The 96809-nt window shown below is 43.2% G+C and carries 85 protein-coding genes, 1 tRNA gene and 1 pseudogene; 54 read left to right on the forward strand and 33 right to left on the reverse strand.

The annotated features are described in order from the left end of the window. The first annotated feature begins 306 nt into the window (after positions 1-306). From pilG to B3Q63_RS03855, 9 genes and pseudogenes are all read left to right on the forward strand, one after another. Positions 307-687 carry a twitching motility response regulator PilG gene (gene pilG / locus B3Q63_RS03815; RefSeq protein WP_149488687.1) on the forward strand — a complete coding sequence of 127 codons (381 nt, stop codon included), beginning with the start codon at positions 307-309 and terminating at the stop codon, positions 685-687. A gap of 259 nt (positions 688-946) precedes the next feature. After that, positions 947-1309 (forward strand): response regulator, encoded by a 363-nt coding sequence (locus B3Q63_RS03820; RefSeq protein ID WP_183620243.1) that lies wholly within the window; start codon positions 947-949, stop codon positions 1307-1309. A 3-nt stretch (positions 1310-1312) separates the two neighbouring features. Next, entirely contained in the window at positions 1313-1843 is a 531-nt protein-coding gene (locus B3Q63_RS03825; protein WP_201565077.1) for a chemotaxis protein CheW, read from the forward strand. A 531-nt stretch (positions 1844-2374) separates the two neighbouring features. After that, positions 2375-3379: pseudogene (locus B3Q63_RS03830) on the forward strand (methyl-accepting chemotaxis protein); the annotation flags it as partial. Between the two features lie 207 nt (positions 3380-3586). Continuing rightward, positions 3587-4570, forward strand: a complete 984-nt coding sequence (locus tag B3Q63_RS03835) for a CheR family methyltransferase (RefSeq protein WP_296173994.1) — start codon at positions 3587-3589, stop codon at positions 4568-4570. A 30-nt stretch (positions 4571-4600) separates the two neighbouring features. Further along, a complete protein-coding gene (locus B3Q63_RS03840) occupies positions 4601-11704 on the forward strand; it encodes an Hpt domain-containing protein (RefSeq protein WP_296173996.1) in 7104 nt (2367 codons plus the stop codon). Then, positions 11694-12728, forward strand: coding sequence for a chemotaxis protein CheB (locus B3Q63_RS03845; RefSeq protein WP_296173998.1), 1035 nt, complete (start codon positions 11694-11696; stop codon positions 12726-12728). The genes B3Q63_RS03840 and B3Q63_RS03845 overlap by 11 nt, the downstream gene beginning before the upstream one ends. Beyond that, a complete protein-coding gene (locus B3Q63_RS03850) occupies positions 12725-13228 on the forward strand; it encodes a hypothetical protein (protein ID WP_201624637.1) in 504 nt (167 codons plus the stop codon). The genes B3Q63_RS03845 and B3Q63_RS03850 overlap by 4 nt, the downstream gene beginning before the upstream one ends. Before the next feature lie 173 nt (positions 13229-13401). Next, entirely contained in the window at positions 13402-13929 is a 528-nt protein-coding gene (locus B3Q63_RS03855; RefSeq protein WP_201619207.1) for a cytochrome b, read from the forward strand. A gap of 84 nt (positions 13930-14013) precedes the next feature. On the opposite strand, the gene minE is transcribed toward B3Q63_RS03855, so the two are convergent. From minE to B3Q63_RS03880, 5 genes are all read right to left on the reverse strand, one after another. Continuing rightward, positions 14014-14304 carry a cell division topological specificity factor MinE gene (gene minE, locus B3Q63_RS03860; RefSeq protein WP_183620257.1) on the reverse strand — a complete coding sequence of 97 codons (291 nt, stop codon included), beginning with the start codon at positions 14302-14304 and terminating at the stop codon, positions 14014-14016. A 2-nt stretch (positions 14305-14306) separates the two neighbouring features. Further along, the gene (gene minD, locus B3Q63_RS03865; protein ID WP_183620258.1) at positions 14307-15119 is read right to left on the reverse strand and encodes a septum site-determining protein MinD; all 813 of its coding nucleotides are present in this window, start codon (positions 15117-15119) and stop codon (positions 14307-14309) included. 445 nt (positions 15120-15564) lie between these two features. Then, a complete protein-coding gene (gene minC / locus B3Q63_RS03870; RefSeq protein ID WP_201619206.1) occupies positions 15565-16431 on the reverse strand; it encodes a septum site-determining protein MinC in 867 nt (288 codons plus the stop codon). A gap of 170 nt (positions 16432-16601) precedes the next feature. Next, complete coding sequence (locus tag B3Q63_RS03875; protein WP_414706302.1) at positions 16602-17696, reverse strand: hypothetical protein; 1095 nt, start codon at positions 17694-17696, stop codon at positions 16602-16604. A gap of 230 nt (positions 17697-17926) precedes the next feature. Then, the gene (locus B3Q63_RS03880; RefSeq protein WP_296174008.1) at positions 17927-18889 is read right to left on the reverse strand and encodes an acyltransferase; all 963 of its coding nucleotides are present in this window, start codon (positions 18887-18889) and stop codon (positions 17927-17929) included. Positions 18890-19472: 583 nt separating this feature from the next. Here B3Q63_RS03880 and B3Q63_RS03885 point away from each other — a divergent pair. The 7 genes from B3Q63_RS03885 to B3Q63_RS03915 all read left to right on the forward strand — a co-directional run bounded on the left by B3Q63_RS03885 (position 19473) and on the right by B3Q63_RS03915 (position 28064). Then, positions 19473-20126, forward strand: coding sequence for an OmpA family protein (locus B3Q63_RS03885; protein ID WP_296174011.1), 654 nt, complete (start codon positions 19473-19475; stop codon positions 20124-20126). 276 nt (positions 20127-20402) lie between these two features. Then, complete coding sequence (locus B3Q63_RS03890) at positions 20403-21857, forward strand: imelysin family protein (protein WP_296174014.1); 1455 nt, start codon at positions 20403-20405, stop codon at positions 21855-21857. A gap of 317 nt (positions 21858-22174) precedes the next feature. Beyond that, a complete protein-coding gene (locus B3Q63_RS03895; RefSeq protein WP_296174016.1) occupies positions 22175-23836 on the forward strand; it encodes a di-heme oxidoredictase family protein in 1662 nt (553 codons plus the stop codon). A 100-nt stretch (positions 23837-23936) separates the two neighbouring features. Then, positions 23937-25082 carry an imelysin family protein gene (locus B3Q63_RS03900; RefSeq protein WP_296174019.1) on the forward strand — a complete coding sequence of 382 codons (1146 nt, stop codon included), beginning with the start codon at positions 23937-23939 and terminating at the stop codon, positions 25080-25082. Beyond that, entirely contained in the window at positions 25051-26646 is a 1596-nt protein-coding gene (locus B3Q63_RS03905) for a DUF1513 domain-containing protein (protein WP_296174022.1), read from the forward strand. The genes B3Q63_RS03900 and B3Q63_RS03905 overlap by 32 nt, the downstream gene beginning before the upstream one ends. Before the next feature lie 2 nt (positions 26647-26648). Beyond that, complete coding sequence (locus B3Q63_RS03910; RefSeq protein ID WP_414706303.1) at positions 26649-27329, forward strand: M48 family metallopeptidase; 681 nt, start codon at positions 26649-26651, stop codon at positions 27327-27329. Between the two features lie 132 nt (positions 27330-27461). Continuing rightward, positions 27462-28064 carry a methyltransferase domain-containing protein gene (locus tag B3Q63_RS03915; RefSeq protein WP_296174026.1) on the forward strand — a complete coding sequence of 201 codons (603 nt, stop codon included), beginning with the start codon at positions 27462-27464 and terminating at the stop codon, positions 28062-28064. Here the strand turns inward: B3Q63_RS03915 and B3Q63_RS03920 are convergent. Beyond that, positions 28045-28722, reverse strand: coding sequence for a hypothetical protein (locus tag B3Q63_RS03920; protein WP_296174029.1), 678 nt, complete (start codon positions 28720-28722; stop codon positions 28045-28047). The two genes, B3Q63_RS03915 and B3Q63_RS03920, sit on opposite strands and share 20 nt — an antisense overlap. A 41-nt stretch (positions 28723-28763) precedes the next feature. Beyond that, a complete protein-coding gene (locus B3Q63_RS03925) occupies positions 28764-29672 on the reverse strand; it encodes a hydrogen peroxide-inducible genes activator (RefSeq protein WP_201564867.1) in 909 nt (302 codons plus the stop codon). A gap of 276 nt (positions 29673-29948) precedes the next feature. On the opposite strand from B3Q63_RS03925, the gene ahpC reads away from it, so the two are divergent. Then, positions 29949-30515, forward strand: coding sequence for an alkyl hydroperoxide reductase subunit C (gene ahpC / locus B3Q63_RS03930; RefSeq protein WP_201564866.1), 567 nt, complete (start codon positions 29949-29951; stop codon positions 30513-30515). Between the two features lie 188 nt (positions 30516-30703). Here ahpC and B3Q63_RS03935 read toward each other — a convergent pair whose 3' ends face one another. Then, complete coding sequence (locus B3Q63_RS03935; RefSeq protein ID WP_201564865.1) at positions 30704-30952, reverse strand: YdcH family protein; 249 nt, start codon at positions 30950-30952, stop codon at positions 30704-30706. 514 nt (positions 30953-31466) lie between these two features. Between B3Q63_RS03935 and ahpF the strand changes: the two genes are divergently transcribed. Then, positions 31467-33044 (forward strand): alkyl hydroperoxide reductase subunit F, encoded by a 1578-nt coding sequence (ahpF, locus tag B3Q63_RS03940; protein WP_281490935.1) that lies wholly within the window; start codon positions 31467-31469, stop codon positions 33042-33044. 69 nt (positions 33045-33113) lie between these two features. Here the strand turns inward: ahpF and B3Q63_RS03945 are convergent, their stop codons facing one another. The 6 genes from B3Q63_RS03945 to B3Q63_RS03970 all read right to left on the reverse strand — a co-directional run bounded on the left by B3Q63_RS03945 (position 33114) and on the right by B3Q63_RS03970 (position 38134). Then, entirely contained in the window at positions 33114-33971 is an 858-nt protein-coding gene (locus B3Q63_RS03945) for a bile acid:sodium symporter family protein (protein ID WP_296174035.1), read from the reverse strand. A 163-nt stretch (positions 33972-34134) separates the two neighbouring features. Further along, positions 34135-34887, reverse strand: coding sequence for a glutathione S-transferase family protein (locus B3Q63_RS03950; protein WP_296174038.1), 753 nt, complete (start codon positions 34885-34887; stop codon positions 34135-34137). 152 nt (positions 34888-35039) lie between these two features. Beyond that, positions 35040-35372 carry a TIGR01244 family sulfur transferase gene (locus B3Q63_RS03955; protein ID WP_201544531.1) on the reverse strand — a complete coding sequence of 111 codons (333 nt, stop codon included), beginning with the start codon at positions 35370-35372 and terminating at the stop codon, positions 35040-35042. Between the two features lie 81 nt (positions 35373-35453). Then, entirely contained in the window at positions 35454-35780 is a 327-nt protein-coding gene (locus B3Q63_RS03960; protein WP_201564861.1) for a beta-lactamase hydrolase domain-containing protein, read from the reverse strand. Between the two features lie 216 nt (positions 35781-35996). Beyond that, a complete protein-coding gene (locus tag B3Q63_RS03965; RefSeq protein ID WP_296174044.1) occupies positions 35997-37706 on the reverse strand; it encodes a SulP family inorganic anion transporter in 1710 nt (569 codons plus the stop codon). Between the two features lie 56 nt (positions 37707-37762). Continuing rightward, positions 37763-38134 carry an ArsR/SmtB family transcription factor gene (locus tag B3Q63_RS03970; protein WP_374220408.1) on the reverse strand — a complete coding sequence of 124 codons (372 nt, stop codon included), beginning with the start codon at positions 38132-38134 and terminating at the stop codon, positions 37763-37765. Between the two features lie 283 nt (positions 38135-38417). Between B3Q63_RS03970 and B3Q63_RS03975 the strand changes: the two genes are divergently transcribed. Together B3Q63_RS03975 and trxC are read left to right on the forward strand one after the other, a co-directional pair. Then, the gene (locus B3Q63_RS03975; protein ID WP_296174047.1) at positions 38418-39284 is read left to right on the forward strand and encodes an MBL fold metallo-hydrolase; all 867 of its coding nucleotides are present in this window, start codon (positions 38418-38420) and stop codon (positions 39282-39284) included. A 261-nt stretch (positions 39285-39545) separates the two neighbouring features. Further along, a complete protein-coding gene (trxC, locus tag B3Q63_RS03980; protein WP_296174049.1) occupies positions 39546-39983 on the forward strand; it encodes a thioredoxin TrxC in 438 nt (145 codons plus the stop codon). A gap of 177 nt (positions 39984-40160) precedes the next feature. Here trxC and B3Q63_RS03985 read toward each other — a convergent pair whose 3' ends face one another. The 4 genes from B3Q63_RS03985 to B3Q63_RS04000 form a co-directional block, all read right to left on the reverse strand. Next, positions 40161-40562 (reverse strand): hypothetical protein, encoded by a 402-nt coding sequence (locus B3Q63_RS03985; protein WP_201564855.1) that lies wholly within the window; start codon positions 40560-40562, stop codon positions 40161-40163. Positions 40563-40744: 182 nt separating this feature from the next. Further along, positions 40745-41104 (reverse strand): SirB2 family protein, encoded by a 360-nt coding sequence (locus B3Q63_RS03990; RefSeq protein WP_296174053.1) that lies wholly within the window; start codon positions 41102-41104, stop codon positions 40745-40747. Positions 41105-41222: 118 nt separating this feature from the next. After that, positions 41223-41576 carry a BolA family protein gene (locus tag B3Q63_RS03995; protein ID WP_296174056.1) on the reverse strand — a complete coding sequence of 118 codons (354 nt, stop codon included), beginning with the start codon at positions 41574-41576 and terminating at the stop codon, positions 41223-41225. Positions 41577-41835: 259 nt separating this feature from the next. Next, positions 41836-42648 (reverse strand): M48 family metallopeptidase, encoded by an 813-nt coding sequence (locus B3Q63_RS04000; RefSeq protein ID WP_201619189.1) that lies wholly within the window; start codon positions 42646-42648, stop codon positions 41836-41838. Between the two features lie 644 nt (positions 42649-43292). On the opposite strand from B3Q63_RS04000, the gene B3Q63_RS04005 reads away from it, so the two are divergent. Next, positions 43293-43367 (forward strand) — tRNA-Gly (locus tag B3Q63_RS04005). A gap of 246 nt (positions 43368-43613) precedes the next feature. After that, positions 43614-44405 carry a glucose 1-dehydrogenase gene (locus B3Q63_RS04010; RefSeq protein WP_296174059.1) on the forward strand — a complete coding sequence of 264 codons (792 nt, stop codon included), beginning with the start codon at positions 43614-43616 and terminating at the stop codon, positions 44403-44405. A 160-nt stretch (positions 44406-44565) separates the two neighbouring features. Here B3Q63_RS04010 and B3Q63_RS04015 read toward each other — a convergent pair whose 3' ends face one another. The 4 genes from B3Q63_RS04015 to B3Q63_RS04030 all read right to left on the reverse strand — a co-directional run bounded on the left by B3Q63_RS04015 (position 44566) and on the right by B3Q63_RS04030 (position 48378). Next, a complete protein-coding gene (locus tag B3Q63_RS04015) occupies positions 44566-45369 on the reverse strand; it encodes an SDR family NAD(P)-dependent oxidoreductase (protein WP_296174062.1) in 804 nt (267 codons plus the stop codon). After that, the gene (locus tag B3Q63_RS04020) at positions 45369-46508 is read right to left on the reverse strand and encodes a hypothetical protein (protein ID WP_296174065.1); all 1140 of its coding nucleotides are present in this window, start codon (positions 46506-46508) and stop codon (positions 45369-45371) included. The genes B3Q63_RS04015 and B3Q63_RS04020 overlap by 1 nt, the downstream gene beginning before the upstream one ends. A gap of 106 nt (positions 46509-46614) precedes the next feature. Beyond that, complete coding sequence (locus tag B3Q63_RS04025; RefSeq protein ID WP_201564848.1) at positions 46615-47520, reverse strand: LysR family transcriptional regulator; 906 nt, start codon at positions 47518-47520, stop codon at positions 46615-46617. Positions 47521-47766: 246 nt separating this feature from the next. Next, positions 47767-48378: a YceI family protein gene (locus B3Q63_RS04030; protein ID WP_296174071.1), complete on the reverse strand. Its 612-nt coding sequence runs from the start codon at positions 48376-48378 to the stop codon at positions 47767-47769. Between the two features lie 442 nt (positions 48379-48820). Here B3Q63_RS04030 and B3Q63_RS04035 point away from each other — a divergent pair, with 442 nt between their 5' ends. The 3 genes from B3Q63_RS04035 to B3Q63_RS04045 all read left to right on the forward strand — a co-directional run bounded on the left by B3Q63_RS04035 (position 48821) and on the right by B3Q63_RS04045 (position 50605). Then, complete coding sequence (locus B3Q63_RS04035; RefSeq protein ID WP_296174073.1) at positions 48821-49213, forward strand: DoxX family protein; 393 nt, start codon at positions 48821-48823, stop codon at positions 49211-49213. Between the two features lie 50 nt (positions 49214-49263). Further along, positions 49264-49818: an NADPH-dependent FMN reductase gene (locus B3Q63_RS04040; protein WP_296174076.1), complete on the forward strand. Its 555-nt coding sequence runs from the start codon at positions 49264-49266 to the stop codon at positions 49816-49818. Between the two features lie 133 nt (positions 49819-49951). Beyond that, positions 49952-50605, forward strand: coding sequence for a YoaK family protein (locus tag B3Q63_RS04045; protein ID WP_271133638.1), 654 nt, complete (start codon positions 49952-49954; stop codon positions 50603-50605). Between the two features lie 151 nt (positions 50606-50756). On the opposite strand, the gene B3Q63_RS04050 is transcribed toward B3Q63_RS04045, so the two are convergent. Further along, complete coding sequence (locus B3Q63_RS04050) at positions 50757-51107, reverse strand: GNAT family N-acetyltransferase (protein WP_271133524.1); 351 nt, start codon at positions 51105-51107, stop codon at positions 50757-50759. Positions 51108-51430: 323 nt separating this feature from the next. Here B3Q63_RS04050 and B3Q63_RS04055 point away from each other — a divergent pair, with 323 nt between their 5' ends. The 3 genes from B3Q63_RS04055 to B3Q63_RS04065 all read left to right on the forward strand — a co-directional run bounded on the left by B3Q63_RS04055 (position 51431) and on the right by B3Q63_RS04065 (position 54173). Beyond that, a complete protein-coding gene (locus B3Q63_RS04055; protein WP_296174083.1) occupies positions 51431-52144 on the forward strand; it encodes a pirin family protein in 714 nt (237 codons plus the stop codon). Positions 52145-52397: 253 nt separating this feature from the next. After that, positions 52398-53336: a pirin family protein gene (locus tag B3Q63_RS04060; protein WP_296174085.1), complete on the forward strand. Its 939-nt coding sequence runs from the start codon at positions 52398-52400 to the stop codon at positions 53334-53336. Between the two features lie 225 nt (positions 53337-53561). Beyond that, positions 53562-54173: a nitroreductase family protein gene (locus B3Q63_RS04065; protein WP_201564841.1), complete on the forward strand. Its 612-nt coding sequence runs from the start codon at positions 53562-53564 to the stop codon at positions 54171-54173. A 186-nt stretch (positions 54174-54359) separates the two neighbouring features. On the opposite strand, the gene B3Q63_RS04070 is transcribed toward B3Q63_RS04065, so the two are convergent. From B3Q63_RS04070 to nadR, 3 genes are all read right to left on the reverse strand, one after another. Beyond that, positions 54360-54812, reverse strand: coding sequence for a DUF962 domain-containing protein (locus tag B3Q63_RS04070; RefSeq protein WP_296174089.1), 453 nt, complete (start codon positions 54810-54812; stop codon positions 54360-54362). Positions 54813-55015: 203 nt separating this feature from the next. Next, positions 55016-55774, reverse strand: a complete 759-nt coding sequence (pnuC, locus tag B3Q63_RS04075) for a nicotinamide riboside transporter PnuC (RefSeq protein ID WP_296174092.1) — start codon at positions 55772-55774, stop codon at positions 55016-55018. Between the two features lie 159 nt (positions 55775-55933). After that, positions 55934-56974 (reverse strand): multifunctional transcriptional regulator/nicotinamide-nucleotide adenylyltransferase/ribosylnicotinamide kinase NadR, encoded by a 1041-nt coding sequence (gene nadR / locus B3Q63_RS04080; protein WP_296174095.1) that lies wholly within the window; start codon positions 56972-56974, stop codon positions 55934-55936. A 543-nt stretch (positions 56975-57517) separates the two neighbouring features. Between nadR and B3Q63_RS04085 the strand changes: the two genes are divergently transcribed. The 4 genes from B3Q63_RS04085 (at position 57518) to B3Q63_RS04100 (ending at position 61849) form a co-directional block, all read left to right on the forward strand. Beyond that, a complete protein-coding gene (locus B3Q63_RS04085) occupies positions 57518-57730 on the forward strand; it encodes a PspC domain-containing protein (protein WP_201564837.1) in 213 nt (70 codons plus the stop codon). Between the two features lie 510 nt (positions 57731-58240). Beyond that, positions 58241-59236 carry a glycine--tRNA ligase subunit alpha gene (glyQ, locus tag B3Q63_RS04090; RefSeq protein ID WP_296174343.1) on the forward strand — a complete coding sequence of 332 codons (996 nt, stop codon included), beginning with the start codon at positions 58241-58243 and terminating at the stop codon, positions 59234-59236. A 9-nt stretch (positions 59237-59245) separates the two neighbouring features. Further along, positions 59246-61339 carry a glycine--tRNA ligase subunit beta gene (gene glyS / locus B3Q63_RS04095; RefSeq protein WP_296174099.1) on the forward strand — a complete coding sequence of 698 codons (2094 nt, stop codon included), beginning with the start codon at positions 59246-59248 and terminating at the stop codon, positions 61337-61339. A gap of 180 nt (positions 61340-61519) precedes the next feature. Further along, entirely contained in the window at positions 61520-61849 is a 330-nt protein-coding gene (locus B3Q63_RS04100) for a hypothetical protein (RefSeq protein ID WP_227692365.1), read from the forward strand. A gap of 122 nt (positions 61850-61971) precedes the next feature. On the opposite strand, the gene B3Q63_RS04105 is transcribed toward B3Q63_RS04100, so the two are convergent. Both B3Q63_RS04105 and B3Q63_RS04110 read right to left on the reverse strand, forming a co-directional pair. Further along, positions 61972-62451, reverse strand: a complete 480-nt coding sequence (locus B3Q63_RS04105; RefSeq protein ID WP_296174105.1) for a cell division protein ZapA — start codon at positions 62449-62451, stop codon at positions 61972-61974. A gap of 167 nt (positions 62452-62618) precedes the next feature. Further along, positions 62619-63059, reverse strand: a complete 441-nt coding sequence (locus tag B3Q63_RS04110) for a hypothetical protein (RefSeq protein WP_201564834.1) — start codon at positions 63057-63059, stop codon at positions 62619-62621. A gap of 207 nt (positions 63060-63266) precedes the next feature. Between B3Q63_RS04110 and B3Q63_RS04115 the strand changes: the two genes are divergently transcribed. The 6 genes from B3Q63_RS04115 (at position 63267) to B3Q63_RS04140 (ending at position 69162) form a co-directional block, all read left to right on the forward strand. After that, on the forward strand, positions 63267-63920 hold the full coding sequence (locus B3Q63_RS04115) for a UPF0149 family protein (protein WP_201564833.1): 654 nt from the start codon (positions 63267-63269) through the stop codon (positions 63918-63920). Positions 63921-64113: 193 nt separating this feature from the next. Further along, positions 64114-64614, forward strand: a complete 501-nt coding sequence (locus tag B3Q63_RS04120) for a nucleoside deaminase (protein ID WP_296174108.1) — start codon at positions 64114-64116, stop codon at positions 64612-64614. A 42-nt stretch (positions 64615-64656) separates the two neighbouring features. Then, positions 64657-65922: an acetylornithine deacetylase gene (gene argE, locus B3Q63_RS04125; protein ID WP_296174110.1), complete on the forward strand. Its 1266-nt coding sequence runs from the start codon at positions 64657-64659 to the stop codon at positions 65920-65922. A gap of 141 nt (positions 65923-66063) precedes the next feature. Next, entirely contained in the window at positions 66064-66801 is a 738-nt protein-coding gene (locus B3Q63_RS04130) for a LysE family translocator (protein WP_201564831.1), read from the forward strand. Positions 66802-67578: 777 nt separating this feature from the next. Continuing rightward, on the forward strand, positions 67579-68793 hold the full coding sequence (locus B3Q63_RS04135) for an RtcB family protein (RefSeq protein ID WP_296174111.1): 1215 nt from the start codon (positions 67579-67581) through the stop codon (positions 68791-68793). Between the two features lie 132 nt (positions 68794-68925). Beyond that, positions 68926-69162 (forward strand): hypothetical protein, encoded by a 237-nt coding sequence (locus tag B3Q63_RS04140; RefSeq protein ID WP_296174114.1) that lies wholly within the window; start codon positions 68926-68928, stop codon positions 69160-69162. 95 nt (positions 69163-69257) lie between these two features. On the opposite strand, the gene miaB is transcribed toward B3Q63_RS04140, so the two are convergent. Beyond that, on the reverse strand, positions 69258-70760 hold the full coding sequence (gene miaB, locus B3Q63_RS04145; protein WP_296174117.1) for a tRNA (N6-isopentenyl adenosine(37)-C2)-methylthiotransferase MiaB: 1503 nt from the start codon (positions 70758-70760) through the stop codon (positions 69258-69260). Positions 70761-71189: 429 nt separating this feature from the next. Here miaB and B3Q63_RS04150 point away from each other — a divergent pair, with 429 nt between their 5' ends. The 4 genes from B3Q63_RS04150 (at position 71190) to B3Q63_RS04165 (ending at position 76442) form a co-directional block, all read left to right on the forward strand. After that, positions 71190-73403, forward strand: coding sequence for a lytic transglycosylase domain-containing protein (locus B3Q63_RS04150; RefSeq protein WP_296174120.1), 2214 nt, complete (start codon positions 71190-71192; stop codon positions 73401-73403). A gap of 405 nt (positions 73404-73808) precedes the next feature. Next, positions 73809-74516 carry a hypothetical protein gene (locus B3Q63_RS04155; RefSeq protein WP_296174123.1) on the forward strand — a complete coding sequence of 236 codons (708 nt, stop codon included), beginning with the start codon at positions 73809-73811 and terminating at the stop codon, positions 74514-74516. A 478-nt stretch (positions 74517-74994) separates the two neighbouring features. Next, positions 74995-75984 carry a malate dehydrogenase gene (locus tag B3Q63_RS04160; protein ID WP_296174124.1) on the forward strand — a complete coding sequence of 330 codons (990 nt, stop codon included), beginning with the start codon at positions 74995-74997 and terminating at the stop codon, positions 75982-75984. Positions 75985-76202: 218 nt separating this feature from the next. Further along, positions 76203-76442 (forward strand): DUF2789 family protein, encoded by a 240-nt coding sequence (locus B3Q63_RS04165; protein WP_183620354.1) that lies wholly within the window; start codon positions 76203-76205, stop codon positions 76440-76442. A 98-nt stretch (positions 76443-76540) separates the two neighbouring features. On the opposite strand, the gene ribF is transcribed toward B3Q63_RS04165, so the two are convergent. Then, positions 76541-77581, reverse strand: a complete 1041-nt coding sequence (gene ribF, locus B3Q63_RS04170) for a riboflavin biosynthesis protein RibF (RefSeq protein ID WP_414706304.1) — start codon at positions 77579-77581, stop codon at positions 76541-76543. Between the two features lie 467 nt (positions 77582-78048). Here ribF and B3Q63_RS04175 point away from each other — a divergent pair, with 467 nt between their 5' ends. Further along, a complete protein-coding gene (locus tag B3Q63_RS04175; protein ID WP_296174126.1) occupies positions 78049-78693 on the forward strand; it encodes a GNAT family N-acetyltransferase in 645 nt (214 codons plus the stop codon). A gap of 52 nt (positions 78694-78745) precedes the next feature. Here the strand turns inward: B3Q63_RS04175 and B3Q63_RS04180 are convergent, their stop codons facing one another. The 3 genes from B3Q63_RS04180 to ampD all read right to left on the reverse strand — a co-directional run bounded on the left by B3Q63_RS04180 (position 78746) and on the right by ampD (position 81872). Then, positions 78746-79384 carry a hypothetical protein gene (locus B3Q63_RS04180; RefSeq protein WP_296174129.1) on the reverse strand — a complete coding sequence of 213 codons (639 nt, stop codon included), beginning with the start codon at positions 79382-79384 and terminating at the stop codon, positions 78746-78748. Positions 79385-79518: 134 nt separating this feature from the next. Beyond that, entirely contained in the window at positions 79519-81069 is a 1551-nt protein-coding gene (gene murJ / locus B3Q63_RS04185) for a murein biosynthesis integral membrane protein MurJ (protein WP_296174132.1), read from the reverse strand. Between the two features lie 206 nt (positions 81070-81275). After that, on the reverse strand, positions 81276-81872 hold the full coding sequence (gene ampD / locus B3Q63_RS04190) for a 1,6-anhydro-N-acetylmuramyl-L-alanine amidase AmpD (RefSeq protein WP_296174135.1): 597 nt from the start codon (positions 81870-81872) through the stop codon (positions 81276-81278). A gap of 189 nt (positions 81873-82061) precedes the next feature. Between ampD and B3Q63_RS04195 the strand changes: the two genes are divergently transcribed. The 11 genes from B3Q63_RS04195 to ftsZ all read left to right on the forward strand — a co-directional run bounded on the left by B3Q63_RS04195 (position 82062) and on the right by ftsZ (position 96715). Beyond that, the gene (locus tag B3Q63_RS04195; protein ID WP_296174136.1) at positions 82062-84317 is read left to right on the forward strand and encodes a DUF4105 domain-containing protein; all 2256 of its coding nucleotides are present in this window, start codon (positions 82062-82064) and stop codon (positions 84315-84317) included. An 86-nt stretch (positions 84318-84403) separates the two neighbouring features. Then, on the forward strand, positions 84404-85276 hold the full coding sequence (locus B3Q63_RS04200; protein WP_296174141.1) for an SDR family oxidoreductase: 873 nt from the start codon (positions 84404-84406) through the stop codon (positions 85274-85276). An 88-nt stretch (positions 85277-85364) separates the two neighbouring features. Next, on the forward strand, positions 85365-86369 hold the full coding sequence (locus tag B3Q63_RS04205; RefSeq protein ID WP_296174143.1) for a hypothetical protein: 1005 nt from the start codon (positions 85365-85367) through the stop codon (positions 86367-86369). Positions 86370-86446: 77 nt separating this feature from the next. Next, positions 86447-87187 (forward strand): orotate phosphoribosyltransferase, encoded by a 741-nt coding sequence (pyrE, locus tag B3Q63_RS04210; protein ID WP_296174146.1) that lies wholly within the window; start codon positions 86447-86449, stop codon positions 87185-87187. A 123-nt stretch (positions 87188-87310) separates the two neighbouring features. Continuing rightward, positions 87311-88282 carry a glutathione synthase gene (gshB, locus tag B3Q63_RS04215; RefSeq protein ID WP_296174148.1) on the forward strand — a complete coding sequence of 324 codons (972 nt, stop codon included), beginning with the start codon at positions 87311-87313 and terminating at the stop codon, positions 88280-88282. A 421-nt stretch (positions 88283-88703) separates the two neighbouring features. Further along, positions 88704-89789, forward strand: a complete 1086-nt coding sequence (gene murG, locus B3Q63_RS04220) for an undecaprenyldiphospho-muramoylpentapeptide beta-N-acetylglucosaminyltransferase (protein WP_201564819.1) — start codon at positions 88704-88706, stop codon at positions 89787-89789. 92 nt (positions 89790-89881) lie between these two features. Next, on the forward strand, positions 89882-91321 hold the full coding sequence (murC, locus tag B3Q63_RS04225; RefSeq protein WP_271133547.1) for a UDP-N-acetylmuramate--L-alanine ligase: 1440 nt from the start codon (positions 89882-89884) through the stop codon (positions 91319-91321). Between the two features lie 29 nt (positions 91322-91350). Beyond that, positions 91351-92457 (forward strand): D-alanine--D-alanine ligase, encoded by a 1107-nt coding sequence (locus tag B3Q63_RS04230; protein WP_296174154.1) that lies wholly within the window; start codon positions 91351-91353, stop codon positions 92455-92457. Positions 92458-93036: 579 nt separating this feature from the next. After that, the gene (locus B3Q63_RS04235; RefSeq protein ID WP_201564817.1) at positions 93037-93834 is read left to right on the forward strand and encodes a cell division protein FtsQ/DivIB; all 798 of its coding nucleotides are present in this window, start codon (positions 93037-93039) and stop codon (positions 93832-93834) included. 158 nt (positions 93835-93992) lie between these two features. Beyond that, positions 93993-95285 carry a cell division protein FtsA gene (gene ftsA / locus B3Q63_RS04240; RefSeq protein ID WP_201564883.1) on the forward strand — a complete coding sequence of 431 codons (1293 nt, stop codon included), beginning with the start codon at positions 93993-93995 and terminating at the stop codon, positions 95283-95285. A gap of 233 nt (positions 95286-95518) precedes the next feature. After that, entirely contained in the window at positions 95519-96715 is a 1197-nt protein-coding gene (ftsZ, locus tag B3Q63_RS04245; protein ID WP_183620383.1) for a cell division protein FtsZ, read from the forward strand. Positions 96716-96809: the final 94 nt, after the last annotated feature.

Below are 96809 nucleotides of genomic sequence, written 5' to 3' on the forward strand. Positions count from 1 at the left end.
ACCGCTTAACAGCACTTAACAGCACTTAAAATACCGCGCAATTTGCTAAGAATATTTACCATAAAGTGCGTATAGTGACTGACGGTAATGCGCTGATAAATAGGCAGATACTGATGGTGAAAATTTAGCTATTATGATCGAGCACAATACAGGGTTTGCTGTTTATCTTTAGATAAAATACGTTCACTGATAAATTAAGATAACCGCTTATTGTTTTGTATTGATAGCTTAGATTGGCAGATTAGAGTGATAATCTGTACTTATAGATAGCACTACGAATAAATAGTCATTAATAGGACAGAGATAATGGAAAATAATTTTGATGGTTTAAAAGTAATGGTGATTGATGACTCAAAGACCATTCGCCGTACCGCAGAAACGTTATTGCAAAAAGCTGGCTGCGAAGTTGTAACCGCCATTGATGGTTTTGATGCCTTGGCTAAGATTGTCGATCATAACCCAGATATTATTTTTGTGGACATTATGATGCCACGTTTAGATGGTTATCAGACCTGCGCATTGATAAAAAACAATCCTGATTATGCCAGCAAGCCTGTAATTATGTTGTCATCGAAAGATGGTTTATTTGATAAAGCCCGTGGTCGCATTGTCGGCTCTGATGAGTATTTGACCAAGCCATTTAGTAAAGATGAGCTTTTTGAGGCGATTAATCAGTATCGCTCATAGCGGTAGGTTTTTTAAAACTTATTATAAGCTGTTATAAATAGCCCACTATAAGAAACCATCATAAGTCGCTAATCAGCAGATAAGTTATTTTTACAGTTATGCTTACTGACGCTGTTTAGGAAAGTTGGTTATGCAAGTTTGCTGCTTTATTTTTACCCTGATGAGAATAATGCGGCCACTGACGCATAGCGACTTATTTTAATCGATTTGTATCAATAATATATCCTAATGGATATCATCGAAAATAAAGGAAACACCTATGACTACTGTTTTAGTCATTGACGACTCGCCATCTGAGATGGCGAAATTTCGCGACATGCTTGCGAAGAATAACTATCAAGTATTAGAAGCGACAAACGGTGAGCAAGGCTGTCAGATGGCCATTGACCACCTGCCAGATGTCATCTTAATGGATGTGGTGATGCCTGAAATGAACGGCTTTCAGGCAACTCGTAAGATTACCCGTGGGAAAACCACGTCTCATATTCCTATCATTATGATTAGTACCAAAAATCAAGAAACTGATCGCGTGTGGGGTAAGCGTCAAGGCGCTAAAGAGTATATTACTAAGCCGATTGATGAAAGTGGTCTGGTCCAGATAATTCGTAGAGTAATGGAGTAGCTTGTGGCATCCAGAGGGTTTATTGAACTGCTACGGATAGCAGACTTAGCACGCGCGCGCAAAAGTGGTCGCCGCGGAGGCAAAGAGTTTGACTGGCAAGGTGTGGTGTTTGAGATTGGTGGTCAGCGTTTGGTGGCACCAATGGGTCAGGTATCAGAGATATTGACCATGCCAGAATATACCAGCGTGCCTTTAGTAAAGCCTTGGATGCTCGGCATCGCCAATATTCGTGGGCGCTTGTTACCCTTAACCGATTTGTCGCGGTTTTTACAAGTGCCTAGTCAGTTGTCGCAAATGAGCCAACGTAAAGTTATCGTTATTGACCATGATAATGTGTTTTCAGGGTTGCTGGTCGATCAAGTCTTGGGTATTGAGCAGTTCACTCAAGATCAATATCGTCCAGAAGCGCTTGAGCCCAGCTCGCCATTTGCGCCTTATAACCATGGCAAATTTTTTAAAGATGAGCAAGATTGGTATGTGTTTATGCCAAGCTTGCTTGCACAAGATTTGCAGTATACCGATGCCGCCATATAAGCATAGCGGTCTTTATTACTTAACTGTTTTTCATAAGCGGTTTTTGTTAAAGCAAGAATAAAAGAACAAGGGCTGACATGGTTTAGTGATATGTCAGCATTCATACAGGCTTTGTTAATCACTGTTGTTTTGATGACAATATGATTTCAGAGTCAGTCACGATACGACTTTGACGATTGTTTGAAAGGAAGAGGCACGATGAGTGATGTTATAAACAACCCTGTAGCTGGTAAGAATAAAACAACGACAGATGCTAATAGTAAATGGAAGCTGTTATTAGGGCTTTGTGCTTTAGTAAGTGTGGCTTGTCTGTTTTGGCTGGTCAATTCATTATCATCGGTCAGCCAATATTTAACGAATTTTAATCAATCAGTTGTCTTGCCGGTGATTGTATTTGTCTTAGGTGTGCTTGGTATCTTATTTGCGTTATTCCAGCTACTAAAACAACGTGGCGGCTCAGAACGTTTATTGATTGAAAAAGAGACCTTGCGTCGTCGCCAAGAAGCGGAAGCAGAGTCTGAGCGTGCGCGCCAAATTCAAGAAGAAAACGAGCGTAACCAGATTGCGATTTTGCGTCTACTGGATGAGCTAGGTGATTTGGCAGACGGTGACTTGACGGTAAATGCGACCGTATCGGAAGACTTTACGGGTGCGATTGCTGACTCTGTTAACTTCGCAATTGACCAATTACGTCAGTTGGTACTGGTTATTAACAGTACCGCTGATCGCGTCTCGCAGTCCTCAGAGCAAACACAGATGAATGCGGTTGAGCTTGCTGAGGCGTCTGAGCACCAGGCGCAAGAAATTGCTGGTGTATCAGCGGCTATTAATGAGATGACGGTGTCGATTGACCAAGTTTCAAATAACGCCGCAGAATCGGCAACGGTTGCACAGCGTTCAGTTGCTATTGCTTATAACGGTGCGGAAGTTGTACAGCGCTCGATTGAAGGTATGAACGTTATCCGTGATCAGATTCAAGAGACCTCAAAACGTATCAAACGCCTTGGTGAGTCTTCGCAAGAGATTGGTGATATCGTTGGTCTGATTAACGATATTGCTGACCAGACCAACGTTCTGGCATTGAACGCTGCGATTCAGGCATCGATGGCAGGGGAGGCTGGTCGAGGCTTTGCGGTTGTTGCCGACGAAGTTCAGCGCCTTGCTGAGCGTTCAGCCAATGCAACCAAACAGATCGAAACGCTGGTAAAAACCATTCAGGCCGATACCAGTGAAGCGGTGATGTCGATGGAATCAACGACTTCTGAAGTGGTACGTGGTGCCCGTTTGGCAAAAGATGCGGGTGAGGCACTAGAAGAGGTGCAAACCGTTTCGAATACCTTGGCGGATCTGATTCAGAACATCTCCAACGCCGCTATGCAACAGGCAGAGTCTGCAGGTCATATCTCGCATACGATGAATATCATTCAAGATATTACCTCGCAGACGTCATCGGGTTCGATGGCAACGGCGCGCTCTATTGGTGAGCTGAGTGAAATGGCAGCAGCATTGCAAGAGTCAGTAACCGGCTTCAAGATTTCTAATGATGATGAGCAATTACATACAGAACAGACGGATGATGAGTACTTAGATATTGATGAAAGAGTATCAGCCAGTATTTAAGGGCCATTTATTATTGAGTCATTAGCGCTTAATTTATGATTTTTATATTGAAATGTTAACCAAATAGTTGCTCTAGTTATTATCTTATCCTTATCTAAGGCAACCCTATTAATAGCAGGTCACATGAATAATCATATGCAACAAGACAGTCCTTTTATTTATAAAGCCGACGCTTTAGCGGCCGAGGTTTTAAGACAGGATGCTGCTTTTGATACAGAGCAATGGCAACGTTATATAGAGCAAGAAATCGGCTTTATATTACCGAATGTTCAGCGTAAGTGGTTGGTCAATGCCGTCACGCAAACGGCACTATCGTATGGGCTCACTATTCTACAGTTATGGCAGCAGTTACCGATTAATCATGAGCTGCGTCAGCAATTCTTGGATAAAGTACTGATTCATGAAAGTCGCTTCTTTCGCCATCAGCCTTCTATAGAATTTGTCACCGAGTGTGCTTTACAGCATCAACGGCGGCAATTAGCAAATGACAGTAATGTTAATAGCAGTGACGATATTGGCGCTAATGAGTTGTTTCGGATATGGAGCGTCGGCTGTGCGAGTGGGCAAGAGACTTGGTCGCTAGCAATGAGCTTGGCGGCAAAGCATCTGACTCATTACACTATATTGGGTACTGACGTCAGCGAACAAGCATTAAAAAAAGCACGCGTAGGACAGTATGACAACAGACAGCAGGCTTTAATTCCGCCGCATTGTCAGCAATTTATCCAGCCATTGCGTCAGACAAGCGTCATTGAAGCATTACGTTTTGCTCCTGTGGCGACTAATACTAAGCAAACCATAAAAAATAGCGTAAATGCAAACTGGCAAGTGATGCCAACCTTAAAACAGCAGGTACGTTTTACTTTACATAATATTATCAATCAAGAGCCGCCAACCCCGCATTTACAACAAGTGATTGTCTGCCAAAATATGCTGCTGTATTTTCGTAAGTTTGATCAGCGTGATATTTTAGCGCGGCTATCAGAGCAGTGTGCGCTAGGCGGTTATATTATATTGGCTCCAGGTGAGGCGTTATTTTGGCGTCCATCAAACATGCGCCGTATTGCGCACCCACAGATTAATGCGTGGCAAAAAATCAGTGCCTAAATTAGCGCCTAGACGAGTTAGGATAAATCTATGAAAAACCAGCCCAATGACATGGTGACGTTTGAGTGGTTATTACCACTATTTAATCAGCAATTATCACAGGTAGCTGATGGCTGGCAATTAGGTGAAAAAAGCGCTGATTATGAGCAAATGTCACAGAGCTATCATCAAGTTAGTGGTGCCTTAACCATGCTCAACTTGCCTGCATTGGCAAGTTTGGCGACTAAGCTAAGTTTGTTAGCAGGAATAGGTAATGTCGTTGACCTAGAAGATACTCTTGGAGATGACATTGCAATAAATTCTGGAACTGCTTCTGAAACAGAGTCAGAAACAGCTGCTGAAGTAGCATTTGGTACGGATAAAAGCCGTGTTGGTCAGATGGCTCATCGATTACTTATGCGTGAGCTTGGACACTACGCACGCACGGGTAGCTACCATGCTGCTTTGCTGAATAAAACCTCGGCTGAGCTGACACAAGTCTTAGCGCATTACGGTGTCGTGACCGACCATCTTGCAGATGCCTTCTTAGCCTCTGAAGCTGAGCATTCTGCTAGCATGATGGATATTGAATACCTTGATATTACAGTACCTGATGTTACGACAGCGGCAAATTTAGACCGTGAGCAATATCAGCAATTGTTATTGGTTTGGCGTCAGCAAGTACAAGCATTACTAACAGCTAATGCCAACACCCCCTCTATACTGACGGTTTTAGAAAAGGTCAGTCAATATTTATGGCAAACTGCAGCGGATGCAGACTTACAGCGTCTTTGGTATCTGACTGAAACTTGGCTACATGACCTAGCAGACAATGAAAGCCCAAAACCTAAACATTATGCCGCGTTATTAAGCCAGTTAGATGCGCTAATAGAGTCCTGCGCGCAGCAAAACGAGATATCGACGGATATCATTAATAACTTAATAACCAGTATTTATATTGAGTTAAGTAACCTTGTCAATCATAGTGAAAACGCTCAATCTATATTGCATAACGTGTCGCAGCCGGATGTAGAATCACGTTTTTTACCGCGCATACTCAGTCAAATTGAAAGTCTTATCTTTAATCTTGATAAACCTCACACACTATTAAAACCTTTACAACACATAAACAACCAACTTGAGAGTCGCGGTTGGACGTTTTTTGCTGCACAGACTGCCGCAATCCTAGCTGATATAGAGCGTGGTTTATCTGCAGAAGCAGAATTGACCCAAGAACATACGCAAATTGAGCGCCAGCTGCAAGAATTATACGATGCTGTCTACAATACCGAACAAGTCATTGCTAGCAAAATAGGAAACGCTGCGTCGTTTACCTCTAAACCTGCAGTCGTTACGAATGACGATTTTGATGGTTTTAATAGCGTTAATAGTGTTGATGGCTTACAAACAGAAAATAACCGCCAAATTAATGCAAATGATATAGAGCTGCGTGAGTTGCGTATTGCTGTCGAAGACGTCAAGCAAGGCTTTAATGACTATATTCAGCGCCAAAATACCGAACTATTATCAGACTCAGCAGATTTTACTAAAATTAGTGAAGCCTTTGATAGTATGGGCTTGCCATCAATCCGTCACGCGACGGATAAAATAGCTGCTATATTTGATCAATTAAGCACCCATGAGATTAATGTACTCAGCTGGGATGTTACTGAAGCAGTGGCAGAAGGTTTAACATCGATTGAATTATTACTCGATTATCTGGCGCAGCAAGTTTTTAATCAAGCATTATTAGAACAAGCAAATGTCTATATTGATAAAGCCTCAACGTTGCTTACTGGCTATATCGATGCACCTGAAACAGTAAAAGATACTTTTTTAACGCAAAAATTAGCGTCGAGTAATGTACTGCGCTACGACGACAGTGGTGAAATTGCGCCTATTAATAATGACGACATTATCGACTCAGTTTTAGAGAGCGATTTGGCCAGTGATAATAGTGATAACGCTAATAATCTTAATAACACTTATGAAGCAGAAAGTGCCGCTTTATTAAGCGCCCGTAGCCAAATCAAGCCTGATAACTTTGATATCGATGAAGATATTCGTGACATCTTTATCGAAGAGGTTGCAGAGGTTATTGCTGATTTAGAAGATTTTTTACCGATATGGCAGCAAGACGCACAGGATTTAACCCCGTTAACGGAAGTGCGACGAGGTTTCCATACCTTAAAAGGTTCAGGGCGTATGGTTGGTGCTTTTAGCATCAGTGAGATGGCATGGTCAATTGAAAACCTACTCAATCGTCTGTTGGAAAAAACACTGCCGGTGACCGATGAAGTCGTCGCATTAGTGACAGAAACGACCCAGCGCCTACCAGCGATGTTGAGTGACTTTGAAGCACAGCAATTACCAAGCTTTGATCCTGCTATTACTATTGTGCAAAGCAATAACCTAATGAGCCAGCAACCTATCAATACAGGGCTAGAAACATCTGAAGTCATATCTTCTATCGCTGATATTGAGGAATATAACCCTTTAGAAGAAACTCTATTGTCAGACGAGACCAGCTTAGACATTGAGCATGCCGATACTCTAGGAACAACTGAGCACGTTAATTACTCGTTGGCAGAGGAAAAAGATATCTCTGCATCATTGATAGAATTAGAAATCCCTGCGGCACTGCAACCATTTATGTCAGCAGCCCAGCCGTTACCGATGGATGCTGACGATGCTGATCCTGATATTAAAGAGATTTTTTTAGAAGAGGCCAATGAGGTCTTGGATGAAATCGTGCCTTTATATGAGCAGTGGCAGCTTGCTCCAGATGACTTAACCCAGCTGACTGATATTCGTCGCGGTTTCCATACCTTAAAAGGGTCGGGACGTATGGTTGGTGCTAACACTAGTGCTGAGTTGGCGTGGTCGATAGAAAATATGCTCAACCGTATTTTAGATAATAGCATTACGGCTTCTACGGACATACAGCAGCTGATTGGTGATGTGCTGAGCGTGTATCCTGAGTTATTAACCATCTTTGAGAACGATAGCCAAGACTACCCTGCTATCATGCCCTTATGGGTGGCTTGTGCTCAGGCCTATAGTAAACAGCTAGGTAATGAATTTAGCTACCCTGCGCTATACCAACAGTTATTAGGCACTCCTGCACCGTCTTCTGCACCAAGTACAAATCAAAGTGCTCAGAATGGTTTTGACGATGAGAGCAATGCTGACAATAGCAATCATATCGACAGCATGTTGCAAACGATTAATTCTGTGAATGAAAAAATGGCAGAAGCGCCCATCGTTTTGACCCCTCAAAGTGAAGAAGAACAAGCCTTTTTTGACATTTTTATTGAAGAAGCAGAAGAGTTATTAGAGAGCGTTAATGACTTTGTTCGTCGCCATCAAGACGAGCCTTATGTGGCGGTAAGCGATGAGATTGTACGGGCATTCCATACCTTAAGGGCTGCTTCTGGATCTAGTGCTTTGACAGCAATTAGCGAGGTTAGTGCGACCATAGAGCAGAGTTTAGAGCTGCTACAGCAGCAGGATACGCCGATGAGTGCGCAGCATTTAAAGGCGCTCGCCCAGTCTGCGACCCTTATTAATGGCTATTTGGACAACTATAAGCAAAACGTTCAGCAGCAGGATGTGTCGTTAGAAGAGACGCAAAGCCAGCAAGATATTGCCTCTTTGCAAGCGATGCTTGGTGAGCAGTATGCCATTAAAGATAACGAGAGCACCGCTGATAACAAGCCAACGATAAACCAATTGTTGGATGATAATATCAATGAATTGCTCGATGCTGAATGGCAGCTAGAAGCCGCTTTGACTCATCCAGAAAGTGCGCAAGTCCAAGCTTATATAGCGCAGCAAATGGCACAAATAAAATACTTAAGTGATAAAGCCCAAGAGTTTCCAAAGTTTACTGCCATCCTTAATGAGTTGGGCAAGGCTTATGCTTATTTAAGCCATCATCCTGAACAGTCGATTGATACTGATATTCAAGCCATTTTACTGGCCGGACATGCGCAATTGATCGGTTTATTTGATGCCTTGGCAGGTAGCAGCTCATTAAAAATTGATGAGCAAGTTCTTCAGCAGCTACAAAGTATTTCTCAACGCCATGACAGTAATGACGAAATGGTCGCTGATGATGCCGAAATCAACGCTGCAATTGAAACTGAAACTGAAGCCAACATTAATATTGCTGCAGAGGTTTATGCTGATGCTTCGGTGCATAGTATCGCCGCGCCTGAGCTAGAGCTTGAAACCATCGATACCGATATCGAGCTATTAGAAATCTTCTTAGAAGAGGCGCAAGAGCTTGATGACGCGCTCAATGACAGCTTTAGTAAATGGCGCGCCGACATTAGTAATATCAATACTTTAAAAGTCTTACAACGTCATCTGCATACCATCAAAGGTGGCGCGCGCATGGCAGGTATCCGTAGTATTGGTGACTTGACTCATGAAGCGGAGAGTATCTACGAGGCGTTTGTAGAAGAAAGACGAATGCCAACCGCACAGTGGCTTGAGATTATGCAGGTCGTGCAAGATACGTTGTCATTACAAGTGGCGCACATTGTCCGCTATCAGCAATCGTTTTTTGCACCTGAGTTGATTGAGCAGTTACAACAGTTTGAAAAAGCGAAGGCATTGCCAGATGTCGTTCAACTTATTGTACCGATGCCGAAAAACCATATTGATACCGAGTCGCAAGTACTGGCAGATGAATATATTCATCGTATAGAACAAGCAGCAGATAGCTTAAGTTTAGATAGAATTATCAAGCAATCATGGGCAAATGGCTTACCTGACCCTGATATTTTAGAAGTATTTTTGGAAGAAGCAGAAGCCCTGACCAACCGTAACGAATATCTGCAATCATTCTTAAGTGATGCAAATGATACGGTGGCATTGCAGGCACTACAACGCGACTTGCATACCCTCAAAGGTGGCGCGCGTATGGTGACCGCTAGTGGTATTGCTGACCTTGCGCATGAAATGGAATCGGTATATACAGATTTTGTCGATCGTCGCCGTCCTGCTACCAAAAAAGTCTTAGAGCTATTAGTTACCTGTCATGATTGGCTTGCAGATGCCGTATTTGTTCTGTCGCAACAGGTGAATCCGCCAACCCCTGATTTATTGATTGAGGCATTACAGCAATTTAGTAAAAACCCAGATAGCTTAAAGCAGATACCGAAAGAGTCATTGCAGCCGCAGCGTGACGCCATTCTTTTAGCGAAACAAAAGCAAGAATCGACCTATATCCAAAAGGATATTAGTGAGATGCCGCTGATGGTGGCCAATACTGCTGAGCAAGAGCAAAACACCAATAATAACGAGATGATTCGTATCTCAGGTGGTCTGATTGAGCATATGATTAACCTATCGGGCGAGTCGGCGATTAACCGTGCGCGTATCGATATGGGCATGAGTAGCTTGACCAATAGTATTGAAGAGATGGGCACTACCGTACAGCGCTTAGCAGATCAGTTACGCCGGATGGAGATTGAGCTTGAGGCGCAGATTTTATCGCAAATCGATGATGAATTGGTCAATCATGAAGGTTTTGACCCGCTAGAGATGGATCAGTATTCTTCATTGAATCAGCTGTCAAAATCTTTGACAGAGTCGGCGTCGGATTTGGTCGATATTAATAACACCTTATTAGAAAAAACCCGTGATAGTGAAAGTCTATTGCTACAACTATCACGAACGCAAACCGAGCTCCAAGATGGCTTGATGAACTCGCGTATGGTGCCGTTTACCCGTCTAACGCCAAGGCTTGAGCGTATCGTACGTCAGACAGCCAATGAGCTTAATAAGTCGGTTGAGCTCAAGATTATCAATGCTGATGATGAAATGGATAGAACCATTCTAGAACGCATTACCTCGCCACTTGAGCACATGTTACGTAACGCCGTCGATCACGGGATTGAGAACGTTGCTACACGCCTAAAAGCGGGTAAAGAGCGTAGTGGGCAAATCACTTTAGAAGTATTGCGTGAAGGCAGTGAAATTGTCATTCAGTTAACCGATGACGGTCGTGGGATTGATGTAGAAGCAGTACGCAATAAAGCTATCTCGCAAGGTCTGATTGATGCAGATGACAGCACCCTAAGCGACCTTGATATTATGCAGTACATCTTTAATGCCGGTTTAAGTACCAGTAAGCAGGTGACACAGATATCAGGGCGCGGTGTCGGCATGGACGTCGTGATCAGTGAGATTCGTCAGTTAGGCGGCGCAGTATCAGTCGTCTCAGAGCTTGGTAAAGGTTCTCGATTTACCATGCGTGTGCCGCTTACCGTTGCTGTTTCTGATGCCTTGGTAGTGCGCGCAGCAGACCGCTATTATGCGATACCACTGGTGCAGATTGAGCGGGTGGTGCGTATCAATCCAGAAAAAATATACGACTATTATCAATCAGGTGCGGCGACGCTTAACTTTGAAGATACCGATTATCGCGTCCGTTATTTAAATGAGATTTTATCTGGTAATAAGTTAAATGAGTTGGTCGTCAATACCAATACTAGCGTGCCACTTATCATTATCAAAAACCGTAGTGGGCAGAATATGGCGCTACAGGTAGACCAAATCGCAGGCTCGCGTATTGAGGTTGTGGTAAAACCTTTGGGACAACAGTTCTCGAATTTATCAGGTATTTCAGCAGCGACTATTATGGGTGATGGCTCAGTCATGCTCATCCTTGATTTGATTGCCTTGATGCGTAATGTCACCTTGGTGAAAGAAGTCGCAAAACCTGCTGTGAGCATGCGCAGCACGACAGAGTCTAAAGCGACTATCTTGGTGGTCGATGACTCCGTTACAGTACGAAAAGTCACCTCACGTTTCTTAGAGCGCCAAGGCTTCACTGTGGTGCTTGCCAAAGATGGTATCGATGCGCTTGAGATTCTACAAGAAACGACACCTGACTTGATGCTACTCGATATCGAGATGCCGCGCATGGATGGTTTTGAAGTCGCGACGCAAGTCCGCCATAATAGACGTCTGCAACATCTGCCGATTATTATGATTACCTCGCGTACGGGCGAAAAACATCGCGAGCGTGCCCTTGAGATTGGGGTTAATGACTATATGGGCAAACCTTTCCAAGAAAATCAGCTTCTTAGTAAGATTGAAACCCTATTGGGTAAAGAGGCTAGCCTAGTCAATGAAGGATAACTTACGTGCCTTGGCGCTAAAAGACAAACATAAAAGTGATATCAAGGTATTGGTGGTTGCAGAGGACCATCATCAGCGTATGGCTTTTTCTGATACGGTACGTAGCTGTGGTTTACAGCTGGTTGACTGCGTATCGCGGGCGCAATTGCAAGACAAGTTTGAGAGCTATGAAGGCTCTATCGATATTTGGTTAATCGACGGTGATTATGACCATCATATGGCGACAGCAACGGCAGCCTCTCAAGCTGCCGCTGTGTTGGTAGGGTTCAGTCAAGCACCGTATCTTAATGAAGCACAGCAGTATGCTAAGTGGCAGCGTAAACTAAAGCGTAAGCTTGCCCATATGTTGGCTTTGCCGATGCTAGTCGATAATGCTACTGATAAAAACACTGCCTATAAAAATGAGGCCAACGACTGGCGTTATGTGGTGTTTTTAGGGGCTTCAATGGGTGGCCCTAGCGCTGTCAAAGAGTTTCTAGACCACTTATCGCCTTTACTGCCTGTAAGTATTTTATTGGCGCATCACTTTAACCAAACCATGATTAGTACCTTACCGCGTATATTGAATCGTCATAATGAGTGGCGCTGTCAGCTGATTACCTCAACGCAGCGTTTGCGCACTGGGCAATGTCTTATAGTGCCTATTGATAAACAAATTGTCTGTGATTCAACCGGTCGCATCATCTTGTTAGACCAGGCTTGGGAAGGCGATTATAAACCTGCTATCGGGCAAATTCTTAAAAATACCAGTGATGTCTATGGCAGTGAGCTTATCAATATTATCTTTTCAGGGATGGGTAACGATGGTGCGCAGTATTTAGATTTAATCCAAGACAATGACAGTCAATTGTGGGCGCAAGAGCCAAGCTTAAGTGCCTGTCCTAGTCAGCCACAAGCGATTATTGATTCAGGCTATTGTCAGTTTGTCGGCAGTCCTACAGCATTAGCAGAAAAACTTACTGAGTATATTACTGAAAGGGCGGTGAGCGCCCCTTTAGATTCATTTATTGTGAGCGACTTATGAAACAGATTCTAAAGCATTCGTTTGAGGCGGTGAGCTTACTGACCACTAACAATGGTATGCTCGACGTGACGGTTGTCCCAGCAGTTAACCAACCGGATTGGATTATTCCTAGCAGTTTGATTTTGAGCGTTGAGGAATGTAGCGAACATACCGATAGTTATGAGTGGCAACAGCAAGCAGTCGCGGTCTTCCATCTATTGCCACGCCATCAAAAACCAGAGAAAATGATTGTCTTAGAGGGTAATACCTCCGCCCATCGCATCGCACTTCAAACGGCAGGCGAGCTACGCCAACTACAGGCGCGTATCTCTGATGTCAAAGATATCGACCTTCCTGAGTATTTTATTAAGACAGACGACAAAATCGATGATGTTGATGAACGCGTACAAGAAGATGATGTGCTATCCTACCTCTTTCAAACCGTGATGATTGATAATACGCTGTACTTGGTAGCAGATTTAGATAAAATAGCACACCAATTGGTTGATTTAGACTCCTAGTTTGCTTACGGTTAGGCTTCTCATAAAAATCTTTGTCATTAGCCTTGAGAGTGTTTACCACGTGTCTTTATCAGCCAATCGCTGTTTGCCAATATCGGTGTATCAGTCAGCGCCAGTTAGTATGAATGAGCATCATTGAGCGCTAATGAACAATAGGGGTGATAAAGTAAGCTATGAATACCATCAATTCAAACCTGACAAAGTGGTCGGTTGCTAGTCGAATCTTTCACTGGATTAGTGCCATCTTATTGCTGGTCACTTGGGTCATGATATTTTTATATGGCAATTTGGATAGTAAGGTCTATATCGGATTGCATAAGGCGTTTGGGATCAGTTTATTGTTTTGGATGATTGCCCGCGTGATCAATCGTATATTTACCAAAGCACCGCCTGCAGTTGCTATGCCAAAATGGCAGATGCTCCTCTCACAATTGTCACACTTTTTCTTGTACGCTTTATTGATCGCTATGCCAACAGCAGGGCTGCTGATGTCAGTCTATGGCGGTAGAGCCGTTGATATTTTTGGCTTATTTCAAATCCCTGTCTTTGTCACACCAGATAGAGGCTTGGCCCGACTTTTTAATGACTGGCATACAGATATTTTATGGCCAATGATTATCGCCTTTACCTTGATTCATATTGGCGCCGCTTTATACCATCAATTTATCAAAAAAGACAATCTGATAGCCCGTATAAAATAAAGGCTGGTAGATAAAAAGTAAGCATAAAAAAAGCCCTAAGTATGATACTTAGGGCTTTTTTATGGAGCAATAAAGTAAACAACTCTACTTTTTATGCTCAGGTAAGCTGATATTCATTTCTAGCACATCTAAGCTATCTTCAGAACGATGATTGATATTGACATCATCAATCTGAACGCCGTTGACGTATTTATTAACCACTTCTAGTATTTCACGTTTCATTTTTTCAATACGGTCAGCGGTCAAACGGTTGTTTAAACGATTTTCGCTTGCAACGATAACCTTTAGACGCTCAGTGGCCATATTGGCACTACCAGCATTACTGCTGTCATCGGTGCCGAATAGACTACTCCAAAATCCTTTTTTCTTACTCATTATTAACCCCCAAACCAGCGCTGTAATAGACTCTTTTTCTTCACATCAATATGACGTAATGGGCGCTCTTCCCCTAAGAACCGGGCAACGATATCGTCATAACATTGACCAGCAACAGAGTCGGTATAATGAATCACTGGCTCACCGTGGTTAGAGGCTTCAAGTACTGAATGGCTCTCAGGAACCACGCCAAGTAACGGCACTTTTAGAATATCGTTAGAGATGGTATCGATATCCATCATCTCGTTAGCGGCGGCGCGGTCTGCATTGTAGCGTGTGATGATAAGATGCTCACGTACCGTCCCTTGGTTTTCCGCCACTTTCTTAGTTTGGCTTTGCAAGATACCAATGATACGGTCCGAGTCACGTACAGAAGAGATTTCAGGGTTGGTAACGATGATGGCTTCATCAGCATGATACATCGCAAGCTGCGCACCGCGTTCGATACCAGCGGGCGAGTCACAGATGATATAGTCAAACTGCTTAGACAATTCGTCCATGACTTCTGCTACACCTTCGTCCGTTAACGCATCTTTATCACGTGTCTGACTGGCAGGTAGGATATATAAATTCTCCAATTGCTTGTCTTTCACCAGCGCTTGGGATAGGCGTGCATTACCATTGATAACATCGACAAAGTCATAAACAATTCGATTTTCGCAGCCCATAATCAAGTCTAGATTACGTAAGCCTACATCAAAATCGATAACAACTGTCTTATAGCCACGTAATGCTAAACCGGCGGCAAAAGAAGCACTGGTTGTGGTTTTGCCCACACCGCCTTTACCCGAAGTGATTACAACAATCTTCGCCACAATGGCACACTCCTATGAATTGATGGGATATTTATTATACAAAACAGTATAGATATAAAGTAGCACACTTGCTTGGCATTCACCTAGCGTATATGTGCTATCTGCGAGCGTAAGCCTAGCATAAATATACAAAAACTTATAGCAAGTCTATATTAAAGCACAAAAACAGCCGATATATCACATTTATGCTTGCTATAAGCAAACAGATTAGACAGCTAAAAAACGCTCTAGTATCTGCGCTCAAAGCCTGTACATATAGTTTAGCGTAAATAGTGGCAGAGCTAAAAATCCATCATAGCGCAGTTTTGTTAAGTAAACTTACTACAATATTAATCATGCTATTGAGCCGCCAATTTAGTCTTTATTATCCATTTTCTAAGCTGATATGAATGTCGTAATATAAATGCAAATCAGGTCTTTGGATAATCTTAGTGTCATAGCTAACTTAAGCGTCGTCCATGACAGTAAAGACCAAGCCTTGACCTTCTAAATAACGTACTTCAACCGATTTATCAATCACATGCTCGGGTAGGTTGTCGCGTAAGCAATACGTACCGGCAACGGAGACTAATGAAGGGTTAAATACTTGGCAGAAAATACGCGCATCTTTGTCGCCTGTTGCCCCTGCGACTAAGCGACCTTGGGCGCGGCCATAAACGTGTAAGTTATTGTCGGTAATGGCTTCGGCGCCGCTATTGACACTGTTGGTTAAAATCAAATCGCCGCCAACATGGTTGAGGCTTTGTCCTGAGCGTAGCATTTGATCATAGATGAGGCTAGTAATTTGCTCAGCGCTGATAAGTGTTTCAGCAGTCAAGGTAGTTTCGGCTACTTCAGGTATCGCGCTTGCGGCAATCGCTTGGTTGTCTACTGTTGAACCCGTATTATCAGCAGTGGTGATTGTAGCGTCAGCACTGTTGTTGGGCACAGTAGCCGCTACTTGGCTCAACTGAGTAGTGGCTTTTTTACTCGGTAAAATACGCTCGATACGTTTACCATCAGCGGGGAATATCGCCAAGCGTAGCTCGCGAGCTTGCGCATCAAGCAAACCTGTGACCACGCCGATAGGTTGCAAACCCCAAGACCAAAGCAGCTCGACCAACGCCGCTAAATCTTGCTCGACCTCACTGTCAATCAATACCGGAATATTGCTGTTCTTATTGCTCAGTGTGGTTTCAAGTTGGCTGGCAATCGCTGTAAAATCATCGGTGCTAAACTGCACCCGTGAAAAGGTCAGCATCTTGCCATAAAAAGCTAACGCCGGCGCGTTGGCTGAGGCGAGGGCATGCTGGTCATTGTCTGAAATCGTCATAATATAAATCCTCAAAAATGGTCGTATTGCGGTGTTCACGGTGCCGTTTTTATTATCAAAGTATGGCTATATAAAACTATAGTGATTAAAAGCCAGTTCTTATTAAGTCAGTTCTTGGTAGTTCGTTCTTGATAATCCTGTTTTTGCTAAGCCCGCTCTGACTAAAAATGCTACAACCTAAGCATGTCCTGATGCTTCCACTGCTGCACTTTTATTTGTGCCTCAAACTCATCCAAACTGTCGGCAATAATACTTGAGATTAATGTATCAAGGGCACTGTTATTGGTATCGATTTGAGCGACGCCGCTGGCAATAGCGACCATCAAATCATCGAGACGTTCGGCGTCAAGCAGGCGCTCATTAAGCGCATATACTACGTTCTCACCGATATTATGCCCGACATGTTGAAGCTGAGACTCAATTAAGCTACCAGCAATAGGTATCATGCGCAGATAGCGGCGTAGCTCAGGTGTATTGGCCAACCCCTCTTTAATCGCATTGCCCATCTCAGTGGCGATAATGGTGCCACCACCTGATGATTCGGTCAGTGCTTGCAGTTTTGGCGCCAGCTCTTTACGTAGCAGCGATAGCACCGCCGCCTCAATCTCGTTGCGATTGCGCGCGATGGTCGACTCAATAAACGATTTATGTATTTTAGGGTCGGTGAGCTGCTGCCGAAAGGTCTGAATGGTCGTTAAGATGACGCGGTCAGACAGCTCTTCTAAAAGTAAATCGATATAAAAGTTAATGCGGTTAATCCACGGCTGCGGCAATACTTGATAACCCAATTGATATAATCGGCGTCCGATAATCACCGCGCGAAATAAACGCAGCGCGCGCAGCTGCGGGAAACAGCCTAACACTTCATACCAGTGGACAAAAGGGAAAAAGAACCAGCGGTAATAAACCTTTTCTTTAATAGCAATCGCCCAGCGTAATAGCAGCTCTACAATCAAAAATAAGGTAAAGAAGCCACCAGCTGTCCGTAACGAATCATGGACATGGCTTTGATACCAGTTTAATGCCTCACTCAGGGTCAACCACTGCGCCGCATCACGACTAAAACCACTCATCAAAATAGCGTCAATACCGATTAATAATAAATCAATACTGATGGCGATAATCATCACGATATCATAGGTCAGCTTCAAGCGATTGGGCTTGGGACGATTCGGTCTTGGTGGTGGACTATTCGATAAGTCTGAGGACTGATTGCGCGCGGACGTTGATTCTATAGGGGCGCTGCTAGTAGAAGAGGCGGACACAGTCATACCTTATTAAGTGGTAAATGGCATCAGTAGTGAGTCGCTTTATGCCAATCACTACCAAATAAGTAACGAGTTTTAATGGTTATTCACATTATCAATGAATCATGCCAAAAAACAAGCCATCAACCATTATAATTTGGTATTTTAGCCATTATCTTTTTATAGAAAAAATCCGCTGACAGTAGCAACGGATTTAAATAATAAATATATTACATTTTATTCTAATCCTAATGCGTTTTATCAACCGCCGTGTCATCAAATTCAGCAAGCATCTCAGTAATGCGTTGATCCTTTTGACGCCAAATGTGCTCGACCCAATCAAACATCTGTGCTTTGACTGCGTCATCGTTTTCGTAACCACCGTTTTGAATACCCGCAAACAGCTCGTCAGGTATCTTGATATGGCGGACATCGACGCCTAAGCGTTTGATATTACCTTTCCACAAATCGCCATAGGTTGGTACGCCGTCAGGATAAACGATGGTCATATCTAAGATACCATCCATGTCAGCGCCCAAGGCGTTAATAGCCAGCGACAAACCACCGGCGCGTGGTTTTAATAGATGGGTATAGGGTGAATGTTGTTTATCGTGCTTTTCTTGGGTAAAGCGCGTGCCCTCTAAGTAGTTCAATAAGGTAAAGGGCTTGTCCTTTAATAACGCACAAGCACGCTTTGCTTCTTCGATATCTTTACCTTGAAGGGCAGGGTTTTTAGCAACCGCTTCTTTAGAGTGGCGGCGCATCATTGGGAAGTCTAAAAAGTAAAACGCCTGCCCAACGATAGGAATATAAATCAGCTCAAACTTGGTAAAAAAGCGGGTTAGCGGCAAGCGTTTTTCACTGATATATTGCACGATGCTGGTATCCACCCAAGATTGATGGTTACTGACCAGCAGGTACTTACCGTCCATATGGACATCATCTGGCAAATGAATGCGCCAGTCTTTACGCGGCAACATATTGTCGATGAGCGCATTGTTGCTACTAATCCAGTGTTCAGCGATTTTAATCACTGTCTTATCGGCGATAGGAGCGCCGGTGATGATTTTACCAACCCCCATTAGCCATAACGGAATGCTACCGCCAAAGCTATTGGCAGCGATGACCCCAGTTGCTGTCGCAAGCGACATGGCTTTTGCTAATTTTGGCGTACGTTCGTGTATTTTTTGTATGGCAGAATTTAAGCGCATATCCAATTCCTTCCTATTCATTTCGTTAATCAAGCAACTTTTTTTAGAATTTTTTAATCAACCTCAAAATATATAACTAATGTATTCTTAATATGGACTCTTATTTATTAGTAATAATTTCGCCATATAAAAGCTCATGATATAAATAAGCCTCTGTTAACAAGCGCCGATATTTAATTGAGCCAACGTACTTTTTAATAGCATTTTTATCATTGTGAACTACTTAATACCTTAACTAAGTTCAGTTATTATTGCATGTCAGGTTTTAGTATTGTTGATGCAATAATCATTTTGTTGGCTGATTTTAGCAGAAAAATATTATAGTGTACGACTGTAAACGTGACTTGCGGTAGCAAATTGGCTCTGTTGCTAAGCAATAAGTCATAAACAGTTATGCACTTTTCATACATAGATGTGACAAAATATTACACACAAATGGATGGCAATTGCCATAATAATAGCAAGTGTGGATAAACATCTAAACGATATTGCTGACCAATAATTGCTGATCAATAATGGTCATAAGCAATATTTATAAAAAGCAAATTTATCTATCGATTTTTTTAACTTAAGAGGAAATATTATGCGTAATACATTAATGATTGCAGCAGTGGCATCAGGTTTGGCTCTAAGCGGTTGTGCTACAGATCCGTACACTGGCCAACAGACGCTTAACAAGTCTGCACTTGGCGCATTAGCTGGTGCAGCTGGTGGCGCGACTATCTCAAAAGCAACAGGTGGCGACAAAACTGGTCGTGATGCTGCTATTGGCGCTGCATTAGGTGCTGGCGTTGGTTACTATATGGATCGTCAAGCTAAGCAACTTCAACAGCAAATGGCTGGTACTGGTGTGACGGTTACACCGAATGCTAATGGTAACATTGACTTGGTTATGCCAGGTAATATCACGTTCTCATTTGATGATGCGTCTTTAAACCCATCATTTAGACCAACGCTTGATAAACTTGCCTCTACAATGAATGAATATAACCAAAACACCATTACTATTGCCGGTCATACCGACAGTAAAGGTGCTGATGCTTATAACATGAAGTTATCACGTGACCGCGCTTATGCAGTAGCGAACTACTTAAGTGCACGTGGCGTAGCTTCTAACCGTATCAACGTAGTCGCTTATGGCGAGTCGCGTCCAGTTGCTGATAACAGCAGTGAATATGGTCGTCAACAAAACCGCCGCGTTGAGCTAACGGTAAATGCACCAAGCAGCGTTCGTTAATCGCTACTGATATTTGAAATATCAAATAAAAAAGACCAACGCGAAGTTGGTCTTTTTTTGCTTGAAATTCGTCTAATATTCAAAAAATTATATTTGATAATAGTTATCAATAACATTATAATTTGCAGGGATTGAATTTTGTCAGCCTTTAACGGGCGTTTAAATTTAACTAGGGTTTAAATGGATTTTATCTTATTGAAATTATAAGTCTTTAAGCTTTCCTTTTATCACTTTATCTTTTGTCATTTTATCTAATGTATCTCATCGAGGACGTGTATGAATATCAGCCCAGCGACAAGCCGTAAAATTTTACCGACTACTTTAGCTGCTGCATTGGCAGGGATACTGCTAGTATCAGGATGTACCAAACAGTCTGATGAGACCACAGCGTCAGAGGCACAAACCGACGTCCAAGCAACCCAAAACAGCGATGACAAAACGTCTTCGGCTGCTGATCAGGCGCATATCGATCGATTGTTGATTAGCTATGCTGATATGGCGCACGCCGCCTATAAAGATTCTTTAGAAACGGCCAAACTTTTACAAACAGCAGTGAATACTTATGTAGACACGCCGACCCAAGCCAATCTTGACGCTGCAAAGGCTGCCTATAAAGCCGCGCGTCAGCCATATTCACAGACTGAAGTGTTTCGCTTCGACGAAGGCTTTGTGACCGCTGATGATAAACGCGCACTTGGTAGCGTTGATGGCTGGGAAGGACAGGTAAATGCTTGGCCGCTAGATGAAGCCTTGATTGACTATGTTAGTGACAGTTATGAGGGTGAATATAACAGTCAGGACAATATTATCAATAGCAAGAGCATCACGGTTGGTAGCATCAAGCAAGATACCAGCACCATTACGCCTGACTTGCTGGCTGAGATGAACGAGATTGGTGGTAGTGAGGCTAATGTCACTACCGGTTATCATGCGATTGAGTTTCTGCTGTGGGGACAGGATACCAATGGCGTTGGTGAAAGTGCAGGTAATCGTCCGGTGAGCGACTATATAACGACCGAGGGCGAATGTACCAGCGGCGATACGACAAACACAGATGCGAGTATTTGCGAGCGCCGTGGACAGTATCTAAAAGCGGTTACCCAGTTATTGATCAATGATTTGACCGCGATGGAAGCCCAGTGGCAACCTGATAGCGAAAACACCTTACGTAGCGATATGATGGCCCGTAAAGACAAAAACGGTCTGCGTCAAATCATGTATCAAATGGGCAGCTTAGCACTTGGTGAGCTAGCTTCTGAGCGTATACAGGTGGCGTTCGTCACTGGCTCTACCGAAGATGAGCATGAATGCTTTAGTGATTTGACTCATTTGAGCTATGCTAATAATGCCCGCGGCATTCAAAATATCTTTAATGGCGGCTATAAAACCGTCGCTGGCAAGACAGTGGGCGGTTATGGACTAAAGAATTATCTTGTCGATACCGGCAATAAAGAAGCGGCTGATAAACTTGCGACTGATTTTGCTAACGTAGAAGCGGCGTTTAAAGTCATCGTTGAAAAAGCCGAGAAAGAAGGCATCAAGGTCGATCAGATGATTGCAACCGTAGGTCAAGCCAGCAAGCACGGTATTTCTGCTGAAGAGCAAAACAAACGCCGCGGCTGGATTGAAAGTAGTATCACAAGCTTACAACAGCTAACCGATGGTATCGAAAATGCAGCAAAAGCCGTTGGCATTGATAATTTAGACGCTGATGCAGGTTCACAGTTTTAAATAGTGCTTATTTAAAAGAGCGCTTATTTAAAAGGACATCTATTTAAAATGGTGCTTTTGGTTTTAATTTAGGAAGCCTTAATAGCCTGTATTTATGTGCCTGATGAGTCGTTATCAGTGAATGAGAATTATTTTTATAGAAAAATAATTTAGGTATAATATACACGTTGTCGACCGCTGTTGGCAGCGTGTTTTTTTATAGCGCAGCAATGATTTATCGAATTGAAATATTTATTGACTAAAAATGCTTATCAAATAAAAATGAAAAAATTATAGCACGCGTTTTTAATGGTTCCATACCAGAACTAAGGTTCCCTATGAGTAGCAGTAATGTGTCAACCGCCAAACAATCTACCGCGTTTTATTCTCCTTTAATATTTAAAAATTCGCTATTAAAGCTATCGCTAGGAGTGACATGCGTGCTCTCATTAAGCGCCTGCCAGCCATCTCCAACGGACGACACCGCCAATAATAACGACAATAAAGCCCAAGACAGTAGCTATTTGCAAAATATAACGCCTGAGCGTGCTCAAACGATTGAAGCGCTAGCGGGCGTCCCTATGCAGCAGCTTGCCAGCTTTGATGCGCAAGAAATCAAACAAGGTGGCGATACTGGTATTAGTATCACCACGAGCGAAAGCTACTCTAAACCTTCTTCAAATATCACCGCTTCGCGTAAAGGCTCTTTCTTTATCGGCAATGCGTTTTTTAGGCAACCTTGGGTGGTCGCGCCGGCAAGTACCGATAGCCGTGATGGGCTTGGCGCTTTATTTAACGTTGCTGCCTGTCAATCTTGCCATATCAAAGACGGTCGCGGTCATGCGCCGATGAGAAGTGATGACGATGCTGATAGCTTGTTGATTCGCCTTGCGATGCCGGCGACTACCGAAGCGCAGCGCCAAAAGCTAAAAGATTCCTTGATTGAAAAAGTCGCCCATCCTATGTATGGCGGTCAATTGCAGGACCGCGGTGTGCAAGGCGTGCCTGCTGAAGCCCGAATTGTAGTACAGTGGAACGATAAACCCGTTACCTTTGCTGATGGTCATGTCGAGACCTTGCGTGCGCCAACCTTTAATCTGACCAAACCCGGTTATGGTCCATTTGATAATGAGCTGATGGTATCGCCGCGTGTGGCCTTACCGATGATTGGGCTTGGGTTACTCGAGCAGATTCCAGACGATGATATTAAAAAACAAGCAGTCAAAGTAAATAACGCTAATAGCGACATTAGCGGTAAATTTAATATGGTCATGGATCCACAAACGGGTAAAGTGGCATTAGGACGCTTTGGCTGGAAAGCTGGTCAAACCAAGCTGATTACTCAAAACCAAAGTGCGTTTAATGAGGATATGGGGCTGACCTCAAATATCCGTCCGCATGAGTCTTGTATGCCAGCGCAGACCGCTTGTGTGAATGCCGCAACAGGTGCTGATGAACAAGGTAATGGTAAGCCGCCCGTCGAAGTCAATGATGAAGTGGCAAAGTTCGTCGAATTTTATACCCGTAATCTGGCGGTGCCGCATCGCCGCAATGCCGAAGACAAGCTGGTATTGGCCGGCAAAAAACGCTTTTATGATATGGGCTGTCAAAGCTGCCATACGCCGCGTTATCAGTTGCCAAAAACCGACGATGACCATCTTGAGCAGCACGGACAAGTGATTTATCCTTATACCGATTTATTGTTGCATGACATGGGCGATGGCTTGGCTGATCGTACCATTGCGGGTAAGCTGCCATCAAAAGACTTGCAGGTTGAGTTTTTAGCCAACTCTTATGAGTGGCGCACGCCTGCTTTGTGGGGCATTGGTCTTGCGCAAACCGTCGATCCACAAGCGACGTTTTTACATGATGGGCGCGCGCGTACTTTGATGGAAGCGGTACTTTGGCATGGCGGCGAAGCGGAAAAGCAGAAGCAAAAAGTACTTAAGCTTGATAAACAAGGACGCAGTGAGTTGAATGCGTTGTTAAAGTCATTATAAAAATAAGCGTATGAGCGTTAAAAGCGATGGTCATTCAACGTAAGAAATACAAAGTTAAATAATTACTTATATCAATATTCATCCAAATACTGAGAAATCTATGAAAATAAACCCTGCTTTAGCAATGGCATTATCAGCGCTAAGTGCTGGTATTCTAATTAGCTGTGTCAAACCTGCGGAAGAAAATAAAGTACCAGAGGTAGATAGCCAAGTCGCGCAAGAGGGTGCTACTTCTAAGGCTGCTGCTGAAAAAGACAGTAATGACGCTAAGGTTGCAGCAGTAGATATTAGTCCTGATACCGAAAAAACCTATCTGACCCACGTGGCAAATGACATTGTCATTCCAGCCTATGCAGATGCCGCAAAGCAGAGTGATTTATTGCATGATTTGGCAAAGAAATCTTGTCAGCAAGCGCCCGTGAGCGGTGATGCGCTGCAAGCGCTGCGCGCCCAATGGCTGGTGCTCGCACAAGCATGGGCTGGCGCTGAGATGATTAATTTCGGACCAGCGACGGCAAGCATGAGTAATTTATATATCAATTATTATCCTGATGAGCGCGGTCTGGTACATGGTGGTGTTGCCGATCTCATTGCTGCCAATCCTAAGCTCACCGCTGAGCAACTGTCTAACGAGAGTGCTATTGTGCAAGGTATACCAGGATTAGAAGAAGCGTTATATGCCAATGACAGTCTGGATGCTGGTCAATGTGCTTATGTGATGAGCGCAAGTAGTGCCTTAAGCACGCGCCTTAAAGATATTGAGAAAAACTGGCAGCAAAACTCAATCACTTTATTAGCGATTGATAAAACCGCTGAGAGTGATCAAGGGCTAAACCAATGGTTTAATTCTTTATTGTCATTGGTTGAGACCATGAAGTCCAATGCCATTGATCAGCCATTAGGCTTAACCGGTAAGAAAAAAGGTCACCTGCCAGCTGCGACCGCAGGGCAAAGCCGCGCGATTATCAATGCTAAATTGGCCACGCTCAATAAAGCAATGACCGATCCCGTTTTAACCGCTATTCTTGGTGGCAATAATGAAAACGCAGTGGCGGATAATCTATCGACCGCACTTGCTGATGCGACCACATTATTGGCGCAAATGCCAGAAGACTTAGCGACTGCCGATAAAGCTACCCAGCAAGAGCTGTATGACAAGCTGACGACCATTACGCGCATTATTAAACGCCAATTGATTCCGACGCTCGGTATCCGTGTGGGCTTTAATAGTACTGATGGCGATTAAAAAAATGCACTCTATCGATACTAAAACAGCAAATGAGTCACAACAGCAGCAGCCTAATAATGAGCTGCTAGTAACATCCGCATTGACCATGCTGTCTGCTGTCATGGGTACAGCTGCGCTTGTCGGTATCCATCATCGTTATCGTAAGCAGTGTCACCCTGATGCCAGCTTGCAGGACTATGTAGTAGGTATGCGCTCGCAGTTGCAGTCGTTAACCGCAACATCAAAACGCGAGCTCGTGCAGTTTCGTCACGCTTATCAGCAGGTAACAGTTGCATGGCAACAGGCTTATCGTTTACCAATAAAGGATAATCAAAACCCTACTCATAATAGCCCAGCTGACTTTAGCGCCGCACATACCACCACCGTACTACCGCGCCCCGTTTATTGGGTTGGCGGTGTTGCTTCTATGCCAAAAAGTGTCGTATTAGCAAATGATGATGGCGCTGATGCCTGTCATAATGAAAATGACTTTGGTGTGGTCGGTATCGATGCCGATAGACAAATCGTTTGGCAAACGACTATGCCTGAACGTGTCCACGATATTGTTGTTCAGCCGATTTTTGACCGCGAAAGTAACTTTTCTAACCACAACCAAAATGCTAATCATAACCAAAATCGCGATGTCGTGGTCATGGGTCGGCGTCCGAGTGAAAAGTTTTGGGTATTAGACACGACGAGCGGACAAGTAAATTTTGCTATTAAAGCATCTACTCATCGGCATTTTTATGGGCATGCTTGCTATAGCCTAGACGGTAAATTGCTCTATGTGACTGAAAATGACACCCTAAGTTTAGATGGTAAAATCGGTATCTATGATGCTGATGATAATTACAAAAAAATAGCAGAATTTGACTCGCATGGTATCGGTCCTCATGAGCTGATTATGCATCCTGATGGCGAAACGTTGGTGATTGCTAATGGTGGTATCAAAACCGAGCAAGCGTCGCGTGAAGAGTTAAATTTAGACAGTATGCGTCCATCATTGGTTTACCTTAATCGTCATACTGGTGCTTTGCTTGAGCAGATTACGCCTGAACACAATCAAATGAGCGTACGTCACCTGGCCATGCATGACGATGGAACGGTGATGATAGGTATTCAGTTTCAAGGTGAAAAGCATATCAATGTGCCGCTAGTGTTGACTCATAAACGCGGTGATAGTGATTTTAAAGCCCTTATTATGCCCAATAACCAATGGCAACGCTTCCATCAATATATCGCCAGTGTGGCGGTTGATAGTGAGCGTAACTTATTATGCGTGACCACGCCGATTGGGGGTTGTGCAGCGCTTTATGACTTAAATAATCGCACCTTGATAGATGATGTAAGCCTGCCAGATTGTGCAGGGACAGCAGTACTGTTTAGTCAGCGCACTAATAAGACAGATAGTCGTGATGAGCAATCAGGCTTTATTGTTAGTGATGGCCAAGGTCAGTTAACGGCGTTAACTGTTGATAGCTTGGCAACGGCACAATTGGATACTGTAGAGAAAAACGACCGTATTCTTAAAGACAGCAAATGTCATATGATGTCGTTTGACAATCATTTGCAAGCGCTTTGAGCATGAATATGCCGCCTGCATACCAGTCATCTTTATTAGAAAAATCTATTCAACGTTTGGCGCAAGCGGATATAGAGCTACATATCAGTAAAAAGCGGGTTAAAAATATCAATTTTCGCTTAAAACCGCATAAATTAATGGTGTCTGTGCCATTGTTTATTAGCCCAGCGCAAGCCGCACTCGCTATAGAGAAACGCGTACCTTGGGCAATCGCTAATCACGGCCAAGTATTAGAGCAATATAGGCGGCGACAACTCCCTTCAAAAGAGTCTTCAAAAGAGTCTTCAACTGCCGATAGCACACTGCTGTTATGGGGCATAAAGCAATCGTTTACCTTAAATCATGATGAAAAAATTACTTACTATCGACAACAGCTTTCTGAAGTCATACCTTCTCTGTTTGAAAAATGGCAACCAATTGTCGGTGCGACAGCCAATGAGATACGCCTGAAAAAAATGCATACGCGTTGGGGCAGTTGTAATACCCGTGCACGGCGAATTTGGTTGTCTGTCTATCTGCCCGCTTATCCTATCGAATGTACCGAATATGTGATTGTCCATGAGCTATGTCATTTACATCATGCCAATCATAGTCGCGCCTTTTGGCAAACGGTGGCGACCGCGATGCCTGATTATCAGCATTGGCATAATATGCTGGCAGGGAAGGCGGGACAGTTAGATTAAACCCTTCACCTAAGTACTATCAACAAGTATTATCAACAAGTACTGTCAACAAGCGCCATAAGACTGATATGATTAATCATAACGATACAAATTATGTCGTTTAAATAATAGATTTATCTACAGGGATGTCATATGGAAAATGTCAATCAAGCAGCGTTTTGGCAGCAGCGTTATGAGCAAGACAGTATCGGCTGGGATATGGGACAGGTGTCGCCACCGCTCAAAGCTTATATTGATCAATTGCCTGAATCTGCTAAAAGTCAGGCTGTTTTAGTGCCAGGGGCAGGTAATGCTTACGAGGTCGGTTATCTGCATGAGCAAGGGTTTAGTAATGTTACTTTGGTTGATTTTGCCCCTGCGCCGATTGAAGCATTTGCTAAGCGCTATCCTGACTTTCCAGCTGAGCATTTAATCTGTGCCGACTTTTTTGAATTGTCGCCTGAGAAGTATCAGTTTGATTGGGTGCTTGAGCAGACGTTTTTTTGTGCGATAAATCCTGCGCGCCGTGATGAATATGTAGCGCAGATGGCAGCATTATTGAAACCGAATGGTAAGCTGGTTGGTTTGCTGTTTGATAAAGACTTTGGACGAGACGAGCCACCGTTTGGCGGTACAAAAGCTGAATACCAACAGCGTTTTGCGCCTTATTTTGATATTGAAATTATGGAGACAAGTTATAACTCACATCCCGCACGGCAGGGCAGTGAGCTGTTTATTAAGATGCAAGCAAAATAATCTCACGCTTGATGTTTTCTCGAGCTTGTTCTTCTAACCGTGCATAGTAATAATCAGTCAGATAAAGCGTTGGATGCGCTAACAATCCTTTTAATACTGCTAGGCGTCCAACGCGATAATCTATATTTGAGATATGCGCATATTCTTGGCGGACAGCTTGCGCATACTGCTCATACTCAGACCAAGATGCCCCTAAAATACTTAAGTCCATATCTAGTAAATAGGCGGCATCGCTTTTTCTAGCTTTGTCTGACCCTTCATCAATGTCGGCAATTTGATGGCTAGCCGTCATCATTATCAGCGCGTAAATATATTGGCACGGCTCAGCACTTAGATAAGGGCTTAAGGACTTGACGGCATATTCTGCACTTTTAGGCTCATTATCTGAGCGCGTCGGCGCATATATCACGTCATGATAAAACAGTGCCAATGCGATAATATGCGGCTCATTTAAATGATGCTTAATCTGTTCAAACTGTGTAAATAATTGCTGAATATGCTGCAAGCTATGATAAGCGCGCTGGCTTTCGTTATAGCGCACGGCGATATCTTGCCAAAGTGCTTTTAATATTGCTGGCTCGATAGCATTATTAATAGCCGTTAAATGCCACTCGAAAAGCTTACCGAGCTCAGTCTCTATTTGTGACAACCCGTCCATAGTTAGCCTTTATTTAATGACCGCAATCTATTAGCAAATGCTTACTTCTTACTAGCCGCATCTTCAAATGCTTGTTTAAACAGCTTACCTAATAAATTAACATCATCAACGCGGGCATAATTTAAACGAGTGACAAAGGCGATATGACGATGCGGTCCTTCCTCGGCTAGTGGCACCGCAACTGCATTTTGATTTTGCAGATGTAGCTGGTCTAATGCCATCTCTGGCACTAATGTCGTCCCCATATTGGCAAGTGCCATTTGAATAAGGGTGTTTAAGCTGGCATCAGAAAAACTCGATTTCATTTGCGCGCGGTCAAAATGACAGACCGTCAGTGTTTGATCCGTCAAGCAATGTCCTTCACCTAATAGCATCAGATTGGCCGTTGCTAGCTCATCAGCATTGATGGTTTTAAGTTTGGCATGGACATCATCTTTTGGGAAGACGGCAAAAAAGTCCTCGCTCCAAAATTCAAAAGTATGCAAGCCATCGACTGCATACGGTAGCGCAATAATCGCAGTATCAATATGACCGTAGCGCACTTGCTCAAGCAAACGCTCGGTTTGCTGCTCAACGATGGTCATACGAAATTCTGGATAGTGCTCACGTAGCGCAGGCAACACTTTTGGCAGCAAATAAGGGGCAATCGTTGGAATAATTCCGACGGTCATAGGGTAAGCAAGCGGTGACTGATGGCTATGCGCGCGCGTGGTCAAATCATTGACTTCCGAAAACACGCGCTGCGCCCGCGTCAAGATATCTTCACCGATAGGCGTAATCAAGACTTGCTTATTATTACGCTCAAAAATCTGCGTATCAAGTTGTTTTTCTAACTCGGCGATACCCAAGCTCAGCGCTGATTGTGAGATATTACAGTCTTCTGCCGCACGCTTAAAATGACGATGTTTGGCAACCGCTAAGGCAAACTCAAGTTGACGTAAGGTAATCATAAAACCTCTCTGTTAATGGGTTTTTAACGCAATTTGTTTTACTCGTTTATCTTGTGTACTATAGCAATTTAATGCCGATGTACGGATAAAAAAGCAGATAGAATAGTTTAACAAGTTTAATAAAACAAAACATCACATTAAAAACTTTTAACTGGATTAACCATAGAATTCGCGTATAGTTTGTCAGGTAGCCCAGTTAAGCAAAGGGTTAGTAGAAATAACCAACAATAAACATCCATTAACTCAACAACAATCAATCAAAAAAAGGAGCCAATCATGGCGTCTATTATCAATCAAGAAATCCCAGAGTTTTCAGCAGATGCGTTTGTAAACGGTGAGTTCAAAACCATCACTTCAGAAGACGTAAAAGGCAGCTGGGCAATCTTCCTATTTTACCCAGCTGACTTTACCTTTGTTTGCCCAACTGAACTTGAAGACATGGCAGCTCATTACGAAGAGCTTAAAGGTTTGGGCGTAGAAGTGTACTCAGTATCAACCGATACGCATTTCACCCACAAAGCATGGCATGATTCTTCAGAAGCCATCGGCAAAGTAACTTACCCAATGATCGGCGATCCTACTGGTCGTATCACTCGTGGCTTTAACGTCATGATTGAAGAAGCAGGTCTAGCTGAGCGCGGTACATTCTTAGTGGATCCAGACGGCTTGATTCAAGTTGCTGAAATCCATGCAGGCGGCATCGGCCGTAGTGCAAAAGACATGCTACGTAAAGTGAAAGCAGCACAGTATGTTCGTGAAAACGACGGCGAAGTTTGCCCAGCAGCTTGGGAACAAGGTCAAGAAACTCTTAAACCAAGCCTTGATCTAGTTGGTAAAATCTAAGTCTTCTTTTATTAGACTAAAGTTATTAGATTAAGATTTTAGTATTATTTAAAGCGGTAATTGCTGATTGATAATGCTAAATAAAGTGCTAGAAAAAAGACCTCGTTAACTGATGTTAACGGGGTCTTTTTTTGTCTCAATCTTATAAGACTTTATAATAATATCTAACAGTATAAACCAGCCACTAGTTAAGCGTGAGATTGTAATTTATTTTTATCGATTATTTTGTAAATCTCATCTTTTAAATGCAGCTTTCGCCGTTTCATTTGCTCAATTTCTTCATCGCGACTGGCATGTTTGACCAAATCTTTATCCAACTGATTGATTTGCTGATCAAGCTGCGTATGTTCGTCAAAAATAGTCGCAAAGTGACTGTCTTTTTGCTTAAGCTCAGCAATAATATCTCTGTTGTCTTGCCATGTATCAGTCTTTCTCATGTTGTCATCCTTGTTATAAAGCGCAAGCTTATCAAAGCATCGGCGCATTTTAGTTAAGAGTGCTGTGATGAATTGCTATGATTGTGAGACTTGAATGTCATTGAGCCAAATCGTTATTCAGCTCAAAAGTGCATAGACTTACTAGCAGCAGAAAGGGCTGTTAATACACTGCGATAACCGCCAATCTGCCATGGGACAAATAAGAGTTTTTCTTATTCGCTTCACTCGATTGTAGCGAAAAAATTTGCCAGATACTACGACTATCATTGACTTCTATTTATCAGTGGTTTTGAATTTAAATAATAATATCGGTTTATGATATATTTTATAAAACGTAAGGTTTGAGTTTATCAGCTTGCCCAAAACCTGCAAACCCCTGATAATAGACGTATCAAAGGTGGTAAGGCCGGTATTTTTAGCGTTCTAAATCAGCGACTTAACTTATCACCAAACCCTATTTAAATGCTCAGCATCGTAGCTGGCGTTACATATTTAATAATAATGAGGAACAAACATGATAGATAAAAGTTTATTAGATGCAGTCAAAAGCTACAGTGAAAACATGACTCGCCCAATTACCTTTGTACTGGGTAGCGGCGAACATAGCAAGCGCGCTGAGCTGATTGATTTTTTGACTAAAATCGCTGGCACCACGGATAAGATTAATTTTGACAGTACAGCTACCGATGACAGCTTGCCAAGCCCGATTAGCTTTAAAGTAGTCAGCCATATCGATGGTGCATTGACCGATACCGGTATTGTCTTTAGCGGCATCCCTGGAGGTCATGAATTTACCTCGTTGATTTTGGCGATTTTGCAAGCTGGCGGTCATACGCTAAAACTTGATGAAGGTATTCAAAAGCTGATTAAGCGTTTTAATAAGCCGCTACAGTTTCAGACTTACGTGTCGCTCTCGTGCCACAGTTGCCCAGAAGTGGTGCAAGCGCTGAACCAATTTGCCTTGCTCAATGATGACATCAGTAATGAGATGATCGATGGCGCATTATTCCAAGAGCAAGTAGAAGCCAATAACATCCAAGGCGTACCAGCAGTGTTTTTAAATGGTAAGCCGTTTGCTAATGGTCTGATTGACACGGCTAAATTGATTGAGAAGTTGCAAGAGCAATTTCCTGATTTACTGAGCGAAGCTGATGACGATGCTGAACAGCTAGAGCAGCAAGATGTGACAATTATCGGAGCCGGTCCTGCTGGCGTGGCGGCAGCGATTTATACCGCGCGTAAAGGCTTAAAAGTCACTATGGTCGCTGACCGTATCGGTGGGCAGGTGAAAGACACGCAAGATATCGAGAACTTAATCTCTGTACCTTTAACGACCGGTAGTGAGCTGTCGGCGAACTTTGAAAAGCATTTGCACGAATATGATATTACGCTTAAAGAGCATGTCAGCGTCAAAGAAATTAGCGAAACTGAAGCTGAAAACTACCGTATTCATCTAAATACTGGCGAGACGTTTGAGACGCGCAGTATTATCTTGGCGACTGGTGCTCAGTGGCGGAAGCTTGGTGTCCCGGGTGAAGATGAAAACGTCGGTAAAGGCGTTGCTTACTGCGCGCACTGTGATGGTCCATTCTTTAAAGGTAAAGACATCTCTGTCATCGGTGGCGGTAACTCAGGTATCGAGGCGGCGCTAGACTTGGCAGGTATCGTTAAGCATGTGACCGTCCTTGAATTCGCCGATGAGCTAAAAGCGGATCAGGTATTGATTAATAAAGCCAAAGAAAAAGCCAATATTGAATTTATCACTGGAGCAGCGACTCAAGAAATCAAGGCGCAAGATGGTAAAGTGACGTCTATCGTTTATCAAGACCGTAGCAGCAGTGAAACCAAAGAGCTTGATGTTTCAGCAGTGTTTGTGCAGATTGGTTTGGTGCCGAATACTGAATTTGTCAAAGGCTTTGTTGATCTAAACCGCTTTGGTGAGATTGAGATTGACGAACGCTGCCGCACCGACCGCAAAGGCATCTTTGCCTGTGGTGACGTGACCACTGTGCCATTTAAGCAGATTAATATTGCGATGGGCGAAGGTTCAAAAGCCGCATTATCAGCGTTTGAATACTTGGTTATGCAGTAAGTTATTTAGCTCTACCGTTAGTGTTAAAAGCCATCTCAAATGAGGTGGCTTTTTTTTGTGCTTATACAATCAGTTTTTATTCCGAATCAAAGCAATCACGGGCAGCGCAACCACATACATCAACACACCATATACCGCAGCAGGTAGGGCGATGACCGGTAATGTGCTGACACCCATAATGATAGGTGCCAAGGTAATCGCAGTTGTGCTGTTTTGAATACTGGTTTCTATCGAGATGGTTTTGGTATCAAACCAGCTGAGCTTCATGGCTTTAGAGGTCAGAATACTTAAGCCAAACAAGATGACAATGATAAAGACCAGCTCAAACCCAATAGACGCCAATTGCTCTTGTAGTAATTGCCAGTTGGTCGCAATAGCAGCAAAGACGATTAAGACAAAAAACAGACTGGCTAAGCCATTTAGAATGCCGCTTCTACGTACCATAAAGTCAGTAAATTTATAACGCGCGAGCATACCTAGGGTCACAGGTAAGGTAGTCAGTAAAAACATCACCACGCCGATTTTTAGTGCGCTGATAGAGCCTGCTTGATCTTGCATAAAGTGATTAAAAGCTAGCGTAATTAAGATAGGCAGTGTCACCACTGATAACAGGCTCACTACGCCCGTGAGTGCCACTGACAGCGCCACATTACCTTTAGCATAGTAAGTGAGCATGTTGCTGGTCACACCGCCTGGGCAAAAGCTAATCAGCATGATACCAAAGGCAATAGCAGGTGGCGGCGACATGACTAAGACGACCGCTAACGCAACCAAAGGCACAAAAATGACTTGGTTGATTAAGCCGACAATAAACGCTTTTGGGTGATTAACGATGACCTTAAAATCACTTGGCTTAAGCCCCGTTCCTAAGGTAAACATAATATAGGCAAGTGCTAGCGGCAATAGCGCCAACGCATTATTACTCATGAAACATTCCTTGTTAAATATAGAGGCGTATCAAAGACATATTGAAAACATATTGAAAGCGTATTAAAAGTAACTTGCTAAAGAAATCACAGTCCTTGTGTTTCTATCATCTTAAGCGTTATTAAAAATTTAGCAAACGTTTGATTTTGCATTTGATATAGTTTTAATCTGCTAATACACCAGCTACCGAGAGTAATTCACCGGCTTCATCTTCTTTAATAATGCGCGTTTCATTGAGTGCCGCTTCTTGCCAAGCTTGTAGATGAAGATTGCTTAACATCGTTGCACAATACTGTTTGGTTATTGGTTGCAATGGTATGCCTGAGGCCTCCGCATAAGTCTGCAAGCGTAGAACCACAGGTGCAAAAAAAGCATCGGCAGCCGTGAAGAGTCCAAACAAGTAGCTGTCTTTCGAGCGATTTTTTAAACAATCTGCAAAGATATTTTCTATACGGGCGATATCCTTTAAGCAAGCAGCGCTTGGTTGTATTTTCGCGGTAGCTCGAATGTTCATTGGCATCTCACTACGAATGCCCATTAGACCTGAGTGCATCTCCGCAATAATGCTTTGGCAATAAGCGCTGTTTATTCTGTTGCTGGTATTGCTGTTAGTATGAAATTTACTCAGTCCTGTCCAAACATCTAAGTCTGTCAGATAGTCATTGGCGTGAATGGTAATCGCTAAGGTATCCCAGACCGTGACCTTATCGCTGTTATTATCGTTGTCTTGACCATAAACCAAAACCGGTACTTTGCTTGTTGGCGCATGCTCATTGAGAGTGGCTGTCGCTGATGGATGAAACAGCTCAATCAGTTGCTCATCAAAATCAATGTTAAATGCCTTGAGTAGTAGCCAAGCTCGCAATGACCATGACGAATAATTTTTATTGCCGATGATGAGTAACGGTTTTTGCATCATAAAGTCCTATTAAGGGGTATCAGTAGAATTTTATTATGGCTTCAATATTAAAAATTAACCAGTCAATAGTTTAGTGGTATGCAAAAAAACGCCCATCCAAAGTTTGGACGGGCGTTTTTCAAGCAGTAACGATTATATTTAAATCCGTATTAATCGTCTAATAAATCCATACGCTTTGCCGCCTCATAAATACCCGTTGAGCGGTTACCGGTACGGCAAAAAATCAGCATTGGCTGCTCAGCTTGGTTAAAAAAGTCCGCAAACTCTTCGACATGGTTTTGATTAAGCTCACTACCGGCAAAAGACACTTCTTTATAAGCAAGTCCTGCTTTTTTAGCGGCCGCTTCAATCTCAGCACTGGTTGGTTGGTTTGGTTCTTCACCATCTGGACGGTTGTTGATAATGGTTTTAAAACCATTTTCAGCAATCATAGGTACTTGGTCAGGGGTGATTTGTCCGGTAATACTAACTTGATGGCTCATAAGAGCTCCTTGTTATTTTTTAGCGTAAAAATGAAAATTTTGTGATTAGCTTAAAGCACTTAAGTAAAATATAACGGCTCTTTACAACAAGCCTTGCATCAGCGCACTTTGATACAGCAATTTGGCGCGTGCACCCGTGCCGCAAAACATCAGGATGGGTTTGGGCATGGTGCGATAAAAGGCTGCAAACTGCTCGACAGTCGCCATGCTTAAACGCTCATCATCAAATGGTAAATGCTGATAGGTGAGGTTAGCCTTTGCCGTCGCACTGGTAAAGTCACAGCTATTGGGCTGCGTCTCTGTCTCAGCGTCAGGTCGAATATTGAGCACAGAGCGGTAGCCAAGCTCGGCAATCTTGACGCATTGGCTTGGGTAAATTTGCTTATAAATGGTTAAATCATCGGTCATAAGTAGCTTAAGTCGCATATATTAAATGGCGTTAGAATTTCTGGTATTTCTAGAGACAGTAAATTTTAAATCTGATAGTAATTTAGCATAACACAGCTTTTATCATATCTCTGTTTTGTCATTGATGTTTTATAATTAAGGTTTTGTCACGGGTGTTTTGTCACGGACAATAACGGTCATGAATAATTTAACTTGAGCTGCATAAATGCAGTGTTATTAAACATCCTTAAGCGCATTGACCGCGTCCATGGTGCTCAAATAAACCTGTCCTGATAGATGGGTTATGACCGGTGTGTTTTCAATAATGTCCATGACCGGTCCCTTGATAAAGCTAAAGCTTAAGTGCTTTTTTTGATTCAACAGCTCTTGATTGAGGCTGATAAGCATCTCTTGGCCGGTCAAGTCAATATGATTGACCGCTGACATAATAAGAATAATCTCATGCGCTTCGGGATATTGCCGCGTCGCCTGTATGACCCTGCGATGCACGGATTCACTATTGCCAAAAAATAAGCTCTCATCAATACGCAGCATCAATAAATTGCTAAACGTCACCACATCATGACGATTGATATTGCGAAAATGCCCTGTGCCCGCTAGCTGACCAACGACGGCGACATGCGGTTTACTCGATTGCCAAATCAGGCTGGCAAACGACACCATCAAACCGATGACCAAGCCAGTATTTAGCCCAAATATCAGCACACCGATAAATGCCGCCAGAAAGCTTGCCGCATCTAAGCGGTCGCGTTGCCATGCGGACTTTAAAGTCGCCATATCAATGAGACCGACAATCGATGCCATGATGGTCGCGCCCAATAAAGCATAGGGCAGAGGTGCTAATAAATTGCCAAAAGCGATTAACGCTGCAATCATGATCAGTATCGTTACTAAACTTGCGACCGGCGTTTTGGCACCTGAATCAGCATTCATTGCGGTACGTGAAAAGCCGCCAGCGACCGTAAAGCTTTGAAAGAATCCGCCCGCCATATTGGCCAGACCCAAACCAGTAAGCTCGCGATTGGCATCAAAGGTTTCGCCGCGCAGGCGTGCATAATTGCTAGCAACTGAGCTGCTGGAAACAAAGATAATCAATGCCATTAAACCGGCGCTTGGTAATAGGTTGAGCGCTTCATGAAAATCTGGCAAGTACGGCAGGGTAAAAGTAGGTAGCCCCTGTGGAATAATACCAATCGTTGCCACGCCGTGCGTTGTCCAGTGTAAGCTCATGCTTAACACGATGGCAAGAGCAAGCAAAATCAGCGGAAATAGACGCTCAGCCCACTTAGCATAAGAGGCTGACAACCAAGAGCGCCAAACCCATTTGCTAGCATAACGGTTGGCAAATAACAGCGTAAAAGCAATGACGCCAATAACTAAGGTTAGCGGATGCAGCTGGCGAGCATACATCTGCATACTCGATAAATAACCGATAAGGCCATTACCTGCAATAGGAATCCCCGTCAGATATTTAAGCTGACTGACAAAAATCAGTACCGCCGCGCCACTGATAAAACCCGCCGATACGCCGCGACTGATAAACTGCATAATCCAGCCAAGCTTAAGCCGACCTGCCAGCCATAACATCGTCCCAACCATCAATGACAATAAACTGGCCATTAATATATATTGCTGCGTGCCCTCATTGGCGTAAGGATGCAAACTACTTGCCGTCATAATCGCGGTGATAGCGACGGGTCCCACAGCTTGCACATTACTTGAGCCTATCCACGCATACACCAGCACGGGTACGATAGCCGCATAGAGTCCATAGACAGGCGGCAATCCTGCTAGCACCGCATAACCTAAGCTTTGTGGAATGACGAGCACCCCAACGACCAATCCCGCGATGACATCAGTCGGCAGGGCAGACAGCTGGTACTGACGTAACCAAGCAGGAATCAGACGAGCGGCGATAGAAGGCATAGCAAGAGGTCATCACAATAAATAAATTTAAGAACAGCTAAGAGCTAAATGACCAGTTATGCGTCTGTTTTGGCACAAAAGCGTTCATACAATAACTGCAGTACCGATAACGCATCGTCGCTTGCGATACTATAATAGATTTGCTTGCCCTCGCGGCGGGTCGTCACCAGCTCGTCTTTACGTAAGATACCAAGCTGCTGCGACAAGCTTGGCTGACCGACACCGACTAAGTCTTCAAGCTCACTGACGCAGTATTCACCTTGAGTCAGCTGACATAGCAGTAATAAGCGATCAGGATGCGAGAGCGACTTTAATAATTGGCTGGCTTGCATAGATGCATGTTGCATTTGCTCAGCAAGGTCTTTGGGTGCAAAGTCTGTTACGCTGGCAGATACAGGTTTACCAGTGTGATTAGTAGACGTGCTCAATGCTGAAGTTGAAGTAGTCAGAGCGAACTCCTTATTTAAGATATAGATAAAAAAGGCAAAGTTTATAGCTAAGATATGGTTATATATAGTTAATTATCAATGATATCGCGATTTATAGCAAGTTATCATTATTTACATTATATAAATTGATAAATTGTTAGCTGGTTGCTATAGTGGTATGCAAGATAGGTATTATGTACATTCAAATATTATAAACAAGTATTTATTATACGTAAGACTTCATTAAATAATAAAACATTCATATAAAAACAAAGAGGTAGCCATGCAAGTTCATTCCTTCTTACATAGCGACACAGAGACCTACACCCACGTACTGGCTGATGTGCAGCAGCAAGTGTGTGCCATTATCGACCCTGTTTTGGATTTCGATGCCAAGTCAGGACGTACGGATACCGCTAGTGTCGATAAGGTAATAGCGTTCGTGCGTGAGCAGGGTTGGGCGCTGGTTTATATTATAGAAACCCATGCCCATGCCGATCATATATCGGCCGCTATACATGTAAAAGAAACACTTGGCGGCAAACTGGTCATCGGTCAACATATCACTGAAGTGCAAAAAATATTTAAGCAAATTTTTAACTTTGATAGCAGCTTTCGTACCGATGCCAGCCAGTTTGATATCTTGACCGATGATGGCGAAACCTTGACACTTGGCGGCATTACGATTACTGCCATGTATGTGCCCGGTCATACGCGTGCGGATATGGCGTATCTTGCCGCTGACGATGAAAAAACCGTGGTCTTTGTCGGCGATACGCTATTTGCTCCCGATGTGGGTACGGCGCGCTGCGACTTTCCAGGAGGGGACGCCAAGACCCTGTATCAGTCTATCCAAAAACTGCTGGCACTTCCTGATGAGACCCTGATGTATCTGTGCCATGACTATCCAAGTCAAGGTCGCAAGCATTGCCCAACCACGACGGTAGCAGCGCAAAAGCTCGGTAATATTCACGTTAAAGACGGTATTAATGAAGCCGAGTTTGTTGAGATGCGTGAGCGCCGCGATGCCAATTTAGAGATGCCGCGGCTGATTATCCCATCTGTACAACTTAATATTGATGCCGGTCATTTTCCAAAACCAGAGGACAATGGCACCCGTTATCTAAAAGTACCGATTAATGCGCTTTAGTAACTAATTAAATTTCAGTGAAATAAAAAAAGAGCTGATAAATAGCTAAATACAAATAGAGCAGAAAGTTACGCAGGCACAATACGAGTAGTGGCTATCCTAATGCTAATCTGTCTTATAAGCTTGCATTGTAAGTTTGCATAATGGAATAAAGCCAAAAAAAAGTGTGATTAAGATTCTTACGAATAATCCATTCACAAGCATTGAGTATGGGCGCTCTATTAAGATACGCGCCCAAGCTATGTATAAAGGAGTTGTATAATGACTGAGCAAAACTCTCATCTGGTCTGCCCGCATTGTCAGGCAACCAATCGTATACCCGCCACACGGCTAAATGCGGCACCGAACTGTGGCAAATGTGGTCAGCCATTATTAACGGCCAGTCCACATGAACTAAACGCCCAAACGGTTAGTAAAGTCATTCAAAAAAATGAGGTGTTGACCATCGTTGATTTTTGGGCGAGTTGGTGTCAGCCGTGTCTGATGATGGCACCGCAGTTTAAAGCGGCGGCCAGTCAGTTGCCGCAAGTGGTTTTTGCCAAAATACAAACCGATAAATACGAGCAAGCGGCGGCTCCTTATAATATTCGCAGCTTACCGACGATGGTTGCTTTCAAAAATGGCAAAGAAGTCGCGCGACAGTCTGGTGCCTTACCTAGCGATCAAATTGTGCAGTGGGTAAAAAGCTTAAACGCATAAGCGTTGCTTGAGTTTTTACTCCTGATTGTTAGACATAAAAAAGCCAATATGCTTATCGCGTATTGGCTTTTTTCTTTTGAACAGCGTTTAATGTCATCGGAATAATAAACTATCAAATGTGACTTATTAAAAACGAGCTATTTAAACACGAGCCATTTAAACACGAGCTATCGAGCATTACTCACCATAAATCTTAATACCATTGGCAAAGCTACAACGCTGGATACGGGCAGACTGAATGATGGCATCACGCTCGCCATACAGTCTTGATAGCTTGGCATCGCGCGCTTTAGTATTGTTGCTTTGACCAACGCCAAAGCTGATATTAGGTGAGATACCCCAGCGTCCAGCGGAAACCCCAACGCCGACGCCTGAGGCGGATAGGGTTGATTGCTCATTGCGCGCCGCATCGACATAGCGATTGACGCGATTATATTCTTGACTAAGCGCTTGGCAATCATAACTTTGATAGGTGCTTGGTGGCACATATTGCGGGGTAATATTACCCGTTGAGGCGCAGCCTGAGAGACCAAAAACGCCAGCTGTTGCCAGTAGTGTTGCTGCAGTAAGAGTTTTCATAATGTCTCCATAAGCTAAATGAGGATGTTTACCGTGCTTATTAATGCCTGCTGTCAATCAATATCTGTTTTGGTATTAATTAACAATGTTACGTTTTAACAGGGTATTTTAGAAAGCGTAGTTATTTAAGATAGCAAAAAAGTGGCGATTAAGATATTGAAAAATATATCGTTTAGCAACGCTTAAAACAAATTACCCGGTTTGCTAAAGGCAAGCACCACGATGCCAATATAAGCCACACCTGCAATCAGAATACCGGTTTTTCTTTGGCTCAGTGTTGCATTGTTATTAAAGGCTTTGATACTGGCGCTAAGGGCTGCAACGAGCAAGATGATTTTTGCAAAAACCCATTGCACGGGCGCATTGGCACTCATTAATTGCATGAGCATACCAGCCCCTGAAAGAATAATAACGGCATAGAGAATATGGGTAGAGATTTTGAGCGCCAATGGCATTTGCTTGTTTGCGCTTAATACCAGATAGCTTTGATATAAAAACGCCACAATCAACAGTACTGCCATGAGCATATGTAAATGTTTCATTGGGTAGAATTTCCTTTAAAGGTGCCGTTTGCCAGCTTATTTATATTATTGGAAGTTAGTATTTGATTACAATGTTTAATGGTAGCTGTTTAAAAATAGCAAACAATAAAACCGCCATCTAACCTTTGTTTTGACCAGCGCACAGTGGACTCTCAGGGCTTTGACCTTGCCACTCTGTTGGCGTATAAGCATGAATAGCCAAGGCATGGATTTGACCACCTTGTGAGGTCAGTAGCGAGTTTGCCAGAGCATATACCAGCTGATGACGCGCAACCAAACGTTTGCCTTCAAAGGCGTCACTGACAATGGTCAGTTTAAAATGGCTTTCTTTACCGTCAAAGTAACCCGCATGATTCATCGATTCATTTACCAGCTCAATATGCTGCGCTTGCAAAGCCTGTAGCTCATTATTAAGGGCATCGGCGGTCGGAGTGTTAGTAGGCGTATTGGTCGTAGGCGTATTAGTAGTCATAATCATCCTTTATCTTATAGGGCTTAGCCATTTAAATGGCTGATTGTGCCCATTATAGCAGACACAGTTCACTGTGCCGCTATGCTGCATTAACTGACCGTTTATCGCCGTGCGATAGTCAGTTTACTATAAAATATTTTAGCAGCACGCATAAAAAAGCAGAGCGCAATATATGACGCTCTGCTTTTCTTATTTATCATTACTTACCATTAGTCCGTACTTGTCATTAGATTGATACTTAATATTTAAGCATAGTCCATTAACGACGTGACTTTTGATAAAGCGGCATCACTTTAGGCATCAATGACTGCAATTGCGCAATACGGTTGCTGCTGGTTGGGTGAGTGCTTAAAAATTGTGGTGGCTCACCTTGGCTGGCGCGTTGCATTTTCTGCCATAAAGTAATCGCAGCTTGTGGGTTGTAGCCTGCACGTGCCATCAGCTCAAGACCTATTTGGTCAGCTTCTGCTTCTTGCGTACGGCTGTGCGGACGGCTAAGACCTAAGTCACCAGCGACGTTAGCAAGCTCTGCCTGCCCTTGTGAGAGACCAAAGATGCTCGCTGCCATACCAATACCAGTTTGGGTAGCGTATTGACGTGATAAGCGCTCACGTGAATGCTCACGTAGGGCATGCGATATCTCATGTCCCATAATAGCGGCAATTTCATCGTCCGTTAAATTCAAGCGGTCGATAATACCTGAGTAAAACATAATTTTACCGCCGGGCATCACAAAGGCGTTTAAATCATTAGATTTAATGGTATGAACTTCCCATTGCCATTTTGCCGCATCAGGACGATAGACGCCGACTTGACCGACCAAACGGTTCGAGATATTTTTTAGGCGATTGAGCTGCGCGCTATTGGTATCCAGTAAGCCGCGCGCTTTTGCTTCTTGCAGCGTTTTGGCATAACTTTGCGCCGATAGCTGCAATACTTGCTCATTTGAGACTAATAATAGCTGCTGACGGTCAACGCCGACGGCACCTGTGCTAGTCGTGCTAGAGCAACCGGTCATGGCCAATGCCGACAATGATGCCGCCATAACTGTTGTGGTAAGCAGTTTTTTCATAATAAACGTCCTCGCTGTAAATGGAAAAAAATAAAGTGGAACAATGCCAATATTAGAATAGTAGATGAAAGGGTAGCTTATTATTGAAGTATTGCTACCGTTTGCCCGTCTACTAAAACAGTGGAATTTTACTCCAACTGTCATTAGCCATAAGTATAATAATGTTAACAACCTAAAACCTAGACAGAAAAAGTAACAATAGGCGGTAGGATTGTAAGTGCTGTTAGTAAGTGGTATTAGTAAGTGCTGTTAAAAGGTAAGTAGTTCGCACAAGAAATGATGGAAGTGGATACAGCAGTTAAAGCCGCTTTATCGTTTGCGCGCAAGCGTTTTTATTTCTATAGAAAAATTATATTTTGTTAGCGTTTTAACGTTGTCAGCATGTTGTAAGCAAAGGTTAGGCGGGCAGAATGCTGAGACTGCTATTATTTTCTCTATTTATTTGAAAGTATTATCTTAATGAGGTAAATTAAAATAGCACTTAGAATCAATACTCTATGCTTGTTTTTCTCTTAAGATAAATTTAAAAACCATACCTTTGATTAAAGATTTGAAAAAAGGTATTGACACTCTCAGAATATTTGCTAAAATAGCCAGCCTATCGAGACGTAGTCGTTGTTAACAACATTGCGATTTGATAATTAGCGGGAATAGCTCAGTGGTAGAGCATAACCTTGCCAAGGTTGGGGTCGAGAGTTCGAATCTCTTTTCCCGCTCCAAATATGGCTTGCAAAAGCACTAAAGCCTCACTTCAATAAGAAGTGAGGCTTTTTTTATGCCTGAAATTTGGCAAGCTAACGTATAACGCTATGACAAAGCGCATGTGACAAAGTGCAGCGTTACACAACATGGATGATTTGACACATTCATTTGATTTTGAATTGGCATACTTATTTGATGTATTAACTATTAAAAATTTTCAAACGATATATCGCCTCCATTAATAATTATTATAAGGATTAACCATGCAAGCTTTTGAGCACAAATCATTTAATGCGCTATTTGACTTAACAGGAAAAACAGCGATTGTGACGGGCGGTGCTAATGGTATTGGCAAAGCAACGGCACTGCGTTTGGCACAAGCTGGCGCAAATATCGTCATTGCAGACCTGAAATTGGAAGATGCTAATAAAGCGGCCAAAGACATCGAAAGCTACGGCGTTAAAGCCTTGGCGGTTGAGTGTAATATCTTAAAAGATGAAGACTTGGTAGCGATGGTCGATAAAACGGTAGAGATATTCGGTAGTATCAATATCTTGATTAGTAATGCAGGCGGCGGTGGCGGTGGTCAAGAAAATCCGTTTAAAATCTCTGTTGATGATTTCCGTCGCGACTTTGAATTGAACGTTTTTAGCGCGTGGCGTCTATGCCAGTTATGCGTGCCACATATGAAAAAATCAGGCTATGGCTCAATAGTTATCACCACATCGATGTCGAGTGTCAATAAGAGTCCAGATATGAGTGGTTATGCAGCATCAAAAGCGGCGGTTAATCATATGGTGGCGAACCTTACTCATGATTTCGGTCCCGAGGTGCGTATCAATGCTGTGGGTCCGGGTGCCACGCGCACTGCGGCGTTAGAGAGCGTATTGACGCCTGAGATTGAAGAAAGAATGTTGTCGCATACGCCTATCAAGCGCTTAGGCGAAGCGGATGATATTGCTGGTGCGATGCTATATTTTGCGGCGCCTATCTCTGAGTGGGTCAGTGGGCAGACGTTATTTGTCAATGGTGGCGGTGTGCAAACCTTAGACTAAAATTAAGATTAACGATAATAGCTAGTGTAGAAAACTCGTCATATAAAAAACGTCACCAGATATTTAATCGGGTGACGCTTTTTTTTGTGAATTTTTAAGTGACTAACTGACATTCAATACTTGTGAAAGTTCAATGTATACAAGCCAGTTTTAAAAAACGCTATTTTCTAAGCGAAAAAGCCACCGTTTTATTGCCTATCCAATTCACCCAGCTGACCGGAAAGAAACGCAGCTGTAATCTAATTAAGTTTGCCATCACGCCGGGTACGACTAGGAACTGCCGCTTCTCTACCCCTTTTAGCATAGATTTAACGGCATGTTCAATTTTTAGCTCGCCTGCCAGCTTTTTCATACCAACACCCGCTTGTGCCATGACGCCGACTTCCGCTTGGGTGAGCGGCGTATCTATCGGTGGCGGTGCAAAAACAGTGATATCAATACCGTGAGGTTTCCACTCAAAGCTTATCGATTGCATCATGCCCCAAATAGCAAACTTTGAGGCGCTATAAGAGCTGTAGCCATAACTGCCGGTAAAAGATGACATCGAAGCGGTGACCATGACTTGATCGCCACGTGACAAGAATGGACGCACGGCAGCGAGGACGTTGCGCGTACCAAATAAATTGATATTTATAACACGCTCAAACTGTGCTTGGCTCATCTCATCAAACGTCCAAGGACCTGTAATTCCAACGAAGTGCATGACAATATCAGGTGACTGTTTGCTTGCCGCCTCGGCGATTTTTTGAGTTGTTGTATCGGCGTCGGTGACGTCCAATTCATAGCTGATAATCGAAGCGTTATTTTTATTAATAGCTTGCAAGGTTGATAGCACCTCATCAAACGGTTGTACGTCAAACAGTACCAAGTTAGCGCCTTGTTGAATAAGCTGCTTAGCCGTCTCAAGCCCAATACCAGAGGCAGCACCAGTGATATAGACAGTTTTATTAGTAAAATAACCCATCAAGCGCTTTCCTTCTGCAATGAGTGACTTTTTGCCGATTTGTTCTGCAAGCTGCCAAACTTTGCTTCGCCGATTAAATGACTGACTTTATGCCCGGGAATCAACCAATAAGGGGTCGCTTCACTACTTGAGGCGCAATTGGGAAAGTCAGGGTTTTTTGAGGGACCAGCGATGGTTTTTTCAATGACCATCGAGATATATTGCTCATTACTACCTTCTAGCGTATTGCCGTTTAGGATAACCTCTACGCCTGTGTCTTTAGCATAGCGGCGGATGGCATTCACTTTTGAGTTCATCGGTGCATAAGCATCGGCGCCCACGCCATTTTCTGAAGTCACTCTGATGCCATCTGGGACGCGTGCAACTAACGAATGGTTGCCTTCGGTATGTCCGGGGGTATGTACGAGTGCGATGCCTTCGCCCAATTGGATGCTACCAGTAAATTTAATTACTTTATCAGCATCGATGCCTTCGATGCCGTTTGGGCAATACCAATCTGCTTGCACGGGTAATAAAGAAGTAGTGCTTAGCCATTCTTGCTCGTGAATCAATAGCTTGGCGTTAGGAAAATAGGCAGGCTTATCTTTTCCACCTACATTTTTAGTGCCAATGCTTTTAGTCCCTAACCAGCGGCGTACATCTTGGGTATGCAGATGGTCGTAGCTTATATAATCAACATCTTCTGGAGACAAGCCGACTTCAGCTAAGGCGCCAGTGACGTCACGAATGATAGGTGCAACCACGCTTTCAAGTGGTGACCAGTTAGGCATTTTGTCTGTTAGACGTTTAAAAAATGGCGTCTCACGGTCTGCTTCGATATCAGAAGGAGAGAATAGCAATGTTTTTAATTCACCCAAAAAATCATGATATTGAATGATAAAAATGCGGTTGAGGATATGAATGTAGGGGAATTTATAGGTGCTTTGGGTATAGACGCCACTGTAGGCGTACCACGTTGGGTAGGGAACACGCACCATGTCGGCGCTTTGATAAAACTGTACCGGCGCTTCATCCATAAAGCGCTCTCTAAAGGCGCTTGCTTGCTTACGCGCTGCTTTTAGACGCTCTTGTGGTAACGGGCTTTGGCGAACGTCATCAAAGTCGTGAATGGCTTTCATGCCGAGTGCTTGCAAATCCATAATGCATTTCCTTATGACTGATGGATATCTTAAAATAATACTAACAGTATTGTTTTAAGATTTATAGCGACTTTAAAAAACTGCTCAGTTTACTAAGTTAGGCCTATTAAAATTTATCCCAATAAGGGTCATCACCGAAACGCTCGGCGATAAAATCAATGAGATAGCGGCAGCGCTGCGATAAAAAGCGGTTTTTTGGATATACCGCATAGGCATTGAGTGTGGGTAATTGATATTGTTCAAGAATAGGCACAAGCTCACCTTTGGCCAACCGTTTATAAGCGATAAAGGTTGGAATAAAGACAATACCTTGACCTTTTACCGCTAAGTCCACCAAGAACTCGCCATTAGTGGCTTTGATTTTGGCATCAATGGTGTGGTTGTGTTTTTTCCCTTGCGCGTCCGTCAGGGTAAGCGTGCTTGTTTTACCAAGACCATACTGCAAAAACTCATGTTGTTGTAAGTCTTCTAGGGTCGCAGGCGTTCCCATCTTTTCTAAATATTCTGGACTGGCACAAAGTGCGTAACGGATAAGTGCCAAACGTTTGGCCTGATAACTGGAATCTTGTAGCTCTCTGATGCGAATGGCAAGCTCATAGCCTTCCTCAATCAAGTCAACATGGCGATCAGAAAAATCGAGCTCAAAGTTCAAATTGGGATGCTGATTGGCATATTCATCGATGACATCATTGAGATGCATCAAGCCGAATGACAATGGCGCGGTCATTTTTAAGGTGCCCTCGATACGCGTTGGCGCGCCACTGGTTTCTTCGTTTAGGGCGTCAACTTCGCTGAGTATATTGTTCACCTTTTGGTAATATTGCTCACCGGCTTGGGTCAAGTTTGATTGGCGCGTGGTTCGGCTAATAAGCTGACTGCCCAAACGTGTCTCTAAATCCTTAAGACGACGGCTAACGGCGGATTTGGCAATATTTAATTGTTCAGCAGCTTTGGTAATGCTGCCTGCTTCGACAATGCGCACAAACATCGCCATGTCTTCTAATTGTCCCATCCTAGCTACCTCATTATAGTTATTTAGCTATTATTATTTTGCTATATCGTATGATGACCATGATATAAAACGGTTATTTTCCAAGTGTTTTCTTTATCTAAGTATATATTTAATATGTCTATTTTATTTAATATTAACGATACAAAAGATAAAAGGCTGAGTTAAAAACCCAGCCTTTTATCAAAAAACCAAATAGTCGAGACTGTGGTCAATCTAAAACCACTATCTTAAATGGCTAAATTACCCTTATTTAAGGTCTGCTTTTTTACTACCTTCTACCTGAACGACCAGTTTGATGTCTTTCATCATACCGCCATCGGTAAAGGTATTGATGCCCCATTTGGTTCTATCGATAGTGGTTTCAAAATCACCACCACAAGCTTCAGCTTTTAATAAAGGACTGTCATAGCAGTTAAATTTAGTGGCTTTTAAAGTCACTGGATGGGTCTTACCAAGCAGGGTTAAATCACCTTTGACCGCTTTAACTTTATCGCCATCAAATTCCCATTTAGTCGATTTAAAATAAGCGGTTGGATATTCTTTTACGTTAAAGAAATCCGCAGATTTTAGATGGCCGTCAAAAGCTTTAATGCCTGTGCTCAAGCTGCCCATAGGAATCGTAATACCGACAAAGCCTTTTTTCTCTTTAGGGGCGTATTCAAGAATACCCGATAGATTATAGAAGCCGCCAGCATTGGTCGTGGTACCGAAGTGGTCTACAGAAAAGCGCACGGCGGTATGATGTGGGTCAAGCTCATAAGTCGCAGCGTGACCTAGTGTGCTAAGCAGACCAAGCGTACCGATAGCAGCAAAAGCAAGCGCACGATTGGTTTTTTTAATAGAATTTACAGTGATCATAAATCAATCCTTTTGTTAAGTGAGTAGGTAAAAGCCAGTATATCGTCGAGTAACTATACTGCCTGTTTTAATTATCAGCTCAAAGACTGATATTGGTTTAAAAGCGCTTAATTTAAAAGCTAGCGTTAAGTATATCTTATATACCAACACAATAAGTGTAGCAAAAAATCATGGTATTGGAGGTATGGTATTGGACGTTAGGCAGTATCGAAAAATACTTCTTTCTGTGGCGGCTGATACCTTCTATTAAATACTAACTGTTTTTATCATTGTATCAATAGAACCATTTCTTAATTGATCTCTAAATAAGAACTCATATTTGTAATTATCACGGTTTATCTATTGATAAGCAACGACTACAATAATGTCGTTGCCTAATCAAACAAAAGTCTTTTAAATAAACACGTTATGTTTAGAAATTTCATACTATTGGAGAATAATCATGGACAAATTACAAGAGCTTAGCGCCCCAATTGGTCGCCTATTTTTATCAATGATTTTTATCTTTTCAGGTTTTACTAAAATTACCGGCTACGCTGCCACTCAAGGTTATATGGAATCGATGGGCGTGCCAGGTATGTTATTGCCTTTGGTCATCGCTGTTGAGTTACTTGGTGGTATCGCCATCCTATTGGGCTTTAAAGCGCGCTTGGTGGCTACATTGATGGCAGGCTTTAGCGTTGTCTCAGCATTGCTATTCCACCAATTCTGGATTGATGAATCACAAATGAACCCCTTTATGAAAAACATCGCGATGGCGGGTGGTTTCTTGATGATTTTTGCCCATGGTGCAGGTGCCTATTCAATTGATCACAGCAACACGCGCAGAATTTAGTATAGTAAAATGCTCAATCCATACGGTTTTATCATCATTCAGGAGTTGCTGTGAGCGCATCAGTCAACATCGCCCTAGTTATTGGTAGTTTGCGAAAAGAATCCATCAATCGTAAATTTGCCGAATATATCGTGTCGCAGATGCCTGACAGCGTCACTATAAAGGAAGTCCACATTGCAGACTTGCCGCTTTATAATCAAGATTATGATGATAAAACCATTGAAAGTTATGAGCGTGTCCGTCAGCAGCTAAAAGACGCTGATGCGGTATTGATTGTCACCCCAGAGCATAATCGCACCATACCTGCGGCGTTAAAAAACGTCGTGGATATCGGCTCGCGTCCCTATAAAGAAAGTGTCTGGACGCATAAAAGAGTTGCCGTAGTTACGGCATCTCCGGGGAGTTTTGGTGGTATCAATAGTGGGCTTGATGTGCGCAAAAGCATGCAAATGCTCTCGGCGCAACTGATGGTCGATCCAGAAATCCATCTCAGCCGTGCAACCGATAGCTTAAATGAAGATGGCAGTGTTAGCGCCCGCACGCAAAAATTCTTACAAGGCTTTGTGACTGATTTTGTGCAGTTTGCAGGCAAGTCGGGTGGCTAACTCACTCTCTAATAATGCTGCGAATACTAATAATGAAGCTGCTAGTAAAGGTGATAGCAATCAATCAGCTTCACCTGACTCACAGCCGTTACATTCAAAGCCGCCAAGTTTTTGGCAGCGCCATCAAACGCCCGTGCTATTAACCGTGGTTGGCGGGGCAATTGATACTATTGGTTTTATCACCTTGTTTGGTTTCTTCACCGCTCATGTCACAGGTAACTTGGTGATGGCGGGCAGTGGCTTGGTCAAGGGTGAGGCGGGTCTATGGATTAAGCTTGCCGCCTTACCGTTATTTATTTTAACGGTTATGATCACGAAGATATTTATTGACCATAGTAAAAATAAACAATTAACGCTGAGCCATTTGTTCCTAGCGGAAGCGTTTTTCTTAACCGCTTTTATGATTGCCGGTCTGTACTATCAACCCTTTGTCGATGCCGGTGATATAACCGTGGCGATAACGGGTGGATTAGGTTTGATTGCGCTGGCGATTCGTAATACTGCCAGCAAGACAGTGATTAAGCATATGAGTCCGACGGTATTGATGACCGGTAATACTACGCAACTTGGTATCAACCTGACCGATTATTTGGTCAATCGCACAGCGGATAATGGCAAAAAACTGGCACACAGTTCAGTATTGGTATTTAGCTTTTTAGTGGGGGCGTTAGTGGGCGCACTGCTATATATGCAGCTGAGTTTTTGGGCGGTGGGCTTGTTTGTATTGCCGGTGCTGTATTTATCAATGAGGGCGCGCAATACAGGGTTTTTAGAGCATATTGCCTAAGCGTTTTTAACTGAATTATTCTAGCGCTTACATTATAGATACTAGAAAGCATCGTCCATAAAAAACGCCATATCTGCAGATATGGCGTTTTTTTTGCTTATCGATTAAATGCTTATATTTAGCTATATGCTTATATTTAACTATTCATTGTTTAAGGCGTAGCATTATGAAATACTGAATTGTCTTGGTACTCTGGATGCTTGTCGATATAAGACTTTACATAAGAACAAGTTGGTTTCACCCGCAGGTTTTTCGCCGCCGCATCATCTAAAATATATTTGACCAGATACCCTGCAATACCACGGCCGCCTAACTCTGCTGGCACCTCGGTATGTTTGTATTCAATGCCTTTTTCGCCGGCGCTCGTGGTGAAAAATTCATAATCCTCTAAAGCGATTTTGTCATCGATATGAATCTCAAAACGCTTCTTTTCGGTATTATTAATAACTTTATAATGTAATGGTTGTTTATTTTCCACATCTGTCTTTGCCATATCTGACATAGTTAAATTTCCTTATATCGTATGATTAATATCTTCTAGACTTAATTTACACCTGCTCGCGTTACTTCTTTCATAACTTTTTATCGTAACTTTGGCCATAGTAACAGCTCATGCTAGTTGTACTGTTATGAGTATACAGGGTTCTGTTATAAATATATTACCTTACCTTTATGACAATATTGTTCTAAAAATGAGAATAGTTAATTGCGAATATCGTTGTTTATCTGTTAGTGGACAACAATTATAATAATTTCATTGTTTAAACGAGTTAATGAATGTCAAATTCTAAAGCCGTTTAACTTACTAATAGTTAAGGATACATTATGAAAACCATCTATCATGCAGCAGATTCTCGTGGCGATGCCAACCATGGCTGGCTCAAAAGCAAGCACACCTTTAGCTTTGCCAATTATCACAATCCAGAACGTATGGGTTTTGGCGCGCTACGTGTTATCAATGATGATTTTGTCATCGCAGGTCAAGGCTTTGGTAAGCACTCACACCGCGATATGGAAATTATCAGTATTCCTTTATCCGGTAAGCTCGGTCACGGCGATAACATCGGTAATAATGGCATCATTGAAACCGGTGAAATCCAAGTGATGTCAGCGGGTAATGGTATCACGCACAGTGAAATGAACGGCGACGATACCGAAGCGGTGAAGTTCCTACAGATTTGGGTTATCCCAAATAAAATGAACGTTGAGCCTCGTTATCAGCAAATCCGTATGGACGATATCCTAAAGCCAAACGAGTTCAATCAAGTATTGTCACCCAATGCGGACGATGCAGGGGTATGGATTCATCAAGATGCTTGGTTTAGCATGGGCGATTTTGATAAAGGTATCACCCAAACTTATGAGCTAAAAAACCCTAATAACGGCGTTTATATTTTTGTCATTAGCGGTAAAGTCGAGGTAAACGGTAACACTTTGGATACCCGCGATGGCCTTGGTGTTTGGGATACTAAGAACTTTACGATGGACGTAGAAGAAGATGCTAAAGTATTGCTAATGGAAGTACCAATGAGCTTTTAAGCATTGCCAGTGCTAAGTTTAAAAGCTGCTAAATTTAAAAGGTGCTGACATTAAGGTGCACTTAAGTTAAAAATAGCATGTTGAGTTCAAAGTAGCGTGGTAAAAAAAGCGTGGTAGAAATAAAAACATCATTTTGCCGCGCTACTTTGATTTTTTATATACTATTTTTATAAAAGATATTTTTCTATAGCTTTATAGCGTGTTGCCCATTATCTTTACATCACATCCCGTATCACATAATAAGAGGTGAATCATGAGTATCGAAACCCTAGAACCACGTTTGGCCGATGTAGGCGGTATTCCTATCGCGCGTCTATTGCCCAATACAGGCAAAAAACCCATCGGCGCTTGGTGCTTTTTAGATCATGCTGGCCCTGCTGAATTTGGCGAAGATGAGTCAGGCATGCAAGTCGGTCGCCATCCGCATACCAACTTGCAAACCTTTAGCTGGATGTTAAATGGTGAAGTGCTGCACAAAGACAGCTTGGGTAATGAGCAAGTGATTACCAAAAACCAAGTCAACGTCATGACAGCGGGCACCGGTCTAACCCAAGGTATCAGTCATACTGAGCAAAGCGTTTTCCCAGATACCGGTGGCTCAGCAGATGCGGCGCGCGGTTTGAGCATGGTACAGCTGTGGATTGCACTGCCAACGGATCAGCAAATCGAGCGTAGTTTCCATCATTATCCAGAGCTACCAACCTGGCGTGAAGATAGTGTCGAGATGATTCTGACCACTGGCAGCTATACCAGCGTATCAGGTGAGCGTTATGAAGCGCCAACCATTCAATATTCAAAAATGGTTGGTATCGATGTCTATTTCGTTAAAGACGGTGAGGTCACGCTTAACTTAGAGCCGGGCTTTGAATACGGAATCTTGGTGACAGAAGGACAAATCGAGTCTGAAGGCAAGATTTGTGAGCAAGATCAATTGTTCCGCTTCCATGATAGCGATGTTGCCAATAATAAAAGTATTAAGCTGGTCGCCAAAAAAGGCACCCGTGTGATGTTTATCGGCGGTGAGCCATTAAATAACCAAGTATTACTGTGGTGGAACTTTGTCGCGGACAATAAAGAAGAGATTGAGCAATCTATCATCGACTGGAATAACGGTCATGAGCGTTTTGGTAATGTCGACTCTGATATGAAGCGCTTACCAGCGCCAGAGTTACCTGAAGGTTTTAAAGGTTAATGTCTTTAAAGGTTAATTTAACGGTAAGCTTTATTCGTTAAACTGCCTTTCAAATAGATATGTATCATTAAGTTTTTTTACAAAAGTAAAGTACGGATTTATCTCAAAGGTCCATATAATAATTGAGATTAAAGAGTAGGGGTTTCTAGATAATTCATTGTCCCTACTGGTTTAACGGTTATTTTCATTGGATTGAAATTCTATTAATCATATGGAGAAATATATATGTCAGACCTAAAAACATTACAGCAATTGGCTGAAAAGCGTCGTTCTATCTATGCATTGAGCAATCAATTGCCAGTATCAAACGATGAAATCGTCAAGTTGGTTGAGCATGCGGTTTTGCATACGCCATCAGCTTTTAACTCACAATCAACGCGTATCGTGGTTTTATTTGGCGATGACCATAACAAGCTTTGGCAAATGACCGAAGATACCTTACGTGATATCGTTGATAATGAAGAGCAATTTGCTGCCACCAAGCAAAAAATGAATGGCTTTAAAGCGGGCGCTGGTACGGTTATGTTCTTTGAAGATCATAGCGTCATCAGAGACATGCAGGCAGCCGCCCCTTTATATGCAGATAAGTTTCCAATCTGGTCGCATCAAACCAGTGCCATGCACCAGTATGTGATTTGGACTGCCTTGGCAAGTATCAATGTCGGTGCCAATTTACAGCATTACAATCCAATCATCGATAAAAAAGTGGCCAACGAATGGAACATCGATGAGCACTGGGAACTAAATGCTCAAATGGTATTCGGTGCGATTGAGCAGCCAGCAGGCGACAAAGAATTTAAGCCCGTTGCAGATCGTATGCAAGTATTTGGCAAATAGTATGTTTTATATTAGCGTATCAAACATGTGCTAAATAACGGTCGTGTTTGATACCTAAGGCGAAAAAGCAGCAGAACCAAAAAAGCGCCATCCGACTATCCGTTGGGTGGCGCTTTTTTTTGGTTAAAATGGTTAGAGCAGGATTTTTTAAATATTGAGCTTAAAGATAATGGCAAGAGTAGATAGTTAAGATTGGCTTTTTTTACGACCCATCAAGCTATTAGCTACCCATGCTGGACCAATTAATAAGAACTGTAAATCTTCAAAAAATGATGGTTTTTTACCCTCAATTTTATGACCGATAAACTGTCCAATCCAAGCAACAACAAAGATAGCTGCCCAAACCTTAAAACCCCATGGTAATAACGTCATTACTGATAGGCAAATAAGAATAAAAATACCCATTGCCAAAAACAGCGGCGTTGATAAGCGCATATAGAATATTAATACCAAGGCGCTCATCACCAAGGTAAACCAGACGGAGAGCGACATGCCCATGCCTAATATACTGACAAAAATGGCCGGAACACATAACCAATGGATTTTTTTATTGACTAGATTTTGATGGCTGACAGAATACTCACTGAGCCATTGCTCAAGTGTGCGTTTAGACATGAGATTTTGCGATGTACGAGACATACTAACCTCCCTGTTAGTAAATAAATGACGGTTAAGCAATAACAGTCAGCAGATAAATGGAAAACTCTACTCATTAATACCAGTTGTAGCACTAATTGGCCCAATCTGCCATTTTATCTGGTAAACCGCACAGTCAAAGCTTGTTATCTTTTTAACCTCATTTGCCTGTTTTTCAATTTTTCGTCACTTACTAAAATTATCCCTTAACGTACGGGTTTTGCCAATTCTACAGAATCTTGCTCACTACGATACCACTCATACAGTCCGACAAACGAGTTCACCTGATAAACCATGGTTTGAATAGCAAAGATATAATTGCCCGACATTAAGTTGACGGTCAGCCAAACGAAATTGGATAAAATCCATAACCACCAATTGAATGAATAACGCAGAATCATCGCTGCCTGCGCGGTAATAGACAGTACAAAAGCAATAACGTTAATCCAAAAGAAAGAGATAAGCCCTAAAAACTTACTATTATCATCTTCAACGACGGCATAGCCATAGCTGGCAAGTAAATCATTCACGGTAGGGAATAGCGCCAAACCAATAACCATAAAAGCAATGGTCAGTAGCCAAATCCAGCGACTGGCAGATTTGGGCACCATGTCGCCATCGGCATCAGTATGCTTTGACCAATAAAAAATCCCATAAAGATGACTAAAAAAGTTAAAGAGCGGCGCGAGCATCAAACCGACTGCGCCAGAGGTTGCTTGGACGACAAATTCCCCTGCGGTCGCTGCCATCCCAAAACCATTACCCATGATGTTTTTGCGAAACGATAATGACACCACGCAAATCAAACCAATAAATGACACGGCTAAGTAAAACCAGTCAAGGGTCGTATGTTCAGTAGTCAGCCAAAAGCCTGCTGATAAAGCAAGCACGCCGCAAATAAACCAGATGACAATCCATTGTATCGCCCATTTTCCGGTGATGTTGTCTAGGAGCTGTATACGCATAACGCCTTTTTCCTTAAAGTATAAAAGCTATAATAGTTTTTTTCTTTTTTTTAGTATGTTTTAGTATGCCGTTTTTGCCATCGCTAATATTTGTCACAATCATTTATTTCTAGCAATCATTTTTGCTTTCGTTCTTTTTATTTTCGTTTTCTGATACTGTTATTTGCCATAAATAAACTCATCAATAATTAACAAAGCTTGCTTATAGCGGGCATCATAATCGGGTTTATCAATCATATGCGGCTGAATATCATGACGGGCGAAAATATCTAGCAAGCGCTGCTCAAAGCGTCCGCGTGCTTCAGGCGTGCCCAATGAGCGCATGCCATCGTCAACCCATGGCGTATTGTTATCGAGCATGATCGTATGGTCTAAGCGAAACTCATCGATACAAGCAGCCACAAAAGGATGGCTACGACCCTCGTACTCTTCACAAAAAGCCTGAGTGGTGACAAAGTCAGTATCAACAATGGTAACGGGCGCTGTTGCCCTAGCGGCGGCAGCGCGGATTGCTTGGGCATGATTGAGCGCAATGGGACCATAGTCGCTGTACTGCAAGCCCATCTCGCTACCACCCAAATCTGTACCGACGTATAGCCGCCCCATCTCTAGCGCAAAGCTAGCTCCATAATAATTGGCAAGTTTATGTACCAAGGTGGTCTTGCCTGAGCTTTCACCGCCAACGATGGCAACGGTTTTGGTATAGTCGCCGCGCACTTGTGGATGCAGCGCCGACCAATGCACGACCGGATTACGCGCAATCGCATAGGAGTCGAATTCAGGCTGTAGAGGCGTGGTGAGCACTGGCATGATTAGCTGCTCACAAACATCGCTTTGCGCCAATGGGTGATTTTCTGCGACAAACAATACCGTCTCTGCTGGCAACGCTAATGCATCACTCAAGCGTTGCAGCTTGGCATTGCTGGCCGCAATATCTATGCTGACATCAGCAAAGCTTTCATGGAGTGGCAGCTCAATCTCATCAGTGGTATGAATATGGATAAAGGGCAAATCAGCACACGCCATCTGGAGCCAACGCGCTTTATCTTGCAAGGTAATATTAAAGTCTGGATGCGGTGCTGGATGCGCCATAATTACGATATTTAAGGTTTTTGCTTGTCCTGCTGCTGCCAATATACTGCGCATCTGTCCTAGATGTAGCGGTTCAAAATGTCCAATCATTAAGCCTGAGTCGTACATAGCTATCCTTATTATTTTAAAAACAATTAATCGACAGTCGTTGTTTTAGTTATTTATCAGCATGGTATAAAGGTTTAAACAGATTTACAGGTAGGTTATTGTAAATTGGCAGTGGTTTATGAGTTTTTTATTGATAAGAAATAACATCAAGCCATTCATTTTCTTGTCATTATTGAAGATAATTCGCAATTTTTGCTAGTAAATCTATAAGATTCACTGAGCTGTTATCAATCGACGATTACTGAATTTGTAACAAGAATTGTAAGGTAGCAGCAACAAAGTCAATTATGAAACATTTTGAAATAATTATTTAAAATCAGGGGTTTACGAGCAGTTATGAGAGGTTAGGGCAAGCTTGAGTAGCATAAATTCACAAAGCACGTCTACATCCTCAACAGATAGAATAGGAATAGTTGCTATACTGATTCGTAAGTTGAAAAGACTCATATGAATTTAAGAATAGTTTTGAAAAATAATATTCAAAAATAATGATAAATAATAGCTATAAAATAAATATAACCAATATTGAGAGAGGTATTTGATTTGGCTAAGTTAGCAAAATTACATCGCTCACAAAATAATCGCATGATAGCAGGTGTGATGGGCGGTATTGCAGAATATGTCGGCTGGTCGCCAACATGGGTGAGATTGCTATTCGTTGTTATCTCAACGATGAGCGCAGCAGTACCAGGTATTTTGATTTATATTATCCTATGGATAATCATGCCAAAGGCAAGCAATCAATCGTATCAGTAAGATTTTTTTAGAGTCTAAATTTTCTAAAGTACAAAGTTTCTAACGTACAATGAAAGTAAAGTAATCATAGAAAACAATATTTAAAAAATAAGGCCAATAAAAAAACAATAGCCCCCGAAAAAACAAAAAGCCTGACTCATCAGGATAGCAAAGACATACTTTTCCTCCTGCCCAGATGCTCTGCATTTGGGTATTTTTTTATCTTACTTTTATATCTATAGGCTTAATAACGCCTATCCGGACAGTTTAACGATAAACAAGGCGTATAACTGACGATTTAAGCCCGTGAGATAAATTTAATTGCGGTAAATATAGATAAAATAGTCAATTTTTAGTAAGGTGAGCAGGCAAATAGAGTCGTTGCCGAATAGGCTATACGAGCGCTATCAATATTTTATTTCATAATACTAATTCCACCGTGGCTTTATTACGATGCCCCAAACTATGACAATCCAAACTATGACATCACAAGCGACAACCTCGATGACACAAGAAAAAGACTCTCAACCGATGACGTTTCAAGATCTCATCCTAACCCTACAAAATTATTGGGCTGACAAGGGCTGCGTTATCTTGCAGCCGTATGATATGGAAGTCGGCGCGGGTACTTTTCATACTGCGACATTTTTACGTTCTTTAGGTCCTGAGCGCTGGAATGCCGCTTACGTGCAGCCATCACGTCGTCCAACCGATGGACGCTACGGTGATAACCCGAACCGCTTACAGCATTACTATCAGTTTCAAGTGGTGCTTAAGCCCAATCCACCCAATATCCAAGAGCTGTATTTAGACTCATTAAGAGCCATTGGCATCGATCCGCTGGTGCACGATGTGCGTTTTGTTGAAGACAACTGGGAGTCGCCAACGCTTGGTGCGTGGGGACTTGGTTGGGAGATTTGGCTCAATGGTATGGAAGTCACCCAGTTTACTTATTTCCAGCAAGTGGGCGGTATTGAGTGTTTCCCAGTGACGGGTGAGATTACCTACGGTCTTGAGCGCTTGGCGATGTATGTACAAGGCGTCGATAGCGTTTATGATTTGGTGTGGGCAGATGGTGAGTTTGGTCGCGTCACTTATGGTGATGTCTTTCATCAAAACGAAGTTGAGCAATCGACCTATAACTTTGAGCACGCCGATGTGCCAATGATGGGTCAGATGTTCGACTTTTATGAGCAGCAAGCAGATAAATTGGTTGCTGAAGGGTTGCCATTACCAGCCTATGAGATGGTGTTAAAAGCTTCGCATGCCTTTAACTTACTCGATGCTCGTGGCGCGATTTCAGTGACCGAACGTCAGCGTTTTATTTTGCGAGTGCGTACACTGGCACGTAAAGTCGCCATTGGTTATGTCGAAGCACGCGCTAAGTTAGGCTTCCCATTGGCTGATGAGGCGCATCGTCAAGCTGCACTCGATAAGTATTTGCCAAAAGAAGAATCGGTAACAGATAACGTTACAGACGCTAGTCAGTCTACTGAAAACAATCAAACTACTAATAATAATAAATAGGAGCATCCCATGAGTACTATTCTATTTGAACTGGGGTGTGAAGAATTACCTCCAAAAAGCCTAAAGCCTTTACGTGACGCGCTACAAGCCAGTGTCACCGAGCAATTGACTGAAGCTGATATCACGTTTGATAGCATCAAAGCCTTTGCTGCTCCGCGTCGTTTGGCGATTCAGATTCAAGGTATCAGCGATAAGCAACCTGACCGTAGCGAGCAAAAGCGCGGCCCGGCGATTAAAGCGGCGTTTGATAGCGATGGCAATCCAACCCGCGCGGCAATGGGTTTTGCCAAGGGTTTAGGTATTGAAGCCAGCGAGCTGATAACCATCAATACCGATAAAGGTGACTATGTCGGCTATGAGCAAGTCATTGATGGTCAAGCGACCACTGAGCTGCTACCTGCGATATTCCAAACGGCGCTTGATAATTTGCCAATTGCTAAACGCATGCGTTCAGGCGCAAGCCGCAATGAGTTTGTACGTCCGGTACAGTGGGCGGTATTGATGCAAGATAGTACGGTTATTGAGGCCACTATCCAAGGACATCAGACGGGTACGCAAACCCGTGGTCATCGCTTCCATAGCCCTGACTATTATACTATTGCGCACGCCAATGATTATGAGCAACTGCTCGATGGCTTAAAAGTGGTGGCTGATTTTGATAAGCGTCAAATGCTGATTAAAAATCAAGTTAAAGCACTGGCCGATGAAGTCAATGCTGATGCTATCGTACCGCAAGATTTATTAGATGAAGTAACCGCGTTGGTTGATTTTCCGATTGCGCTGCGAGCAAACTTTGAGGCGCGCTTTTTACAAGTGCCGCAAGAAGCGCTTATCTCGACCATGCAAGCCGATCAAAAGTATTTTTGCTTGACCGATAAAGCGGGCAAGCTACAGCCGTACTTTATTTTTATTACCAATATTGAGTCAAAAGACCCCAATCAAATTATTGAAGGTAATGAGAAAGTCGTACGTCCACGTTTGGCCGATGCCGAGTTTTTCTTCTTACAAGACCAAAAGCAGCCATTATTTGCGCTGACAGAAAGCCTTAAAACGCGCGTCTTTCAAGATAAGCTAGGTACGATTTGGGAAAAATCTGAGCGTATTGCGAAACTTGCCGCTTTTATCGCTACTTTAATGCAGCAGCAAGGTCGCGATATTAATGTTGATGAAACGGTACGTGCCGCGATTTTGTCCAAAGCAGATTTGGCAAGCTCCCTCGTCGGTGAATATCCTGAATTGCAAGGTATCGCAGGCACGTATTATGCGCGCTTAAATGGTGAGCCAGAAGCAGTTGCAGCAAGTTTGGAAGAGCAGTATCTGCCTAAGTTCAGCGGTGATGTGTTACCAAAAACGCCGATTGGTATTTGTTTAGCATTGGCCGACCGCTTAGATACGCTGGTTGGTATTTTTGCCATTGACCAAGCACCGACGGGTTCTAAAGACCCGTTCAGCTTACGTCGCTCAGCGATTGGTATTTTGCGTATTCTCATTGAAAAGCAGTTACCGATTAATCTAGTGGCTCTGGTTGAGCAAGCAATTAAAGGCTATAGCACGAGCGATGGTAGCAAGATTGCCAAAATGGGCGATACCTTTACCCAAGTGATGGCGTTTTTAAATTCACGCTATCGTGCCATGTATACCGAGCAAGGCGTTAGCGTCGATACCATTCAAGCAGTGCAAGCAATCAATCCGCATATGCCGCTTGATTTTGATCAGCGTATCCGTGCCGTACAGAGCTTTAGTAAAGTGTCACAAGCTTCAATGTTGGCAGATTCAAACAAACGTGTTGCCAATATTTTAGCCAAGTCAGAAGTGAGCGTTGCTGACACTGTTGATGAAGCTCTACTATCTGAATCTGCTGAGCAAAATTTATATGCGAGTGTGAAGCAAGCGCAGACAGTGGTACAACCATTACTTGAGCAAGCTGACTATACGCAAGTATTGCAAACGCTTACTAGCTTAGATGAGCCGTTGACGCAATTCTTTGATAATGTGATGGTCAATAGTGACGATGCTACGCTAAAGAACAATCGCTTAGCGCTACTTAAGCGAGTTCGTGCCTTATTCTTAACCGTTGCTGATATCAGTGAGCTGCAGCTATAGTTGGTTGATTATAGTTCGACAGTTATAGTTTAAAAGTCATAGCCCAATGACACGCTGAGCATTTATGCTTTTGATTTATTAACGACTTAAAAAACTGGCTCCATGTGGCCAGTTTTTTATGCGCTTATTCTGCAGCGTTAAGTTTATAATGTCTTAGACCCTATTCGAAGGAGCACTGCCGTGTTGGCTGTTATTATTGTAATTCTTATTATCTGGGCTGTGATGTGGGGCTTTTATAAGTTTATGTACCCACGCGCACCCAAAAGTATGATGCCAAAAAAGGGTGATGTGACCACGCCGCGTCAGTGCAATTTTTGTGGCAATAGTTTGGCTGAATACCGTGGTGTGTTAGAGACCAAGCCCGTTTCTTTGGAAGAGAATTCAGCAGCAGACTTAGCGGTAAATAGTGACAGCGGTAATGATATGGACAGTAATAAAGAATTATTCTTTTGCAATTATGAGCATCAAGCGGATTTTCACGCCGGTAAGACTTATCAAGCAGATGCCTAATTTGTAAGCCATAAATCGTAAAGCATAAGTAAATAAGATATTATTTACATTTAAAAAAGCGCTTAGCTTCAATGAGTTAAGCGCTTATCTTTTTAGAATAGCAATTTAATATCGGTACAAGCTTATAAAATAGAATGGGCGTCTTTCATAATTTTATTTAATAAGGCTTCAGACTGCTTGCTCTGCTGCAGACGATCTTCTTCACTTCTTTGGTTGGCATGGATTTTTTCATACAGGTTCAAGCAGCACAGTACTAAGAGGCTTTCTTGACTGAGGCTTGGCGCATCGCGTTTGAGATCTAACGCATAGTTATTGATATAAGAAACCGCTGAGTGCAGCTCTTCTTGCTCATGCACGGGGCAATAAATCGGATAGGTCACGCCAGCAATCGCCACATCGACCTTTTTAATTTGCGGTTCAGGAGCGCTTGCAGCTTTAGCAGCAGGTCTGGCCGCGCTGCTATTTACCGTACTGTTATTTGCACTCGCACTATTTGCACTGGCGCTATTCGCATTATTACTATTTGTATTACTACTATCAGTATTCGAATTATTTGGCATTGTTTTTTGACTGTCTACAGGGTTTGCGCGGTCATCGGTCATGATAAATCCTACAATATATGTCAGTAAAGTGAGTAATTAACTATCACAGCTATAAATATGGTAATGATAAACTTGGCGATTTAATGAATAAAAATTAATTAGCAAAAATAGGCAAGTTAAGCGTGATTCATTACCATCGGTGTCTAACTTTTTTCCTAACTTTCTGCTTAGCCTTCTGCTTGATCAATACGGGTTAAGCGCTTTAATACCACTTGCGTGCGCTCAGCTGCCAGCTCGTTTTTCTTTCTCAAATCGTTATTTTGCTGTTTAATATCGCTGTACTGCTGCTTTAATTCATTATTTTGCTGCTGCAGCTCATTATTTTTTTGTTGTAATTGGCTAATCTGTTTTTGCAAATTATCTTGCTCTTCGCCTATCATATGATGCGCTTCAGCAAGGTTTTGATAACGCTTATCTAAATCGCTCAATTGTTTTTTGGCACCGTCACGCTCTGTATAGCTGCTGTCGAGTTTGGTTTTTAGCGCGGCAAGCTCCTTTGGGTCAGTCATTGGTTGTTGCTTGAGGCTGCTAAGTTCAGCACTGACAAGCTGATACTGTTTTTTGATGTCGAGTACCATTTTTTCTAATATTCTAAGTTGGTCATACATAGTCAGTTTTTATCCTTAACAAGTAAGCGTGAATGAATTTTGTTCTCTGCGTTTAATAATGCCATAGGTGACCGCATAATATCTATATCAACAAAGTAATTGTATGCCGCTTTGTTTCTTGACTGCTATCAATCGCCGCCTTATTCATAACATCGTGCGGCGTTTATCCATATTTAATACTATTAATCAATAACTAGGACCTCTATTATGAATGATAATATCTCTGGCTGGAATACATGGCTGACTGCGTTTGATGACTGGACTGACGTGTCTATCAGCGAGGTACATGGCTTGATGACAGGGCTGATGACCGCCTGTGATGCGCCTGATGAGCCAGTATGGGCAAAGGTGTTTGAGGAGCTGAGTTTTGCGCCATTACCTGACGAAGCACTAACCTTGTTGACTGAAGAAGCGGAAGATACCGTCTTTCAGTTAAAAGACAAAGACGATGCTTATTCGTATACGCCGCTGGTACCAGATGATGAACATGACTTGTACGAGCGCGTAATTGCTCTGAAACAGTGGGCAAATGGTTTTATGACTGGTTTTGGTATTACTGACTGTGGTCTGAGTAGCGATGAAAACGAGATGTTGTCGGATTTGGCTAAAATCGGCGGGATTCGTTTAGAAGATGACGAAGACTTTGAAGGTGGCGAAGAGTCTTATCTGCATATTTATGAGTTTGCACGCATGGTGCCAGTGAGCTTTGCTACTCGTAAGCGTAAAGCGGTGAAAGATATTGCCCTGATTGCTGGACTGGCTATCGATGCCAAAACCACCAAAGAGCTACAAGCAGAAGGGAAGTTGCCAAAACCGATGCCGCCAGTGCTTGATGTGATGAATCAAAACCGTCCGTCATAATAAAGACGCCATCGTAAGAAGTAACTATCATAAAAACCAATTGTCATAAAAATTAACTTATCATCAATGCTAGGATTTGCTAAAAGGATATGATGAATTTTAAGAGCCAGCATTGGCTCTTAATAAGCATTGGCTCTTAATAAACATTGGTTCTTAACAAGCATCGGCTCTTAATAACAGGAGGGAAACTATGATGATTACTGATAATGATATGATTTATTTGCGCCGCTGCATTGAGCTTGCTAAGGAAGCATTAGAGGCAGGCGATGCGCCGTTTGGTAGCGTATTGGTCGATGGTGATGGCACTATATTATGTGAAGATCGTAATCGCGCTAATACGGTTGATGCAACCTACCATCCTGAAATTGCCGTGGCAAAATGGGCTGCTCAAAATATGACCCCTGAAGCACGGGCAAAAGCAGTGGTCTATACTTCGGGTGAGCATTGTGCTATGTGCTCTGCCGCGCATGCTTGGGCAGGACTTGGGCGTATTGTTTATATCAGCTCATCAAGGCAGCTAAGCGAATGGATGGATGAGATGGGCGTAACATCGACATCGCCCATCAATTCATTAACCATTCAAGAAGTTGCGCCGAATGTACCAGTAGATGGTCCGATTGCTGGCTTAGATGGAGAAATTAAAGCCCTGCAACAGCGTTCATTTCAAAAAAGCTCATTAAAAAAGGCTCATTAAAAAGCTGGGTCTTTTTATCTTGTAGTACGATAAGGATGTCTTATGACGCTAATAAATCACAATAAAGGTAAAGAGCAAGCAACGGCTACTGCTAGTTATCCTACTGCCAATTATCCCACTGCTAATTATCCTACCGACAGTATCGACTGGCTAACACGGCTGATTGCCTTTGATACGGTCAGTCGGCATTCTAATTTAGCTTTGATTGAAGATGTACAAGCTTACTGTGAGCAATTGAGCTTAACAGTAGATTTGACCTTTAATGACGTTAAAAATAAAGCCAATTTATTTGTTACGGTGCCAGCAGGGGCAAACGCTGACGATGTGAATCATGGTCTGGTGCTATCGGGTCATACCGATGTGGTGCCTGTCGATGGACAAGAATGGACATCAGAGCCGTTCACAGCGACCATTCGTGGCGACAAGCTATACGGACGCGGTGCTTGCGATATGAAAGGCTTTATTGCCTGTGCGTTGACGCTATTACCACAAGCGGTAAAGCTATCTAACGCAGGTCAATTGCGTCGTCCATTACATTTGGCATTGTCATTTGATGAGGAAGTTGGCTGCTTGGGTGCGCCATTGATATTAGCCGATTTAAAGGCGCGCGGTATTACACCTGACTACTGTATCGTTGGTGAGCCAACCAATATGGCGATGGTGGTGGCGCATAAAGGCATCGCGGTTTACCGTTGCCGTGTCCATGGTAAGTCGGCGCATTCGTCATTGACGAAGCAGGGTGTTAACGCCATTAGTTATGCCAGTCGTCTGATTGGGTATGTCGATGAATTAGCAGAAGAGATGAGCTATCGCAGTGATAACGATGCCATGTTTGATGTGCCTTATTCGACACTTTCGGTGGGTACGATAAAAGGTGGCACCGCGACCAACATTGTCCCCAATCTGTGCGAGTTTACCTTTGATTATCGTAATCTACCGCATATGACGCAAGACGATATACTCGCACCAATTCAGGCAAAAGTTGCAGAGCTAAACGCACAAATGCAAGCACGTGCGGCCGATACCGGCATTGAGCTGCTGCAAGAAGAAAGTGTACCAGCGATGACCGATAGCGACAGCACCGAGCTACAAGCGTTAATAGCCGCACTGACGGGCGATGATACCCGTCATAAAGTTGCTTATGCGACGGAAGGCGGGCAGTTTACCAATGCGGGCATCCCAACGATTATCTGCGGCCCCGGTAGTATTGAGCAGGCACATAAAGCCGACGAGTATGTGGCGCTGAGTGAGATGGTACGCTGTGATGAGTTTTTACAAAAGCTGCTAAACAGCTGTGCCAGCAATTGATACAATAAGCAGCAAGTAGTTCTTTTGCAATATACATGAGCATAAAATACACCGTCTTTATGGCGGTGTTTATTTTTTCACCATTAAGTATTAACCATTAAGCATTTAAATTTTCTATTAATAAAAAGTAGGGGTTCGTTGATGTCTTGGCATCTGTTTGCGGTATTTTTTGCAAGTACGTTTTTTATTTCAGCGACCCCTGGGCCGAATATGCTGCTGGCATTCCAGTATGGTATGAATTATGGCGTGAAGCGCACCTTATGGACACTGGCAGGTCTGAGTTTGGGTTTGTTTTTACTGCTTCTCTCGACCTTACTTGGCTTAGATGTAATCAGTCGCCAATCGCCTTGGGTGCTAACTGTTATCAAAGCTGTGGGTGCCGCCTATTTAATCTATTTGGGCATCAGCTCGTGGCGCGATGCTGGTGATAGTAGTTTGATGAGCGATGCCCGCGAAATGGGCGAGGAGGTCGCGGCTGACTATCCTGATACGATGTCAGCTGTGACTGATAAAACAACGCCGCAGCCGCGCTCACTATCTAGTGCGGCAGTCAAAGTATCGCCGAGCAATATGACCTTATTTCGTACCGGTATTTGGGTGTCGCTGTCTAATCCAAAAGCGATCTTGTTTTTTGCCGCGTTTTTCCCCAAATTCATCAATTTTAGTGCGCCGCTATGGCCGCAATATATTTTATTAACGGCAGGGTTGTTCTTAAGCGAGACAATATGGCAAATCGTTTATACATTGGGCGGTACAAAGCTGGCAAGTTGGCTAGATGTTGGCAATCGCTTAGCGTGGTTAAATCGTGCGTGCGGGGTAATCTTTCTCTTAATTGCCGCGGCGTTATTGGCTGAAGTATTAAATGGTTTTATGGTTTAAAAAATACTGGGGTCTATGTCTAAAGTGATATTATTAATCATATGTATATTTTGTATAAAATTTATATATAAGTTAAATTAATTATTGACTTTATTTTTTAAATCGTTATTATTAGCTCATTGATTTATAAGGCTTATCTTTTATAAGTAATAAATCATCCCAGTCAATCTGCTATTGTCGCTCTGACATTGGCCACAACCTACGGAGGAATCATCGTGTCCTATTTAAATATCAAGACGTTTCTAAAGATTAAATGTGTAAGCTATATGACAGCAATGACGACTTCGAAAAGGTTTGGCTGAATTTATATATAAGCTATTGAGTGATATCCTGTTTACTGATATCAACGACTGGCCTTCTGTATCTACTCGATTCCTCTTCTAAGTATTCCGTGTCAAAATAGCAATGTGATAGTGCTAAGCATTTTTGCGCTTGCTGTTATCTATTTATCTAACATTTTACGTTACTATTGTGACCAATATGGTGGCTCACACTATTATTTAGTGGATGACCATCTATGCGTATAATATTTATGCTGTCTTTTTTGGTATCATAAAACCTATCTTGAAAACGTCCATCATAAATTAACCATGAGTTTCTATTAATTTTTTAATTAATAGAGATACGGTACTTTATTGTCTATATTTTATAATTTATTTTCTTATTAAGTGCTACTTTTAAATGAGATGGATAAGTGATGTATAAAATTATAAAGATAAGTAGCATTAAAGAATACTCTGCATGGTTATTAAAATAATAAAATGGAAATAATAAATTATGAGCATTCAATTAGTATTAAACGAAAATCGTAAATATGGCGTACCAGTCAAGATTTACACCTCAGATGTCGAGCAAGGTGCGATGCAGCAATTACGCAATGTAGCCCAGTTGGAGTTTGTACATTCGCATATTGCGGTGATGCCCGATGTGCATGTTGGCAAAGGCGCCACAATTGGTAGTGTGATTCCGACCAAGTCCGCCATCATTCCTGCCGCAGTCGGTGTAGATATTGGCTGCGGTATGAACGCGGTGCGTTTGTCCCTGACGGCAAGCGACTTGCCTGATAGTTTGAAATCACTGCGTTTGATAGTTGAGCAGCAAGTGCCAGTTGGCTTCAACATGCACAAGCAAATTCAAGCTAAAAACTCAACGCTTGATCCATTAGGCAAACGCTTAAAACCGATTACTGATAAGCACCCAGGTTTACTCAAAATGCTTAAAGGTTTTGAGCGCACGTGGGCAAAGCAGCTCGGCACATTGGGTGGTGGTAATCATTTTATTGAGCTGTGCTTGGATGAAAACAATGATGTCTGGGTCATGCTGCATTCTGGTAGTCGCGGCATTGGTAATTGCATCGGTCGCTACTTTATTAATCTTGCCAAAAAAGAGCGTCAATCGCGCTTTGGTCATGTGCCAGATCGGGATTTGTCTTACTTTGCTGAAGGGTCTGATAGTTTTGCCGATTATGTTGAGGCCGTAGGCTGGGCACAGGATTACGCACTAGAAAACCGCCGTGAGATGATGCGTCTAGTCATCAAAGCAATGCAGTCACCACAATCAGGCTTGCCAAGATTTCAGCTCACCAAAGAAGCTATTAATTGCCATCATAACTATGTCAATGAAGAAGTCCATTTTGGTGAGCAAGTCTATGTGACTCGTAAAGGCGCTATCAGTGCCTATGCAGGTGAGTTGGGGATTATCCCCGGTTCTATGGGTGCCAAGTCTTTTATCGTACGTGGTCTTGGGGAGGCGGAATCGTTTTGTTCGTGTTCACATGGCGCAGGTCGACAGATGAGCCGAGGTAAAGCCATGCGTGCCTTTACTATCGATGAGTTAAAAGCGCAAACCGATGGCGTCGAATGTCGTAAAGACAAAAGCGTCATTGATGAGATACCGGGCGCATATAAAGACATCGATCAGGTCATGGCCAACCAAACCGACTTAGTTGAAGTGGTGCATACGCTGAAACAGGTCATGTGTATTAAAGGTTAATACCAAACCTGCAAATCATCTTAGCGTCGTCAAATTCGCTTAATGTACTGAATGTACAATTTGCGCTCGTTTTCCTCGCTAAGATAATTTTCGGCATTGGTATCTCAGAAGAATTAAAGAACAGGTAACAATATGAGCTTAAAACAAACCTTAAAAAAGGCCCAACAAATTGAACGACAGTTAGAACGTCAAAATGTGACAGGTGTGCAAGACTCGCTAGGCACTGTCAAACCGCGTAATTATTTAGCGCTTGATCCGCTGTTAAAAAAAGGTGGTATTCATGAGAAAGAAGATATTGATATCGTCCGCAAAAAACGTCGCCGTGAGACCAAGCAGCAATTGCGGCAGACGGACTGGTTGTCAGAATAATGATTACTCATTCTAGCCTTAAACTTTAACGACAAAAAAGCCGTTCACTATTTAATAGTAAACGGCTTTTTTATTGATTTATTTTTTTTAAAAACTTAAGCAAGCACCTCAACCAGCTCACCTTTCACCATATGCGGACTGACAAAATCCGTAATACGTACACTAACGATTTTGCCGAGTAACTCATCCATTTTATCAACGTCATAAGGGAACATGACCGTACGCGTATTATCGGCTGTACCGATTAAGCAATCAGGATGGCGATTGGCGATTTGCTCGACCAAGACGCGAGTCGTCGTACCGACCATCTCATGGGTTTTAGCGAGCGTTGAGTCGATAATCACTTTTTGGAATTCTGCCAAGCGCGCTTTTTTAGTTTTAAAGCTCACATCATCCGGCAACTCTGCCGCTGGCGTGCCCGGACGCTTTGAATAAATAAAGCTGTAAGAGTGATCGAAATTTAATTCTTTTGCTAGGTTTAAAGTATCTTGGAAGTCTTGCTCAGTCTCACCGGGGAAGCCAATGATAAAGTCACTCGATAAGTGAATATCAGGACGTATGGCTTTAAGCTTATTAATCTGATTGATATAAACATCAATGGTATGGTTGCGTTTCATCGCCGCTAAGATAGCGTTTGAGCCACTTTGAACTGGCAAATGCAGGTGTGATACCAGCTCTGGCAATTGCGCATAAGCATCAATGATATCATCAGTAAACTCAAGCGGGTGACTGGTGGTATAGCGAATACGCTCAACGCCATCGACGTGCGAGACATAATGCAGCAGTTCTGCAAAACGACAGATACTGCCATCGTCTTTTTCGCCGCGATAGCCGTTGACGTTTTGACCGAGTAGGTTGATTTCGCGCACGCCTTGGGCGGCTAAGCTGTCAATTTCTGCCAATACATCATCAAGCGGACGTGATAATTCTTCACCGCGGGTATAAGGCACGACGCAAAATGAGCAATACTTTGAGCAGCCTTCCATGATGGATACAAAAGCCTTATAACCTTCTACTCTTGGCTCTGGCAGAAAATCAAATTTTTCGATACTTGGAAATGACACATCCACTGTACCGATGCGATTTTTAGGTGAGATTTCACGCTGCTCGTGCGATTGGTCATACAGCTCTGGCAAACGGTGCAAAGTTTGTGGACCAAAAACCATATCAACATAAGGCGCGCGTTTTTGGATATTATCGCCTTCTTGTGAGGCCACACAGCCGCCAACACCGATGACTAAGTCAGGACGTTTTTCTTTCAATTTGCGCCAGCGACCCAATTCTGAAAAGACCTTTTCTTGCGCTTTTTCGCGAATTGAGCAGGTATTCATTAATAGAACATCGGCTTCGTCGATATCGTGGGTGACTTCCATACCATGTGAATCACCAAGTACGTCGAGCATTTTGCCAGAGTCATAGACATTCATCTGACAGCCTTGGGTGGTAACAAAGACTTTTTTTGGCGCGCCATTGACTGGTGCTTGGGCGATTGGTTTTTGGATAGAGTTTGGCGCTTTGAGTGCCGTAACGGCAGGCGCAGTAACCGTTGTGTCAACAGCAGCGTCATCGATGCGGGGATTAAATACAGTAACACTCATAAGCGAAGTCCATGATTGACTAAAAATATAGCGGGGTAGGCGATTAACTGGTGGCGCATTTTATCACAACCCTGACCCAATGTGAAAAGTTAGCGTACGCTTATCGGGATAATTATGCTAGATTATTTATAATAGTATCAAATGCTTACCTAGTATTATTCAGCAATAAATGCTATTAATTACGATTGTCACTGTTTTAAGCGTCGTAGCACCTCTGTGTTACGCAGGGCTATCCGATTTATTAACGAAAAGTAAAGCTTATGGTTGAATGTGCAACGAGTATAGTATGATGAAAGTAACCATAGCTGCACTATTGTTTAAATGAGCGTTTTAAGTAGGATGAAAACATCATTTAAACCTATCGTTTAAACCTATATTGAAACAATTTATTTAGCCAAATTATTTAGACTTATTATAAAGAGAATTCGTATGACAAAGCCGCAAGTTGCTCAAGGTATTAAGGATAAAAATGCCAAGCGCCAAAATATTACGCCTGACCGCCTGAAAAAAACGGCGCTAAAAACCAGCGCCTTGGGTTTGGCGACGGCGATGGGTGTCATGGGCTTGTCGCAAGTCGCTTGTGCCGAACTCACTTGGGGTAGTGATAGTAGTTATCCGCAAGAAGGCAAGTATCAGCCAGAAAGCTATAAACCAGAAAGCTATCAACCACAAAGCTATCAGCCGGATAACTATCAACCACAGAGTGCGCCGTCAAACAGCAGCTATCAAGCAGATAATGGCGTGGGCTCATTTACGGCGGCGGCGATTGCAGCCGAGCGCGGTGATGTCAATGCCCTTTATAATTACGAGCAAGCGATGAGTGGCGGCTTGTTTGCCATGTATCCGACTTATTGGCGTATGAATGTCGATTTGAATTCGCAAAGCCCAGCGGCGGTATCGCAGTTTGTGCGTCAATATCCAGATACGGTAATGGCAGAAAAACTGGCGGCCGACTTTGCGGAAACCAAAGCGGGCTCCAATGATTATGCCGCCGTACGCCAAGTGGCAAATTTGATTACCAATGCTGACGATAGCGAGCGCTGTGCGGTTGCGCTTGGGTTTAATAATGGCGGCGATAGCATGCGTGCTATGGCCGCAAAGCCTGACGTTTGGCTGGCCACCAAAAAGCAGCCAGCCTTGTGTGACCAGTTGGCGCTAGAGATGAATAATAACGCCCTGATTAGCAACCAAGATAGAGTGTCACGCCTCAAGCGCATGCTGCGTAAAGGTAAAACGGGCGATATTATGGCGCTGTCTTCACGTCTCGGTACGCCTATTCCTTACTCGTCGTTGAGTGAAATTCAGCTGAATCCATCATCATTTTTTAGCCGCTTTGCCCGCGAAGCAAACACCCAAACCAATCAATACTTGTATTTATATGCGATGGGGCGCTTGGCAGAAAAATCCTATCGTGAGGCGGCGCTACAATTAGACTTTGATATTAAGCAAGACAATCAGCGCTCAGCGAAGTTGTTAAATGATGACACCCGTCGTTATGCTTATCGTATTCTTGGCGTACAGCGCATGAATCATAATACCGATGACGGCTTTAATGTCGAAGCGGTTGACTGGTTCCGTAATAGCTTAGATGATGACTTTAGCTTTGAAGAAGCCGAATATTATGCCATGGCAGCGATTCGTTTTAGTCGTTGGGATGATGTGGTCGAAGCCATCTCAAAAATGGACGCCGAAACGCAAAAAACCAATCAATGGCAATATTGGCTGGCTCGTGCTTATGAGCAATCGAGTGATGCCAACAAACGCAATACCGCCAAAAAGATGTATCAAAACTTGGCAAAAAGTAATGAGTATTATGGCTTAATGGCAAAGGATAAGGTCGGTCAACGTTTTGATGCCAGTCGCTTAGGCGGTAGTAATTTACCCAATGTCAGTACCGCTGACCGCGCGCGCGTCATGCAAAACCCACACTTTGCACGGGCATTTGCTTTATACAATGCCGATGCCAGTCGCGCCTATGCCAACCGTGAGTGGAATTGGGCGGTGAAAAAAGCGCGTGATAATCGTGATGACAATTTGATTATTGCTGCGGCGCGCCAAGCGTATGATATGGGCTGGCTCGATCGAGCGATTTATGCTGTTGATAATACCGATAGGGTAGACAGCTTGGCTTTATCGCATCCGATGCCGCACCAATCGGCGGTCGTCCGTCACAGTCAGTCGGCGGGTATCGATCCGGCGTGGGCATATGGCATCATGCGTCAAGAAAGCCGTTTTGTGGCATCGGCGCGCTCAAACGTTGGCGCCAGCGGTCTGATGCAGGTCATGCCTGATACGGCAAAATATATTGCGCGTAACTTAGGCGAGACTTATAGCGCCAGCCGTGCCAATAGTGGCGATACCAATATTCGTTATGGTACATGGTATATGGGTGATATCTTTGGCAAATTGAACAGCCAGCCTGTTTTGGCAACAGCGGGCTATAACGCCGGTCCAAATAATGCCAAACGTTGGCAGCCGACTTATGGCTCACTCGCCGCGGACCAGTATGTCGAGTCTATTGCCTTTCCTGAAACCCGCAATTACGTCAAACACGTGATGGAAAACGCTACTATTTATAGCAGTCTATTAGGTCGTGATCAGCCTATCAGCCAGCGTATGGGAACGGTTCCTGCGGCATTCTAATGCTTTTTCCATACCCTAAAAAACCACTATCAGCTTGCTGCTAGTGGTTTTTTTATAGGCGTTTCTTTTATAGGTACGGTTTTTATAGCGCTGATATATGACGGGTTTTAAATCGCCCTTTTAAAGTCCGTTATTTGCTTTTTAAGCACTGTTTACGTTTTTGCTATAGATTAAAAAAGGCAATTTGCTACCATGACTCTAATTACCGTCTGCGTTTTTCGTTGGTTGATTCTTAGGTTGCTGATATTTTAAAAGCAAACTGGCTCAATGCCGAATATAACCAATTCTAGAAGCTATCTTCTTCATTGCTAAATGCTTTAACCTCTTATGATTAAAAAATATTTCAATCTGCCTATATTGTCGCAAGCTAGGCGTCAGTTATGTGTTCAGACAAAGGTGGGCTCGATGTCAAAGACAAGGCTATCGGAGCATTTTAATCAATGCTTGATCAGCAAAAAGTATGAAAGTAAAGGCAATGCTGCTAATGCTACGATAGCTATTACGGCTTTACTTTTGTTGCAGGGTGCTATGGTATTGCCAGCGCAAGCGGCAAGTGCTACCAAAACGGGACAGCGTGTGCTGATGATTGAGATGACGCCAGCGCTGTGCAGCTTACAACCGACGCGCGCGCGTATGCGCCAGTGTTTAGAAGGCTATTCGCTAACCGTTTCAGGTTTAGATATGGGCTATGGCGAGCGCTGCGGGCGTGGTAGTGAGCCACATTTGACGCCACTACAATTAAAAGTCGTCAATCGTATCATGCCTGATACCACGGTGCGTACCCAAGCATGGCAGCGCTATGGCGTCTGTAGTCCGCTGAGCGCCAGTAATTATTTTCGTCAAATCACCAACTATGCCGGCGACTTAAAACTGCCGAGTGAATTGAATACGGGCAACAGTTATACGGTATTAAAATCGCGTTTTGTGGGACAAATGACCCGCTTAAATAGTGGTATGTCAGCGGATAGCGTTGATTTGATTTGTCAGGCAGGTGCGCGTCGTCAAATGGTATTGACTGACGTCCATGTTTGTTATGAAGGCAGTGCCTTTGGCACTTGTAGCAACGTCGTCGATAACTGTGGCAGTAAATTTACTATCTCAGGCGGCAAGTAAGCAGCAAGTAGGCATTAGTCATAATCAGTAATGAACCACAAAGTATATCCTTTTAACTTTTCAGTGCGTGACTATTAATTAGGGCGCGATTATCCATAAGCAAAAATGACCATAAACAAAAACGGCAGTGTTATGTATTTAACGGTAATACAACTTATGTAATAATCGTATTAAATTCTCTTAAATAATGCTGCTAAAATTCCTATTGAATCTTTTCTTTAATCACATCGAATATCCCTCTAAGACTTTATTTTTATAGCTTTTTATCGCAAGATAAAACATCTGTTCGTATAAAATGTAACAATATAACCCGCATAGTTATCAATCACGTTCGCGCTTTCTCTAGACGGTTAATAGGCTGAGGTGCTACACTAGCTCTCGGTTTATGACTGCTATATTCAGCGAGTAAATCGCTATCTAAAACGATCATCCTCAATCAGAATCATGAATTATCTAATCTATAATTAGGGAGTATTCAATGTCAATGAAACAGCCTTTACGTGTTGCCGTCACTGGTGCCGCTGGTAATATCAGCTATGCTATGTTATTTCGTATTGCATCTGGTGAGATGCTAGGTAAAGATCAGCCAGTTATTCTGCAATTGCTTGAAATCGCCCCAGCACTTGACGCCCTAAAGGGTGTGGTCATGGAGTTAGAAGACTGTGCATTCCCATTATTGGCCGGTATCGTTCAAACTGATGATGCGACCGTTGCATTCAAAGATGTAGACTATGCTTTGCTAGTCGGTTCACGTCCTCGTGGCCCAGGTATGGAACGTAAAGATTTGCTAGAAGCCAACGCTGCGATTTTCTCAGCCCAAGGTAAAGCATTGAACGACGTTGCAAGCCGTGATGTAAAAGTATTGGTCGTCGGTAACCCTGCCAACACTAACGCACTTATCGCTCAGCGTAATGCACCAGATTTAGATCCACGTAACTTTACTGCTATGACTCGCCTAGATCATAACCGTGCCATGGCACAGTTGGCTGAGAAAACAGACAGCACTGTTAACGACATCAAAAACATGACTATCTGGGGCAACCACTCATCTACTCAGTATCCAGATCTAACGTCTGCAACTGTAAACGGTAAGCCAGCACTAGATTTAGTCGATCGCGAATGGTACGAAGCTACCTATATCCCAGAAGTACAACAACGCGGTGCAGCGATTATTAAAGCTCGCGGTGCCTCATCTGCCGCTTCTGCTGCCAACGCTGCCATTGCACACGTACGTACATGGGCACTAGGTACTGAAGAGAACGATTGGGTATCTATGGGCGTTTACTCAAACGGCGAATACGGTATTGCTGAAGGCTTAATCTACTCATTCCCAGTAACCTGCGCTAACGGCGACTGGTCTATCGTAGAAGGCGTTGACGTGTCATCAGATTTCTCAAAAGAGAAAATGGCCGCAACTGAGCAAGAGCTTAGCGAAGAGCGTGATGCAGTAGCACACTTGCTTCCATAAGTAGGCAATCTACTCAAGCTGTTATATAGAATTTAATCTGAAAAGCCCTCTACGATAGAGGGCTTTTTTGTGTCTTGCGTAACCATCAATACAATTGCTAACGTTAGCTAAACGTTGATTAACAGCTATTAGCAGCAAGCTTGCTACAATAAAGTGGCTAATTTAAATAATAAGTACAATCAAATCATTATTAAATTTTTGTCATTAAGGAAAAGACTATGTTGGGTGAACCTGAATACAATATGAATGAATTATTTGCGCAGTTAGGGCTTGATAGCTCGGATGAAGCGATTGACAGTTTTGTCGAAAATAATAAACTGGCAAAAGAAGAGAAGTTAATCGAAGCGGCGGTATGGAATGACAATCAGCGTGCTTTTTTGCAAGAAGAATGGAATAAAGATGCGGCATGGGTAGAAGTTATCGATGATTTAAACGTGCGTATGCATCCTGATGCTTAAAAGATAATGAAATATTAGACTAAATAAAAACCCACAGACGTTATTCACGCTGTGGGTTTTTTTATATATTACGCTTTTATAGGCTCATAACTACTAGTTTAATTCGACTGCTTAGCGCGCCATTCGAGTAAATCGATAACATCATTATGAATACCTGCTTTTAATGCCTCTAAACTCTCGTAATGGCGCTCGCCATGTAAATAATGCAAGAAGCGTACTTGCAAGGTTAAACCGTATAAGTCTGCTTGTAGCTTAGGAAAATGTACCTCTAAGCGCCAATCATGCTCTTTATCTACTGACGGCCTAATACCAATATTGGCAGTACCAAATAAACTATGCGGGCGTAAACCTGCAACCCCTGGGTTTTCGCTATCTGTCAGTGCGGTTAAGCCGTTTGCTATGACATTACCATTATCATCAAGGCTGACGACATCGACAGCAAATATGCCATGTAGAGCAGGTTTTATGCGTTTTAAGTCGACATTGGCAGTGGGAAAGTCCATGGTACGACCGATTTTATCACCACCAACGACGACGCCTGTCATCGAATAATCGCGACCCAATAAGGCATTAGCCGCATCAATGTCACCGGCCAATAATAGGTTACGTATACGTGTAGAGCTAATGCGCGCGCCTTTGCCTTTATCGTCGATCACGGTATGCAGATTAGTCACATCTAAGCCGTAATCACGCAAAAACTGACTGTCACCGGTACGATCATGACCAAATTTAAAGTCATCACCCAATACCAATGCTTGTACATTTAAACGTAATGCCAAAATGTCTGCAAATGCCTGCGCTGATAGCGAGCGAAATTCCGCATCAAAGCTTGCGACAATTAAAGTCTCAATGCCGTACTCTGCCAGCAAAGCCTGCTTTTCGGCAAGATTGGTGAGGCGGGCAGGCGCGGTAGCTGGCGCAAAAAACTCACGCGGCTGCGGTTCAAATATCATGACTGCCGAGCCAATATTTTGCGCCTTGGCAATATCACGCACGTGCGCAAGCATCGCTTGATGACCCAAATGCACGCCATCAAAATTACCGATAGTCAGCACGCAGGGCGCTAAATCTACTGGGCTAGTATTGGCAGACAAAGCGCTTGGCGATGCCATCAGTTGCTCAAGAAAATAGGTGTTCATAAATTTTCAGCTATGATAGATAAGACCGGATAAAAAAGAAAAAACACACCTCTACCAAAGATTGATGTGTCTAAAATCAGTCATTATAAAGTAAAATAGCCATACTAACATCCTATAGTCTGCTGATAATTAAACAACTACGCTAACAGCTGAAAAGGTATGGTTTTATCTGCCTTACCTTGCTTGCTTTGTTAATTACTTCTGCTGACTTCCGATATGTACAGCTAGATTAGATAAAAGGTGCAACGGCTAAGCCTTAAGTATTAGACATTAATGACTAATTAGCCGTTATTTATCATTCATTTTTACTATAGTAGAATCACTTTAAAGTTGATACAGTGCGACTGGAATGAATTTTTCGTAGCCTCTGTGATAACAGCAAGCAAGGAAAATTTATACCAGTCGCACATAGCTATAACGTATCGCTTTTATTTTGAACTGACTATATTAATAATCATGGAAACGCTATGTCTGCTGCTATCTCCGTCGCTACTTGTCATAAAGTCTCTCATTCGATGGCACCTGTCTTGGCAATTAATAAGCTCAATGAGAGCTTTACGGTACAGCGTGCCAAAAAAGAAGATTTACCCGCAATTTTAACCATTTATAACCAAAGTATCGCCGGTAAGCAAGCAACTGCCAATCTTACGCCCGTCAGTTGTGAAGAGCGTCGGGATTGGTTTGAGGAGCATGTAAATAGTGCCACGCGACCTATTTATATTGTTCGCGCTATCGAAGAAGCAGAAACCGTAGGCGGTGGAGGTAAGGGGCAAACAGTATCGCCAATCGTCGCTTGGGGCAGCTTTAGTGATTTGTATGCACGACCGGCTTATCATATCAGCACTGAGATTAGTATTTACTTGCATCAGGATTATCACGGTCAAGGACTGGGTAGCTTATTGACACGTTGGATGCTGACGCAAGCGCCGAGCTTAGGTATTCATAACGTGGTGGCGCTTATCTTTGCGCATAATCAACCAAGCTTAGGATTGTTCCGTAAGCTTGGCTTCGAGCAATGGGGCTATATGCCAAAGGTTTGCGATATGCAGGGGTTTATCGCCGATGTAGTGATGCTTGGTAAAGCGGTGATGACAGCTAATAATGACAAATAATACAGCTAATAATGCCAAATGAAGAAAATTTAGATATTAGCAGATAGGTGTTCTATCCTAAAATCTTCCATTTTCCACCGATCTTTTGTAGCTCATAAGTCAAGGGTGTAGGCTCGCTTTGCCCCCTTAGCATCAACTCGCCAGTGATGGTGGCACGGGTTTTATCATCGTTGTATGTAGTATCAGTAAAAGTCACGCCATCAACCGTTTGCTGAAAAGCCGATTGGGTCTTGGCTAGCTCTTCTTCGAAGTTTGCCATATCTACTTTATAGTAAGTAGCAGCTTGCTTGACATCGCCATAATATAAGCTGTCTAGAGCTTGTTTGACGGTATCTTCCGGCGTCCCGTCTTGGGTCGGATTGGTTACTAAGCTTTTTTGCTTAGCGGCAGCGGTAACTGGATTGAGATTATTACTAGCAATCGTGGTTTCATCTTTTGTGCTATCTGCTGCCTGTTTACTATCAGTAGTAGTGCCTGTTACTTCTACTTGGCTCGCGTCGTTCTCAGATGTTTGCGCGACCGCTGTAGCCTCTTCATTATTACTGGCAGCAGTCTCAGTTTCACCCTTATCATTATTGCTACAACCATTTAAAAGCAGTCCGGTACTCAAAATGCCAACAGTCAGTATATTTGGTAAGCGTAACAAGGTTGCTGATAAAGCTGTTTGTGAAGCTGATGATTTAGTCGTCATATTAGTCCCCAAAATTCATTTATTCATTAAACAGTAATTATGGCAACTATCAGCAGCGTTCACTGTCAATTCTCATACTAAGCTTGTTTTGGTTTGGTAAGTTAAAGCCTTGCCTAGTGCTTAATAATTAATCCTTAACCATGTTTTAGCTGGCGCGGACGGAACCCTGTTGCCAATAGCACAACGCCATAAACCACCGCACCGACGACGCACATAATCAGTAGCGCGACAATACGTTTCCACTGGGCATCATTGGTTGGGAAATAGGGCAGCATGACATAAAGCACCGCAATCATAGAGGCGGTAGAAACTCCAAACTGGCCAAACAATTTTTTCCAATGGCTACCAAAGCGGAAAATATCACGCTTATGCAAGAAGTAATATAACAAACCCGCGTTCACAAATGCCGCACCCGTGGTTGCCAATGCCAAGCCACCATGCAACGGCATATCGAAGAAGTAAAATATACCGATAAAAATGACACTAAATACCATATTGGCAAAAACGGAAACAATACCAATTCTGACTGGCGTTCTAGTGTCTTGACGGGCGAAAAAGGCGGGCGCAAAGATTTTAATTAACATAAAACCTAAAATGCCGCCCGCCATGCTTTTTAACGCCAAGGAGCTCATTTGTGCATCGCGTAAGGTAAATTCGCCACGTAAAAACAGCGCCTGCATAAGTACGTCAGAGAGTATAAATAGTGCTGCCGATGCTGGAACACCGACCAAAATAATTAAGCGCGCTGCCCAATCGATGGTCTTTTTAAAGCTAACATCATCTTTTCGCGCTTCACTTTTCGATAGACTTGGTAGAATAACTGTACCGATAGCCACGCCAATTAAGCCGAGTGGTAACTCGCTCATACGCTCAGCAGCATAAAGCCAAGAAACGGAACCGCCAATCATCAATGATGCAAAAATAGTGTTTAATAATAGATTAATCTGCGTGACAGAGACGCCAAAAATAGCCGGCAGCATCAGCTTTAAAATACGGCGAACGCCTTCATGCTGAAAGTCAATCTTCGGTGCGACCAGCAGTTTTTGCTGCGAGAGCTGTGGCAGTTGTATCAATAGCTGGAGCAAACCTGCGATAGCGACAGAATAACCAAGCGCCATAATAGGGACGTCAAACATAGGCGCAAATACTAGCGCGCCGCCAATCATAGATAGGTTGAGTAACACTGGCGCAAAGGCTGGCGCGGCAAAACGGCCGTAACTTTGTAAAATACCGCTGGCAAAAGCGGTCATAGAAATAAATAATAAATAAGGAAAGGTCAGGCGTAATAGCTCAGCGGTGATGGCAAATTTATCTGGCTGGTTAGCAAAGCCTGGGGCAAATAGCGTCACCACCCAAGGGGCGATTAAAATCACTACGACCGTCAGCATCGATAACACCAGCAGCAGCGCTCCTGAAGTGCGGCTGACTAAAATCTGAACCTGTTGTAGGCTGTATTTTTCTTTATATTCTGACAGTACAGGGACAAACGCTTGGCTAAAAGCCCCTTCTGCAAATAGACGGCGCAAAAAGTTGGGTATCTTAAAGGCGACCAAAAAGGCGTCCATCAGACCACCTGCGCCAAACACGCCTAATAACACAATATCACGTACCAAACCTAAAATACGCGACAGCATGGTCATACTACTGACCACCATGGTTGAACGAAATAACCGACTTTTTGCCATGAGAACCTATTCTGCTAATTTGTTTAATGAAGGTTGTGTAGTGATGGTTGTTTACTGATGTAGTGTTGTCAAAAAACTGACGGATTATAGCACTTTCATTGTCCTGATAAATGGATTGAATGTGGAATAATATCCACTGTCTACAGAACTTTCGATAAGACTATTATCACAATTTAGCTGGTCAATTTATGACTTGCTCGCAAAATTTATGACTTGCTCGCAAAATGGTGAGCAACCATCTCACGCAACTTTTTCCATTCAAAGTAATCACCGGGGTCGGTTTTGCGACCGGGCGCGATATCACTATGACCGGTGAGATGACGGCGAGTTTTTGGATAAGCGTCATAGATAGCAACGATAACTTTGGCAAGCGCTTCATATTGGGCGGCGCTAAAGGACACAAAATCTGAACCTTCAAGCTCAATGCCAATGCTATAATCATTACATTCAGGGCGACCCAAGTAGCTGGAGCGTCCGGCATGCCACGCGCGCTCGTTAAAATTGACAAACTGGGTAATCGCGCCATTACGCTCTATAAATAAATGCGCTGAAACTTCTGCACCTTTAATGCTTTGAAAATAAGGATGCGCCTCCCAGTCTAATTGATTGGTAAATAAGGCCTTGACGTAATGTAAGCCGTCAGTATCGCAAGCTCCAAACTCATTGGGCGGCAAGCTAATATTGTGAATAACAATGGCATCAATCGCGATATTTTCCGATCGTTTATTATAATTGGGTGACGCAAGCCAAGTCGCCGCTGATAATCGACCGGTATGAATAGTCATTGACGATGCTGTGGACATAATACTCTCTTTTATAATGTGATAATAAGTGCGCGGTAAATGCTGATGATTATAAGTTTTTTATGGATAAGCGGCGCATTTAACTAAAAAAATAGTCGTTCAAAACAGTAATTTATAATATAACTCTGACAATTCGATAGACTTAATCACGCGATACGCGTATGACTCCTACAGTACGAGATATTACTCATGTCCATATATTCAAAACATTCAAACCTTTTGGCGATAGATTGTACGCCAACAAGCATTGGCAGGCGAGCACGTTTGCCGCTCACCATAGCTGGACTGCTGCTGACCGCACAAGCACAGGCGTTTTTGCCAACGCCGGCATCGCTTGTGACAACAGGGGAGTTGGCGCTGGATGCCAATGAAACTACTGGTGCTAAGCCAATAAATACATTGACTGCTAAATCACAAAACGCCGAGCCAATATTAACGGCTTATTCTGAGCCGGTTGTTGCCGAATCAAATAATACCATCAAGCCAGATAGTGTCTCAAATACCGCAGTCACTTCTCGGACATCTAACCATCAAAGTGCTAATAATAATGAGACGAACGCTCAGCAGCTATTAGCATCATGGCGTGCGCAAGCAAAAACAAAAAACCTTGCCCAACATATAACATGGCGACGCTTATTATATTTCTTTGATGATCAAAAGAATTTAATCGGCAAGAAAAAAGACAGCAGTATCGTTGATGATGCAGCATTTTTCTTAAGTAAAAATGGACAGCATGATTCAGCGGCCGAGCTTGATGCCTTGCTGGTTGCCCTTGCTGAAGAAATGGCTACGACCCCAAATAATAGCACTGCTAGTAATAGTGCATCCAATCGTGCGACTAAAAACTCGGGACAAAACTCAGTACTATGCCGTTTCCCAGCGCGCGTCCAATGGCTGACCGATACACTCAATATCGACAAGAGCGGTTTACAAGTTGACTGTCCGGACCTGAATGACTGGATGCAAAAGCTAGCACCTGAGCAGCTGTCTATTATGTTTGCGCAGGAATATTTGGACAATCCTATTTCAGCCTTTGCTCATACGTTATTGCGTATTGATTCTAAAGCCAGCGTGGCCGATCCAAGCCAAATTCATCATGCAGTGGCGCTAAATTATACGGTGGGCGGCGATGCAACCGATAGTTTTTTGGTATATGCCATCAAATCGATGACCGGCGGTTATGACAATCTGATTGAAATTGACCCTTATCCAGAGAAGCTGGCGAAGTATCTGCAAGAAGATGAGCGTGATGCGTGGACCTATCAATTGGATTTGACCCCAGCGGAAGTGCAGCAGATTATGCTACATGTTTGGGAAACCAAAGATTTGAAGTTGCCGTATTATTTCACCACTGATAACTGTGCCTCTGAGATTTTACGCTTGATTGACGTGGTACGTCCGCAGCAGCATTTATTAAGTCGCCTGCCTTATGCCGTAATTCCTTCAGATGTCGTGCAATTACTCAATAGCGAAGGCTTACTTGCCAGCACCAACTATACGCCTGCTGATAGCACCTTACGCCAAGCGCAGTTGAACAAGGTTAAAGAGCAGCGTGAGCAATTGGGCTATCATAATAGCGCCAAGCAGACGTTAAATGAGATTAAATCTGCCCAGTTGAATCCAACCTCGAGCATAGCCGCCGACGGAAAAACGCTATTGCCACGGCGTATTGCAGTAGCGGATAACAATCCTATAGACAGGCATCCGCTGCAACTTGGGTTTATTGGGCTAGGGCAGCGCGGTGATAATAACTATATTGATTTAGGTCTACGGGCAGGTTATCACGATACCCTCGATCGTCCTTCAGGATTTCCGCAGTTCTTTGATTTAGAAGGCGCGGCTGCAACCTTACGTTTATATAACACCGATAATGACAAAGCCAATCAGCCAAGTAGTGTGGTCTTGCAAAATGTGACCTTGGTGCGAGGGCGCTCATTTAATCCGGTTAATTCTGCTAAAAAAGGCAAAACCTGGGGCGCCAGTATTGAAGCGACCCGTGTAAATGACGGCTCGCAGCAAGAGGGCAGCGATCATCTAGTTGGTAGTTTAGGCTATGAGACCGGTTGGTCGTGGGCGTTTGGCACACCTAGCGCGGGCACAGGCGAGATGCCGCCGCAGCTATGCTATACGCTTTTGGCAGGTACGGCGCAAGCAGGACGCGGTATTAATAAAGGCTATCGTGTCGGCGCAGGCGTCAATGCCGGTTGCCGTTATCAGATTAACAATCAGTTACGTGCGCAGGCTGAATTACAACTGCCATATTGGTATCATGGCAGCAGCGACGAGTCTAATGCCCGTGGTCATTACTGGCAGCCGATATCGACATTAGGGCTACAATATGATATCGATAAAAAACAAGCGTTACGTATCAATGCCAACTACGAATGGCAAGATCGTATCGATGCCAAGGAAGACATACAGCTGTCGTATAGACGCTATTTTTAGCGCTTGTTATTAAATTATAAAAACCTTCTTAGCCAGTCATTAGCATAGACAGTCATCAGAAGCAGTTTTTAAATAAAGGGTATATGATGAGTACGCAAAATTTACTGATTATTGGTCAAGGTGATATCGGTTTACCCGTCACCAATAAGCTCGCTCAAGACGGTTTCAACGTCACGGGGCTGGCACGTCGTGAGCGTCATCATTATGACCTACATCCTAAAGCTAAGTTTCTACAAGCCGATGCGTTAACTTTAAGCGCTGAGCAGCTGCAAGACTTTACGGCGCTGGCAATTATTGTTACTCCTGATGAGTATTCGACCAGCGGTTATCATGATAGTTACTTAGCAATCAGCCAGCATTTGGCAACACTGGCAGACCAGCTACCCAATCTTATGCGCGTTGTTTTTATTTCATCAACGGGTGTCTATGGTCAAGATAATGGCGTATGGATTGATGAAGATACCGCGCCTGTGACGCCAGAGCGTGAAGCCTCGCAAGTGATATTGCAAGCGGAACAAGCATTGCAAAAAGGTTTTGGTGCTAAGGCTATTATTATTCGCCCAAGTGGTATTTACGGACGTAAGCGCCTCATGCGTCTGCGTAAAGCCCGCGAGCCACAAAAAGAGCCAGTGGCAGCAGCGCACTGGAGCAATCGCATTATGGATCGCGATTTGGTCACCATTATCGCCAATGTCATGACCATAGACACGCCAAAACCGCTTTATATTGCTACTGATTATGCGCCCGTCACCACTTTTGAGCTCGGCACTTGGTTAAGTGAGCAGATAGATGAAGTACCGCCTGTTATTGATGACAATAAAGCGAAAGTAACGGGTAAGCGCTTGCACAGCAACATTCCGTTAGCTTGGCTGGACTATCCTGATTGGCAAGTAGGCTACCGAGATATTTTGCAATATCAAGAGCAACATCAACGTAATAAAGAAGAGCAACGCCAATAACATCAAGAGCAAAATGACCGTTTGATTGCTTTTATTTTTACATCTTTTATTTTTATATCTTTTAAATTTGCAAGCTTAGGAAAAATTAATGACCCAGCATTCTACTTCTGATGACCGTTTGTCCAACGCTAGCTTTATAGCAGCAGAGGATCAGCTTGCAGAAGGTCATGCTGAGCAGTCCGCGAATTTAGCAAATAGTCAGCAGCCAGCGATTGTACATCCTAATTTTGATCCAAAGCGTTTGCCATTGGACCCTGCACGACCATTGACTGATATTCCAGAGCCTGCACGGCGCTTAAATAGTCAGCTGCGCCGCTTATATGGTAGCTCGACCCGTTTTTATCAGCCCAATACAGACAGCTTATCGAAATGGGCATTGATGGCTTCAGAAGCATTGGCTGAGCATTTATCACTGCTCAGTGCCGCAAAACTGGTTGAGCTGCCCGAGAGTTTTTATCACAATCATAGCGAGCAGCCGTTATTAGCTTCATTAACAGACATGACTTTGCTTGATATGGCGGATATCCAGCGCGCGCTGCAAGCGTATCCAAAACTGAGGCGTTATGGGTTTTTGGCTACTGACAATATAAATACTGATAATATAAATACTGCTAAGAATATTAAGAAGCCTTTAGCGTCAGAATCTTTGCGAGCATTGACCAAACGTTATAATCCTGATGAGCTACTCAATAGTATCTATGCTGACGATTGGCAAGTGGTATTGCAGCCACAACAATTTGACAGCGGCGAGGGCAGTTTGGCGACTGATCTTATGGCCTGTAGCGTCGCCGTCCATGCTTTGAAGCAATGCAGTACGCGCAAAACCATCAATCATAGCTACAGCGCGGCGCAAATTTGTCAACATCTGCGCAGCTACTTGCTCAGTCAGATTGTTTTTGAGCCAGCACAGCGCCACGCCTATCGCCAAGTGCGCTTATTTACAGGGCATATTATCGTTGCCGCCTATCATTTGGGCTGGGATATACAAGTCAGTAGCGATGGTCAGTGCTACTTTAATATCTCATCACGTTGTGGGTTATTGACGCGTTATGCGAATATGCAAGATTATAATATCAATGGTTGGTCAAGTTAAAGCACGACGACTATAATGCGCTTCACAACTTTTCATTATTTAACTTTCCATTTTCTTTTTGCCGATAGGAAGACCCTATGCTTAATGCCGCAACGCCTCATAATCAAGCTGCTAATAATGTTTCATTTTCATCGCATCAATTTATCCAATTGGCTTTAGACAATCAGGTTCTAAAGTTTGGTGAGTTTGTCTTAAAGTCTGGACGTATTAGCCCATACTTTTTTAACGCAGGTTTGTTGGCGTCGGGTGAGATGTTATCGTTATTAGCGCGTGGTTATGCCGATGCCCTAGCTGAAAAAGTGGCAGAACAAATGGCTGCACAAGGTTCAATGGCAAATAATGGTACAAATGAGCAAGAGCTGGTTATTTTTGGCGCTGCTTATAAAGGCATTCCATTTGTCGCAGCAACCGCGCAAGCATTATGGCTGCATCATGGTATCAATGCTAAATGGGGCTATAACCGTAAAGAAGCCAAAACCCATGGCGAAGGCGGTAATTTAGTTGGCGCTGATGTCAAAGGCAAGGCGGTTTGGGTGCTTGATGATGTGATTACTGCTGGCACGGCGATGCGTGAAGTGGTGGAGATTTTAGAGCAAGCGGGCGCAAGCGTTGCCGGTATTATCGTCGCCCTCGACCGTAAAGAAAAGGGTTTGGCGGAGCATTCTGCTATTCAAGAGTTGGCTGCAACATTAGAAGTACCAGTGCGCGCGTTGGTTGATATCGATGATTTAATCAGTTACCTAGCAGAAAGTAGCCCAAATAAAGATGCGACTCAACTTGCAAAAATGCAGCATTACCGCGCCCAGTACGGCGTATAATTTATCGCAGTCATTGCTATGTTTCAGCCATATTGGGTGAAATTTGAGTCATGTTATTGATGTCTGTTCGAACGATTAATACTATTTTAAATGATTAATACTATAACGTAAGTGAGCCTTATCATGAGCCAAGAAAAGCAAAATAAATCATTAAACATACTCGTCATCATGGACCCAATCGAGCAGGTTAATTATAAAAAAGACACCAGCCTTGCGATGATGTGGTCGGCGCAAGACCGTGGGCATAGCCTTGGTTACTGTCAGATTCATGATTTATGGTTGGATCGTGGGCAATTGATGGTCGATACCCAGCCGGTGACAGTCAAGCGTGACCCGAATGATTTTTATACCTTGGGGGATAAAGCGACAGCACCGGTCAGCGCTTATGATGTGATTTTGATGCGTAAAGATCCGCCGTTTGATATGCGTTTTATTTATGCCACTTACATGCTTGACCATGCTAAAGCCGCAGGCGTGCTGGTGGTCAACGATCCACAAGCGATACGCGATTGTAATGAAAAGCTGTTTGCTACTTGGTTTAGCGATTATATGAGCCCGACGATTGTGACCAGTAAACAGGCGCATATTCGCAAGTTTATTACTGAGCAGCAAGACGTTATCGTCAAGCCATTAGATGGTATGGGCGGCACGGGTATTTTCCGTTTGACTGCTGACAGTCCAAATATCGGCGTGACGCTGGAGATTTTAACCGAGCTTGAGACGCTACCGATTATGGCGCAGCGTTATTTGCCGGAAATCAAAGAAGGTGATAAGCGTGTGTTAATCGTCGATGGCGAAGTGGTCGATTATAGCTTGGCGCGTATTCCGGTGAAAGGTGAGACGCGCGGTAATCTTGCGGCAGGTGGTAGCGGTGTTGCGATGCCGCTTACCGATATCGAACGCCAAGTGGCCCAAGTCGTCGCACCGATTGTTAAAGAAAAAGGGCTGATGTTCGTCGGTTTAGACTTAATCGGTGGCCGTATCACTGAGATTAATGTCACCAGTCCAACCTGTGTGCGTGAGATTGATGACCAATGCTGTACTGATATTGCAACTGACTTTATTATCGCTATCGAGAAGAAGTTAGCAGTTTAAGTACTGCCGTTTAAATAACGCCATTTAAATAATGACGTTTAAATAATGTCTCTTAAGTAAAACAATGTATGCAAAGCGGTAAGGATACAGTAATTTATCACTAAGCTATGTGCACAATACTTAAAAGACGGTGTGCTAAGATATATTGATAAACCGCATTGCTTAATAGCGCCTTTAAAAAAGCGACAAAACGTTATTAAAAGCGCTGTTTTTATGATTTTTTAAGCGTATTTATAAAAGCCAAGCCGCGATTACTCATGGCTTGGATTTTTATTATTTGCGCTGCATAAAGTGCTGTCTATCAGGCAGTGATTTACACTATACTATGCGGGCTTTTATAGGCTCATTTTGGTTCGATAAATAATACAGTCAAAAGATAATAAGTCTTTCATATAAATAAAGAAAAGATAGGCAGGCGTTCATGAAAACACCGCATATATTAATGATGGCTGCTGGTACAGGCGGGCATGTATTTCCAGCACTTGCGGTTAGCGAAGAATTGACCAAGCGCGGTGCTGTTATTCACTGGCTCGGTACGCCAAATGGCATGGAAAATGGCTTGGTTGCACCCACTGGCTATCCTTTTCATGCGATTGATATGCAAGGATTGCGCGGCAAAGGATTGGGGCGCTTGCTTAAGCTACCCGTGACGTTATTGTCAGCGACGATGGCGGCGATTAAGGTCATTCGTGGCAATCAAATCGATGTGGTCGTTGGTTTTGGCGGTTACGTCACTGCGCCCGGCGGTATTGCGGCGCGTTTGACTAAAACGCCGCTTATTATCCATGAACAAAATGCCATTGCAGGTATGAGCAATCGTTATTTGGCCAAGATGGCGACCAAGGTATTGCAAGCGTTTGAAAATACCTTTGCCAATAGCCAGCATGATAGCAAGATAGAAACGGTGGGTAATCCCGTGCGCAATGCCATTAGCGGTGTTGCCGAACCCAGTATTCGCTACGATGTCAATGACAGCTCGCCGCTTAAATTATTGGTGGTTGGTGGTTCGCTCGGTGCGCAAGTGTTAAATGAGACGTTGCCAAAAGCACTGGCGTTGATTGACCGTCCGTTTGAGGTCCGTCATCAATGTGGACGCAATAATGAGGCCGCCACGCAAGCGGCGTATGACAGTGAAGCGTTAAGCGCCCATCAGTTTACGGTACAACCATTTATTGATGATATGGCAGCGGCGTATAATTGGGCTGATATTGTGGTTTGTCGGGCGGGTGCTTTGACGGTAACTGAAATTCAAAACGTCGGCATTGCTGCGATATTTGTACCGCTACCAAGCGCGGTTGATGACCATCAGACGGCAAATGCACGCACCTTGACCTCACACAAAGCGGGAATCTTGCTGCCACAAAGCGAGCTGACGCCCAAAAGCTTGAGTAGTGAGCTTGCGATGCTAGATAGGCGTGCTTGTTTAGAGATGGCAGAAAAAGGTCATGCGCTTGCCAACCGCCATGCCTGCCAACAGGTAGCCGATATTATCTGGCAGGCCTTATAAAAGCTGATTGTCTTAATCGCTATTTTATTACCTATAATTTTTATTACTTATTATTAACCAAATTTGTTTGTCTACAATAAAGAGAAAACCCTATGCCAACCTCTGCTAAAGCCTTAACTAAGCGTTTGATTGAAATACCAGAAATGCGCCGTATTCAGCATTTGCATTTTGTCGGTATTGGTGGCTCGGGGATGTGCGGTATCGCTGAGGTTATGAACAATCAAGGCTATGAAGTCAGTGGTTCTGATATCGCTGAGAGCTTAGTAACTAAGCGCTTAGAGCAGATTGGTATTACTATTGCGATTGGTCATGATTCCAAAAACATCGCCAATGCCGATGTTATCGTCGTATCGTCTGCTATCGACCGTAGTAATCCTGAAGTCAAAGCGGCGCTTGAAGCGCGTCTGCCAGTGGTACGCCGTGCTGATATGCTCGGTGAGTTGATGCGCTATCGCCATGGTATCGCCGTTGCTGGCGCACATGGTAAAACCACCACCACCAGTTTGCTGACAACCATGATGGCAGAAGCACAGCTTGATCCCACCTATGTGATTGGCGGTAAACTCAATGCCTCAGGTAAAAATGCCGCGCTCGGTAGCAGCCGTTATTTAGTTGCCGAAGCCGATGAATCTGATGCGTCATTCTTATCTTTACATCCGATGGCGGCGATTGTTACCAATATCGATCAAGACCATATGGAAACCTATGGCAATAGTTTTGACAACTTAAAAGCCGCTTATATCCAGTTTTTACAAAATATGCCGTTTTATGGCTTGGCGGTGGTCTGCGGTGACGACCCTGAATTGTACTCCATGATTGATGATATTGGTCGTCCAGTATTAACCTTTGGTCTTGAACCCTTTAACGATGTACAAGCCGTTGACTTAGTCAGCGAAGGCACAAAAACTCACTTTACCGTCTTGCGCCGCGACCATGAGCCATTGCGTCTAACCTTGAATATCCCGGGTGTACACAATGTTTATAATGCGCTGGCTGCTATTACCATGGCAACCGACGAAGGCGTAGATGACGAAGCGATTAAGCGCGCCCTGCAGAAGTTCGAAGGCGTTGGTCGCCGCTTTGAGCAGCATGCCTCCGTAGATATCGATGATGGCAATGTTTTGCTTATTGACGATTATGGTCATCACCCAAGAGAAGTCGACGCGACCATCAAAGCGGCTCGTCAAAGCTTCCCTGAGCGCCGCTTAGTGATGATGTTCCAGCCACATCGTTATAGCCGCACCCGTGATTGTTTCGATGATTTTGTCGAAGTGCTTTCAAGCGTCGATGAGTTATTGTTATTGGACGTTTATCCTGCTGGTGAAAGCCCGATTGCTGGTGCCGATACCAAAGCCTTGGCACGTAGTATCCGTTTGCGCGGTGCCGTTGAACCGACGATTATCGATAAGGATAATTTGGCACCAGTCATGCAGCGTTTGCTTCAAGCGCATGACATGTTGATTACCCAAGGTGCAGGTAATGTTGGACAAATAGCGATCGAATTGGCCGCCAATAATTTATATATCAAATAAGCCGCAAACGAATTTTAGGAACGAGACTCATGACTACTCATAACCAAGAAAATGAAAATAATATGGATAAAAGTATCGATAATAATAATATCAATGTTGGGGCGAACACCGATATTACCAATCCAGAGGCAGCCCTAGCAGCTGCTGCAAAAGCTGAGAGTAACGGTGTGGAAAATAAACAATCAAGCCAAGATACATTCTTAAATGTCGCTCCTAGTAAAGTAAAAGATGCGAGTGAATTTGGGAAAGTGGCTGTGGTATATGGCGGCAGTAGCAACGAGCGCAGTGTTTCTTTAGATAGTGGCGCGGCCGTTTTACAAGCGCTACAAAACCAAGGCGTTGATGCCACGCATTTTGACCCGAAACACCAAGATATTACTGAGCTTCGTCAATATGACCGCGTGTTTAACGTTTTGCATGGTCGCGGCGGCGAAGATGGCTTGTTACAGGGCGTGCTGCAATGGTTTAATATTCCGCAGACCGGTTCTGGTATTTTGGCATCAGCACTGGGTATGGACAAAGTACGTACCAAGCAGCTGTGGCAAGGTTGTGGTTTATCGACCGCACCGTTTTCATTGCTAACTGCTGATACCGACTGGCAGCAAGTGGTTAATATGCTAGGACTGCCGCTGATTATCAAACCAGTCCATGAAGGCTCAAGCATTGGTATGACCAAGGTTAATAATCTTGATGAGCTTCCTGCTGCGTATGCAACCGCCGTACAGTGTGGGGATGCAGTGATGGCTGAGCGTTGGATTACCGGTCGCGAATTTACCATTGTCATTATCGATGATGAAGCCTATCCGGTTATTCGCCTTGAGCCTGCTGATATCACCAACTTCTATGATTTTGAAGCCAAATACAATCGTAACGATACCAGCTACTATATTCCCTGCGGTCTAAGCGCTGCGGATGAAAAGCATTTGCAAGATTTGAGCTTGGCTGCATTTCGTGCGGTTGATGCAAAAGGTTGGGGACGTATCGATGCGATGCAAGACGAAGCGGGCAACTTTTGGCTGCTTGAGATTAATACTGTACCGGGCATGACCAGTCATAGTTTGGTGCCAATGGCGGCCAAAGCTCGCGGCATGGATTTTGAGAGCTTGTGTTGGCATATTTTGGCGCAAACCGTATAAGTATCGATTAACGATTTTGCCGCTAATAGCTGTACGACTGATAAATGCACGACTGATAAATAGAAGAGGTTTGCTTAATAAACGTTCAATTGGCTATTAAATAACTCATTGGACGTCTTATATATAGGTATGCAAATATTTAGCATTAAGCTGTCAATTATGTCTCGGCTAAAACCAGCTTTACAAACTACTTAGTGATGGTAATTAGCCTGTTTAAATATCGTCAAATGTATCGCTAGAGCTGCTATAGCACAGCTTCATGTAAACTTGTGTAAATTCGTTGTTAGTAGTAGGGGTTAGGCTATTGTTTAAACGTAAAATACGTTAATATTGTAAATATTGGTCTATATTCGTGATATTTATGGTTATTTGCGCCACTATCTCTTAAGTCATTCATTAAATGAGAAAAATGTTACGTTTTAATGACGATAAGCGCACGTTATAAACCGTTTTAGACAAATAAATTGATAATATGTTAGTTTTATAGATTCCTGCGAATGTTTAGCAGATTTACTTTTAATAGAAGCACTATTGGCGTTATGCAAATAGCTTTAAGCAAAAATAGGGACGAAGTTTATTATGACTCAAACTGTCAATGACGTCGCTGACTTGATGAGTGATAAGACCCGTCGCCCGACATCTAGTTTTCAAGTACCGACTTCGGTCAGATATTTCTTTACGGTACTAGTGTTGGGCTTGCTTGTGCTGATATTAATCATGGGTGGTAAGGCATTACGCGACGCACCGCCCGCTGCTATTCATGTCGATAATCGAGATTTGACATTTGCGCAATATCAAGCGTTACAGCATGTCATGAGCCAACAGAGTGTGAGCAGTTTTTTCACCTCTGACTTGCAAGCGCTACGAGATATTACCACCAGTTTGGCTTGGGTTGACCAAGTGAGCGTGAGCCGTGATTGGCAGCGTGGTATTGTCGTTAAAGCCTTACCAAAACAGCCGGTGGCAAATTTCGGTACTGAGCGTTTGGTTGATGCAAAAGGGGCGGTTTTTGTTCCTGCTGACAGTCGAGATTTAACGCAAGAGCGTTTTGCGACGTTGCAAGGTGATATGGCGCAAGCGCCCGTTATTATGCAACAAATGCAGCAAGTCAATGATTGGTATGCACCGCTTGGTATGCAAGTTGAAGATATTATTTTGTCACCAAGAATGACGTGGCTGATTCGCTTTGATAATGGTCAACGTGTCATCGTTGATAATGAAAATACCGCGCAAAAACTGTTGAATTTAAGTCAGCTGCTCGGCAATCAATTAAGTAATCGCCGCGATGAAATACAGTCTGTCGATCTTCGTTACAAAAATGGATTTACTATCGCATGGAATCTGGCGCCGCCAAAAACTACTGAAACACCACCGTAAATGAATAAGATATTAACAAAGCAGTCAAAACCTTATATTTGTCTGCTTTCTTAATATAAAGAGTTAACATACAATACCACCGCGTGCTGCTAGCGCTTTTTAATGATTTAATGGAGACGTCATCTGGTCTCCTGTTTAGCGATAATTTGTCTGGTACCATGAAAAATACTGAAAATCTGGTTGTTGTCCATCTAAGTGCCACGGCAGTATATGTCGTCATTGGCAGTGTTGTCTCTGCAAAAGACATTCGTATTATGGGTGTGGGGCAAGTTAAAAATAGCGACTTTTATCAAGGTCAGATAAAGCATCGTGAACGTTTGCAGGGCGCTATCAAACAAGCCATTCAAGAAGCCGAAGATACCGCCAATTGCCGTGTACATAGTGTCTGGTTGACCATGGCGACGCCTGAGCTATTAAGTAAGAATAGTGCAGGCGATGTCAGAGTCGAAGACGAAGTCGTCCGTGCCAAAGATATGGTACAAGCGCTGTCAAATGCCAAATCGCAAGACTTGTCGCCTGATTATTATTTGATGCATTGCTGCCAGCAAGGTATCTATATCGACAACCAAGAGTTTATGGTTGATGATGCTATTGATATGGTCGCGCACAATATCACTGTGATGTATCACATGATGATGATGCCAGTGTCTAGCCGTCAGAATATCCAAAAGTTATTACAAAGCTGTGACGTCGGTATTGACCATATCGTTTTTGATGCGGTTACCAGTGCCGAATACAGTTTGATGAGTGATGAGCGTCAGCAAGGAGTTTGCTTGGTCGATATCGGTGCGAGTACCACCAGTATTTGCGTTTATAAAGAAAATAAGCTGATTTTCACCCACTGTATCGCTACCGGCAGTCATGAAGTAACGATGGATATCTCAGCCGACGTTGGGATCTCTATGATAGAGGCGGAAAGGCTTAAAAAAACGTATGGTACCGTTGATATCAATAGCGTTGATCCTAGCTCATTCTTTCTCTTTAAGCCGCAAGGGTCGGGCGATGAAATTAATATTGGTACGTATAATTTAGCGCGTATTATTGAAGCGCGATATGTGCAGATTTTTACTGAAGTGGTTCGCCAATTACATGATGCGGATTTGCTAGGCTATATCGATAAAGGTATTGTACTCACAGGCGGTGGTAGCGCTATTAAAGGCATGATACCTTTTGCCAAAAAGCTGCTGAAAATGCCGGTGGTATTGACCAATACCCATCCTGCTATTAGTGCTTATAATCATTTTGATAATGATGAATCGTTTAAGCAGCTGAATATGCAGGTCAATGATCGCGCTTATCAAACCGCGTTTGGTACATTACTATATAGTCAAAGCGAGCAGTTTCGCCGTAGTGAAAAAAGTGAGCCGGAAGCGATTCAAAAGAATCGTGTCACGGGTGTTTTTCAAAGTGCAGGGCAACGTTTTGCCAGTGTACTCAAAAAGATATTATAATCTGCTGTAAACTTACTCAGATGAAGCAGTTAAGAGCCTGCCGCAGTATTATAGGTAAGCATATTTAAAGCAACACCCTGTACAATAATGGCATATATTGGCTAAGCACAACTATTTAAGCCTTTGCCCTGTTTTATTTAAATACATTTATATATAGTAAGTCGATAGCGCGCCATATGAGTGTGTTACCACGTATCGACCATCACGCTATCTGCAACTGGAGAAACCTTTTTATGTCAAAATACACCATGCCAGATGATAATCAGCTTCAAAACAACGGCCAGGCAAGCTTCACTGTATTCGGTGTGGGCGGCGGCGGCGGTAATGCGGTTGAGCATATGGTACAACAAGGGATTAGAGGTGTAACGTTTGTCTGTGCCAATACGGATAAACAAGCGCTCGATCGTCTGACAGCGCCGCATAAATTGCAGCTTGGCGCTAAGACCAACCGTGGTCTTGGCGCAGGGGCAAACCCAGAAGTGGGCCGTGAAGCCGCAGAAAGCGAAGAAGAAGCCATCCGTGCTTTACTTGAACACTCAGACATGGTCTTTATTACCGCGGGTATGGGTGGTGGTACAGGTACGGGCGCCGCTCCAGTGGTTGCGCGTATTGCTAAAGAGATGGAAGTGTTGACGGTCGCAGTTGTGACCACACCATTTAAGTTTGAAGGTGGCAAACGTATCAAGGCTGCTAAGGCTGGTATCGAGCAGTTGACTAATTTCGTTGACTCTATCATTACCATTCCAAACGACAAACTTATGAGTGTCTATGGCAACATCTCTATGCAAGATGCCTTCAAAAAAGCTGATGACGTCCTGTTGCATGCGGTACAGGGTATTGCAGAAACCATCGCCAGCGAAGGTATGATTAATATTGACTTTAACGATATCCGCACCGCGATGACAGCTAAAGGTCATGCGATGATGGGTATCGGTCGCGCCAGCGGCGATGATCGTGCGCGTCAAGCGACCGAGAAAGCCATCAGATCGCCATTGCTTGATGATTTGCGTTTAGAGAATGCCAAAGGCTTGCTTGTTAACGTTATCTCTTCTGAATCTTTATCATTGGATGAGATGAGCAAAATCAGTGTCATCGTTGAAGAAATTACTGATATAGATGATGCGCATATTTTCTATGGTTCAGTGATTGATGAAAAAATGGGTGATGATTTACATGTAACAGTCATCGCAACCGGTCTGACTTTAGATGAAAATGCTGGTCAAGAGCCTGAAGTGGTAGAGCAGCCTGTGCCATCGGTAAACAGCACCCAGCCTGTTGATCCAAACTTGCATACCAGCGCGCTCAACAGTCAAAAACAGTCGCAAGCTCAGTATCAAGAAAGCCCGATACGCGCAAATGTGACTCAAGAGCAGCCTAAAACCAAAACCAACAGTATTCAAGATTATCTTAAGCGCCAACAGAACAAATAGTGCTTAGAATAAGTAGTCATTAAAATGAATGCTTGTTGTAGATAGTATGAATAAAAAAGAGCCAGTATTTCGATACTGGCTTTTTTGTGCCTGT

This window comes from Psychrobacter sp. UBA2769, from assembly GCF_002352555.1.
Taxonomy (GTDB): Bacteria; Pseudomonadota; Gammaproteobacteria; order Pseudomonadales; family Moraxellaceae; genus Psychrobacter; species Psychrobacter maritimus.

Excerpts from the sequence above, each read along its gene's own strand:
- pilG (WP_149488687.1), top strand. The coding sequence starts at position 307 with ATGGAAAATAATTTTGATGGTTTAAAAGTAATGGTGATTGATGACTCA.
- B3Q63_RS03820 (WP_183620243.1), top strand. The coding sequence starts at position 947 with ATGACTACTGTTTTAGTCATTGACGACTCGCCATCTGAGATGGCGAAA.
- B3Q63_RS03835 (WP_296173994.1), top strand. The coding sequence starts at position 3,587 with ATGAATAATCATATGCAACAAGACAGTCCTTTTATTTATAAAGCCGAC.
- B3Q63_RS03840 (WP_296173996.1), top strand. The coding sequence starts at position 4,601 with ATGAAAAACCAGCCCAATGACATGGTGACGTTTGAGTGGTTATTACCA.
- B3Q63_RS03845 (WP_296173998.1), top strand. The coding sequence starts at position 11,694 with ATGAAGGATAACTTACGTGCCTTGGCGCTAAAAGACAAACATAAAAGT.
- B3Q63_RS03850 (WP_201624637.1), top strand. The coding sequence starts at position 12,725 with ATGAAACAGATTCTAAAGCATTCGTTTGAGGCGGTGAGCTTACTGACC.
- B3Q63_RS03855 (WP_201619207.1), top strand. The coding sequence starts at position 13,402 with ATGAATACCATCAATTCAAACCTGACAAAGTGGTCGGTTGCTAGTCGA.
- minE (WP_183620257.1), bottom strand. The coding sequence starts at position 14,304 with ATGAGTAAGAAAAAAGGATTTTGGAGTAGTCTATTCGGCACCGATGAC.
- minC (WP_201619206.1), bottom strand. The coding sequence starts at position 16,431 with ATGACGATTTCAGACAATGACCAGCATGCCCTCGCCTCAGCCAACGCG.
- B3Q63_RS03880 (WP_296174008.1), bottom strand. The coding sequence starts at position 18,889 with ATGCGCTTAAATTCTGCCATACAAAAAATACACGAACGTACGCCAAAA.
- B3Q63_RS03885 (WP_296174011.1), top strand. The coding sequence starts at position 19,473 with ATGCGTAATACATTAATGATTGCAGCAGTGGCATCAGGTTTGGCTCTA.
- B3Q63_RS03890 (WP_296174014.1), top strand. The coding sequence starts at position 20,403 with ATGAATATCAGCCCAGCGACAAGCCGTAAAATTTTACCGACTACTTTA.
- B3Q63_RS03895 (WP_296174016.1), top strand. The coding sequence starts at position 22,175 with ATGAGTAGCAGTAATGTGTCAACCGCCAAACAATCTACCGCGTTTTAT.
- B3Q63_RS03900 (WP_296174019.1), top strand. The coding sequence starts at position 23,937 with ATGAAAATAAACCCTGCTTTAGCAATGGCATTATCAGCGCTAAGTGCT.
- B3Q63_RS03910 (WP_414706303.1), top strand. The coding sequence starts at position 26,649 with ATGAATATGCCGCCTGCATACCAGTCATCTTTATTAGAAAAATCTATT.
- B3Q63_RS03915 (WP_296174026.1), top strand. The coding sequence starts at position 27,462 with ATGGAAAATGTCAATCAAGCAGCGTTTTGGCAGCAGCGTTATGAGCAA.
- B3Q63_RS03920 (WP_296174029.1), bottom strand. The coding sequence starts at position 28,722 with ATGGACGGGTTGTCACAAATAGAGACTGAGCTCGGTAAGCTTTTCGAG.
- B3Q63_RS03925 (WP_201564867.1), bottom strand. The coding sequence starts at position 29,672 with ATGATTACCTTACGTCAACTTGAGTTTGCCTTAGCGGTTGCCAAACAT.
- ahpC (WP_201564866.1), top strand. The coding sequence starts at position 29,949 with ATGGCGTCTATTATCAATCAAGAAATCCCAGAGTTTTCAGCAGATGCG.
- B3Q63_RS03935 (WP_201564865.1), bottom strand. The coding sequence starts at position 30,952 with ATGAGAAAGACTGATACATGGCAAGACAACAGAGATATTATTGCTGAG.
- ahpF (WP_281490935.1), top strand. The coding sequence starts at position 31,467 with ATGATAGATAAAAGTTTATTAGATGCAGTCAAAAGCTACAGTGAAAAC.
- B3Q63_RS03945 (WP_296174035.1), bottom strand. The coding sequence starts at position 33,971 with ATGAGTAATAATGCGTTGGCGCTATTGCCGCTAGCACTTGCCTATATT.
- B3Q63_RS03950 (WP_296174038.1), bottom strand. The coding sequence starts at position 34,887 with ATGCAAAAACCGTTACTCATCATCGGCAATAAAAATTATTCGTCATGG.
- B3Q63_RS03955 (WP_201544531.1), bottom strand. The coding sequence starts at position 35,372 with ATGAGCCATCAAGTTAGTATTACCGGACAAATCACCCCTGACCAAGTA.
- B3Q63_RS03960 (WP_201564861.1), bottom strand. The coding sequence starts at position 35,780 with ATGACCGATGATTTAACCATTTATAAGCAAATTTACCCAAGCCAATGC.
- B3Q63_RS03965 (WP_296174044.1), bottom strand. The coding sequence starts at position 37,706 with ATGCCTTCTATCGCCGCTCGTCTGATTCCTGCTTGGTTACGTCAGTAC.
- B3Q63_RS03975 (WP_296174047.1), top strand. The coding sequence starts at position 38,418 with ATGCAAGTTCATTCCTTCTTACATAGCGACACAGAGACCTACACCCAC.
- trxC (WP_296174049.1), top strand. The coding sequence starts at position 39,546 with ATGACTGAGCAAAACTCTCATCTGGTCTGCCCGCATTGTCAGGCAACC.
- B3Q63_RS03985 (WP_201564855.1), bottom strand. The coding sequence starts at position 40,562 with ATGAAAACTCTTACTGCAGCAACACTACTGGCAACAGCTGGCGTTTTT.
- B3Q63_RS03990 (WP_296174053.1), bottom strand. The coding sequence starts at position 41,104 with ATGAAACATTTACATATGCTCATGGCAGTACTGTTGATTGTGGCGTTT.
- B3Q63_RS03995 (WP_296174056.1), bottom strand. The coding sequence starts at position 41,576 with ATGACTACTAATACGCCTACGACCAATACGCCTACTAACACTCCGACC.
- B3Q63_RS04000 (WP_201619189.1), bottom strand. The coding sequence starts at position 42,648 with ATGAAAAAACTGCTTACCACAACAGTTATGGCGGCATCATTGTCGGCA.
- B3Q63_RS04010 (WP_296174059.1), top strand. The coding sequence starts at position 43,614 with ATGCAAGCTTTTGAGCACAAATCATTTAATGCGCTATTTGACTTAACA.
- B3Q63_RS04015 (WP_296174062.1), bottom strand. The coding sequence starts at position 45,369 with ATGGGTTATTTTACTAATAAAACTGTCTATATCACTGGTGCTGCCTCT.
- B3Q63_RS04020 (WP_296174065.1), bottom strand. The coding sequence starts at position 46,508 with ATGGATTTGCAAGCACTCGGCATGAAAGCCATTCACGACTTTGATGAC.
- B3Q63_RS04025 (WP_201564848.1), bottom strand. The coding sequence starts at position 47,520 with ATGGGACAATTAGAAGACATGGCGATGTTTGTGCGCATTGTCGAAGCA.
- B3Q63_RS04030 (WP_296174071.1), bottom strand. The coding sequence starts at position 48,378 with ATGATCACTGTAAATTCTATTAAAAAAACCAATCGTGCGCTTGCTTTT.
- B3Q63_RS04035 (WP_296174073.1), top strand. The coding sequence starts at position 48,821 with ATGGACAAATTACAAGAGCTTAGCGCCCCAATTGGTCGCCTATTTTTA.
- B3Q63_RS04050 (WP_271133524.1), bottom strand. The coding sequence starts at position 51,107 with ATGTCAGATATGGCAAAGACAGATGTGGAAAATAAACAACCATTACAT.
- B3Q63_RS04055 (WP_296174083.1), top strand. The coding sequence starts at position 51,431 with ATGAAAACCATCTATCATGCAGCAGATTCTCGTGGCGATGCCAACCAT.
- B3Q63_RS04060 (WP_296174085.1), top strand. The coding sequence starts at position 52,398 with ATGAGTATCGAAACCCTAGAACCACGTTTGGCCGATGTAGGCGGTATT.
- B3Q63_RS04065 (WP_201564841.1), top strand. The coding sequence starts at position 53,562 with ATGTCAGACCTAAAAACATTACAGCAATTGGCTGAAAAGCGTCGTTCT.
- B3Q63_RS04070 (WP_296174089.1), bottom strand. The coding sequence starts at position 54,812 with ATGTCTCGTACATCGCAAAATCTCATGTCTAAACGCACACTTGAGCAA.
- pnuC (WP_296174092.1), bottom strand. The coding sequence starts at position 55,774 with ATGCGTATACAGCTCCTAGACAACATCACCGGAAAATGGGCGATACAA.
- nadR (WP_296174095.1), bottom strand. The coding sequence starts at position 56,974 with ATGTACGACTCAGGCTTAATGATTGGACATTTTGAACCGCTACATCTA.
- glyQ (WP_296174343.1), top strand. The coding sequence starts at position 58,241 with ATGACGTTTCAAGATCTCATCCTAACCCTACAAAATTATTGGGCTGAC.
- glyS (WP_296174099.1), top strand. The coding sequence starts at position 59,246 with ATGAGTACTATTCTATTTGAACTGGGGTGTGAAGAATTACCTCCAAAA.
- B3Q63_RS04105 (WP_296174105.1), bottom strand. The coding sequence starts at position 62,451 with ATGACCGATGACCGCGCAAACCCTGTAGACAGTCAAAAAACAATGCCA.
- B3Q63_RS04110 (WP_201564834.1), bottom strand. The coding sequence starts at position 63,059 with ATGTATGACCAACTTAGAATATTAGAAAAAATGGTACTCGACATCAAA.
- B3Q63_RS04115 (WP_201564833.1), top strand. The coding sequence starts at position 63,267 with ATGAATGATAATATCTCTGGCTGGAATACATGGCTGACTGCGTTTGAT.
- B3Q63_RS04120 (WP_296174108.1), top strand. The coding sequence starts at position 64,114 with ATGATTACTGATAATGATATGATTTATTTGCGCCGCTGCATTGAGCTT.
- argE (WP_296174110.1), top strand. The coding sequence starts at position 64,657 with ATGACGCTAATAAATCACAATAAAGGTAAAGAGCAAGCAACGGCTACT.
- B3Q63_RS04130 (WP_201564831.1), top strand. The coding sequence starts at position 66,064 with ATGTCTTGGCATCTGTTTGCGGTATTTTTTGCAAGTACGTTTTTTATT.
- B3Q63_RS04135 (WP_296174111.1), top strand. The coding sequence starts at position 67,579 with ATGAGCATTCAATTAGTATTAAACGAAAATCGTAAATATGGCGTACCA.
- B3Q63_RS04140 (WP_296174114.1), top strand. The coding sequence starts at position 68,926 with ATGAGCTTAAAACAAACCTTAAAAAAGGCCCAACAAATTGAACGACAG.
- miaB (WP_296174117.1), bottom strand. The coding sequence starts at position 70,760 with ATGAGTGTTACTGTATTTAATCCCCGCATCGATGACGCTGCTGTTGAC.
- B3Q63_RS04150 (WP_296174120.1), top strand. The coding sequence starts at position 71,190 with ATGACAAAGCCGCAAGTTGCTCAAGGTATTAAGGATAAAAATGCCAAG.
- B3Q63_RS04155 (WP_296174123.1), top strand. The coding sequence starts at position 73,809 with ATGTCAAAGACAAGGCTATCGGAGCATTTTAATCAATGCTTGATCAGC.
- B3Q63_RS04160 (WP_296174124.1), top strand. The coding sequence starts at position 74,995 with ATGTCAATGAAACAGCCTTTACGTGTTGCCGTCACTGGTGCCGCTGGT.
- B3Q63_RS04165 (WP_183620354.1), top strand. The coding sequence starts at position 76,203 with ATGTTGGGTGAACCTGAATACAATATGAATGAATTATTTGCGCAGTTA.
- ribF (WP_414706304.1), bottom strand. The coding sequence starts at position 77,581 with ATGAACACCTATTTTCTTGAGCAACTGATGGCATCGCCAAGCGCTTTG.
- B3Q63_RS04175 (WP_296174126.1), top strand. The coding sequence starts at position 78,049 with ATGTCTGCTGCTATCTCCGTCGCTACTTGTCATAAAGTCTCTCATTCG.
- B3Q63_RS04180 (WP_296174129.1), bottom strand. The coding sequence starts at position 79,384 with ATGACGACTAAATCATCAGCTTCACAAACAGCTTTATCAGCAACCTTG.
- murJ (WP_296174132.1), bottom strand. The coding sequence starts at position 81,069 with ATGGCAAAAAGTCGGTTATTTCGTTCAACCATGGTGGTCAGTAGTATG.
- ampD (WP_296174135.1), bottom strand. The coding sequence starts at position 81,872 with ATGTCCACAGCATCGTCAATGACTATTCATACCGGTCGATTATCAGCG.
- B3Q63_RS04195 (WP_296174136.1), top strand. The coding sequence starts at position 82,062 with ATGTCCATATATTCAAAACATTCAAACCTTTTGGCGATAGATTGTACG.
- B3Q63_RS04200 (WP_296174141.1), top strand. The coding sequence starts at position 84,404 with ATGAGTACGCAAAATTTACTGATTATTGGTCAAGGTGATATCGGTTTA.
- B3Q63_RS04205 (WP_296174143.1), top strand. The coding sequence starts at position 85,365 with ATGACCCAGCATTCTACTTCTGATGACCGTTTGTCCAACGCTAGCTTT.
- pyrE (WP_296174146.1), top strand. The coding sequence starts at position 86,447 with ATGCTTAATGCCGCAACGCCTCATAATCAAGCTGCTAATAATGTTTCA.
- gshB (WP_296174148.1), top strand. The coding sequence starts at position 87,311 with ATGAGCCAAGAAAAGCAAAATAAATCATTAAACATACTCGTCATCATG.
- murG (WP_201564819.1), top strand. The coding sequence starts at position 88,704 with ATGAAAACACCGCATATATTAATGATGGCTGCTGGTACAGGCGGGCAT.
- murC (WP_271133547.1), top strand. The coding sequence starts at position 89,882 with ATGCCAACCTCTGCTAAAGCCTTAACTAAGCGTTTGATTGAAATACCA.
- B3Q63_RS04230 (WP_296174154.1), top strand. The coding sequence starts at position 91,351 with ATGACTACTCATAACCAAGAAAATGAAAATAATATGGATAAAAGTATC.
- B3Q63_RS04235 (WP_201564817.1), top strand. The coding sequence starts at position 93,037 with ATGACTCAAACTGTCAATGACGTCGCTGACTTGATGAGTGATAAGACC.
- ftsA (WP_201564883.1), top strand. The coding sequence starts at position 93,993 with ATGAAAAATACTGAAAATCTGGTTGTTGTCCATCTAAGTGCCACGGCA.
- ftsZ (WP_183620383.1), top strand. The coding sequence starts at position 95,519 with ATGTCAAAATACACCATGCCAGATGATAATCAGCTTCAAAACAACGGC.